Origin of the sequence: Acinetobacter sp. Swhac1 (genome assembly GCF_013390985.1) — a bacterium.
Classification (GTDB): domain Bacteria; phylum Pseudomonadota; class Gammaproteobacteria; order Pseudomonadales; family Moraxellaceae; genus Acinetobacter; species Acinetobacter towneri.
The window spans coordinates 1-115,343 of the sequence record NZ_JACASN010000005.1 but is presented as its reverse complement, the minus strand read 5'-3'; the positions used below and the strand labels follow the sequence as shown (position 1 = coordinate 115,343).

The 115,343-nt window shown below is 41.3% G+C and carries 100 protein-coding genes, 10 tRNA genes, 1 other RNA gene and 1 pseudogene (1 of these 112 running past the window's edge); 57 read left to right on the top strand and 55 right to left on the bottom strand.

The window, feature by feature from the left end; genetic code table 11:
* On the bottom strand, nt 1–1,602 hold the 5' portion of the coding sequence (gene cysN, locus HX743_RS04095; RefSeq protein WP_178318567.1) for a sulfate adenylyltransferase subunit CysN. Its footprint begins 15 nt before the window's first position; only the first 1,602 of its 1,617 coding nucleotides appear in the window; it begins with the start codon at nt 1,600–1,602; its stop codon lies off the left edge, out of view.
* 144 nt (nt 1,603–1,746) lie between these two features.
* Entirely contained in the window at nt 1,747–2,655 is a 909-nt protein-coding gene (cysD, locus tag HX743_RS04090; RefSeq protein WP_026438300.1) for a sulfate adenylyltransferase subunit CysD, read from the bottom strand.
* A 354-nt stretch (nt 2,656–3,009) separates the two neighbouring features.
* Here cysD and HX743_RS04085 point away from each other — a divergent pair, with 354 nt between their 5' ends.
* The 3 genes from HX743_RS04085 to HX743_RS04075 all read left to right on the top strand — a co-directional run bounded on the left by HX743_RS04085 (nt 3,010) and on the right by HX743_RS04075 (nt 4,253).
* The gene (locus HX743_RS04085; protein ID WP_096900966.1) at nt 3,010–3,540 is read left to right on the top strand and encodes a hypothetical protein; all 531 of its coding nucleotides are present in this window, start codon (nt 3,010–3,012) and stop codon (nt 3,538–3,540) included.
* Nucleotides 3,541–3,666: 126 nt separating this feature from the next.
* A complete protein-coding gene (locus tag HX743_RS04080; protein ID WP_096900967.1) occupies nt 3,667–3,975 on the top strand; it encodes a type II toxin-antitoxin system RelE/ParE family toxin in 309 nt (102 codons plus the stop codon).
* The gene (locus HX743_RS04075) at nt 3,972–4,253 is read left to right on the top strand and encodes a HigA family addiction module antitoxin (protein WP_004971994.1); all 282 of its coding nucleotides are present in this window, start codon (nt 3,972–3,974) and stop codon (nt 4,251–4,253) included. Before HX743_RS04080 ends, HX743_RS04075 begins: the two co-directional genes overlap by 4 nt.
* Nucleotides 4,254–4,326: 73 nt before the next feature.
* Here HX743_RS04075 and lysS read toward each other — a convergent pair whose 3' ends face one another.
* Nucleotides 4,327–5,853 (bottom strand): lysine--tRNA ligase, encoded by a 1,527-nt coding sequence (lysS, locus tag HX743_RS04070; protein ID WP_004971996.1) that lies wholly within the window; start codon nt 5,851–5,853, stop codon nt 4,327–4,329.
* 316 nt (nt 5,854–6,169) lie between these two features.
* Here lysS and HX743_RS04065 point away from each other — a divergent pair, with 316 nt between their 5' ends.
* Complete coding sequence (locus HX743_RS04065) at nt 6,170–6,676, top strand: YqiA/YcfP family alpha/beta fold hydrolase (RefSeq protein WP_026438299.1); 507 nt, start codon at nt 6,170–6,172, stop codon at nt 6,674–6,676.
* 110 nt (nt 6,677–6,786) lie between these two features.
* On the opposite strand, the gene HX743_RS04060 is transcribed toward HX743_RS04065, so the two are convergent.
* A complete protein-coding gene (locus HX743_RS04060) occupies nt 6,787–7,329 on the bottom strand; it encodes an adenine phosphoribosyltransferase (RefSeq protein ID WP_178318566.1) in 543 nt (180 codons plus the stop codon).
* Nucleotides 7,330–7,822: 493 nt separating this feature from the next.
* Here HX743_RS04060 and rubA point away from each other — a divergent pair, with 493 nt between their 5' ends.
* The 5 genes from rubA to HX743_RS04035 all read left to right on the top strand — a co-directional run bounded on the left by rubA (nt 7,823) and on the right by HX743_RS04035 (nt 12,146).
* Nucleotides 7,823–7,987, top strand: coding sequence for a rubredoxin RubA (gene rubA, locus HX743_RS04055; protein WP_004972007.1), 165 nt, complete (start codon nt 7,823–7,825; stop codon nt 7,985–7,987).
* Nucleotides 7,988–8,059: 72 nt separating this feature from the next.
* On the top strand, nt 8,060–9,238 hold the full coding sequence (locus HX743_RS04050) for an FAD-dependent oxidoreductase (RefSeq protein ID WP_178318565.1): 1,179 nt from the start codon (nt 8,060–8,062) through the stop codon (nt 9,236–9,238).
* Between the two features lie 50 nt (nt 9,239–9,288).
* Nucleotides 9,289–10,227, top strand: coding sequence for an esterase EstB (gene estB / locus HX743_RS04045; RefSeq protein ID WP_214129011.1), 939 nt, complete (start codon nt 9,289–9,291; stop codon nt 10,225–10,227).
* A 13-nt stretch (nt 10,228–10,240) separates the two neighbouring features.
* Complete coding sequence (gene oxyR / locus HX743_RS04040; RefSeq protein WP_096900971.1) at nt 10,241–11,146, top strand: LysR family transcriptional regulator OxyR; 906 nt, start codon at nt 10,241–10,243, stop codon at nt 11,144–11,146.
* A gap of 364 nt (nt 11,147–11,510) precedes the next feature.
* On the top strand, nt 11,511–12,146 hold the full coding sequence (locus HX743_RS04035; protein WP_004972014.1) for a LuxR C-terminal-related transcriptional regulator: 636 nt from the start codon (nt 11,511–11,513) through the stop codon (nt 12,144–12,146).
* A 110-nt stretch (nt 12,147–12,256) separates the two neighbouring features.
* On the opposite strand, the gene ppk1 is transcribed toward HX743_RS04035, so the two are convergent.
* Nucleotides 12,257–14,338, bottom strand: a complete 2,082-nt coding sequence (gene ppk1, locus HX743_RS04030) for a polyphosphate kinase 1 (RefSeq protein ID WP_178318564.1) — start codon at nt 14,336–14,338, stop codon at nt 12,257–12,259.
* A gap of 133 nt (nt 14,339–14,471) precedes the next feature.
* The gene (gene mtgA / locus HX743_RS04025) at nt 14,472–15,146 is read right to left on the bottom strand and encodes a monofunctional biosynthetic peptidoglycan transglycosylase (RefSeq protein WP_004972019.1); all 675 of its coding nucleotides are present in this window, start codon (nt 15,144–15,146) and stop codon (nt 14,472–14,474) included.
* A gap of 76 nt (nt 15,147–15,222) precedes the next feature.
* Between mtgA and HX743_RS04020 the strand changes: the two genes are divergently transcribed.
* Complete coding sequence (locus HX743_RS04020; RefSeq protein ID WP_004972022.1) at nt 15,223–16,038, top strand: rhomboid family intramembrane serine protease; 816 nt, start codon at nt 15,223–15,225, stop codon at nt 16,036–16,038.
* A gap of 45 nt (nt 16,039–16,083) precedes the next feature.
* Here HX743_RS04020 and HX743_RS04015 read toward each other — a convergent pair whose 3' ends face one another.
* Both HX743_RS04015 and HX743_RS04010 read right to left on the bottom strand, forming a co-directional pair.
* Entirely contained in the window at nt 16,084–18,573 is a 2,490-nt protein-coding gene (locus HX743_RS04015; RefSeq protein WP_178318563.1) for an ABC transporter permease, read from the bottom strand.
* Nucleotide 18,574: 1 nt separating this feature from the next.
* A complete protein-coding gene (locus tag HX743_RS04010; protein WP_178318562.1) occupies nt 18,575–19,324 on the bottom strand; it encodes an ABC transporter ATP-binding protein in 750 nt (249 codons plus the stop codon).
* Between the two features lie 12 nt (nt 19,325–19,336).
* Between HX743_RS04010 and HX743_RS04005 the strand changes: the two genes are divergently transcribed.
* On the top strand, nt 19,337–19,966 hold the full coding sequence (locus HX743_RS04005) for an arylesterase (RefSeq protein ID WP_234113847.1): 630 nt from the start codon (nt 19,337–19,339) through the stop codon (nt 19,964–19,966).
* A 39-nt stretch (nt 19,967–20,005) separates the two neighbouring features.
* On the opposite strand, the gene HX743_RS04000 is transcribed toward HX743_RS04005, so the two are convergent.
* Nucleotides 20,006–20,620: a carbonic anhydrase gene (locus HX743_RS04000; protein ID WP_019837464.1), complete on the bottom strand. Its 615-nt coding sequence runs from the start codon at nt 20,618–20,620 to the stop codon at nt 20,006–20,008.
* A 298-nt stretch (nt 20,621–20,918) separates the two neighbouring features.
* Between HX743_RS04000 and HX743_RS03995 the strand changes: the two genes are divergently transcribed.
* Entirely contained in the window at nt 20,919–21,980 is a 1,062-nt protein-coding gene (locus tag HX743_RS03995) for an alpha/beta fold hydrolase (protein WP_178318561.1), read from the top strand.
* A gap of 18 nt (nt 21,981–21,998) precedes the next feature.
* On the top strand, nt 21,999–23,012 hold the full coding sequence (locus HX743_RS03990) for a hypothetical protein (RefSeq protein WP_178318560.1): 1,014 nt from the start codon (nt 21,999–22,001) through the stop codon (nt 23,010–23,012).
* Between the two features lie 73 nt (nt 23,013–23,085).
* Here HX743_RS03990 and nfuA read toward each other — a convergent pair whose 3' ends face one another.
* Nucleotides 23,086–23,724 carry a Fe-S biogenesis protein NfuA gene (nfuA, locus tag HX743_RS03985; protein ID WP_096900978.1) on the bottom strand — a complete coding sequence of 213 codons (639 nt, stop codon included), beginning with the start codon at nt 23,722–23,724 and terminating at the stop codon, nt 23,086–23,088.
* 157 nt (nt 23,725–23,881) lie between these two features.
* Between nfuA and HX743_RS03980 the strand changes: the two genes are divergently transcribed.
* From HX743_RS03980 to HX743_RS03970, 3 genes are all read left to right on the top strand, one after another.
* Nucleotides 23,882–24,499 carry a rhomboid family intramembrane serine protease gene (locus HX743_RS03980; protein ID WP_004972041.1) on the top strand — a complete coding sequence of 206 codons (618 nt, stop codon included), beginning with the start codon at nt 23,882–23,884 and terminating at the stop codon, nt 24,497–24,499.
* Between the two features lie 317 nt (nt 24,500–24,816).
* Nucleotides 24,817–25,011, top strand: a complete 195-nt coding sequence (locus HX743_RS03975; protein ID WP_004972042.1) for a hypothetical protein — start codon at nt 24,817–24,819, stop codon at nt 25,009–25,011.
* Nucleotides 25,012–25,263: 252 nt separating this feature from the next.
* Nucleotides 25,264–26,811, top strand: coding sequence for a hypothetical protein (locus tag HX743_RS03970; RefSeq protein WP_178318559.1), 1,548 nt, complete (start codon nt 25,264–25,266; stop codon nt 26,809–26,811).
* A 127-nt stretch (nt 26,812–26,938) separates the two neighbouring features.
* On the opposite strand, the gene HX743_RS03965 is transcribed toward HX743_RS03970, so the two are convergent.
* Nucleotides 26,939–28,555: an inorganic phosphate transporter gene (locus HX743_RS03965; RefSeq protein ID WP_004972047.1), complete on the bottom strand. Its 1,617-nt coding sequence runs from the start codon at nt 28,553–28,555 to the stop codon at nt 26,939–26,941.
* Nucleotides 28,556–29,052: 497 nt separating this feature from the next.
* Here HX743_RS03965 and metH point away from each other — a divergent pair, with 497 nt between their 5' ends.
* On the top strand, nt 29,053–32,742 hold the full coding sequence (gene metH / locus HX743_RS03960; protein WP_178318558.1) for a methionine synthase: 3,690 nt from the start codon (nt 29,053–29,055) through the stop codon (nt 32,740–32,742).
* Nucleotides 32,743–33,057: 315 nt separating this feature from the next.
* On the opposite strand, the gene HX743_RS03955 is transcribed toward metH, so the two are convergent.
* The 3 genes from HX743_RS03955 to greB form a co-directional block, all read right to left on the bottom strand.
* Nucleotides 33,058–34,191: a hypothetical protein gene (locus tag HX743_RS03955; RefSeq protein WP_178318557.1), complete on the bottom strand. Its 1,134-nt coding sequence runs from the start codon at nt 34,189–34,191 to the stop codon at nt 33,058–33,060.
* Between the two features lie 268 nt (nt 34,192–34,459).
* Nucleotides 34,460–34,549 (bottom strand) — tRNA-Ser (locus HX743_RS03950).
* Between the two features lie 86 nt (nt 34,550–34,635).
* Entirely contained in the window at nt 34,636–35,133 is a 498-nt protein-coding gene (gene greB / locus HX743_RS03945; RefSeq protein ID WP_178318556.1) for a transcription elongation factor GreB, read from the bottom strand.
* 363 nt (nt 35,134–35,496) lie between these two features.
* On the opposite strand from greB, the gene HX743_RS03940 reads away from it, so the two are divergent.
* Nucleotides 35,497–36,612, top strand: a complete 1,116-nt coding sequence (locus tag HX743_RS03940; RefSeq protein ID WP_178318555.1) for a transglycosylase SLT domain-containing protein — start codon at nt 35,497–35,499, stop codon at nt 36,610–36,612.
* 163 nt (nt 36,613–36,775) lie between these two features.
* On the opposite strand, the gene HX743_RS03935 is transcribed toward HX743_RS03940, so the two are convergent.
* On the bottom strand, nt 36,776–37,159 hold the full coding sequence (locus tag HX743_RS03935; RefSeq protein WP_004972111.1) for an SCP2 sterol-binding domain-containing protein: 384 nt from the start codon (nt 37,157–37,159) through the stop codon (nt 36,776–36,778).
* Between the two features lie 248 nt (nt 37,160–37,407).
* Nucleotides 37,408–38,328, bottom strand: coding sequence for a tRNA 2-thiocytidine(32) synthetase TtcA (ttcA, locus tag HX743_RS03930; protein ID WP_104853169.1), 921 nt, complete (start codon nt 38,326–38,328; stop codon nt 37,408–37,410).
* Nucleotides 38,329–38,885: 557 nt separating this feature from the next.
* Between ttcA and HX743_RS03925 the strand changes: the two genes are divergently transcribed.
* Together HX743_RS03925 and htpX are read left to right on the top strand one after the other, a co-directional pair.
* Nucleotides 38,886–39,773, top strand: a complete 888-nt coding sequence (locus HX743_RS03925; RefSeq protein WP_214129010.1) for a lytic transglycosylase domain-containing protein — start codon at nt 38,886–38,888, stop codon at nt 39,771–39,773.
* A gap of 189 nt (nt 39,774–39,962) precedes the next feature.
* Nucleotides 39,963–40,868, top strand: coding sequence for a protease HtpX (gene htpX, locus HX743_RS03920; protein WP_004972117.1), 906 nt, complete (start codon nt 39,963–39,965; stop codon nt 40,866–40,868).
* A gap of 111 nt (nt 40,869–40,979) precedes the next feature.
* On the opposite strand, the gene HX743_RS03915 is transcribed toward htpX, so the two are convergent.
* From HX743_RS03915 to HX743_RS03905, 3 genes are all read right to left on the bottom strand, one after another.
* The gene (locus HX743_RS03915; RefSeq protein WP_131260660.1) at nt 40,980–41,570 is read right to left on the bottom strand and encodes a DUF4112 domain-containing protein; all 591 of its coding nucleotides are present in this window, start codon (nt 41,568–41,570) and stop codon (nt 40,980–40,982) included.
* Nucleotides 41,571–41,715: 145 nt separating this feature from the next.
* A complete protein-coding gene (mgtE, locus tag HX743_RS03910; protein WP_075175071.1) occupies nt 41,716–43,050 on the bottom strand; it encodes a magnesium transporter in 1,335 nt (444 codons plus the stop codon).
* A 165-nt stretch (nt 43,051–43,215) separates the two neighbouring features.
* Nucleotides 43,216–46,320, bottom strand: coding sequence for a multidrug efflux RND transporter permease subunit (locus tag HX743_RS03905; protein WP_178318554.1), 3,105 nt, complete (start codon nt 46,318–46,320; stop codon nt 43,216–43,218).
* Between the two features lie 281 nt (nt 46,321–46,601).
* Here HX743_RS03905 and HX743_RS16335 point away from each other — a divergent pair, with 281 nt between their 5' ends.
* Complete coding sequence (locus HX743_RS16335) at nt 46,602–48,470, top strand: hypothetical protein (protein ID WP_250316197.1); 1,869 nt, start codon at nt 46,602–46,604, stop codon at nt 48,468–48,470.
* Between the two features lie 37 nt (nt 48,471–48,507).
* On the opposite strand, the gene HX743_RS03895 is transcribed toward HX743_RS16335, so the two are convergent.
* The 5 genes from HX743_RS03895 to HX743_RS03875 all read right to left on the bottom strand — a co-directional run bounded on the left by HX743_RS03895 (nt 48,508) and on the right by HX743_RS03875 (nt 53,783).
* A complete protein-coding gene (locus HX743_RS03895) occupies nt 48,508–49,659 on the bottom strand; it encodes a helix-turn-helix transcriptional regulator (protein WP_178318553.1) in 1,152 nt (383 codons plus the stop codon).
* 260 nt (nt 49,660–49,919) lie between these two features.
* Entirely contained in the window at nt 49,920–51,554 is a 1,635-nt protein-coding gene (gene groL, locus HX743_RS03890) for a chaperonin GroEL (RefSeq protein ID WP_178318552.1), read from the bottom strand.
* Between the two features lie 60 nt (nt 51,555–51,614).
* On the bottom strand, nt 51,615–51,905 hold the full coding sequence (gene groES / locus HX743_RS03885) for a co-chaperone GroES (RefSeq protein WP_004972131.1): 291 nt from the start codon (nt 51,903–51,905) through the stop codon (nt 51,615–51,617).
* Nucleotides 51,906–52,090: 185 nt separating this feature from the next.
* On the bottom strand, nt 52,091–52,864 hold the full coding sequence (locus HX743_RS03880) for a metallophosphoesterase (RefSeq protein ID WP_178318551.1): 774 nt from the start codon (nt 52,862–52,864) through the stop codon (nt 52,091–52,093).
* Nucleotides 52,845–53,783, bottom strand: a complete 939-nt coding sequence (locus HX743_RS03875; protein ID WP_178318550.1) for a diacylglycerol kinase family protein — start codon at nt 53,781–53,783, stop codon at nt 52,845–52,847. The genes HX743_RS03880 and HX743_RS03875 overlap by 20 nt, the downstream gene beginning before the upstream one ends.
* A gap of 417 nt (nt 53,784–54,200) precedes the next feature.
* On the opposite strand from HX743_RS03875, the gene HX743_RS03870 reads away from it, so the two are divergent.
* Together HX743_RS03870 and HX743_RS03865 are read left to right on the top strand one after the other, a co-directional pair.
* Nucleotides 54,201–56,030, top strand: a complete 1,830-nt coding sequence (locus tag HX743_RS03870; protein ID WP_004972137.1) for a phosphoenolpyruvate carboxykinase (GTP) — start codon at nt 54,201–54,203, stop codon at nt 56,028–56,030.
* 292 nt (nt 56,031–56,322) lie between these two features.
* Entirely contained in the window at nt 56,323–56,757 is a 435-nt protein-coding gene (locus HX743_RS03865) for a hypothetical protein (protein ID WP_026438295.1), read from the top strand.
* Between the two features lie 39 nt (nt 56,758–56,796).
* Here the strand turns inward: HX743_RS03865 and HX743_RS03860 are convergent, their stop codons facing one another.
* The 3 genes from HX743_RS03860 to folD form a co-directional block, all read right to left on the bottom strand.
* The gene (locus HX743_RS03860; RefSeq protein ID WP_004972140.1) at nt 56,797–57,465 is read right to left on the bottom strand and encodes a methyltransferase; all 669 of its coding nucleotides are present in this window, start codon (nt 57,463–57,465) and stop codon (nt 56,797–56,799) included.
* Entirely contained in the window at nt 57,462–57,653 is a 192-nt protein-coding gene (locus HX743_RS03855) for a hypothetical protein (RefSeq protein WP_178318549.1), read from the bottom strand. The genes HX743_RS03860 and HX743_RS03855 overlap by 4 nt, the downstream gene beginning before the upstream one ends.
* Nucleotides 57,654–57,735: 82 nt before the next feature.
* The gene (gene folD, locus HX743_RS03850) at nt 57,736–58,584 is read right to left on the bottom strand and encodes a bifunctional methylenetetrahydrofolate dehydrogenase/methenyltetrahydrofolate cyclohydrolase FolD (protein WP_178318548.1); all 849 of its coding nucleotides are present in this window, start codon (nt 58,582–58,584) and stop codon (nt 57,736–57,738) included.
* 152 nt (nt 58,585–58,736) lie between these two features.
* Here folD and HX743_RS03845 point away from each other — a divergent pair.
* The 3 genes from HX743_RS03845 to HX743_RS03835 all read left to right on the top strand — a co-directional run bounded on the left by HX743_RS03845 (nt 58,737) and on the right by HX743_RS03835 (nt 59,752).
* A tRNA-Cys gene (locus HX743_RS03845) sits at nt 58,737–58,810 on the top strand.
* Nucleotides 58,811–58,825: 15 nt separating this feature from the next.
* Nucleotides 58,826–58,911: transfer RNA gene (locus HX743_RS03840), tRNA-Leu, on the top strand.
* 109 nt (nt 58,912–59,020) lie between these two features.
* Nucleotides 59,021–59,752 carry a hypothetical protein gene (locus HX743_RS03835; protein WP_178318547.1) on the top strand — a complete coding sequence of 244 codons (732 nt, stop codon included), beginning with the start codon at nt 59,021–59,023 and terminating at the stop codon, nt 59,750–59,752.
* A gap of 79 nt (nt 59,753–59,831) precedes the next feature.
* Here the strand turns inward: HX743_RS03835 and HX743_RS03830 are convergent, their stop codons facing one another.
* The gene (locus tag HX743_RS03830; RefSeq protein WP_131260666.1) at nt 59,832–61,604 is read right to left on the bottom strand and encodes an alkaline phosphatase; all 1,773 of its coding nucleotides are present in this window, start codon (nt 61,602–61,604) and stop codon (nt 59,832–59,834) included.
* A gap of 209 nt (nt 61,605–61,813) precedes the next feature.
* Here HX743_RS03830 and HX743_RS03825 point away from each other — a divergent pair.
* Both HX743_RS03825 and HX743_RS03820 read left to right on the top strand, forming a co-directional pair.
* Nucleotides 61,814–61,899, top strand: a tRNA-Leu gene (locus HX743_RS03825).
* Nucleotides 61,900–62,018: 119 nt separating this feature from the next.
* Nucleotides 62,019–62,444, top strand: coding sequence for a hypothetical protein (locus tag HX743_RS03820; RefSeq protein ID WP_167845853.1), 426 nt, complete (start codon nt 62,019–62,021; stop codon nt 62,442–62,444).
* Between the two features lie 25 nt (nt 62,445–62,469).
* Here the strand turns inward: HX743_RS03820 and HX743_RS03815 are convergent, their stop codons facing one another.
* From HX743_RS03815 to rlmE, 4 genes are all read right to left on the bottom strand, one after another.
* On the bottom strand, nt 62,470–62,784 hold the full coding sequence (locus HX743_RS03815) for a DUF5713 family protein (protein WP_131260668.1): 315 nt from the start codon (nt 62,782–62,784) through the stop codon (nt 62,470–62,472).
* A gap of 91 nt (nt 62,785–62,875) precedes the next feature.
* Nucleotides 62,876–63,730 (bottom strand): dihydropteroate synthase, encoded by an 855-nt coding sequence (gene folP, locus HX743_RS03810; protein ID WP_214129009.1) that lies wholly within the window; start codon nt 63,728–63,730, stop codon nt 62,876–62,878.
* A gap of 178 nt (nt 63,731–63,908) precedes the next feature.
* Nucleotides 63,909–65,798, bottom strand: a complete 1,890-nt coding sequence (gene ftsH, locus HX743_RS03805) for an ATP-dependent zinc metalloprotease FtsH (RefSeq protein ID WP_004972155.1) — start codon at nt 65,796–65,798, stop codon at nt 63,909–63,911.
* A 136-nt stretch (nt 65,799–65,934) separates the two neighbouring features.
* The gene (rlmE, locus tag HX743_RS03800) at nt 65,935–66,585 is read right to left on the bottom strand and encodes a 23S rRNA (uridine(2552)-2'-O)-methyltransferase RlmE (protein WP_004972157.1); all 651 of its coding nucleotides are present in this window, start codon (nt 66,583–66,585) and stop codon (nt 65,935–65,937) included.
* Nucleotides 66,586–66,882: 297 nt separating this feature from the next.
* Here rlmE and yhbY point away from each other — a divergent pair, with 297 nt between their 5' ends.
* Both yhbY and HX743_RS03790 read left to right on the top strand, forming a co-directional pair.
* On the top strand, nt 66,883–67,206 hold the full coding sequence (gene yhbY / locus HX743_RS03795) for a ribosome assembly RNA-binding protein YhbY (RefSeq protein WP_004972158.1): 324 nt from the start codon (nt 66,883–66,885) through the stop codon (nt 67,204–67,206).
* 6 nt (nt 67,207–67,212) lie between these two features.
* Entirely contained in the window at nt 67,213–67,752 is a 540-nt protein-coding gene (locus HX743_RS03790; protein WP_178318546.1) for a DOMON-like domain-containing protein, read from the top strand.
* Nucleotides 67,753–67,877: 125 nt separating this feature from the next.
* On the opposite strand, the gene HX743_RS03785 is transcribed toward HX743_RS03790, so the two are convergent.
* Nucleotides 67,878–68,360, bottom strand: coding sequence for a hypothetical protein (locus tag HX743_RS03785; RefSeq protein WP_167845852.1), 483 nt, complete (start codon nt 68,358–68,360; stop codon nt 67,878–67,880).
* A 323-nt stretch (nt 68,361–68,683) separates the two neighbouring features.
* Between HX743_RS03785 and carA the strand changes: the two genes are divergently transcribed.
* The 6 genes from carA (at nt 68,684) to HX743_RS03755 (ending at nt 75,317) form a co-directional block, all read left to right on the top strand.
* Nucleotides 68,684–69,823, top strand: coding sequence for a glutamine-hydrolyzing carbamoyl-phosphate synthase small subunit (carA, locus tag HX743_RS03780; protein WP_154320968.1), 1,140 nt, complete (start codon nt 68,684–68,686; stop codon nt 69,821–69,823).
* Nucleotides 69,824–69,838: 15 nt separating this feature from the next.
* A complete protein-coding gene (gene carB / locus HX743_RS03775) occupies nt 69,839–73,069 on the top strand; it encodes a carbamoyl-phosphate synthase large subunit (protein ID WP_178318545.1) in 3,231 nt (1,076 codons plus the stop codon).
* Between the two features lie 82 nt (nt 73,070–73,151).
* On the top strand, nt 73,152–73,628 hold the full coding sequence (gene greA / locus HX743_RS03770) for a transcription elongation factor GreA (protein ID WP_004972169.1): 477 nt from the start codon (nt 73,152–73,154) through the stop codon (nt 73,626–73,628).
* Between the two features lie 114 nt (nt 73,629–73,742).
* Nucleotides 73,743–73,955 (top strand): hypothetical protein, encoded by a 213-nt coding sequence (locus HX743_RS03765; protein ID WP_178318544.1) that lies wholly within the window; start codon nt 73,743–73,745, stop codon nt 73,953–73,955.
* 93 nt (nt 73,956–74,048) lie between these two features.
* A complete protein-coding gene (locus tag HX743_RS03760) occupies nt 74,049–74,687 on the top strand; it encodes a CatB-related O-acetyltransferase (protein ID WP_178318543.1) in 639 nt (212 codons plus the stop codon).
* A gap of 189 nt (nt 74,688–74,876) precedes the next feature.
* On the top strand, nt 74,877–75,317 hold the full coding sequence (locus HX743_RS03755) for a universal stress protein (RefSeq protein ID WP_178318542.1): 441 nt from the start codon (nt 74,877–74,879) through the stop codon (nt 75,315–75,317).
* 181 nt (nt 75,318–75,498) lie between these two features.
* Here HX743_RS03755 and HX743_RS03750 read toward each other — a convergent pair whose 3' ends face one another.
* From HX743_RS03750 to HX743_RS03740, 3 genes are all read right to left on the bottom strand, one after another.
* The gene (locus tag HX743_RS03750) at nt 75,499–75,837 is read right to left on the bottom strand and encodes an MGMT family protein (protein ID WP_178318541.1); all 339 of its coding nucleotides are present in this window, start codon (nt 75,835–75,837) and stop codon (nt 75,499–75,501) included.
* 86 nt (nt 75,838–75,923) lie between these two features.
* Nucleotides 75,924–76,829, bottom strand: a complete 906-nt coding sequence (locus HX743_RS03745; RefSeq protein WP_168418047.1) for a neutral zinc metallopeptidase — start codon at nt 76,827–76,829, stop codon at nt 75,924–75,926.
* Between the two features lie 70 nt (nt 76,830–76,899).
* Complete coding sequence (locus HX743_RS03740) at nt 76,900–77,829, bottom strand: DUF808 domain-containing protein (RefSeq protein ID WP_178318540.1); 930 nt, start codon at nt 77,827–77,829, stop codon at nt 76,900–76,902.
* Between the two features lie 191 nt (nt 77,830–78,020).
* On the opposite strand from HX743_RS03740, the gene trpS reads away from it, so the two are divergent.
* A complete protein-coding gene (gene trpS / locus HX743_RS03735; RefSeq protein WP_004972183.1) occupies nt 78,021–79,034 on the top strand; it encodes a tryptophan--tRNA ligase in 1,014 nt (337 codons plus the stop codon).
* A 592-nt stretch (nt 79,035–79,626) separates the two neighbouring features.
* On the opposite strand, the gene sucD is transcribed toward trpS, so the two are convergent.
* From sucD to sdhC, 9 genes are all read right to left on the bottom strand, one after another.
* The gene (gene sucD / locus HX743_RS03730) at nt 79,627–80,520 is read right to left on the bottom strand and encodes a succinate--CoA ligase subunit alpha (protein WP_096901008.1); all 894 of its coding nucleotides are present in this window, start codon (nt 80,518–80,520) and stop codon (nt 79,627–79,629) included.
* An 11-nt stretch (nt 80,521–80,531) separates the two neighbouring features.
* Nucleotides 80,532–81,698 (bottom strand): ADP-forming succinate--CoA ligase subunit beta, encoded by a 1,167-nt coding sequence (sucC, locus tag HX743_RS03725; RefSeq protein WP_070153939.1) that lies wholly within the window; start codon nt 81,696–81,698, stop codon nt 80,532–80,534.
* A 174-nt stretch (nt 81,699–81,872) separates the two neighbouring features.
* Nucleotides 81,873–83,306: a dihydrolipoyl dehydrogenase gene (gene lpdA, locus HX743_RS03720; protein WP_131260672.1), complete on the bottom strand. Its 1,434-nt coding sequence runs from the start codon at nt 83,304–83,306 to the stop codon at nt 81,873–81,875.
* Between the two features lie 60 nt (nt 83,307–83,366).
* Complete coding sequence (gene odhB, locus HX743_RS03715) at nt 83,367–84,581, bottom strand: 2-oxoglutarate dehydrogenase complex dihydrolipoyllysine-residue succinyltransferase (RefSeq protein WP_004972191.1); 1,215 nt, start codon at nt 84,579–84,581, stop codon at nt 83,367–83,369.
* A 16-nt stretch (nt 84,582–84,597) separates the two neighbouring features.
* Nucleotides 84,598–87,420, bottom strand: coding sequence for a 2-oxoglutarate dehydrogenase E1 component (locus tag HX743_RS03710; RefSeq protein ID WP_178318583.1), 2,823 nt, complete (start codon nt 87,418–87,420; stop codon nt 84,598–84,600).
* 881 nt (nt 87,421–88,301) lie between these two features.
* The gene (locus tag HX743_RS03705) at nt 88,302–89,012 is read right to left on the bottom strand and encodes a succinate dehydrogenase iron-sulfur subunit (RefSeq protein ID WP_096901010.1); all 711 of its coding nucleotides are present in this window, start codon (nt 89,010–89,012) and stop codon (nt 88,302–88,304) included.
* Nucleotides 89,013–89,026: 14 nt separating this feature from the next.
* Entirely contained in the window at nt 89,027–90,925 is a 1,899-nt protein-coding gene (locus HX743_RS03700; protein ID WP_004972199.1) for an FAD-binding protein, read from the bottom strand.
* A 12-nt stretch (nt 90,926–90,937) separates the two neighbouring features.
* Nucleotides 90,938–91,303: a succinate dehydrogenase, hydrophobic membrane anchor protein gene (gene sdhD / locus HX743_RS03695; RefSeq protein WP_004972200.1), complete on the bottom strand. Its 366-nt coding sequence runs from the start codon at nt 91,301–91,303 to the stop codon at nt 90,938–90,940.
* Nucleotides 91,303–91,701, bottom strand: coding sequence for a succinate dehydrogenase, cytochrome b556 subunit (gene sdhC / locus HX743_RS03690; protein WP_026438062.1), 399 nt, complete (start codon nt 91,699–91,701; stop codon nt 91,303–91,305). Before sdhC ends, sdhD begins: the two co-directional genes overlap by 1 nt.
* A gap of 1,166 nt (nt 91,702–92,867) precedes the next feature.
* Between sdhC and gltA the strand changes: the two genes are divergently transcribed.
* The 3 genes from gltA to HX743_RS03675 all read left to right on the top strand — a co-directional run bounded on the left by gltA (nt 92,868) and on the right by HX743_RS03675 (nt 96,828).
* Entirely contained in the window at nt 92,868–94,142 is a 1,275-nt protein-coding gene (gene gltA / locus HX743_RS03685; protein WP_096901013.1) for a citrate synthase, read from the top strand.
* Nucleotides 94,143–94,332: 190 nt separating this feature from the next.
* Nucleotides 94,333–94,848 (top strand): hypothetical protein, encoded by a 516-nt coding sequence (locus tag HX743_RS03680; RefSeq protein ID WP_178318539.1) that lies wholly within the window; start codon nt 94,333–94,335, stop codon nt 94,846–94,848.
* Between the two features lie 354 nt (nt 94,849–95,202).
* Nucleotides 95,203–96,828, top strand: coding sequence for an NAD+ synthase (locus HX743_RS03675; protein ID WP_004972204.1), 1,626 nt, complete (start codon nt 95,203–95,205; stop codon nt 96,826–96,828).
* Nucleotides 96,829–96,971: 143 nt separating this feature from the next.
* Here HX743_RS03675 and HX743_RS03670 read toward each other — a convergent pair.
* Nucleotides 96,972–97,048, bottom strand: a tRNA-Met gene (locus tag HX743_RS03670).
* A gap of 193 nt (nt 97,049–97,241) precedes the next feature.
* Here HX743_RS03670 and HX743_RS03665 point away from each other — a divergent pair.
* Nucleotides 97,242–97,655, top strand: coding sequence for a hypothetical protein (locus HX743_RS03665; RefSeq protein WP_004972205.1), 414 nt, complete (start codon nt 97,242–97,244; stop codon nt 97,653–97,655).
* A 38-nt stretch (nt 97,656–97,693) separates the two neighbouring features.
* Here HX743_RS03665 and HX743_RS03660 read toward each other — a convergent pair.
* The 4 genes from HX743_RS03660 to coaD all read right to left on the bottom strand — a co-directional run bounded on the left by HX743_RS03660 (nt 97,694) and on the right by coaD (nt 99,005).
* Nucleotides 97,694–97,770: transfer RNA gene (locus HX743_RS03660), tRNA-Met, on the bottom strand.
* 73 nt (nt 97,771–97,843) lie between these two features.
* Nucleotides 97,844–98,221: RNase P RNA component class A (gene rnpB / locus HX743_RS03655), an RNA gene on the bottom strand.
* Nucleotides 98,222–98,248: 27 nt separating this feature from the next.
* The gene (locus tag HX743_RS03650) at nt 98,249–98,512 is read right to left on the bottom strand and encodes a YfhL family 4Fe-4S dicluster ferredoxin (RefSeq protein ID WP_004972206.1); all 264 of its coding nucleotides are present in this window, start codon (nt 98,510–98,512) and stop codon (nt 98,249–98,251) included.
* A 1-nt stretch (nt 98,513) separates the two neighbouring features.
* Nucleotides 98,514–99,005 carry a pantetheine-phosphate adenylyltransferase gene (coaD, locus tag HX743_RS03645; protein ID WP_004972207.1) on the bottom strand — a complete coding sequence of 164 codons (492 nt, stop codon included), beginning with the start codon at nt 99,003–99,005 and terminating at the stop codon, nt 98,514–98,516.
* Between the two features lie 179 nt (nt 99,006–99,184).
* Between coaD and smpB the strand changes: the two genes are divergently transcribed.
* On the top strand, nt 99,185–99,661 hold the full coding sequence (gene smpB, locus HX743_RS03640; protein ID WP_004972209.1) for an SsrA-binding protein SmpB: 477 nt from the start codon (nt 99,185–99,187) through the stop codon (nt 99,659–99,661).
* A 78-nt stretch (nt 99,662–99,739) separates the two neighbouring features.
* Here smpB and HX743_RS03635 read toward each other — a convergent pair whose 3' ends face one another.
* From HX743_RS03635 to rluD, 3 genes are read right to left on the bottom strand one after another with little or no spacing between them, the layout of a single operon-like run.
* Entirely contained in the window at nt 99,740–100,309 is a 570-nt protein-coding gene (locus HX743_RS03635) for a flavodoxin family protein (RefSeq protein ID WP_178318538.1), read from the bottom strand.
* Between the two features lie 39 nt (nt 100,310–100,348).
* Entirely contained in the window at nt 100,349–101,092 is a 744-nt protein-coding gene (gene pgeF / locus HX743_RS03630) for a peptidoglycan editing factor PgeF (protein ID WP_178318537.1), read from the bottom strand.
* A gap of 59 nt (nt 101,093–101,151) precedes the next feature.
* A complete protein-coding gene (gene rluD, locus HX743_RS03625) occupies nt 101,152–102,204 on the bottom strand; it encodes a 23S rRNA pseudouridine(1911/1915/1917) synthase RluD (RefSeq protein ID WP_178318536.1) in 1,053 nt (350 codons plus the stop codon).
* Nucleotides 102,205–102,275: 71 nt separating this feature from the next.
* On the opposite strand from rluD, the gene HX743_RS03620 reads away from it, so the two are divergent.
* The gene (locus tag HX743_RS03620) at nt 102,276–103,256 is read left to right on the top strand and encodes an outer membrane protein assembly factor BamD (RefSeq protein WP_178318535.1); all 981 of its coding nucleotides are present in this window, start codon (nt 102,276–102,278) and stop codon (nt 103,254–103,256) included.
* 198 nt (nt 103,257–103,454) lie between these two features.
* Nucleotides 103,455–105,425 carry a DNA primase gene (locus HX743_RS03615; protein ID WP_178318582.1) on the top strand — a complete coding sequence of 657 codons (1,971 nt, stop codon included), beginning with the start codon at nt 103,455–103,457 and terminating at the stop codon, nt 105,423–105,425.
* A gap of 63 nt (nt 105,426–105,488) precedes the next feature.
* Here the strand turns inward: HX743_RS03615 and hemA are convergent, their stop codons facing one another.
* On the bottom strand, nt 105,489–106,763 hold the full coding sequence (hemA, locus tag HX743_RS03610; protein WP_131260679.1) for a glutamyl-tRNA reductase: 1,275 nt from the start codon (nt 106,761–106,763) through the stop codon (nt 105,489–105,491).
* A 78-nt stretch (nt 106,764–106,841) separates the two neighbouring features.
* Between hemA and HX743_RS03605 the strand changes: the two genes are divergently transcribed.
* The 11 genes from HX743_RS03605 (at nt 106,842) to panD (ending at nt 112,943) form a co-directional block, all read left to right on the top strand.
* On the top strand, nt 106,842–108,554 hold the full coding sequence (locus HX743_RS03605) for a tetratricopeptide repeat protein (RefSeq protein ID WP_178318534.1): 1,713 nt from the start codon (nt 106,842–106,844) through the stop codon (nt 108,552–108,554).
* 8 nt (nt 108,555–108,562) lie between these two features.
* Nucleotides 108,563–109,141: a lipoprotein insertase outer membrane protein LolB gene (gene lolB / locus HX743_RS03600; protein WP_178318533.1), complete on the top strand. Its 579-nt coding sequence runs from the start codon at nt 108,563–108,565 to the stop codon at nt 109,139–109,141.
* A 19-nt stretch (nt 109,142–109,160) separates the two neighbouring features.
* Nucleotides 109,161–109,991 carry a 4-(cytidine 5'-diphospho)-2-C-methyl-D-erythritol kinase gene (gene ispE, locus HX743_RS03595; protein ID WP_178318532.1) on the top strand — a complete coding sequence of 277 codons (831 nt, stop codon included), beginning with the start codon at nt 109,161–109,163 and terminating at the stop codon, nt 109,989–109,991.
* Nucleotides 109,990–110,064 (top strand) — tRNA-Gln (locus tag HX743_RS03590). The genes ispE and HX743_RS03590 overlap by 2 nt, the downstream gene beginning before the upstream one ends.
* 27 nt (nt 110,065–110,091) lie before the next feature.
* A tRNA-Gln gene (locus HX743_RS03585) sits at nt 110,092–110,166 on the top strand.
* A 19-nt stretch (nt 110,167–110,185) separates the two neighbouring features.
* Nucleotides 110,186–110,260: transfer RNA gene (locus tag HX743_RS03580), tRNA-Gln, on the top strand.
* Nucleotides 110,261–110,353: 93 nt separating this feature from the next.
* Nucleotides 110,354–110,428 (top strand) — tRNA-Gln (locus HX743_RS03575).
* Between the two features lie 36 nt (nt 110,429–110,464).
* A complete protein-coding gene (locus HX743_RS03570; RefSeq protein WP_004972226.1) occupies nt 110,465–111,418 on the top strand; it encodes a ribose-phosphate pyrophosphokinase in 954 nt (317 codons plus the stop codon).
* Between the two features lie 101 nt (nt 111,419–111,519).
* Nucleotides 111,520–111,816, top strand: a complete 297-nt coding sequence (gene rplY, locus HX743_RS03565; RefSeq protein ID WP_168418024.1) for a 50S ribosomal protein L25 — start codon at nt 111,520–111,522, stop codon at nt 111,814–111,816.
* Nucleotides 111,817–111,834: 18 nt separating this feature from the next.
* Nucleotides 111,835–112,416 carry an aminoacyl-tRNA hydrolase gene (gene pth, locus HX743_RS03560; protein ID WP_178318531.1) on the top strand — a complete coding sequence of 194 codons (582 nt, stop codon included), beginning with the start codon at nt 111,835–111,837 and terminating at the stop codon, nt 112,414–112,416.
* Nucleotides 112,417–112,562: 146 nt separating this feature from the next.
* On the top strand, nt 112,563–112,943 hold the full coding sequence (panD, locus tag HX743_RS03555; RefSeq protein WP_004972232.1) for an aspartate 1-decarboxylase: 381 nt from the start codon (nt 112,563–112,565) through the stop codon (nt 112,941–112,943).
* A gap of 96 nt (nt 112,944–113,039) precedes the next feature.
* Here panD and HX743_RS03550 read toward each other — a convergent pair whose 3' ends face one another.
* A complete protein-coding gene (locus tag HX743_RS03550) occupies nt 113,040–113,525 on the bottom strand; it encodes a DUF1289 domain-containing protein (protein WP_004972234.1) in 486 nt (161 codons plus the stop codon).
* A 217-nt stretch (nt 113,526–113,742) separates the two neighbouring features.
* Between HX743_RS03550 and HX743_RS03545 the strand changes: the two genes are divergently transcribed.
* Nucleotides 113,743–114,675, top strand: a complete 933-nt coding sequence (locus HX743_RS03545) for a rhodanese-related sulfurtransferase (RefSeq protein WP_004972236.1) — start codon at nt 113,743–113,745, stop codon at nt 114,673–114,675.
* A 388-nt stretch (nt 114,676–115,063) separates the two neighbouring features.
* A pseudogene (locus HX743_RS03540) lies at nt 115,064–115,343 on the top strand (IS4 family transposase); the annotation flags it as partial.

Genomic DNA, 115,343 nt, shown 5'->3' with positions numbered 1-115,343 from the left:
GGCAATAATTTTTTCTGCCAGTTCTTCTGTAGCTGTCGCAGTCAACTCTGCATCTACACCACTGCTTACATCACTAATCACCACAATGCCTGTTTCGCGGAGTAATGCAACCTGTGTAGCATCTAAATCTGCTTTAGCAATGGCAACAATACCCTGCTGAATCAGCAAACTTTCAAGCGCTTGCGCTTGTTCAAGTGCTTGGCTTGGTATGCATACTGCTGCTGGTTTTTGACCCAAACGTGCAGCACGGTCTTCGGCTGTTACAGGTGTACTGTGTGCAGTCCATTCTACGCAAGCTTCAACCATACCTGCGCCAATGGTCACGTTATTTAAACGATCAATGAAAATAAACGAACCCGTATAACGACTGTCTTGATAACGGTCAAATACCACAGGCGCATCAAATTCGATGGTGACATTGGCAATTGCATTCAGTTCAAGCTGTTCAACCTGCACCTGTTCCAAAGTATTCACATTGGTACGGTAATGAATGGCTGTGACTTTTGCAGGGACGGTTTGCGTACCCATTTTTAAATTATATAACTTGCCAATAGATAGTGGCTGATCAGCCATCCACACCACAGTGGCATTTACTGCACGTGATATTTCGGGACGCGCCTGATCTTCACGCACCAACACATTACCACGTGAAATATCAATTTCATCGTTTAGGGTTAGGGTAACAGCTTGACCTGCAATTGCATGTTCAAGATTGCCATCAAAAGTCACAATCTCTTTTACTGTCGAACTTTTTCCAGATGGCAAGGCCACAATGCGGTCACCCACATGAATATCGCCCAAAGCAATCGTGCCGCAGAAACCACGGAAGTCAAGGTTTGGACGGTTGACATACTGCACAGGGAAACGGAAATCATTTTGAGCCGAGTTACGGTTAATTTCTACCGACTCCAATGTTCCCATTAAAGTATCGCCTGTGTACCAAGGGGTATGCTCAGACTTGTTCACCACGTTATCGCCATTTAAGGCAGAAATTGGCGTGAAAATAATATTCGATGGTTTACGATCACCCAGTTGATTCACAAAGTTCGCATATTCCGTCTGAATTTCGTTAAATCGTGCTTCTGAATAATCCACCAAATCCATTTTATTGATGGCAACCACAATATTGTTAATGCCCAATAAACTAGAAATAAAAGTATGACGACGGGTCTGAGTTTGTACGCCATAACGCGCATCAATCAAAATAATCGCCAAGTCACAAGTCGATGCACCTGTTGCCATGTTACGTGTATATTGCTCATGCCCAGGTGTATCGGCAATGATGAACTTACGCTTTTCAGTAGAAAAATAACGATAAGCCACATCAATGGTAATGCCCTGCTCACGCTCGGCTTGCAAACCATCGACCAATAAAGCTAAATCAGGTGCATCGCCCGTAGTGCCGACTTTTTTCGAGTCACGAGTCACGGCTTGTAATTGATCTTCATAAATCAATTTTGAGTCATACAACAAACGACCAATTAATGTCGATTTACCATCGTCTACGTTACCGCAAGTTAAAAAGCGCAGTAGATCTTTGTTTTCGTGCTGTTTTAAATACGCCAAAATATCTTGGCTAATTAAATTCGATTGATGAGACATTGCTCAAAGCTCCACATATTTTTTAGAAATCGGTTTTTTAATCTTTAATCCCTCTAAATCTCCCTTTTATAAAGGGAGGCTTTGCTCCGCTTTTTATAAGTCCCTCTTTATAAAGAGGGGTTTGGGGAGATTTTTCAGGAGAGATTAGAAGTAACCTTCTTGCTTTTTCTTTTCCATCGAGCCAGCTTCATCGTGGTCAATCATACGACCCTGACGCTCTGAACTGGTTGCCAATAGCATTTCCTGAATAATTTCAGGCAAGGTATTCGCTTCTGATTCGACTGCACCCGTAAGTGGATAACAACCTAAAGTACGGAAGCGTACCGATTTCATTTGTGGAACTTCACCTTCTAGCAACGGCATGCGTTCGTCATCGACCATAATTAAAGTGCCGCTACGCTCAACGACAGGACGTTCTGCAGCCAAATACAACGGTACTAATGGAATACTTTCGAGGTAAATGTATTGCCAAATATCCAATTCAGTCCAGTTAGACAATGGGAACACACGAATACTTTCGCCTTTATTGACCTTGCCATTATACAAATTCCACAATTCAGGACGCTGATTTTTCGGGTCCCAACGATGTTTTGCATCACGGAAAGAATAAACACGTTCTTTGGCACGTGATTTTTCCTCATCACGACGCGCGCCACCAAATGCCGCATCAAAACCGTATTTATCTAAAGCTTGTTTTAAGCCTTGGGTTTTCATGATGTCGGTATATTTAGAACTGCCATGATCGAATGGGTTAATGTTGGCATCTACCCCTTCTTTATTTTGATGAACAATCAAGTCAAAACCGTGCTGTTTTGCCATGTTGTCACGGAAAGTGATCATGTCTTTGAATTTCCAGCCTGTATCCACATGTAACAGTGGAAATGGCAGTTTCGCTGGATAGAATGCTTTTAAAGCCAAATGCAACATTACCGCTGAATCTTTACCAATCGAATACAACATGACTGGATTTTCAAACTCGGCTGCAACTTCACGGATAATATGAATACTCTCAGCTTCAAGCTGTTTAAGATGAGTAAGTCTTTCCTGATTTATTGACATTGATCACACCAGATGTACTTAAACTTGTGTACGAATAACACAGATAGAATTTGATTTTCATTATAGTGACTTAGTTATGCAGACTATTGCTTGTTTTATTATATTTATATGCAAAAAGCTCATATAAAAGAAAACCAATAAGCAGTATAAGTTTTATTTAATCAATAGTTTATTCCATCATATATTGAAATTTAACGTCATTCTCGCTACGTTTGATACATACAAATCGCGCTTACAAGCTGCTCATTTTTGAATAACTTCATAGATTATTCATCTAATTCAGTGCTTCAAGCATGAACAAAAAATGCTTAAAGTAAAAACATATTTTTTTATTTTTAAGATGCTCCCATGCCACAGATTGAACAGATCAAATCCAAACTTGAACAGGCGCAGCTGGCTGGTTTTTTGTATCAGCACAGCCCTGAGCTACTCGTCCTACAAGAGCCTTTAAACGATGATGCTTCAATGCTGAATGTTTTTGTGCAACATGAACTCAGTGCAGATCAGATTGGGCTGCAATTTGGTTTGCGTTGCCGTGATCAACAACTCTCCTTTTTAATAGGCGTGACGCATAGCAATCAAGACCGCAGCTATGAAATTGGTGCGGGCAATTTAAAGGCCGAACAAAAAGCCTTTAACTTAATGTATGCATTTTATAATTATCCTAAAGGTTTTTATTTGGTAGATGTGCCTTTAAATGCAACCACGGCAGAACTGCATCAAGCGATTGAAACGCAATTATTTTCGCAAGAAAAACTGGATTTCTTAAACACTGCTATTAAAACCAACCCCATGGGTACACAAGTAACTTGGATGAAAGCGCATATTTTGCAGCAAGCTTTAGAGATGAAAGTACGGATTCAAACGGCGTTGTTATAAGCATCATCACTTTAAGTTTCTGCGGATTACGCAAGATGCACTTAACCCCCGCCAAAACTGGTTGATTGATTAAACTCGAAATTATCGTATACTGCACATATACACAATACACTTGGATACTAAGGCTTGATTAAGAGTTTTAAACATAAAGGTCTTCAGGCTTTTTTCCAAACTGGTTCAACAGCAGGTATTCAAGCAGCGCATTCTACAAAATTACGTTTAATACTTGCAGCACTACATGCTGCATCTACGGTGAATGATTTGCGAACTCCACCCAATTGGCGTTTACATAAATTGAGTGGAAATCTACAAGATCAATGGTCACTAACAGTAAATGGTAATTGGCGTGTAATTTTTAAATTTGAAGATGGTGATGTCTACATTGTAGATTATTTGGATTATCACATAGCTTCTAGCGCAGGAGTACAAAGATGAATATGATGTTTAATGCACCTCATCCGGGCGAAATGTTGCGCGAATATATTGGTGAAACTTCTGTGACTGAAGTGGCTCAAGCACTTGGAGTGACACGTGCAAACCTATCTCGCATTTTGAATGGTCATACTGGAATTTCTGCAGATATGGCGATTCGTTTGAGTGAAGCCTTAGAAACCTCACCAGAGTTTTGGTTGAATTTACAAATGCAGCATGATTTATGGCTTGCCAGTCAACGCCAGCGACCTATGATCAAAAAATTGGTGGCAAGTGTTTAACTTTAAGTTACAACAAAAAAACAACCTGCATTTCTGCAGGTTGTTTTTTATGTCGCCAACGATGCGCTAAAACTTAGTTTTTATGACGCATGTGTGGGAATAAAATCACATCACGGATACTCGCAGCGTTGGCAAACAACATTACCAAACGGTCAATCCCGATGCCCTCACCTGCAGTTGGTGGTAAGCCGTATTCCAAAGCTTCAACAAAGTCTGCATCGTAATGCATCGCTTCATCATCGCCTGCGTCTTTTTCTGCAACCTGTGCTTGGAAACGCTCAGCTTGGTCAATCGGGTCATTTAATTCTGAGAAACCATTCGCCAATTCACGACCACCAATAAAGAACTCAAAACGGTCAGTAATGTGTGGGTTATCGTCATTACGACGTGCCAAAGGCGACGTTTCTGCAGGATATTCTGTAATGAAAGTCGGCTGACGTAATTGAGTTTCTACGGTTTCTTCAAACACGATGGTTTGTAGTTTGCCCAAACCAAAACCAGGCTTCACCTGTTCTTTCAATTCTTCCTGCACAAATTTAGCCAAGAAATCACGGTCATTAACATTTTCTGGCGTGAATTGTGGATTATGCTCAAGAATGGCATCAAACATAGAAATTTTCTTGAATGGGCCTTTGAAGCTATACACTTCATCGCCATACGGCACATCGGTAGTACCCAAAATATCCAAAGCCAGTTTTTCTAGCATTTGCTCAGTCAATGCCATCAAATCTTTATAGTCGGCATAAGCTTGGTAGAATTCGATCATGGTAAATTCAGGGTTATGACGTGTAGACACCCCTTCATTACGGAAGTTACGGTTAATTTCAAACACACGTTCAAAACCGCCAACCACTAAACGCTTTAAATATAATTCAGGCGCAATACGCAAGAATAACGGCATATCTAAAGCATTATGATGCGTTTCAAATGGACGTGCCGATGCACCGCCAGGAATCACATGCATCATTGGCGTTTCAACTTCCATAAAACGCTGTTCAGTTAAAAATGCACGAATACCCGAAACCACTTTGGCACGAATTTCAAAGGTTTTACGGGTGTCTTCATTTACGATTAAGTCTAAATAACGCTTACGATATTTCGCTTCGGTATCGCTTAAACCATGATATTTGTCTGGTAATGGACGTAAAGATTTGGTCAACAATTCAAAATGTTGAATATGAACATATAAATCGCCTTTGCCTGAACGACCAATATAGCCTTTCGCTGCGATAATATCGCCCAAATCTAGGCTCTTGATCGTCTCTAATGTTTCAGCACTAAGTTCTTTACGCGCCACATACAACTGAATACGACCTGTCATGTCTTGAATTACGATGAATGAACCGCGGTTCAACATCACACGACCTGCTACAGACACATACACTTTTTCGCCTGCTTCAATTTCTTCTTTAGAAACTTCTGCGAATTGTGCCTGCAAATCTTCTGCGTAGTTTTCACGCTTAAACGTATTTGGCCAAGGGCTAGTTCCCTTCGCCTGCGCTTGTTCTTGAATTTGCTTTAACTTGGCATGACGCTGCGCAATTAAATCGTTTTCGGAAATAGTGGGTTCAGAAGTCGATTGAGCGTTATGTTGCGTCATCTCTGCCTCGAATAATTACTAAAAAAAGAAGTTCAATAGAATAGCAGATTTAGACACGATTTCGTATGCCTTCTCTGACTCGAGCAATTTATTTTTTAAATTGCCACTTGCTTTTGTGATTTTTTGTAGACTTAGACCAAAAGCTAACTTCTTTCTCAGGCTAAGCGCACTACAATATTGTTCAGAAAATAGATGAAAAAGACCGTATTTTGCTGTTTTTAAACCTGCTGATGTATCAGTCTAAATATTTTATTTTCTATCCACTTTATCTTTAGGCTCAGTTTGACTCAAGATGTTTAACTTTGTGAATCTGGCAATGAATACATGTGCTTTAAAAGTCTTGTTTTTACATGGATTAGATTCCTCGCGGGAGTCGACTAAATTCCATGCCATAGATGCAAAACAAAAATTTTGTATCAATGTCGATTATCGCAACTTAAATTATCAAACTGTTGCCGATTTTTATCACAATATCATTCAAAAAATTAAGCCTGAAATTTTGGTGGGACATAGTCTAGGCGGCTATTGGGCACTCAAAATGTCTTTGTCGCACCATATTCCGTGTGTGGTGGCAAATCCAAGTTTAGCTCCCACGTTTCGCAATGACTATCCTGCAATTTCAGATGATGACTTGCAGCACGATATTCCACAATTGGCTTATTTAGAATTGGGCGATGAAATTTTGGATATGCATGCCGCGCAAGCATTTTTAGAAAACTATATGCAGACCTCTACTTTTGAGTCTGGGCATCATCGCTTATTGCATCCAGAAAATATTAATTCTTGTATTCAGCAAATCGAACAAGCTTATCTTGCCAAATAAAGTCAAAGCTATCCATTAAAAATAATCAATTAAACATCACCCATTAAAAAAGCCTGATCACAACTATGGAGATCAGGCTTTTTTACAGCAGTTACAATAACTTAAAAGGATTAAGCCACTGCTTGTTCTGGTTTAGATTTATTGTCCAATACGGACCAAATATCTAAACCTAAATTTTTGTGTAAATCTGGTAAGTCTAGGAAAATGCTTGCACCTAAAACTTGATGATTACATTTTTCAGCCAATTGTTTCACTGCTTTTAAAGTGCCACCTGTCGCCAATACATCATCTACAATAATGACTTTTTGCGCTTGCACATCGGCAGCCATTTCTAAACGGTCTAAACCGTATTCTAAGCTATAACCCACACCCACAACTGGTGGTGGCAATTTACCTGCTTTACGCACAAGTACCAAACCTTTGCCTGTACGCTGTGCCAAAAGGCTCGCCAATACAAAACCACGTGCTTCTACTGCAATAAAGCTTTCAACTTCAGCTAATTTTTCTGCAGGAATGCTGGCAATTAAAGCATCTGTTAATGAATCCAAATTATTCATAAACAAAGGCGTTAAATCATAAAAATCTACGCCTGGTTTTGGAAAATCAGGAACTGTACGAATATGCGACCACAAAAAAGTAGACAAATTGCTCATGGAAGATCAGAAATGTGACTAAAGAATGGTTGAATTTTACCGTTTATTTTCACATAAGGCTAGTGATCGAATCGGCAAGACTGCCATCAATCACGCATCAAAACACTACAAGGTTTTGATTTATATAAACTTTAATATACTTAAAAAATACTTAAAAATATTAATATATTTATTCCATAATAAAATAGCAAAAATATAAGACTTTTACTGTACGACCAAGGTCTTAAATGGCATTTAAACGCATAAAAACGTGATTTTTCCTGCAGCCATTCTCTCATTACAATGCCGTATCTATATCAAAAGAGGTCTTTTCTGCGCGGTTATGTCCCATGCAGCTATTCATTCTATAAAAGCACAGATTAAAATCGCTTATTTACTTTACTTTAGCCGTATAACTGCGTAAAAATTTAATCAAATAGATATATCATACAACTAGTCGTAGATAAGTTTTTTGCTGATCTGGAAATTTAAAGATCGGTTTATGGAGAATTGAATGAAAAAGTATCAATGCATCGTTTGTGGATGGATTTATGACGAAGCAGAAGGCTGGCCTCAAGATGGTATTGTGGCAGGTACATTATGGGAAGATATTCCTGATGACTGGACTTGCCCAGACTGCGGCGTTTCAAAAGCTGATTTTGAAATGATTGAAGTTTAAGACCACGAAAAGACCATGTCCGATGGTCTTTTTTTAACGCCAATTTCTATGCCCTCATTTGGAGTACACCTTATGCATCCTATCGTTATTATTGGTTCAGGCATGGCAGGTTATACTGTTGCACGCGAGTTTCGTAAGCTAAATGCAGAACAAGAGTTAGTCATGATTTGTGCAGATGATGCTGCCAATTATGCCAAACCAACTTTATCTAATGCATTGGCGGGCAATAAAGCCCCTGCTCAAATTGCATTGGGCGATGCAGCTAAAATGGCAAGCCAACTCAATATGCGTATTGAAACCCACACTTGGGTTAAAGCAATTGATGCAGAAGCGCATGTACTTGAATTAGAAAAAGAGGGTGTAAGCAGCCAACAACCTTATTCTAAATTGGTTTTGGCAGTGGGTGCGAATCCTGTACGTTTAGCCATTGCGGGCGATGGCAGTGATGACATTCATGTGGTAAATAATTTAAGTGATTACACCGCATTTCGCCAACAGCTTGAACAACGTCAAGACAAACGTGTGGTGATTTTAGGTGCAGGCTTAATTGGCTGTGAATTTGCCAACGACTTACAGCAAACAGGTCATCAAGTCACGGTGATTGACCTTGCGCCCCAACCTCTTGGGCGTTTACTACCTGATTATGTTGCCAGCGCATTTAAACAAAATTTAGAAGAAACAGGCATTCACTTTGTACTTGGCACAACTGTTGAAAAAGTTTCAAAAATTAAAAATGACGACTATTTAGTGACGATTACCAGCGGTCAATCTTTAATTGCCGATGTCGTTCTGTCTGCAATTGGCTTACAACCGAATATTGCACTGGCAAAAACTGCAGGCATTGAAACCAGCCGTGGTGTATTGACCAATGCACAACTCGAAACCAGCCAAGCTGATATCTATGCAGTGGGTGACTGTGCCGAAGTGAATGGAATTCTTTTGCCATATGTAATGCCAATTATGCAGCAGGCACGTGCCTTAGCTAAAACCTTAAATGGTGAAACCACACAGGTGCACTACCCTGCCATGCCTGTTGCGGTTAAAACACCAGCTGCACCACTCACTGTTTTACCTGCACCACTTGGGGTAGATGTGAACTGGCATACTGAAGAGTTTGATGATGGCATGATTGCTAGAGCTTATGACCAAACTGACACCCTGCGTGGCTTTGTACTTTTAGGAGCAACTGCGGCTAAACAACGCTTGAGTTTGACTAAATTAGTGCCAGACTTATTGCCAATAACAGAATAAAATAATAATAAGGGCAAGGCTTCGGCTTTGCCTTGAATGAGGACAACAACATGAATAGCGCACTTCAGTTTAATACTTCGCCTTATACGGCATTTATGCACGAAACCAAGGTCGATTTAGGCAATGGAATTGAGCTGCATGTCGAAATTGGCGGTAAGACTGAAGATCCTCCAATTTTACTGATCATGGGGCTGGGTGCGCAAATGTTGTATTGGCCCGATTTCTTCTGTAAATCTTTAATTGATCAGGGTTATCGGGTGATCCGCTATGACAACCGGGATATTGGTTTGTCGTCAAAAATTCGCCATAAAGGCCCACGCCTAAATACCTATAAAATGATGGGGCGTTTTAGCTTAGGACTACAAAACCAAGGCGCGCCTTATAATTTATATGACATGGCGGAAGATGCAGCGCTACTTTTAGAGCGCTTGGGCATTGAAAAGACTGATGTCATCGGTGCTTCAATGGGCGGCATGATTGCGCAAATCCTTGCAGCAAAATATTCAGATAAAGTAAATAATTTAGGCTTATTATTTACTAGCAACAATCAGCCTTTTTTACCACCACCATTTCCTAAACAACTGTTCAGTCTGTTAGAAAGACCAAAATCGCAGGATGAAAATGGTATTGTTGATCATAGTTTAAAACTATTTAAGGTGATAGGCTCACCTGGCTACGTGAACCAACTCGAAGCCATGCAAACTGCACGCAAATTATATCAGCGAAGTTATTACCCTGCGGGTGTACTTCAACAGTTTTTAGCAATATTATGTACAGGCTCGTTGCTACAACTGGACAAACAAATTCAGCAACCTACCCTTGTGGTACATGGTTCGCAAGATCGTTTGCTCCCACCAGGGCATGGTAAGGCTGTTGCGAAAGCGATTCCAAGCGCTAAGTTTGAATTAATCAAAGGAATGGGGCATGATATTCCTCCACACTTTATTCCTCATCTTAGCGAACTGTTTGCTCACCACTTTAAATCATAATCATTAGGACACTATGGCTGCATTACCATCTTTAAGACAGCTGTCATACCTCGTTACACTGTCTGAAACGTTACATTTTACAGAAGCGGCTCGCCGTTCTTTTGTAACTCAGTCGACTTTGTCTGGCGGGATCATGGAACTGGAGCGCCTGCTTGGCGGCGTACTGGTAGAACGTGATCGACAGAATGTACGTTTAACCCCATTGGGTGAACAAGTCGTAGCACGCGCCCGTGTTCTGTTAGCAGATGCACAGGACTTAATGCGTTTAAGCCGTGAAATGAGTGAGCCTCTCACAGGTGATTTACACTTAGGCGTGATTCCAACCATTGCCCCATTTATTTTGGCGCAACTGTTAGATGAAGTGCATAAGCAGCTACCTAAAATTCAATTGCATTTACACGAAGCGCAAAGTGAAAAAATTGTCGAAAAACTGGAACACGGCAATTTAGATATGGTGGTGTTAGCCCTGCCATTCGATACGCGTGGTTTGAAAGTGGCTGAAATTTCTAAAGAAGATTTGTTCTTGGTTTATCACAAGGGTGACCAAAAATCAGCTCAGGCCAATTCTTTAGATGATTTGGATTTATCGCGTTTAATGCTGCTTGAAGAAGGTCATTGCTTACGTGATCACACTTTAAGTGCTTGCCCGATTGGTGAACGCAAAAACGATCATCGTTTAAAAGCCAGCTCTTTGCCGACCTTGGTTGAAATGGTGTCTGCAAATTTAGGCTTTACCCTATTGCCTGAAATTGCAATTCATAATGCCATGATCAAATCGAATCCAGATTTACAGATCAAAAGTATTGAGGCTGCACCAAGCCGTACTTTGGCTTTAGTGACGCGTAAAAGCACGCCATTACAAAGTGAATTTGACGTTTTGCTGCAGATTTTACAGAAAATCACTCAAAACGCAGTCTAAATTTAGACACACGATCCAACATTTCATTAAGGAGCCAATCTGGCTCCTTTTTTATTTTTCGTTCAAAAATGTGTATTGTTTTTGCAGTTCAGGATGATTTAAGTGACTTATAAATATGAACAAGTTTTTAAAATGTGAGATTCATCACAAATTCAACAATCCACTCTTACCACTGAACGAAAGAACGGTATCGAGTTACATTACTCACGTTTTCAACACATTTCAAAAAAAATATTCAGCAACAATTACTTATATTTACCCTTTTTATATAAAAATCACTATATTTAAGGATATTCAGTTACAGCAATATCACGCACAATCTATTTATCAAAATTATTTATAGAACAGCACAGGAGTATTTGTCATGATTCACAGAGATCTCATTTTACCTGTGCCTGTTCTGCTGATTGATGATCAGGTAGAAGCATCACAAAATTTAAGCCACATTTTACAAAATTTTGGCTACCCTAAAGAGGTTCTACTTTGCAGCCCATCGCTCGCAAATGCAGTGCTGATGGTGCAGCAACATTTGCCTAATTTGGTATTTATCAATTTACAGTCTTGGTCAAAAGCTCAAATTGATTTTATCCAAAATCTCAAACTTTTCCGTAAAGACACCTTAATTGTGGCAGTGCTGCCTTCCAGTATGCCCAAACAATTGCTACAAGCTATTCATTTAGGCATTTCAGCCTATGTCTTTAGCGACCAATCTGCAACAGGCATGCAAAACCAGATTCGCACCATTTTACGTGGCGGCTCACCGCTAGACGGCAACTTAGCCAATGAAATCTTAGCCTGCGAACAATCCATTGTCGCACATGGTCATTCTTTGGCACTCTCTAAAACTGAACATGAAATATTGGCGCTTTCAGGACAAGGTTTACCTTCACAACAAGTTGCTGCCAACCTGAATGCTTCAGAACAACTGGTGCATGGTTATGTGAAAAGTATTTATCGCAAAATTATGAATGCGGATGATGCGATGTGCTGTTTTTCTTAAATTATTGATCAATAAATATCAATCAAAAATATAAGTCTTAAATAAATATTAGAAACAAAAAAAGAGCGATGTCTGGCATCGCTCTTTTTACCTGTTATAAATGTTTGAAACTAAACAATACTATCGGTCAGGATACGCTGCGCATTGTGTGGTTCTTCACCCTCAGCTGCTTTTACACGCACCCAAGTTCCATCACCCTGCAACAGCCACGCCTGTTGATTGTCTTGCATGTAGGTCAATAAACCTTGCTCATAAATACGCTTTTTCAAAGCTGGATCTTCAATTGGGAAACACGCTTCAACGCGGTTAAATAAGTTACGATCCATCCAGTCAGCACTTGAACAATAAATACGTGGATTGCAATTATTAGAGAAATAATAGACACGGGTATGTTCAAGGAAACGTCCGACAATCGAACGCACACGGATATTTTCCGATAAGCCCGGCAAACCTGGGCGCAAGCAGCAAATTGAACGGATGATGAGATCAATTTGCACACCCGCCTGAGACGCCTCGTACAATTTATTGATCAATTGCATTTCAGTCAGTGCATTCACTTTCACAATAATTTGTGCGGGCTTACCTGCTTTAGCATTGGCAATTTCTTCATCAATATAATTCACCAACTGTGCGTGCAGGGTAAATGGTGCATGCAACAACTTTTTCAGTTTTGCCATTTTACCCATGCCTGTTAGCTCTTGGAAAATACGATGTACATCTTCACACAGCTCTTTGTCTGTGGTCAGTAAACCATAGTCGGTATAAATACGCGCATTGCCTGCGTGGTAGTTACCTGTGCCTAAATGTACATAACGCACCAATTTATTATTTTCACGGCGCACCACCAAAATCATTTTGGCGTGGGTTTTATACCCCACAATACCGTACACAACCACAGCGCCCGCTTCTTGCAACACGTTAGCCACAGCAATGTTAGATTCTTCATCAAAACGTGCACGCAGTTCAATCACCGCAGTCACTTCTTTACCGTTTCGTGCAGCCTCTGCAAGCACTTGTACAATTTCAGAATCTGCGCCACTACGATATAAAGTTTGTTTGATTGCCAAGACTTGTGGATCACGTGCAGCTTCACGCAGCAAGTTAATCACGGGTGCAAAAGATTCAAACGGATGGTGTAATAAAATGTCTTGCTTTTGCATCGCTGAAAAAATATTTTCAGACTTTTTTAACACCTTTGGAATGGCGGGTGTATGTGAATCATAACGTAAATGTGGACGTTTAAAATTAGACAATAAACGTGCCAAGTTCACTGGGCCATCTACTTTATAAAGTTGTTCTTCTTCAAGATCGAACTCATCTAGCAAATAATCATAAATGGCTTTCGGGCAGTTGTGCGTTACTTCTAAACGTACCGCACGACCAAAACGGCGTGAGTTTAATTCGCCTTTTAGGGCTTTGGCCAAGTCTTCTACATCTTCATTTAACGCCAAATCTGCATTACGGGTCACACGGAATTGATAGCATCCAGTCGCAGTCATGCCCGGGAATAAGTCAGACACATGCTCATGAATAATTGCTGAAAGCATGACGTGGTGCTCTTTACCGCCTGTAAGTTCATCGGGTAAACGCACTACACGTGGTAATGAACGTGGTGCAGGAACAACCGCCAAATCAATTTGACGACCAAAAGCATCTTTCCCTTCTAAAGTCACAATAAAATTCAGACTTTTATTGACCAAACGTGGAAATGGATGTGCAGGGTCTAGGCTAATTGGGGTTAATACAGGGGCAACTTGCTCTTGGAAATATTTTTTCACCCATGCCGATTGTGCAGGGGTTAATTCACCACGACGTAAGAAACAAATGTCTTCTTCACGTAATTTTGGCAAAATTTCCTGATTTAAAATACGGTACTGGCGTTCAATAGCAGCATGTGCTGTTTTAGAAATTTGATCTAACACCTGCTTAGGGGTTAAACCATCTGGACTACGGCTTTCATTGCCCAAGTCCAATTGTTCCATCATGCCCGCAACACGAATTTCAAAAAACTCATCCAAGTTACGTGAAAAAATCAGCAGGAAGTTCATGCGTTCCAACAAAGGATGCAACGGATCGACAGCTTGCTCAAGCACGCGCAAATGGAAATCTAAAATAGACAGTTCGCGGTTAATGTAGCGATCATTATATGTATATTCTGTTTGCGCAGGAGTCGCGCCTGTTGCCGTATTCATACCCACCTATGCTTTTTTAAAATGTTTGGCACTGCTACAAGTATGCTTCAATTTTGTGACATTTTCATAAAAAAAGCCTAAAAAATTAGGCTTTGTGGATATTTTCACATTTTATAGTTTGTTTTCGCTCAATTTAGGGAATTTCCGCATAACGCATATAGCGCTGCACCATCTGTTTACGGGCTTTTAATGCCCCCGCATTACGATGTTCCTGAAAATATTTTGGATTGGTTAAAATCGCAGCCAAGAAAATTGCTTGATCACGGCTTAAACTTTTTGCACTTTTGCCAAAATAATGCTGTGCCGCAGCTTCGGCACCATAAATATTATCGCCAAATTCTACCGAGTTGAGATAGACCTCTAAAATACGCTGCTTTGACCACATGCGTTCCATCATCCATGTCGCCACAACTTCTTGCCCTTTACGCAAAAAAGATCGCTTATTGTATAAAAACAAATTCTTGGCGAGCTGCTGAGAAATTGTGGAACCACCTGCAACAACCTTGCCTTCATCTTTGTTCCGTTCCAGCGCAGTTTGAATACCTTCCCAGTCAAAGCCATGATGTTGCATAAATTTGCCATCTTCGGCAGTCACCACCGCTCGCTTTAAATTATCACTGAGTTGGTCATAGTCGCGCCATTGATGTTGTATAGGCTTACTCGGTTCAGCCCAATAATCCAAACGCATCATCATGGTCGATTGCACAGGCTGCGTACGCCACCACACCAAGCTGCTAAAAATCCATAATTGAACCAAAAGCACCACACTGACAAGAATTAACAAAGTTCGTATAAAAAAAGCTTTCATCTTGGTGCATGGCTCCTGAAGCGTTATTTTTTCGTGTTAAGCTTAGATTGATCACTACGACACAATATTCAAATATATGTCCCAACATCCCCCAAACCTGCGCAACAATAAAGTTGAAATTCACCTGTGGTGGATTACCGCAGCCCTGATTGCAATAAACGTGGCTTTGTTTGCATGGCAAGTGCTCAACGGCATGAACATTAGCAATCCTAGCCCGCAAGATGCAATACGCTGGGGTGCTGATTATGCACCTTTAACCTTTTTGGCGGAACCCATTCGCCTGTTCAGCAGCATGTTTTTTCATTTCGGTTTAGTACATTTAATGTTAAATATGTGGGCCTTGTATATTTTTGGCAGCGTCAGTGAACAGTTGTTTGGGCGTGTCTATTTTATAGTGTTATATGTTTGCGCAGGTTTGATGGGTAGCCTGCTTAGTGGCTATGTCAGCATTCAAGACAGCTATACCCTGCTCGAACAAGGTGTCGCTAATCCAAAGCTGTTACCTAGCGTGGGTGCAGGTGCATCGGGTGCAGTGATGGGACTTGGAGCTGCACTGACGGTATTGGCGTTATTGCCCCAATTACCTCGCCAAAAATTTCTGTTGGATGGCAAGACTTTGGTGATGGTGATGGCACTGAACTTAGGTATGGGCTTTATGATCAGTGGCATTAATAATGCTGCACATATTGGCGGCATGCTCATGGGCGCAGCCATGACACTCATTTGGTACCTTGGACAACGCAGCAAACACAGTAACTTAGTGAACAGTTTTGCGATGCTCCTTGCACCATTGGGTTGTGCTGCATTTTACTGGTATTGCCATAAACTGCTTGCTCCAATTCAACCTCTTTGGCAAGAACTGCTTAGCATGATGCAACGCAGTCTGGGTTGAGCAATCAACCTTACAACTAGCAGAACACCATAAACGAGAGATGAATCAGGACTGATTCATCTCTCTTAAACTTTGTAGTGGCGGAATATCGCACAAATAACTTAAACGATAACGTCCTATCAAGGCACACAACACGGTCATAAATACAGGCAAAATCAGCCAGATTTCCCAATGCGGTTGCAGCATTAAATCCATGCGGTAACTGGCAACAGCACTAATGACTTCGGCAAATAAACACGCCACAATTCCCGCCAAAAACCCCATAAAACCAATTTCTAGACTTAACATACGTTTGAGCTTTTGTTTAGAACTGCCAAAAGAACGCAGCAATGCCACTTCGCGTTTGCGCTCATCCATCAGCAAGTTTAAACACGCGATTAATACCAACAGCCCAGACACACTCACCAAAATGGCTAAAATGGTGATGATCTGCACCAACACATTCACAATGCGTTTAATTTCATCCAAAATTAGGCTGACATCAATAAACACTGTGTTGGCAAATTGCTGAATCAATTGAATTAGTTTCGGTTTATCTGCTTCAGGCACATAGAAACTGCCCAAATAACTGCCTGCATTTTCATCCATAGTGTGCGGTGAAAAAATAAAGAAAAAATTTGGACTAAAGCTTTCCCACTCCACCGTACGCAGATTAATCACTTCGGCTTCAAGTATGCCTTCAGGCAAACTAAAACTGAGTCGATCACCAATTTGAATGCCCAACTCGGCAGCCGTATCTGCTTCTACTGACACTTGTCCCACTGCACTGAAATTGGCTTGCCCATTTACAATGATATTATCGGCAGGATAACGCTCAGACTGTGTCAGGTTGAGTTCGCGTCTTAACGTATTGCTTTGCTGAATTAAGGCGTCGGCAAAAGGTTGATCATTTTTGGCGACCAAACGCCCGCGTATATTTGGATAAAGTGGCGTGCTGTGCCACTGCTGCTGCGTTAATTGTTGTTGAAACTCAGGCATATCAAACGGTGGCAAGCCGTAAACAAACTGATTGGGTGTTCCTTCGGGCAATTGCTGCTGCCAACGATCTAGCAGGTCGGTACGCAACACTGCAAGTACCGTAATTAAACTTAATCCTAAAGCCAATGCAGTAATTTGAAATGCCGTGACAGCAGGCGCACGAATATACGCTGCGAGTCTGCCTTTAGAATGACGCAATAATTTTAATAAACTCCACACCACTCCATACAGCAATACGCACAGCGCAATAATCGCACCAATCACCCATGTACTAAGCACTAAACTTTCGGTCAAGACCACACAAAATACGATTAGACTTAGCGTCCCTGTAAGCAACATCCACCACCAAGCGCGCATGCTTTTGTCTTGTTGGCGAATCACGCGAATCGGTGCGGTATTCAGCAATTGCAATAAATTAGGCAGCACAAAACCCAACAACACCACAGCACTGGTGAGCATGGCGATTGGCAATGGCCCAAGCAACATTGCCATGGCTGAAAATTGAATTTCCAGGTGCGGAATCAGTTGCAGCATGATTTGCAACAAAGCATAGCCCAACGTCACGCCCAAAATACTGCCAATGCCCATAGCGATAATTAAGACCAAAGCAAGCAAAGCCAAATAAGCGGCTAAAATTTGTCGTTTACTTGCACCAATACAACGTAATAAGGCGATATGATCCTGATTTTGTTGCACATAGCGCTGACTGGTCAAACCAATCGCAATCCCACACAATAAAATGGTCAGGATATTCGCTAACTGTAAAAAGGTATCTAAATTGGCAATGGGGCGCATTAAGCGAGTATTGCCTTCACTGGCATTGCGTAGTCTTAAACTACTTTGTTCTTCAAAGTTTTGTTCAGGGCTGGCCGTTTGCTGTGCCTGTGCAGGCTGTTGTGTATGTGTTTTAAAATACTGCTCAAAATTTTGTGTATCTTTGGCGCTGCCTGCCAACAACAAACGGTAATCTATGCGGCTACCCACTTGAATCGCGTGGGTACGTGCCACATCGGCCTGTGAAATAATTACTGTCGGCGAAAAACCTGAAAAACCGAGTTCCTGATTAGAATCATGTTCAATTTTGGCAGTCACGGTAAATGCTGCATCGGCAATATTTACTGTTTCACCCAGTTTAACGTGAAGTAAATCCATAGCACGTTGGCTGAGCCAAATTTCGCCAGACTGAATCTTGTCCGCTGCAGGACTCACCCGTAATTCACCGCGTAACGGAAAATTGTGCTCAATCGCTTTGACATTCACCATCACAAATTGTGCTTGAGTATGTGCCATCGAACTAAATACAGTCACATGCGACTGTTGTAACTGATGTGCAGTCGCCTGATCCTGCCAGTCTTGTGCAATGGGTTCATTGTCGCTCAGGACTAAATCACCCGCCAACATTTCTGCCGCTTGCAACGCTACAGCATTTTGAATTTGCTCATTGCTAAACTTTAAGGCTGTGGTCGCGCTAATCGCTAAAGTCAGCGCAATAATCAGTAAATAGACACCACTGCTTTTAAAACTCTGCTTTAACAGTGGATGAAATAATGCGTTCATTTCATCCTCCTGTTATGGCAGCGGTTGGCTTAGCTGCAAATTGCTCAACCAATTGCCCATCAATTAAAGCGTAATGGCGCTGACATTGTGCCGCCAGTTTCGGGTCATGCGTGACCAAAACCAAAGTTGTGCGCAACTCACGGTTCAATTCAAATAACAATTGCTCAATTTCAGTTGCAGTTTCACCATCCAAGTTTCCTGTCGGTTCATCGGCAAAAATAATTTTAGGTTCACGAATTAAAGCGCGTGCAATGGCGACACGTTGTTGCTCACCTCCCGAAAGCACTTTCGGCGTTTGCTGTGCTTGTCGTTCTAAACCCACACGTTTCAGCAAGTTGAGGGCTTTTTGTTCTGCCTCTGCATATTTAAATTTTTCCTGCAAACGTAGTGGCAACATCACATTTTCCAGTGCCGTCAAATGCGGCAATAACTGAAATGACTGGAACACAAAACCAATATGCTTTAAACGAACTTCTGCACGTTGTTCTTCGTTTAATTCTGCAATTGACTCACCACATACCACCAATTTTCCACTGCTGGCCTGATCTAATGTTGCCAAAATACCCAATAAGGTCGATTTTCCCGAACCCGAACGACCTGTAATGGCAACTTGTTCGCCTGCCTGAATATCGAGGTTTAAATTCTCAAAAATGGTCAATTGTTTTTGTGCAAGTTGTATCTTTTGTGTCAAATTTTGGGCAGAAATAATCGTTTGTGGCATGATATTAGATTCTTTAGTGTTTTGAGTCATACGTTTCCCATTATGCAAAATCGCAATCTAACTAGTCGTGTCTTCCCGCGTGTGTTGCTGCTCGGACTATGTTTCAGCCCACTCGTGGTATCTGCAAAAACCATTATGATTGTAGGTGACAGCTTAAGTGCAGGTTACGGCATACAACCACAACAAGGTTGGGTTCACTTATTGCAAAAACGTTTAGAACAACAGTATCCGAAACAGCATAAAGTGGTCAATGCAAGTGTCAGTGGCGAAACCACCAGTGGTGCTTTGGCGCGTCTGCCTAAATTGCTGCAGACCCATCGTCCAGACGTTGTAGTCATTGAGTTAGGCGGAAATGATGGCTTGCGTGGACAACCGCCACAAATGATTCAAAAAAATTTAGCGAACTTAATTCAGCATAGCCAAAAAGCCAAAGCGAAAGTGGTGATTTTTGGGATGAAAATGCCGCCAAATTACGGCTCGGCGTATAGCAAAGCATTTGAAAATAACTATAAAGTGGTGAGTCAGCAATATAAAGTCAAATTACTGCCATTTTTTATGGAAGGTATTGCGGGCAATAAGCAATTGATGCAAAAAGATTTAATTCATCCAAATGCCAAAGCTCAGCCTATTTTGCTAAATAATGCTTATCCATATATCAAAGGCGCTTTATAAAGCGCCTTTGAGGAAAATTTACTTAATGTGCGGTTCAGATTAAAAATCAAAAAAAACTACTTCACCTGTTTCTAACGAATATTCTGCACCAACCACTTTCAACTGACCTTGTTCAATCAGGTTTTCTAAAACCGCTGAACCATGACGCAATTGATTTACCGATGCAAACACATTAGAACGCACTGCATGCTTAGACAATTTCGCCAAATCATTTTTTAGTTCAGTCTGCATTAAGGTTTCAACTGAAGGTCGAACACGGTTCACAATCGACATTAAATTTGCCGATGGCGGGCAGTCTGGGCACATTAGAGTATCAATTGTCGCTTGAATTGCACCACAGTGACTGTGTCCTAAGACAACAACCACAGCACAGTCATAACGCTCTGCCGCAAATTCAACACTGCCCACTTGTGATGGCGCAACCACATTGCCCGCAACACGAATTACAAAAAGATCACCCAATCCTTGGTCAAATACCATTTCTGCAGGGACACGTGAATCTGAACATCCTAAAATAATGGCAAAAGGATTTTGGTCTTCTGCCATTTCTGCACGTTGTTGGTGCGACAATTGCTTCGGATGTTTGGTATCACCAGAAACAAAACGTTGGTTTCCTTGTTTAAGACGTTCTAAAGCTTCTTGAGCTGTTAGCATTCTTGATTTACCACCGATCTTTGAAGTTGTAATATTCTATAGCCAGTCTTTATGAATGTCACTTGCAAAAAAATATACAACCGCGCTTTTCTTTATTCATTTTTGTTATAAATTTTTTCACTTTTTATAGAGATATGTCACATTTTCTACCAATTTCAAAGCTTTGGTCAAAAAGCAATGGATGACTTTCATTTTTAATCGCCTACAATAGACAGATTACAGATGTGCAATTAGATCTAAGAGCTAATGCCGATCATTATTGGAGCCTGTTTTTGGTTCGTCAGGGGAAGACGTTTTCATGATGAAATTTATTCGATCACGTTATCTACATACGATTTTTTTGGCTTTAGGACTAAGCACATCTTGCCTTGTGCAAAGTGCTGCGCCTAATCAATATACTTTCACAAAAAACAATAATATTAATAGCAACAACGCGACTGAACTTAAATTATTACAACATCACTTTCAGCAACAGCGTAAACAGGCAGGACTCACCTCTAAAAGCATTCGAGTTGGAGATGTCGTCTGGAGCTATAATGAAGGTGGCTCGCAAAGTAAACCCACAATTTTATTGATTCATGGTTTGGCAGGCACACGTGATAATTGGAACCGTGTCGCAGAATTTTTAACACCACATTATCATGTGATTATTCCAGATTTACCCAATAGCGGTGACACCAAAACACCAAGCAATTTTGATAATTCAGTACCGAATGTAACTTCACAACTGCGTCAGTTTATTGAAGCAATTGACTGTGAAGAAAACTTAAACGTGGCAGGACATTCTTTAGGCGGCTCAATTGCAACCGTGTATGCCTCGCAATATCCTTTTGATACGCAAAGTTTATTTTTACTCAATAGTGCAGGCATTTATAAACTTGCTAATACGCCTTACACCAAAAATCCATTATCTTTAAATGACTTAATTGTGAGCAAACATGGCGATTTAGCCGACGTCGCCAAACAAATCATGCAAAGCCCGCCTGCCATGACCTCACAAATTCAACATGCGCAAGAAGAAGTCCTGATTTCTCGCTCAGAACAAACCCGTAAAGCAATTGAGCAAATTGTCAAACTCAACCGTATTTATACTCCAGACTCATTTGCACGTTTAGCAGGATCAATTGAAGCACCGACCCTGATTTTATGGGGTAAGCAAGATCGCATTATTAATGTTGAAGTGGCGAAGGAATTACAATCTTTACTCAAACGCGCCGAAACACCTGTGATTCTTAATAATGTTGGACACATGCCGTTATTGGAAGCTGAAAAACAAGTCGCACAATATTATTTGCCGTTTCTGGCTAAAACTCAGAACCTAAAAAACCCACTTGCTGATAAACTGATTCCTCTAAATTAATTATTATATAAAACCTTCATGCAGAAACATCCCATCATTGAGCATCTAATTGAAGCTCAGCTTGATTTTTTAGATCAAGAATTTAACCAAAGTGAAATGGTACAAACTGAATTTGTGCAGTTTTACCAATGGTTTCGCAAACAAAGCTTACAAGATTTATGGACATCTGAAGCCATTCATCAACTGATTCAACATCAAATTTTAAATACACCTGCCAGTTCATTTTTAGTGGAACAAATTGCTGAGCATATTCGTTTTGCACTGGTACACCCTGTTAATGACAGCAGTAAAATTGCCGATGTGATACCTGTGCTGACCATCGACAAAATTGCACAATATGTTGCAAGTAAAAGTGGACATCGTCAGCGTTTGATTAAAGCCGTGGTGAATAATCCTGCCTTTGCCGCCATGATTACCCAACTCATTCAACATTCCATTCAGGATTATATGGATAATTCGGTGATCGCCAAAAGCGTGCCTGGCGTATCGCGTTTTATGAAAATGGGTAAATCGGTTTTGGAAAGCGTTACCGATACCAATTTAGACCAGACCATTCAGCATTATTTGCAAAAAAATGTGCAGAAGCTGACTCAAATGAGCGAGTCGGTGCTTAATCAACATTTTGATGAGGAAAAACTGTATCACTTCCAAGCCAATTTATGGCACAAAGTTAAAGACTTGCCACTTTCCGTTTTAAAAAATTATATTGAAGTACAAGACCTATCCCAAACTGTCAATTTAGGACATGAAATTTGGGATCATTTACGCCAAAGTGACTATTTGAAACAGCAAGTGCATGATGGGGTTTATGCGTGGTATGTACGCAATCAGGCGCGCCCTTTTGACTTGTTATTGCACGACTTAAACATTGATGAAGCGCTAGTCCAACAACAATTACAACAACTGTTAAATCCAGTCATTCAAAAAATGATCGCTGAAGGCTATTTAAAGCAACGTGCGCGCCATTATTTAGAGAAATTTTATTATTCTGAAAAAACACAACAAATTTTAAATCTACAAACGAATGAATAGGGTCTGTTGACAATTTCAGATAAAAAATAACCTCCTAAAATTTAGGAGGTTATTTTTAAGCGAGGCTTAGAGCTTATTTAAAATAAGCACCTTCAGATTGACTGTGGTCAGTCTGATCCACCACACGCATCAATTCAGGTACGTGTTGTTTCAAGGTTGTTTCAACACCTTGCTTTAAAGTCACATCAATCGCTGAACATCCTTGGCAACCGCCACCAAATTTCAATACTGCAGTTAAGCCGTGTTCTTCATCTTCAACCACTTCAACCAAAGCACAGTTACCACCATGCCCTGCTAAACCTGGGTTAATTTCAGACTGTAAAACATAAGTAATGCGTTCTTCTACCGAAGCATCTGGGCCTACGCGTGGCACTTTTGAGTTCGGTGCACGGAAAGTCAATTGACCACCAAAACGGTCTTTGTTGTAGTCAATTACGGCATCCAATAAATACGGAATAGACGGCGTATCAATAAATGCAGGAAAGTCTGGATATTCCTGTTTGTAGTCTGTAGGTACAACTTCATCGGGCGCACTATAAGCCATGCAACATTCAGCACGCGGTGTACCAGGATTTTCCACAAAAACACGCACACCAATACCCGGTGTATTTTGCTTTGCCAATAAATCCTTCAAATACTCTTGAGCAGTTGGCGTAATCAATAAGTTTGGAATTTCATCTACAACTGCTGTGCTGCTGTTCTCAGTCGACATAACAATAATTTCCTCAAGCTGAAGTGGCTATTTTAACTGAAGATGCGGGGGAATAAAAAAAAATCAACCAAAATTGTCGGATTTATTCCTAAAGTTCGACTCAAACTCAGTTTTGATGCATTATTACAGCAGAATTCAAGTAAAAGAATAGGCGTTTATGCTCGATTTACCTTTTAATCATACCGTGACCATTATCATTATTACGGTCATTGTGTCTATGTTGGCGTTTTCCAAACAAGAATTAATGAATCGTCTGATTTTTTGGCCGCCTGCTATGCAACGTGGTCAATATGACCGCTTCATTACCCATGGTTTTGTGCATGCCGATGGTGCGCATTTGCTGTTCAATATGATTACCCTGTTTTTCTTTGGCAGCATTATTGAAAGTTTTTATCGCCAATACGTCTATGATTTAGGCTTTGTTTTATTCTATTTGGGTGGTTTAATCGCCGCGATTATTCCAAGTTATTTAAAGCATAAAAATGACCATCGTTGGGCCAGCTTAGGCGCATCTGGTGCTGTATCTGCGGTGTTGTTTGCCTATATTTTGTTTGAGCCGTGGAAGTTGATTTTCGTGTTCTTTATTCCAGTGCCTGCCATTATTTTTGCAATACTGTATGTAGCGTATAGCATTTGGTCGGGTAAACGCGGCAATTCCAATATTAATCACAGTGCGCATTTATGGGGTGCGGCCTATGGTGTGATTGTGACTATTTTAATTGAACCACGCATCTTGCCTCACTTCCTGAATAAACTGGCGCAACTGCCGTTTTAACTTTTGAAACTATAACGACTCGGTACATCTACCACTGAGTCGTTGCTACTTTAAAGAATTTTCAAACCCGTCAATAGACTGCTTTCATAAATCCGCTTAACACCATCATTTATTGCCTCTCATCTTCAGCCTCTCTCATTGGGAAAAACGACTTTCAATCGTCATTTTATGAACTGCTGATAAGTATTTTTGATTGATGAAAGCATCTGAATGATCCAATACAGCATAAAGCACACAACAAATAACATGCAGTTACTCGACAAGCACTTATACTAAGAATATAAAGACTAAAACTATCAAGCAATCAGGAGTCAGCCATGAAAAAGTTTGCACTTCTAAGCGCCCTGTTACTCAGTCTAGGATTAAGCGCCTGTGCCGTACATACCCCTGAAGGCAGTGTAGTGATTGATCCTGACCGCACGATCTACCCGAAAGGCTATTATCCACACCAACATCCGCATGGTGATGGAGATTTTTGTCCTCCAGGTCAGGCGAAAAAAGGACGTTGTTAAGCTGTTGGTCTGAGTGAATAAAACATTGTTGATACAGCATCAGACTCATTTATGATTCGAACCTAGACATTTAAACACTAACCTTTAAATCTCAACAACATTTCATTCACATTAAAAACCTTTACACTTCGTGAAGGTTTTTTTATTCAAATTTCACTCAATTTTGGTAGTTTTTGCTACCCCATATCGCAACTTGGCATAGATAATGTATACATCTGTATATTAATTTCAATTTAGTTTGCGAGTTTTTGCATGTCCACTTCTTACGATGGCTTACAGTTTCCAATTCATCCAGAAAATCATAAACCCAGCACCTCAAGCACGGGCAAACAAATTATTGCCGAAGCCTTAGCCACAGTCGATCATCAAAGCTCAGTCGATGCTTTGGCAGAAAAAAACTGGCGTAAACACTATCCAAAATACTTTAAAGCCCTCGTGACCAATGGTATTCGTGAACAAGCTAACGCAATTCAAATTGCAGAAGATGGTTTAAGAAAAGCGCATCAAAGTTTTGAGTTTTATCGTCATGAGCAAAAATATGTGCTGAAAGATGTCATGCTCTTGCCTACTGAAACTTTACATACCTTTAAATTACAAGGCAGCAGCCAAGCAGCACCCGAATGGTATGTGCCGTATCGTGGGCAAAAGTTACAAGGTCAAGCTCTGCTAGATCAAGTTGCAATTTGGCTAGCAGCAGGCATTATTGAACCAAGTCATGCCGAAGCGTTAAATGCTGCAATGGCGCATCCTGAATGGTTTGATTTGTCTGACCGTAACATGGTGCTATTTGGTGCAGCTTCAGAAGCAGGGCCACTCACATGGTTAGCCAAATGGAAAGCCAATATTATTGCAGTCGATTTACCAAATAGCCGTGTGTGGAATAAAATTTTAAGCACTGTGCAACAAGGCAATGCCACCTTATATGCACCCAGTACAACACAACTCGCGGCAGATACCCCACTTGATATTTTAACAGAACAGTTGGGTGCAAATCTACTGACACAAACCCCAGAAATTGCACAATGGTTAGCTCAAAAACCTGAAACGCTAGATTTAGCAGCCATTGCCTATTTAGATGGTGAAAAACACGTGCGTGTTGCGATGGCGATGGATGCCATTATGCAATATGTCAGCGAACACAAAGCTGATAGCAGCCTTATGTTTATGTGTACCCCAACCGATGTTTATGCCGTTCCTGAAGAAGTGATTAGCGCATCGGCAGAGAAGTTTCAGCAGCGTTCACAAGGGCAAAAGCTACTCACCAAAAGTATTGAAACCATTTCACGCAGTCATTTCTTCCAAAAGAATCTGCATAATTTAATTGCTTCAGACAATGGTCAACATTATGGTATTGCCGACTGTTTAGTGGTTGAACAAGGGCCAAACTATGCTTTAGCAAAACGCATCCAGCAATGGCGTGCAATTTTAGCGCGTCATCAAGGACAGCATGTCAGCATCAATATTGCACCTTCGACCACCACACACTCTGTGACCAAAAATCCATTACTCAAAGCAGCATTTAGTGGCGCAAGTTTGTTTGATGTTGAAGCATTTAGCCCTGAAACCACCAATGCGATTATGGCGGCATTGTGGATTCATGACTTACGCAATCCAAACTCGGCAGCCAATCCTGAAGTGAAACTTGAGCATCCGCTCGAATTGATGATGGAAGGTGCGAACCATGGTGGATTGTGGCGCGTGGCGTATTTGGCACGAACGGCCCTACCTTTCGCTGCGCTCTATGGCTTTGCTGCAGATAAATTACCGCTGGACAAAGTCATCCAAAAATTTAAAAAGTAATGTAAACCGCTAATCTATCTATTCAAAAACTTGCCTGCAAATATTTCTCTAGACTGATCTGCAGGTATAAAAAAGCGCTGTATCATCACAGCGCTTTTTTCAACCACTCAAAAAAGTTGAGAATGGATTAAAACACTTTTAAGAACAACCAGAACAAGCTACCCGATAAACAAATTGTCGCAGGTAAAGTGAAAATCCAAGCCGAAAGAATTGTACGCACCATTTGGAAATTCAGACCCGATTTATTTGCCACCATGGTACCTGCCACCGCACTGTTCAGTACGTGTGTAGTTGAAACTGGCATCCCCAAACCATCTGCAGCAGCAATAGTTGACATTGCCACAAGCTCGGCAGACATACCTTGACCATAAGTCATGTGCTGCTTACCGATACGTTCACCAACAGTCACCACAATACGTTTCCAGCCGACCATCGTACCCAAGCCTAGTGCTAAGGCAACGGCAACTTTGACCCAAGTTGGAATGTATTGTAAGAATGAATCTAAATGGCTGCGGTAGCTTTTAACCACTTTTTTCTGTTCTTCCGACATTTCAGGCAAGGCATTGGCTTTGTCTAAACGCTTGAATGAAGTCGTGCTTAAATACATATCATTACGCATTTCTGCTACTTCAGCTTCAGGCACATCTTTCAAGTTGCCATATTGACCCACACGCTCACCCAAATGGTCAGTTAAGCTTGCCAAAGCAGGCACGACTTCAGGGGTAATTTCTTTGGTCTGAATATAGCTAGTGATGACCTGACGTGCTTTTTCATCTGGCATATCGACATGTTGTGCATAAATCACATCAGCTGTTTGCGTTGAAAGCTGTTGGAACGATTGAATGTGGTTTTGGTCTAACTCTTTATTTAACGAGTACGCCAACGGCACAATCCCGATCAAAATCAACATGATTAAACCCATGCCCTTTTGACCATCGTTTGAACCATGCGCAAAACTTACCCCAGTACAAGTAAAAATTAGAATGGCACGAATCAGTGGTGGTGGTGGCTTATTGCCTTCAGGTGGCTGGAACAACTCCATTTGTTTCTTGAAGATTTTTTTCACCAAGAAGAACAAAATCGCAGCAAAGGCAAAACCAATCAGTGGCGAGAACAATAAAGCCTTGCCCACTTTCATGACTTGTTCCATGTCTACGCCACTTGCACCCGCACCTGAGTTCAGCAAGTAGTTCATAATCCCCACACCTAAAATCGAACCGATTAAAGTGTGCGAACTTGAAGCAGGAATACCGAAAAACCACGTTCCTAAGTTCCAGACAATCGCGGCAATCAACATGGCAAAAACCATGGCAAAGCCTGCGCCTGAACCGACATTCATAATCAATTCGACTGGAAGTAAGGCAATAATACCGTAGGCAACTGCGCCACTGGCGACCATCACCCCAAGGAAGTTACAGAAACCCGCCCACATTACTGCCACAGGTGCAGACAGGGCATTGGTATAAATAACCGTTGCCACTGCGTTAGCTGTGTCGTGGAAACCATTCACAAATTCAAAGCCTAAGGCAATGAATAAAGCGGTCGCCAATAAAATCACCGAGTACATGCTTAGCGCAGGCACGTGGGATAAGTCCGCAGACAATTGGAAACCAATATAAATAAGGGTAGAAACGATGATCGTTAAAAACACCGGCATAAAAAATTTCGGTGTAGGCACATGAACATTGGTCGATTTAGTGGTCGACTTGTGTGCTGAATCTACAGGAGTTGGATTAGAATTCATGCAAGCAGAAGAGAGGATTTAAAATCCCCTTATTGTTCAATTAAATTGTGACAATTATATGACAAAGAGCTGCTATATAAAGCAACTTTCATACTTTATTTTCACACTTTAAGCTGTTTTTTTTGTGCATAAAATTAAAATTAACATTTAAATTTAAACACTTAGAATAAATAAACCTACTTTTCTTATGCCATTCTCTCAAATTTAGATTGTTACACCTTTGTCATATTTGCCTAAAATTTCAGACAAAATTTACCGTGAGCCAATTTTGCCTGAGCAATATGACAAAGCGATGACGCATCAAAGTAAAATCAAAATTAGAATGTTCCTCATCACAACTTTTATTTAGGTTCAAAAGCTACAGCAAAATCCTAAAAATACTGCTTTATGCACTATTTTTACGACTTCCACTCTCTCTAGTCGCTTCAAGTGCACGAAAGCCGTGCGAACTCTGCTAAAATAGCGCTCATTTCGGATTCAGTCATAAAGGGTTTTTTATGTCCACGCTTACCACCCTGAAAGCGCTTCTTGCCCAAAGAATTTTAATTATCGATGGTGCCATGGGTACTATGATTCAACGCCATCAATTGGAAGAAGCCGATTATCGTGGTGAACGCTTTGCAGATTGGGCACATGACCTTAAAGGTAACAATGACTTATTGGTACTGACCCAACCGCAAATTATTCAGGGCATTCACGAAGCCTATTTAGATGCGGGCGCAGACATTATTGAAACCAACAGTTTTAACGGCACTCGGGTTTCTATGTCTGACTACCATATGGAAGATTTAGTTCCTGAAATTAACCGTGAAGCAGCACGTTTGGCTAAAGCTGCCTGTGAAAAATATTCAACCCCAGACAAACCACGTTTTGTGGCAGGTGTACTTGGCCCAACCTCTCGTACCTGTTCAATTTCACCCAATGTAAATGACCCTGCATTCCGTAATATTACGTTTGATGCACTCAAAGAAAACTATATTGAAGCTGCGCATGCCTTAATTGAAGGTGGCGCAGATATTCTGCTCATTGAAACCGTGTTTGACACCTTAAACTGTAAAGCTGCCATTTTTGCGGTGAAAGAAGTATTCAAACAACTCGGGCGTGAATTGCCATTAATGATTTCTGGCACCATCACCGATGCCTCAGGCCGTACCTTAACGGGTCAAACTGCAGAAGCGTTCTGGAACTCGGTACGTCATGGCGATTTACTTTCAATTGGTTTTAACTGTGCTTTGGGCGCAGATGCTATGCGTCCACACGTTAAAACCGTTTCAGACGTTGCCGATGTGTTTGTTTCTGCACACCCGAACGCGGGCTTACCCAACGCATTTGGTGGTTATGATGAAACGCCTGAAGAAACCGCAGCTTTCCTCAAAGAATTTGCTGAAAGCGGCTTGATCAATATTACAGGCGGTTGTTGTGGTACAACGCCTGACCACATTCGTGCAATTTACAATGCAGTAAAAGACATTCCACCACGTAAAATTCCAGAAATTAAACCTGCTTGCCGTTTAAGTGGTTTAGAACCATTTAACATTTATGACGACTCATTATTTGTGAACGTGGGTGAGCGTACCAACGTCACAGGCTCTAAAAAATTCCTACGTTTAATTCGTGAAGAAAACTTTGCCGAAGCTTTGGATGTCGCACGTCAGCAAGTTGAAAGTGGCGCACAAATCATCGACATCAACATGGATGAAGGCATGCTCGATTCAGAAGGTGCGATGGTGCACTTCCTGAATTTGGTGGCATCTGAGCCTGATATTTCTCGCGTACCCATCATGATTGACTCATCTAAATGGGAAATCATTGAAGCAGGCTTAAAATGTGTACAAGGTAAAGCCGTTGTTAACTCCATTTCCTTAAAAGAAGGATATGATGAGTTTGTCGAAAAAGCCCGCCTCTGCCGCCAATACGGTGCAGCCGTTATTGTGATGGCTTTTGACGAAGTGGGACAGGCCGACACAGCAGCACGTAAACGTGAAATTTGTAAACGCTCTTATGATGTGTTGGTCAATGATGTTGGCTTCCCTGCTGAAGACATTATTTTTGACCCGAACGTGTTTGCAGTTGCCACTGGTATTGAAGAACACAACAACTACGCGGTCGATTTCATTGAAGCCACTGGCTGGATTAAACAAAACTTGCCACACGCCATGATTTCGGGTGGTGTATCGAACGTATCCTTCTCTTTCCGTGGTAACGAACCTGTACGTGAAGCCATTCACGCTGTATTCCTCTATCATGCAATTCAGCAAGGCATGACCATGGGGATTGTCAACGCAGGTCAGTTGGCCATTTACGATGACATTCCAAAAGAACTGAAAGATGCGGTTGAAGCCGTTATTTTGAACCAAAACCAAGGTGAAACTGGTCAGGACGCTACAGAAAAGCTGCTGGAAGTAGCCGAAAAATATCGTGGTCAGGCAGGCGCACAAAAAGCCGAAGAAAACTTAGAATGGCGTAATGAATCTGTCGAAAAACGTCTTGAATATGCCTTAGTCAAAGGGATCACCACCTTCATTAATGAAGATACCGAAGAAGCACGCCTAAAAGCCAAACGTCCTTTAGATGTAATTGAAGGCCCGTTGATGGATGGCATGAACGTAGTTGGTGACTTGTTTGGTGCAGGTAAAATGTTCCTGCCACAAGTGGTGAAGTCTGCACGTGTGATGAAACAAGCCGTTGCATGGCTCAACCCGTACATCGAAGCTGAAAAAACCGAAGGTCAGTCTAAAGGTAAAGTTTTGATGGCAACGGTAAAAGGCGACGTTCACGACATTGGTAAAAATATTGTGGGCGTAGTCTTGGGCTGTAATGGATACGATATTGTCGATCTCGGTGTGATGGTACCTGCAGAAAAAATCCTGCAAACTGCCATTGACGAAAAAGTCGATATCATTGGCTTGTCTGGTCTGATTACCCCATCTTTAGATGAAATGGTTTTTGTTGCCAAAGAAATGCAGCGTAAAGGCTTTAACATTCCATTGTTGATTGGTGGCGCAACTACATCTAAAGCACATACTGCAGTTAAAATTGATCCACAGTTCTCAAATGATGCAGTGATTTATGTTGCCGATGCTTCGCGTGCCGTTGGTGTTGCGACAACCTTACTCTCCCCTGAAATGAAACCTGCTTTTGTTGCAGAGCATCGTGCGGAATACGCTAAAATTCGTGAACGTATTGCCAATAAGCAACCAAAAGCTGCGAAATTGTCGTATGCAGAAGCCATCGACAATGGTTTAAAAATTGATTGGGACAACTACACGCCTGCAGTACCAAAATTAATTGGTACACAAGTGCTGACCAATTACCCGCTTGAAACCTTGTTGCCATACTTTGACTGGACACCATTCTTTATTTCTTGGAGTTTGGCGGGCAAATTCCCGAAAATTCTGGAAGATGAAGTGGTGGGCGAAGCTGCAACCGACTTATATAACCAAGCGCAAGCCATGCTCAAAGATATTATTGCAAATAATCGCTTTGATGCACGTGCAGTCTTTGGGATTTACCCTGCCAACCGTTCTGCGGCAGATTCAGTACAAGTATATGATGCAGCACGTAATCAAGTAACGCATACCTTCCATCATATTCGTCAACAGTCAGACAAAGTCACAGGTAAACCAAACTTGTCTTTGGCAGACTTTGTCGCAACTACAGAGCAAGGGCAAGATTACTTGGGCGGCTTTACCGTGTCGATTTTTGGTGCGGAAGAAATGGCCAATGAGTTTAAAGCCAAAGGCGATGACTATTCTGCCATTTTGGTGCAGTCTTTGGGTGACCGTTTTGCAGAAGCATTTGCAGAGCATTTGCATGAGCGTATTCGTAAAGAATTCTGGGGCTATCAGCCGAATGAGCAGCTAAGCAATGAAGAGCTGATTAAAGAGAAATATGTAGGGATTCGTCCTGCACCAGGCTATCCTGCGTGCCCTGAGCACTCTGAAAAAGCCACACTGTTTAACTGGTTAGGTTCGACTGAAAAGATTGGCACACAGCTTACGAGCAGCTTTGCAATGTGGCCGCCTTCATCTGTCAGCGGCTTCTACTATGCCAACCCTGCTTCTGAGTACTTTAACGCGGGTAAAATCTCGTTAGATCAGCTTGAAGATTACGCACAGCGTAAAGGCTGGAGTTTAGATGAAGCGAAGCGTTGGTTAGCTCCAAACTTGGATGATTCGATTAATTAATTGCTTTATGACGCATGTAGTTCATCTGCCCATGCGCTATACATAATGTCATTTCAAAAACCAGTGAATTGTAAAATTCACTGGTTTTTTGTTTAATGGGACAGTTCGTTACTTAATCTAAATTTGTTGAGTAATTTGACTGTTAAAGGTATTTTCTCACCTCTATGGGAAAGGTATTCAGCTAAACGAAACCCATAGAAAGAACAAAGCGACTACTATTAAATTAGTAGCCGCTTTTCCACCTATTTTGCCTTGTGATGAATGGAGAGTAATTACTATTCATCAACAATCATCAGTAGAGGTTATAGCTTACTCCTAAACAGCTATTGAAGTGACTTTCTTTGCACCACCAAGAACTGCTGCAATTTTAATCAAACCGATATAAGATAAAAAAATCTCTGAATCGGCAAAATAGTTTGGATAAGCTTCTTTTAATCCCCCAATAGCATTCGTTGAAAGAAGTGCAACTATCCATTTTTCATCTTTTGATAATAATTGCTCATATTGACTATATCTTTGAGAAGCCAATGTTTGCTCTGAGTTTGCAAAAAATTCATGTTCAATCTTTCTTGTCTGCACATTAAGTCGAATTAGTATAAATCCATCCCTGCTGTTTTTTGCAGTCAATACAGTATTCAAATCATTTAAAGTAACACAATAGGTTTTTAAATGGTTTTCTATAGTGATTCCACCTACAGAGCGATCCATAAAATTTTTTATATCAATACATTGATTTATAAGGTGTTGGGTCTGAACAACTTTAGTTAAATATTCTTTTGTTAACTGACCTTTATCATTCTCAAGAAAACCTTTCAAATTTTCAATAATTTGAAATTGATCACTTACATCTTTAAAAAATTTTTTATAATCATAAAGACCATCATTACTTTTTAGATCTTGCCCTGTAAAAATATCAACAATTTCTAATGTTGTTGCCCAACTATGCTGAAGTTTAGTACGAATTTGAAATTCAATTTTTCTTTCTTCATTTAACTTATTGTTAAACTTACCAACTATGTGTATGCATCTATACCCATCATTTTTGGGGTTAAGTATGTAGTTGTCCATTTTTATAAATTTTCCATCATTATAAAAACAATGTTCATTTGCTAAAACTTTAAAAATAGCATTTACTTGTTTTAAATTTTCAACAACTACTCTTATACCACCTATATCCTGCATATTTTTGAGTTGCATGCCATCAAAACGTTTAAGTTTTTTCTTAATTGACTCAAATCGTTTTAATCTTTTAGCAGTAAATGCTTTCTTATCAATTCGATAGATAAAGCGATTTAATAAATTGTGTGCTTCATTCAAAGGCTGAATATGACTATCTCTCCAATATGTTAGTATTTGCATAGTACGTTCTAGCAATTGGTGGTCATCTAATAAACTATCATTAATTAAAGCTTCGCCTGCGCGAGTTACATCTTTTTTTGAGAAGGTCATAAGTAAAAATAAATGTTTTTTATTATTTTATTGTATTTCATATATCTATACCATTTTAAAGTTCGCTTATTGATTAATTATTAATCTAAAAATCATTAATTTTCCAAGTTGAGATTCTAACAAAAACCTAGTCTTTTTTAGACCTAATCAAAATTATCTACACAAATATTATAATTATTGGGAAAGTCAAGCTCATATTATAGTAATTAAAACTAGAAAACTTTAGCTCAAAAAAAAGACCCTTGAAAATCAAGGGTCTTTTTAAATTTGGCGGAAGCGGTGAGATTCGAACTCACGGAGGACTCGCGCCCTCGTCGGTTTTCAAGACCGGTGCATTAAACCGCTCTGCCACGCTTCCAATGGCGGCTATCATATAAAGAAAAATTCAGCTTGGCAAATAGTTTCTAAAAATTATGATCCAAATGTTCAAAATAAAATCAAAAATCAGTCATTTTCTGCAATTTCAGGCTTTTCATAGCGTATCGAATTAATAAACCAGCTCTTTTTGCCCAGCGGTGTCTGCACTTCAACCTCATCATCCACCTGTTTAGACAACAAAGCCCGAGCCATAGGTGCATCAATCGAAATATGTTGTGGATGATGATCATAAATTTCATCCACGCCCACAATTCTCAAGGTCTTTTGCTCGCCTTGTTCATTTTCAATTTCGACCCATGCGCCAAAATATACTTTACCCTCTTGTTCAGGAGCAAAATCGACAATGCGCAACTCTTCTAAACGCTTGCCCAAATAACGCACCCGACGGTCAATTTTACGCAAAAGCTGTTTGTTATATTGGTAATCTGCGTTTTCAGAGCGATCGCCGAGACTTGCCGCCCAGTTTACTTTTTTGGTGATTTCAGGGCGTTCTTCATGCCACAAATGCTGTAACTCTGCCACGAGTTTATCGTGTCCAGAACGTGTAATTAAGTTAGATTTCATGGTGTTTTTGCAGCCGGTTTTTTACATTTGGTTAACATCAATCCTATATTTTATTGCATTTTTATACACAATAAAAATTTATAAAATTTATTTCTCAATGAAATGAATATCTTATGTTACATTTTTCAAAAAATTTATGTACAAAATTTGACATCCAAAATTTTCATCTTTATTATTCGCACATCTTTTTATTTTGATCACTTTTTGACCTGTGTAGAAATTTTACACATTTTCCCTTTAATCCCAAGTCATTTTGAATGACGTCATGACTGCCCAACCCTTATTGAATTTATCAAACTTGAAAAAGTTTAAGGCGTGTTGCCTTTGCTTTTTAGGGCATAAATTACTTGTAGCGGAGCCAACATGCACAGTAGTTCAACGTCTGGGTCTAGGCTTAGCCTTCACTCATTTTTTAATCGCCTCCCAATCAAAGTCCTCGCTTTTAGTACTGCTCTTCTCCCATTTCACAGTATTAACGCAGGCAAAGCACTTCATCAATTTGACAGCGTCGTCAATCAGAACAAATTGACCGTTGTGTCTGTGGAAAATCCAACCACAGTGTTTAAAGATGGACAACATTTACATGGCTTTGGTTATGACCTTGTGCGTAACTATGCCGAAAGCATGAATGTAAAACTCGAATTTAAAACGGTAAGCGACAATGCGACCGCATTAAAATGGGTGTCTTCTGGTAAAGCTAATTTTGCCATGACCACTTCGAGTATCCAAAGCATTGAAAAGCAGCAACTCACGGCATTTTCTGCCAGTTGCGGCGATTTAAATACTTTAAAGCGCAATGGTTTAAATACTGAGCTGAACTGGGTGTTTAAACACGCTGATGATCCACTTAGCCAAACCGCAAGCAACTTTGTGTGTCGAGGCAAGCAAAACGGCTCAATTACCCAATTGGCTTCATTTTATAATCGTAATGTGGTCAAACAAGAATCGTGGGATGTGATCCAGCGGGATTTGCGTAATCGTTTACCTTTATATAAGGCCAACTTTAAAAAGACTGCCACGCAGTACGATTTAGACTGGCATCTTTTGGCGGCAATTGGTTATCAGGAATCTTACCTCAAACCCAACTCGGTTTCGCCAACAGGTGTGCGCGGTATTATGATGCTGACCAATAATACAGCCAAAGCGATGGGCGTAAGCAACCGTACCGATCCTGCACAAAGTATTCAGGGTGGTGCTAAGTATTATGACCAAATGCTGAGCCGTTATGAGCATATTCCATTTCCTGATCGTAACTGGTATGCCCTAGTCGCTTATAACATGGGTCCTGGTGCAGTCAGTCAAATTCAGAAGCGTATTCGCTCACAAGGCAAAAACCCGAACAATTGGGTTAACCTATATGCGTATTTAGACCGTAACAAAGCGAGCAACGGTCGTTATCGTCAAGCAGTGCAATATGTGACTCGTATTCGCGCCTACCTTGAGCATATTAAGACCACACCGCAATTGGTGAATATCTAAAATTTACCTCGCGTGATTGAGTTGCAGTGTATATCAGCCGCAATTCAAACATGAATAATGCGCTGTTAAAGCTGCAGTGCATAAAAAAGCCTAGTTGATACTTCAGCTAGGCTTTTTTGTACTATAGCGGGAAATTCGCCTGCTACAGCGTAAATCGCTTGAATTAAGCAGATTGCTCAAGAATCTTCTTAAATAAGTCTTTTTGTTCTTGGCTTGGTTTTGCAGTTTGTAATGCCATTAATTGTGACATATCGCCCTGTACTTTGATTTTACCTGTCATAAAGGCTTGCATAGCAGCCGCCATGTCAAACTCTAGGAATACTTTACGTAAAGTTTCCGCATCCATATTTAATGTTGTTTTTGCGTTGTCCGCCAAACCTTTTTGGATTTTACCGCCATCTAAAGACAATTCTGTGTTGCCTGCAGCATCAGTCACCACTAAGTTAATTGCCAGATTTGCAAGTGCTGGAGGTAGGTTTAAATCACCAGCTTGAGCCGTTAAATTTTCTACAGTTGCAAACCAATCATCAGTTAAAAAAGCAGGCATGATTTTTCCTCAATATATTTGTGCATGTGTGTTGTCTATCCAGACACCATCATTATCAAGCTGTTTTGCTTGCTGATTGTTATAGCATGAACCTTTCGTGAAAGGCTAAGAAATTTTGTACGGGACGTTCAGTTTTTGTATTATTAGTCGAAATGACGACTTTCTCAAATAAATCAAATTCATAAAAAAACACCAAGCTCTGGCTTGGTGTTGATTACATTTTAAAGGGATTGACAGGCTGTTATCGCTTAGTCTGCAGCGTAGCCTAAATTGACCATATTGATGCGTTTGTTTTGCTCTGCTGCGTTTTGTTCGGCCTGATCGGCAAAATCAAATACGCGCTGGCTGTCTAACGCTTCAAAGTCGAATAATTCACGGTCTGCCAACTGCGATGGCGATACATTCTGTAATGCGCCAAAAATACTGTGCAAACGCTTAGGATGTGCTTTATCCCACTCACGTAACATGTCGTTAATAATGGCACGCTGTAAGTTTTCCTGTGAACCACACAAGTTACACGGAATAATTGGGAATTTACGCATTTCTGCATATTTAATGATGTCTTTTTCTTCCACATAAGCCAGTGGACGAATCAGCATATTTTTCTTGTCTGATGACAACAACTTCGGTGGCATGGCTTTTAAGCTACCGCCATGGAACAAGTTTAAGAAAAAAGTCGCCAAAATATCATCACGGTGATGCCCAAGCGCCACTTTGGTTGCCCCTATTTCCTGCGCAAAGCCATACAAAGAACCACGACGCAAACGCGAACACACTGCACAGTAAGTTTTACCTTCAGGCGTTAAACGCTTGGTGATGCTATAGGTGTCTTTTTCTAATATGTAATATGGGATGTTATTTTCTTCTAAATAACGCGGCAATACATCTTCAGGGAAGCCCGGTTGCTTTTGGTCTAAGTTCACAGCCACCACATCAAAATTGATGGGTGCGATGCGCTTGAACTGCAACATAATGTCCAACAAGGTATAACTGTCTTTACCACCAGAAATACACACCATGACTTTATCGCCATCTTCAATCATGTTGAAGTCACGAATCGCATGCCCGACTTGACGACGCAGCTTTTTCAACAAACGATAATACGCAGAGCTGGTTGGAAGTTCTGGTTTGAAATTAAAGCCTTGATCGGACTCAACTGGTGAGAACATAGACGCGATTAACCCATGAAAAAAATTACCGCGCAATTTTAGCCGATTCAGACCAATCCCGCATCAAAAGAATGTAATTTCATCGCAATCTTCCTTTTCGTCAAAGAACTTAATTTCTGACTGCGCGTTCATTTCTGTTTACACACTTTATTTCTATCTGCGCAGATCGTTTTTTTCTGTGGCAAGTTTGAACCCTCAGGTTCACTTTTTCGCCAAGATGCTTATCTTTTGGACTTTTCCACAGTTTTCCACAAAAGCTGTGGATAACTTTGTGGATTTAAAACAACTTGACAACGCCTCTTGCCGTTATTCTAAGGCTTCTCTTTAAATTGATCACTTTTTGATCTATTTTATTTTAATTAAAAATCATACACTTAAGTGTGTCAAGCTGATCCAATTAAAAAAAAATAAATATTTTTTTTGATTACTCTGTCAGCAATTAAGCTTGATTTTTTTCGACACTACTGTAAATGAATTTGTACAAAGCCTTTTCATCTGTGAGATTTTTGTTAAACTCCTCATAACTGTTTGGGGACAGCTTTTAGTGTAATCACACCATGAAAAATAAAATGAAGGTTTTTTTACTGTGTTTTTTTGGATCTGTTAGTAGCATACCATTGCTTACGGCTGCACATGCAGGTCAGATTTATATGTATAAAGACAACAATGGCAGCACCCTACTGACCAATCGTAAAAGTGCAGATCGTTCGCTGACAAAAGTAAAAGTCACCTATTATCCAGACAGCAATATTCACAGTTATCGCAACTGGGGCAATTCCGAAGCATCGGTATTGCCAAGTTATAGCCGCAATAAAAATGCCTTTGACCATATTATTCAGCAGGCAGCACAGCAACACGGTGTTTCAGAAGGTCTAATTAAAGCGGTAATGCATACTGAATCGGGGTTTAATGTCAACGCCCGCTCGCCTGTCGGTGCGCAAGGTTTAATGCAGCTCATGCCTGCGACAGCACGACGTTTTAATGTTAGCAATGCTTATGACCCGCATGAAAACATTATGGCGGGTGCAAAATACTTGGCTTGGTTACTCAAACGCTTTAATGGCAACACCACTTTAGCTTTGGCGGGCTATAACGCAGGCGAAGGCAATGTTGCAAAATACGGCGGCGTACCGCCTTTTCGTGAAACACAGGATTATGTACGTCGTGTGACCAGTCGCTATAGCAACCTATATGCTAGCGGCGTTAGTGCAAGTTCTGGCAGTAACGCGATTACGGCAAATAACAATAGCAATACTCAGAGTCAAAATGCACAAGTGATTGCGCAGTCAGACAATTACACTGCCAGTAATCATCAAGTGGCGGCAAACAAACGTCCACAACGTCAAATTATTATGGCTGCCGATGGTCGCTTTACCGATGCACCTGCAGGTTCTTACGCGACAGGGAATGCCACGGCTTCGGCACGTATTTTTATTTCAGAATAAAAGCTACAGCACTTCATTTGAGCTTGCGGCAACGCAAGCCTTTTTGAAATGCCAATTGCAGTATCAGCGCAAAATATTTTTAGTACAGTTTTATTATTTTTTCTTGAATTTTTAATACATACACCGCATATTTACGGCATGGTTTATTAATAAATCAGATTACATTTTTAATATAAGAGGATTTACTCAATGATGCGGATTGGTTTGTTCTTGCTAACCAACCTCGCGGTACTGGTTGTAGCTGGCATAATTTTGTCACTCTTCGGTGTCGGTAGTTACCATGGCGCGGGTGGCTTAAACCTAGGCAACCTGTTGGTCATCTGTTTTGTCTTTGGTATGGTTGGCTCTTTAATTTCACTATTCATGTCTAAATGGATGGCGAAAAAAACAACTGGGACTGAATTAATTGACCCGAATGCCCCTCGTAACCAAGCTGAAGCGTGGTTATTAAATGAAGTTGCGCAATTGTCGCAACGTGCTGGTATCAAAATGCCAGAAGTGGGTATTTTCCCTTCTTACCAATCGAATGCTTTTGCAACAGGTTGGAATAAAAACGATGCTTTAGTGGCTGTATCTACAGGGCTGCTTGAGCGTATGAACAAAGATGAATTACGTGCAGTTTTGGCACACGAAATTGGTCACGTTGCCAATGGTGACATGGTGACCTTGGCACTGATTCAAGGTGTGGTCAACGCATTCGTCATGTTCTTTGCCCGTGTTGCAGGTGACTTCATTGACCGTAACGTATTTGGTCGTGAAGATGGCGAAGCACCAGGCTTGGCTTATTTTGCAATTACCATTGTACTGGATATCGTATTTGGTATTTTGGCCTCTTCAATCGTGATGTGGTTCTCGCGTCAACGTGAATACCGTGCCGATGAAGCAGGTGCACGTTTGGCAGGTAAGCAAGCCATGATTTCTGCATTATTACGTTTACAGGCAGAATCTGAAATGCCTGATGCAATGCCAAAAGAAATGAAAGCTTTTGCGATTTCTGCAGGTAAAGAAGAAGGTTTTAGCTTGGCAGCGTTATTCCAAACTCACCCAAGCATTGAACAACGTGTTGCAGCTTTACAGCAATTAAATTTACCTTAATACTGCTAGCAAGATATTGTAACAGCGACACCAAAAAGCTTCCTCAGGGAAGCTTTTTTCATGTCTGTAAATTAGATCTGCCAGATGGTTTTGTACTTTAAACAGGTTCATTTAAACAGCAAAACTTTGTGACCAGTGCCACAACCAACTTACACCGAGCCATGCTGCCCAAATAAAGAAAATAAGAAAAATCACACCAAGCAAATCAGGCAAATGTAGCCACAGCCATGCCACTACAGGATTACGCCAAAATGCTGACTGCTGCTGTTTACGTTCCAATCGCTCATGTAAAAAAGGATGTACCACATGATGCTCACTGTGAATCTGATATTCTTCACGGATATGCGTATGCACTACATCTAAAGCTTTACGGCTTGGACGAATAAATACATCAAATACTGTGCCGACAATTGGCACAAAACCAACTACTGCATCCATCACAGCAAGTTTAATCACGGGAGTGAGTTTGGTTTGTGGTACACCAATTTGTTTGGCTTTATAAATCGCATAACAGGTCAGTGCAAAACCTGCGACATCCCCCGCGACAGGTACAGTGCCTAATGCGGCATCTGCTCCCACGCCCTGCTTGGTAAATGGAATACGCACCACAGAATCCATCATATTGGCAAACTTGGCTAAATCGCGCTCTAAGCGAATCACCTCTTGCTGGCTAAGTTTTTTTGAAGATGCAGGTTCTGGCATAGAAAACGTATCATTGGGTAAATGCAATCTACTTGAGAATAAAGCAGTTTTTTACTCAGGTCTGTTATGATTTTATAAACAGAATTTTGATCAATGCAAAAAGTTTAAGATGAGGTCTTGAATAAGTCATCATCACCGACAGTGTTTAAAGTAACAACTGTGAAGCAATAAATAAGTACACCACCACGCCCGTTGCATCACAAATCGAGGTTACCAAAGGCGCAGAGGCACTGGCAGGGTCTAGTTTCAGGCGATGCAAAATAAAAGGCAAACTCATGCCAATTAAACAGCCCATCAGCACAATGCCCAGCATACTCAGTGCCAATACCACAGACACCATCATATCGCCACGGTAATAGCCTAAAATTGAAACCGCAAAAGCCATAGTTCCACCCAAACATAGCGCCACCAAACTTTCACGTCCGAGTAAATGCAGCCAATCTTTAAATTGCACATCACCTGTAGCCAGTGCCCGTACCATTAAGGTCGCAGACTGAGAACCCGCATTACCACCACTACCGACCAAAAGCGGCAAGAAAAAAACCAGTACAATATGTGCTGCAATAATGTCTTCATAATGCGCAATGCCAATTCCAGACAATAAACTGCCAAATACCAAAATCACCAACCAAAACACACGTTTGCGATATAAAAATAAAATTGGCGCAGTTTTTATACTCATGCCAGGTGAAGACGCTACCGCACTGGATTTTAAAAAGTCTTCTGTAGTTTCTGCCTGTACCACGTCCATCGCATCATCATAGGTGACAATCCCCAGTAAATGCTGTGCATCATCTACAATCGGTAAGGCCAAAAAATCATAATGGCTGAGTTTTTGCGCGATACTTTCCTGATCTTCAGTCACCAAACCTGTGACCAAATCGGTGCACATCACATTTTTAATTTTTTGTTCAGGCGGGTTTTGAATAATTTCCCTTAAAGAAATAACCCCCAATAGTTTCATTAGTTCATCGACAATATAAATCAGGTACAAAGTTTCCCGATCTGTGGTCATTCTGCGCAATTCATCTATAGCTTGCTGCATGTTCAGTTCTGGCGAGAGCACCACGAAATCCGAACTCATAATCGCGCCCGCAGATTCTTCAGGATAGCGCGCTAAAGTCTGAATCTGTGCGCGTTTTTCTTCCGTAATGTGTAAGCTGACAAAACGCTGTAAATGCGGAGAAAGTAACTTAAATAAGTCGGTGCGGTCATCTGAATGCATGGCTGAAATCAGTTTGACCAATTGCTGCGGTGCAATCGCTTCGGCAATTTGAAGTTGTGAATGCAGTGGTAAAAATTCCATCACCAAGGCAGCACTGTCAATTTGTTCAATTAAACTCAGCTGTGCTTTCAGGCTTAAATACTGCATTAAGTCGGCTAAATCGGCAGGATTGATACTGTCGATCAGGCTGTGTACTGTGCTTGGCTGATGCAATTGTAAGGCTTGTTCTAACTGTTCAGCGTGCAGATTGGTCATTGCTCTCACCCACTCCATCATTCCAAAAACGTAAAATGAAGAATGGGCGCAGTGTCTCGGCCCAAACCAACCCTTAAAAAACCGAAAATCTGTAGATTTATGCAAGATTTTTAGCGTTTCATATCATAGCCTATAATCTTGCTAAGTGCCTAATAAAAAACATCTTTAGTTTATGGGTGATGAACGATTCACTTGAAATATAGAACGAATCAGCACGTACATAAATGGAATAAAAACGAGCACTAAAATTGTGCCAAAAATTACCCCACCCAAAACACTCACCCCAATTTCCTGACGGCTTGCTGCGCCTGCACCAAAAGCGAAGACCAATGGTAATATACCTGCGCCAAATGCCAATGAAGTCATTAAAATTGGTCTAAGCCGTAAACTCGCACCTTCTAAAGCAGCTTGCACCACTTGTTTTCCCTGCTGCTGCGCCACAGAGGCAAATTCCACAATTAATATTGCATTTTTACAAGACAAACCAATGGTGGTCAGTAAGGCAATTTGAAAATAAATGTCGTTAGGAAAGCCGGCAAAATAACTAAATAGAATATTGCCACCTATACCCAATGGAATTGCAGTCATTACTGCGGTTGGAATGCTCCAGCTTTCATACAAGGCAGCCAAACACAGAAAAATAAAACCAATTGAAACCAAATATAAAATTAAGGCTTGAGCGCTGGACTGATTTTCTTCATAAGACAATCCACTCCATGCCAAATCTATTCCTTGTTGCTGTGCAACTAATTGTTCCAAATCACGCATAGCCTGACCAGAACTTTTGCCTTCTGTCGTATCGGCTTCCATTTGCAAGGCGCTATATCCCATGAAACGATTGACCACTTCAGGCCCACCGCCCCAGCTTAGCTGGGCAAACTGGCTAAATGGCACCATCTGGTTTTGTTGATTACGTACCGACCACTGATATAAATCTTCAGGTTGGGCACGAAACTCAGCATCGCCTTGCATAATCACACGTTTAATTCGGCCACGATCAATAAAATCATTAATATAATTGCCACCCCATGCAGCCGACAAAGTGCTGTTGATTGCAGTTTGGGTTAGACCCGCTGCCATGGCTTGTTTCTGATCCATTGTGACATTTAATTCAGCTTTTTCTGGATTAGCACGTTGATCTAAATTTTTAAAGCTTTGATATTGAGCGGCTTGCTGCTGTAAATTTTGAAATTGCTGAATTAAAAAATCGCGTCCTGTACCATTCACATCGCGCATCCAGAACTCTAAGCCATCGGTTTGCCCCAAACCACGAACTGCTGCGGGCATGCCAATGGTAATTTGTGCATTGGGATGCTGTCGAAAATGCTGCATGGCACGTTCACGAATAGCTTGTGCGGTATGCTGCTGCCCTTGACGCTCATCCCAATGTTTTAGCGCAATAAAACCCTGACCTAAATTCTGCCCTGTTCCCGAAAAATTACGTCCATAACGAATCATCACCAAATCAACATTGTGGGCTTCATGCTGCATAAAGTATTCGCGTATGCTTTCGCCCACTTCACGACTTTTAGACAACGGCGCACCTTCCTGTAATTTAAATTGCACCGACAACATGCCCTGATCTTCATTCGGGATAAAACTGGTAGGTAGGGCACGGTAAAACAAAGCAAAAACCGTCAGTAAGCCTGCAAAAATAACCAGACACACCGCTTTATGCTGAATCGTCCAGCCTGATAATTTGAGATAGTGTTGTTTTAAGCTTTCCAGTTTTTGATTAAACCAGATGGCCCATTGGGCTGGTTGTGAATTGGGTTTTAAAATCAAAGCACACAAAGCAGGCGTTAAAATTAAGGCCACACCTAAAGACAGCGCCATCGCAGTCACTAAGGTGATAGAAAACTGGCGATAAATTACTCCAGTCGAACCACCAAAAAATGCCATAGGAATAAATACTGCGGTCAAAACTAAGGTAATGCCGACCAAAGCACCGCTAATTTCCTGCATTGATGCGATGGATGCCTGTTTAGCCGAGAGCTGCTGTTCGTGCATTAAACGCTCGACGTTTTCCACCACGACAATCGCATCATCCACCAATAAACCAATCGCTAAAACCAAAGCGAATAAGGTCAGCGTGTTAATACTTAGGCCAAAAAGTTGCAACACGGCCATAGTGCCTAAAATCACCACAGGCACGGTTACGGTAGGAATGAGCGTCGCGCGCCAGTTTTGTAAAAACAAGAACATCACGATGACAACTAAAATCACCGCTTCAATTAAAGTTTTCACCACTTCATTAATTGATTCCTGCACGAAAGGCGTGTTATCTCGTGGATAGACAATTTGGTAACCTTCGGGCAATTGTTGTTTTAAATGCTCAATTTGTTTTTGAATTAAGGCTGAAGTTTGTAACGCATTGGCACCAGACGATAAAGAAATCCCCATCCCTGCCGATGGAAAACCATTAATGGTATTAAAGCTTTGATAATTTTCTGCACCGAGTTCTATACGTGCCACATCTTTTAAATAAACAAAGCCACCTGTCTGATCTGCTTTTAAAATAATATTTTCAAATTCTTCTACCGTTTTTAAGCGTGAACCTGAGGTGACTTTGGCATTGAGATATTGTTCTTGTGCTGTGGGTAATTCACCAATTGCCCCTGCTGCGACTTGGGTATTTTGTGCCAATACTGCAGCACGTACATCACTTGGCATGAGTGCGTATTGTTTTAACTTTAACGGATTCAGCCAAATCCGCATTGCATATTGTGCACCAAAAACATCGACCTCACCCACACCTTCAATGCGTGCCAACTCTTGCTCTAAATGACTCATCATATAGTCAGACAAGGCAATATTGCTGCTTTTGGCTGTGGCATCGTACAGCCCAATGACCATGTGGGTATCACCCAATGATTTAAAGACATTTACCCCCTGACGCTGTACATCTTCAGGTAAGCGGTTAATTGCACCATTAATGGCATTTTGCACTTGTACTTGTGCGGTATCTGGATTGGTTCCATTTTCAAAGCTGATACTAATTCGGCTACGACCCGAAGAATCACTGCTAGAACTGAAATACAGCAAATGATCTAGCCCTTTAATTTGCTGCTCTAAGATTTGCGTTACACTTTCTTCAACTGTTTCAGCAGAAGCGCCCGTATAGGTCGCACTGACGGTAATACGTGGTGGTGCTATATCTGGATAGCGTTCTACAGGTAAATTTAATACTGAAAAAATCCCCAGTGCCATCACAATAATTGCGAGCACACCAGCGAAAATCGGACGTTCAATAAAAAATTTAGACAGCATAAAACAGGGTCACTTTTAGGTGGCAGTGTTGAATTTCAAATCGCGGAATCATCAAGTTTTTGCATGCAACAAAACTTTTTAAACCGTAGTTCAAATTAACACAGCTCAATACAACTTCTGTGACTACATATTAAAAAATGTGCTTTTGACACAAAAATGTTGATTGGTCTTCATTTTTTCTCACAGATTTTTGTGTATACCCTCCCAATTTTGGGATAGCACCTAAACTCATCTGATTTCTATACTGCAGACATGACAATTTGAATAACAAGGAATTCATGATGAAAAAAACCTTATTATGCTTAACTTTGGCAGGCTTACTCAGCGCATGTGGTGGTTCAGACAATGATTCTGGTAGTTCTGGTCCCCCACCTTCAAGCTCTCTAAAAACTGGGATACTTACCGATGGACCTGTGAGTGGCGCAACGTATACAATTAATGGCGTTTCTAAACGTACAAATGCTCAAGGGGAGTTTGAATATCAAGAAGGTGATGAAATCACTTTCCATATCGGAAATATTGAAATTGGCACAGTAACTGGTGCTGATCGTATTACCCCTGTGGAGTTAGCCGATGATGTAACAACACGAACAAATTTACTTATTTTTTTACAATCTTTAGATTCTGAGGGTGATCATGACGATGGTATTCAAATCCCTGACTCAGTGAGTCAACTCCCTGCAAACTCAATTGACTTCTCTAAACCAACAACAGAATTTATTACAAGCTTTCAACCTGTTCTACAAACAATAGAAGATTTTAAAGATAAAGTCGTAGTTAGCGCAACAGAAGCACAAGCTAACTTTAACCAAACACTACTCAAAGATATCGTTGGGGTTTGGTATGCGAAAAATGCTGACTCAGAAATCGTACTTCAAGTAACCTCAGACGGGAAATACCTGATTGGCGAACCTATTGTTAGCTCACCATCTGATAGTGCAAATGGCATGGAGTATGGTGAATTATCGGTAAATGCTGTTGCTGGAGATTTATGGGCGCAATCTTCAATTGATACAAATGAAGATTGGGGCTTAACTGATTCTGGAAAAACACGTGATATGAAAATATCATTTGATGGTACGCAGTTAAAAATTTCTGAAGCTCAAAACCCTAATGAAAGTGCAACATTTACTAAAGTCCCTCAAAACAATTCGAGCATTGCCGGTGCTTGGAACTCAAGTTCAGGCAAGCAACTATTTGTTTTCAATCCAGATAATAATACCTATATCATGGTTGATGCTGTTGGGGACGATCAAGTGGAAGTTGGAGAAATGCCTTGTGGTGGACCAGGTATCGAATATGGTAAATATCGTGTTCAAGATGGAAAGTTATTCGTAGATAATATCCTGATCGATACAAATGGCTGTGCAGGCTTATCTGACAATAGTGCAAACTCAAGCTCAGGTCTACCAGTCACGGTTAATTCGACATCACTTACACTCCACGAACCAAATGAAGGTACATTTATACTCACAAGACCCAATACAGAAGGTGCTACCACAAGTAGCGCAAGCCAATTCTATAAAGATATTGCTGGAACTTGGGAAATTGGACGTACCAATGCATCTGCTGTTTTATTACATATTTTACCCGATGGACGTTATGCTCTGGGTGAAGCAGATGTAGCTGATGAAACAGGGAAGCCTGGTATTGAAATCGGACAATTAAATTGGAATGCTTTAACCTCAGCGCTGAACCCTGTAATTTCCATAGATACAAACGGTGACTACGGGCTTTCACATCCTGACAATGATGGTCACCACCGCCTAAGTTATAATGGCACAGATCTAGTGCTGACTGATGTAGGAAGTAATAGCACCTATATTTTAACTAAAGTAAAACAATCATCAGGTCTAGTTGGCACTTGGCAATTTAATCAAACTCACTTGTTTGCTTTCTTTGACACAGGATTCTATTTCTTGTTAGACACCGAAGGTGATTGCGATAACCCAGGAATTGAATATGGTAAATATTCAATAACATCCAATACACTTGCCGTAACAGAAGTGTTATATGACACCAACGGTTGCGGTGGATTACATGACACTTCGGATAGCACTAAAGTTAATGCAACTTATAGCATCTCTGGAACAAGCCTAACCTTGCATCCGCAAGGCGAAGACACTTTTACCCTACAACGTAGTAACTAAAATACTCAGAAGCAGCTTAAGCCCGACTTAGGCTGCTTTAACCAATATGCTCAAAATGAATGGTACAACCCATTAATAAATGCATGAGTTCAATTTGCGAGTTGCATTGGGTTTTTTCATAAATATTTTTAAAATAAGTGCGCACCGAACTGAGGGTAATCCCGCAATATTCCGCAATTTCTTCTAACTTATAACCATTCAACAACAACTCACACAACTCAAACTCACGTTTAGATAATTGATAAGCTTGCTGCAAATAGGCTTTAGACAAGGCATAGTGCTGATGTTTATCGGTCAGAAATACCGCAATTTGATGTTGTCCTGCATTTTGATGCTGCATATTTTTTAATTTAGAACAAGGTACGATAGTCAGCATTAATTGTTGTCCTTTCGCATCTGACAAAGACAATACACCGCCTACATCTGCGTTTAATGCCGACTGTCCCAACAACGCTGAATGTAATAGTTGATCTAAACGACTTTGATCATAAGCATGGGTTTTTAATCGATTATACAAATCCAAATCTAAACATGAATCGTGTTCCAGCATGCTTTGAGCTAAAGGGTTTGAATAAGTCAAACTCAGCTGATGATCAAGCAAAATTACACCTGTTTTTAAATGATCGAGCACGCTATACAAACTTAAATTTTCTTGTTTAACCAAACTAAATTGACGATGGATTTGTAAGGCACGGCGCAAATGCACACCCAAATGCTTTAAAAAATCCAACTCTTTTTGTTGATACGGCGCTACATCTGGCGCACGATGTAATCCTAAAACTGCCCAACGATGTGAACCCTGATCGAGCAAAACAGCCGAGATATAACTAATTCCCGTCGGATTCAAACACCGTTCATAAAAGATATATTCATCACTTTCAGGGTTTTCCCCATAATGCGATAAATCCGAGCTCGCTACTTGGCCCACACCTAAATTTTCCCACAATACTCGGTGTAACTGCATGTCAATCACACGAATCCGCTCATCACGATAGGCATGCAAAGCTTCATCTGGAATATTGTGACTAAATAAAAAATCGTAACTTGGACTAAATTGATCTAAGGCAGTAAAAATGGCGGTTTTACTGTCTGTATATTGAACAATTTTTTCAATTACTTGCGGCCATAAATTCACATCTACAGCGGCATCATAAATACTGCCTATAATTTCGTGTTCTCGGTTATCCATTTTTATCCCCTTTATGCCTACTCCAATCTGCATTACATTTATTTAATCATTTGTTTTTCTTATTGTTCTAAAAAGAATAATGAGTTTTATTCACAAAAAAAAGGAGTTTAGATACATATTACACATTTTATGTGTAAATAAAAAATAGCTAGGTGATTTTGTCTTTTCATGTGTGCAATCTCTACATTACAAAAACTACGCCATAAAAAAAACCCCGTATCTGACGATACGAGGTTTTTGAAGTTTGGGTACGCTGAGGTTTACATCATACCGCCCATACCACCCATGCCACCCATATCTGGCATTGCTGGCTTGTCTTCTGGAATTTCAGTAATCATACATTCCGTGGTTAACATTAAGCCAGCAACAGACGCTGCATGCTCAAGTGCAGAACGAGTTACTTTTGCAGGGTCAAGAATACCCATTTCCAGCATGTCGCCATATTCACCAGTCGCAGCATTATAACCATAGTTACCTTCACCGTTCTTCACAGCATTGATTACTACAGATGGCTCATCACCAGCATTGGCTACGATTTGACGAAGCGGAGCTTCAATTGCACGACGAAGAATGTTGATACCTACGTTTTGGTCATCGTTAGCACCAGTCAGACCATCAAGTGCAGATGCAGCACGCACCAGTGCAACACCACCACCTGCAACAACACCTTCTTCAACCGCAGCGCGAGTTGCGTGAAGCGCATCATCCACACGGTCTTTCTTCTCTTTCATTTCAACTTCAGTTGCAGCACCAATTTTGATGACTGCTACACCGCCTGCTAATTTAGCAACACGTTCTTGAAGTTTTTCTTTGTCATATTCAGAAGTAGATTCTTCGATTTGCGCACGGATTTGCTGAACACGCTCAGAAATCTGATTTGCATCACCAGCACCATCCACAATCACGGTGTTTTCTTTAGAGACTGTAACTTTGTGCGCGCTACCCAAATGCTCTAGTGATGTTTGCTCCAAAGACATACCAATTTCTTCAGAAATAACCGTACCGCCTGTCAAGATTGCAATATCTTGAATCATTGCTTTACGACGATCACCAAAACCAGGCGCTTTCACCGCACATACTTTGATGATGCCACGCATGTTGTTCACAACAAGCGTTGCCAGCGCTTCGCCTTCAACATCTTCAGCGATGATCAGAAGAGGCTTACCTGTTTTTGCAACCGCTTCTAGGACAGTAATCAGTTCACGAATGTTGCTGATTTTTTTATCAACAAGAAGAATGAACGGGTTTTCAAGTTCTGCAGTCAAAGTATCTTGTTTGTTCGCGAAGTATGGTGAGATATAACCACGATCAAACTGCATACCTTCTACAACGTCAAGCGCGTCTTCAAAGCCTGAACCTTCTTCAACAGTGATTACGCCTTCTTTACCAACGCGTTCCATTGCTTCTGCAATTAACTTGCCCACAGTCGTGTCCGAGTTTGCAGAAATAGAACCTACTTGCTCAATCGCTTTCGTGTCAGAAGCAGGTTTAGCCGTTGCTCTAATGTCTGCAACGACTGCCTTTACAGCAAGGTCGATACCACGTTTCAAATCCATTGGGTTCATGCCCGCAGTTACAGATTTGATGCCTTCATTTAAAATGGCTTGTGCAAGTACTGTTGCAGTGGTCGTACCGTCACCTGCGATATCATTGGTTTTGCTAGACACTTCACGTACAAGCTGAGCACCCATGTTCTCAAACTTGTCTTTCAAGGTGATTTCTTTCGCAACAGATACACCATCTTTAGTGATGTGCGGCGCACCGAAAGAACGGTCAATCACTACGTTACGACCTTTAGGGCCTAAAGTTACTTTAACTGCGTCTGCAAGTACGTTTACACCTGCGATCATTTTTGTGCGAGCTGAATCACCAAATTTTACGTCTTTAGCTGACATGTTTGACTCCAAATATCTTTAAATAATGTTCAAATTGACTTTGAATAACGAGTGCTGAACTTAGCCTTCAAGTACCGCTAAAATATCAGACTCTTTCATAATTAGAAGTTCTTCACCGTCTACTTTAACTGTGGTGCCTGCATAAGTACCAAACAAGACTTTGTCGCCCACTTTTACGTCTAAAGCGCGTACGCCATTGTCTGTAATTTGACCATTACCTACTGCAATCACTTCACCTTGGGCTGGTTTTTCTGCAGCAGAACCTGGAAGCAAGATACCGCCAGCTGTTTTTGTTTCTTCTTCAACACGACGAATAACTACGCGGTCATGTAATGGACGAATGTTGCTCATAAATAACTCCATTAGACTAAGTCAATGTATAGATTCCTGATGACGACTTAATTATTCCTTTGGTCATCATCAAAATAAATTTTAGATGACACAGTTGTGGGGATGGAAAAAAACGCTTCAAGGGGAAAAGCTAAAAATTTTTCAATTTTTGTTGTTTTTTTAGACAAGTTGGCTAGATCGGTGATTTATTCTGCATTTTGTTGCCACAACACAAATTGCTTTTTTTCAGCATCAAAAATGTAATGCTGCACATCACCATTGTTACACAATACATTTAAGCTATTCGGCATACCTTGATGCAAACGATATGAAATTGCAGTACCCGCATGAATATCCAGCACAGGATGCGCTGCGCCTAAGGCATAAATTTGATTTAAGTCATATACTGCGGGTTGATGTAAATGCCCATGCAGCAAGGCATATAAACCATTTTTACTCCACTGCTCTAAGGCAATTCGCCCCAACACTGGGCAATCTTTAATGCTGTGGCGATCATCTGGTGGTGTATAAAATGGTTGATGCGCCACCAAAATTTTAAACTTATTACTTGGCGCAACTTGTAGCAAAGCTTCAACTTCCTGAATTTGACTTAAAGAAATATGCCCGCGAGTATGAAAACGGCGTCGAATACTATTTACGCCTATCAGATAAAAATGTTGCGTTTCCAACACACTTTCCATGCGCCCAAAAAACAACTGATACCGCGCAAACGGACTAAAAAAACGATTCCAAAGATGATATAGCGGAATATCGTGATTTCCTGGCACAACCAAATACGGTAAATTCAAACTGTCTAAAAAATGCTTACAAGCATAAAACTGTGCATAGCGTGCACGTTGGGTTAAATCACCACTGACCACAACCGCTTCCGGTCGCATACTTGCACACAGTTGTTGTACTGCCTGCATACAAGCCACATTTTCAGTGCCAAAGTGCAAATCAGACAGATGCAGCAGCATGCGGCACCTTAATCTTCAATGCATTTTTCAATACAGAAATACGCAGTGGTGGGCGCATTTTGACAATTTCTCCATCAAGCGCCACGGTCAGTTGTTGGCGTTTACTATGAATGACCACCTGCTCTGCTGCAAAACTGTACATATCATTGGCTTGCTCAGCCTTCCCCTGAATTAATTGCCACAGAATTTTAAATAAAATCAATTTATCGGACTTTGCCACTGCAACACCTGCGACTTTGCCTGCTGCAGCAGCTTTGGCAATACGTAAATTCATTTCAGACAGTTGTAATTGATTATTCCCAAAGAAAATGAGCGGCGTTTTCAGCGGATAGCGCTTTGTATCGACCTCTATTTCTAATTTTAATTCTTTACGGTCACGCAGCAGTACATCTAAAGCCGAGGTATAGGCATGTAAAGGAAAGCGTCCTAAATAACGGTTATAACGCTCACGTTTTTGAATAAATAAAGGGTATAAACCCAAACTGGCATTATTTAAATAGATGTGTTGATTGATTTGTGCCACATGCACAGCACGCGTACTGCCAGTTGCGATGACATGCGCTGCTTCAATTAAATCTAGCGGAATATTCAGTAAGCGCGCCACATAATTAAACGTGCCCAAAGGCAAAATACCCATGGGGATAGATGTCCCTTTTAACTTTGCAGCAACCGCATTTAAAGTACCATCTCCACCCGCTGCAACCACAACACCGCTTAACTGCGCTGCTTGATGCCGTGCTAACACCTGTTGCATCAGTTGATCAAAATTGGCGATTTCACCCATTTCAAACAATTGGATTTCAAAACCATGCTGTGACAAAACATGCAACAGTTCTTCATAGACACCTTCTTGCTGTGTGGCATGAAATCCTGATTTTTGATTATAAATAAGCGATAAAGGCTGTAATGTTGTCGACATTTTCTTCAATCACTTTAAAGCTTTTGCTCTAATTTCAACCAATTGATGCAGAATGAAAAGCAGCTTTATGTAAAAATCGAATGACGATCATTCATTAAATCAATAATCATTCTTTATAAAATTTAAGATATAAGTACATGTTTTAATTAAAAATAGTTAAAATAAATAATGCCCATAATTTTTTTAAATAATGATAAATGGAACACAAAAAAGTTGTAAGCCCATGTTTCATATATGTTATTCATTATTTATATGGGTATTTTTCACATAAAGCTAAATCAAGCCTATGTCTTATTTTTTTTATGTTTTTGTGCTTTAATACAGCCACTTTTTTTTCATATTTCATCTGAACTATGTACCCCATCGTTCAGATTGTACTTTGTACACGATTTGTACACATTTAAGATAGGCCTCACCATGACCCAAGTGAACGCACCAGAATTCGTTCGTCACCCTAAGCTTATTGCATGGGTTGAAGAAATTGCAAAGTTAACGAAACCAGCAAAAATTGAATGGTGTGACGGTAGCGCAGAAGAATATCAACGTCTAATCGACTTGATGATCGCTAACGGCACCATGCAAGCATTAAACCAAGAAAAACACCCTGGTTCGTACCTTGCAAATTCAGATCCTTCTGACGTTGCTCGTGTTGAAGACCGTACTTACATCTGCTCTGAAAACAAAGAAGATGCTGGTGCGACGAACAACTGGGAAGCGCCAGCTGAAATGCGCGCTAAATTAAACGGTTTATTCGACGGTTCAATGGCTGGTCGTACCATGTATGTGGTTCCATTCTCTATGGGCCCATTAGGTAGCCACATTGCTCACATCGGTATTGAATTAACTGACTCTCCTTATGTTGCTGTCAGCATGTCTAAAATGGCTCGTATGGGTAAAGCTGTTTATGACGTATTGGGCACAGATGGCGAATTTGTTCCTTGCGTACACACTGTGGGCGCACCATTGGCTGAAGGCGAAAAAGACGTTGCTTGGCCATGTAACAAAGAAAAATACATTGTACATTATCCAGAAACTCGTGAAATCTGGTCGTATGGTTCTGGTTACGGCGGTAACGCATTATTGGGTAAAAAATGCTTAGCGCTTCGTATTGCTTCTGCAATGGGCCGTGAACAAGGCTGGTTAGCAGAACACATGCTTATTTTAGGCGTGACCAATCCACAAGGCGAAAAACACTACATCGCTGCAGCATTCCCTTCTGCATGTGGTAAAACCAACTTTGCGATGTTAATTCCACCTGCAGGTTACGAAGGCTGGAAAATTGAAACTGTAGGTGACGATATTGCTTGGATCAAACCAGGTGAAGATGGTCGCTTATATGCAATTAACCCAGAAGCTGGTTTCTTCGGTGTTGCTCCTGGTACAAACACCAAGACTAACCCGAACTGTATGGCAACTCTGCACAAAGACGTGATTTATACCAACGTTGCTGTGACTGACAACGGCGAAGTATGGTGGGAAGGTCTATCTAAAGAAGTTCCTGCAAACCTAACCAACTGGAAAGGTCAACCACACACTGGCGCAGAAAAAGCAGCTCATCCAAATGCGCGCTTCACTGTTGCAGCAGGTCAATGCCCTTCTATCGATGCTGACTGGGAAAATCCAGCAGGTGTTCCAATTTCAGCGTTCATCTTCGGTGGTCGTCGTGCAGACACAGTGCCTCTAATTTCAGAAGCATTTGACTGGGTAGATGGCGTATATAAAGCTGCAACTATGGGTTCTGAAACTACTGCAGCAGCCGTTGGTCAACAAGGTATTGTACGCCGCGACCCATTTGCAATGCTTCCATTTGCTGGTTACAACATGGCAGACTACTTCTCTCACTGGTTAGAAATGGGTGAGAAAGTTGGCGAAAAAGCAAAAGCTGCAGGCAACAAATTACCAGGTATTTACAACGTAAACTGGTTCCGTCGTGATGCAGAAGGCAACTTCGTATGGCCTGGTTTTGGTCAAAACATGCGTGTACTTGAGTGGATCATTGATCGTTGCGAAGGTCGTGCAGAAGCTGTTGAAACTCCAATTGGTTTTGTTCCAACGTATGAGCAATTGAACTGGACTGGTTTAGATTTCTCTAAAGAGCAATTTGAAACTGTAACAGCGCAAGACAAAGAACAATGGATCAAAGAGTTAGAAAGCCACACTGAGTTATTCAACAAACTTGGTGAGCGCCTACCTGCTGCATTGAAAGCACGTCAAGCTGCTTTACTTGAAGCGGTTAAATCTGCGTAATTCAACGCTGATTGCTAAGAAAAGGTCACTTCGGTGACCTTTTTTATTGCCCTAATATTTTAGTTGCTAAAAACATCAACATTCCAGCTTCAACATCCCCACCTGATGTGTAAATACTAAATAATACGAAGATTCAAGGTAAAAACATGACATCACAAGCACACGCTTATCAGCTCAAATATAGACAGCCTGCTACACCGCCAACAAAGCCATGCTTTGTCCTCTCAGCTATGGCATACTTCAAACAAGAATTAATGACTTCAAAACATGGGACATGATCATGAATAAAACCATGAAGAATACAATGATTATTTTGGCTATGACGGGACTTGGGTTAGGTTTATCCGCTTGTCAAAGTTTGCCTGAGCAAAACGAGAATAGTTTTGTTGGCTATAAAGTCGAAAGCAAAACTGATCGCACTGCCGTATTGGCTTATACGCTTGCAGGACGTCAAAACCAACAGCGCGATGAAAGTAAATTACAGCGTGCCTGCCAAAAAGAACTTGGTGCGCATAAAACTTATCAATTGCGGATTTTAAGTATTAATGAAGTGGTGAATCCTGCAGCCAACCAACAAGACCCGTATGGTCGCCAACTTGGGCAAAGCCGCACCTCTATTGGCTTATCGAACACACCTGAGCTACATAGCAGTGAAAACTATGCTACACGTCAGGCCTTAGATGCTCGCCCAAGCACACTGCGCATTGTGCGTTATAGCTGCAACTAATTCGCGCCACAAAACTGGCTTCCTATAAGACGTGATGAGTTATCGCGTCTTATAAAAACTCACATTACGGAACTCTTTGGCTTCATCCAAATCTGGCCATGTGGTCGCGCTGCGTTCATCTATTTTTATATATTGTGGATGACTAAAGTTTTTCACTCGGCTGTCTGCCACCCAAACTTCTGGGGCGAACTTTAAGAACTCATCTAAAAAAAAGCGATTGCATTGATCATAAAGTACATCGGCAGCCAACAATACATCCACTTGTTCTGCTTTGTATAGATCATCTAAATATTCAAGCACCACATCATTCAATTCAGCATTGGCTCGACAGGCTGCAAGACTAATGGGGTCAATATCACAACAAATTACCCGTTTGGCACCTGCCATTTTTGCAGCAATCGCCACCACGCCCGAACCTGCACCAAAGTCTAAAACGACTTTATTTTTTACTTGCTGCGGTTCTGCCAATAACCATTGCGCCATTGCAAGTCCTGAAGCCCAACAGAAAATCCAGTACGGCGTATCATTCCAAATACGACGAATCACTTCATCATCTAGCTTGTCGGTAGGAAATACTGGTGGAATAAGCCAAAGTGAAATAGGCGTTTCAGGCAATTGCTGTGCCAGTAATTCACAATTTGGAATTACATCATGTAAAGCATCTAAAAGATGTTCAGGGGCTTTAGGAAATTGAAAGGTACAGCTCATTGGATTTTTATTCGTTCTAATTTAAAAAGTTCCCCCTGCTTTTTTAAAGGAGAGGGAGCATTCATTATTTTTACAATGAATTCCCCACTCTTTTTTAGGAGAGTTAGGGAGAGAATTTTTAAGCCCTCATCCCAGCCTTCTCCCTGAGCCGTATACGGCGCAAGAGAAGGAGCATCCATTATTTTCACAATGAATTTCCCCTCTCCTGAGCAAAATTTAAAGCACTGCTTTTAAATTGAAGCGCAAGAGAGGGTTAGGGAGAGGTCTTCATCAACCTAACGCTTTCTCAGCCGCTTCAACCGTTTGACGAATCAAAGTTGTAATGGTCATTGGGCCAACGCCACCTGGTACAGGCGTATATGCAGAAGCAATCTCTTCAATGCCTTGCAATTGGATATCACCAACACCACCGCCATCACGTGGATGGAAGCCTGCATCAACAACCACAGCGCCTGGTTTGATCCAGTCTTTTTGAATCAATTCAGCTTTACCAACCGCACCCACAATAATGTCCGCTTGTTTCACAAAACTTGCAAGATCTTGGGTACGTGAATGGCAAATGGTCACTGTGGCATTGGCTTCAAGAAGCATCGCAGCCATTGGTTTACCTAAAATTGCCGAACGCCCCACAACAACGGCATGTTTGCCTGCAATTTCAATGTTGTTTTCTTTAAGAATGGTCATAATGCCTGCAGGTGTTGCAGAACCATATGCAGCTTCGCCCATTGCCATACGACCATAACCTAAACAGGTCACACCATCTACGTCTTTTGCAAGTGAAATCGCATCAAAACAAGCACGCTCATCAATTTGCGCAGGAACTGGGTGTTGCAACAAAATACCATGCACATCAGGATTGGCATTCAATTTTTCAATTTCTGCCAATAATTGTTCTGTGGTGGTTTCTGTTGGCAATTCTACTTTTAAAGAATCCATGCCCACACGACGGCAAGCATTGCCCTTCATGCGTACATAAGTTGCAGATGCACCGTCATCACCGACCAAAATAGTCGCTAGAATTGGGGTACGACCTGATTTTGCTTTTAACGCTTCTACACGTGTTAACAGATCAGCTTCAATTTGTTTTGCCAATGCACGACCGTCTAAAATTAATGCCACGGCACATCTCCAAATGTTGATATGAATCAATTTTGCAAATAATACATGATTATTTAGACTATTTTATTCTATATGTCGAATTAATGTGCATCTGCTCATTTAATAGTATTGTTTTTTTTTCAGAGCTTGCTAATATACGCATCACAAGACGCGGCGGGGTGGCAGAGTGGTCATGCAGCGGACTGCAACTCCGTGGACGCCGGTTCGATTCCGACCTCCGCCTCCAATCTTGTAAAACTATGCCCGAGTGGTGAAATCGGTAGACACAGGGGATTTAAAATCCCCCGCCCTCAAAGCGTGCCAGTTCGAGTCTGGCCTCGGGCACCATTTTAAAATAGATTAAAATGGTGCAAATAAAGAACCCAGCATTAAGCTGGTTTTTTTATGCCTAAATTTTAGGTTTTCCCCTCTTTATTCAATATTCAATGATGCCTCTATGAACCCTAAACAAGCGCTTCTTGATTTGCAGCAATTGCAACAACAATACCCTGCTGCATTTAAAAGAAATATTTTGTTTTATGGTTTTATTCAAAGCAAAGGCATGCTGGATGATTGGAAAGAAATGATTCCATGGGTCTTGGCCTGCCTGATTTTTATTCCTATTTCAATCAGTCTGGCGCACGGGATTCAAAACTTTGCACCGCAGTACGATGCCTTTCAAGCCAAGGCATTGGCGATTTTAGCCATCATGTTAGGTTTTATGCTGCTTCTACCTTATGTGTTGTATCAAATTAAACACAGTTCGGCATCGTGGTATCAACTACAGCAACATGCCACCATAAAAATAGCAGTATTGATTCTGCTACAAGCGGTAAATTTCGCCTATTTTCAGAGTGCAATTCTGCAAGGGATTTTATTCTTTTTCTGCATCAGTTTTGGTTTTGTACGTTTCTATAAAGAGAATATGTTCCGTGACCATATAAGCCTTGAACAAAAATATTGCTTAACGCAATTTCGCCGTGCTGCGTATTGGTCATATCGTCAAGCTGCTAAAATTCAATATCGGATGTATTTTTCCAATAAAAATAGCCCTCGTTTTGCCCAATTGAATCAGCAATATCAACATGCAATTCAGTTACATCAACAACTGATGCAGGCTGAACACAATTTATGTAAAAGGATTAAGTACATAGATTTAGATAGTTATATTCAAGATAAACTCGATTAAAACATCACGCCAAACATCAGAAAGATTATCAAAAAACCGAGCAACTTAGGCTCGGTTTTCTGTAAGTATCAGACTGATTTTAAGCAGTTTTAGCGACATCAATGATTGGTTTTAAGTCTACACCATACTTCTGTTGATGACCACGCGTATCATCGAGTTTGTATTCACGTGCCTTAACCGTATCTATAAACTTCCAATCTGCAACCACTTGCGCACGATCAAAAGTCACCGTTAAATAACCACGTTGATTTAAGTTGCAATAATCCAGTTCATCAATCAGTTCTTGAAAGGCATATTCCAACGCTGCCATTTCGTCTGCAGGCACATTTAAGTAATACTCAATTCCGGGCGATGATACCGAGCTGGTCGCGAATTCCAACCCAACCTCATGATTTGTTTCATGTGTATGCAAGGTTGCAGCCCAAGCATTGTGAGTATCACCTGCCAACACCACTGTTTTTTTCCCAAGTTGCTGCAATGTCCCATACACAACTTCTCGCTCGTAGGCATAACCATCCCAAGCATCGAGGTTATAAGGTGCAACCGCATACAAACGTGCCTTATCTACTGCTGTCAAAGTTGGATCATTCGCTTTTAAACGCAATTTCAGCGTGACCAATTCTGTAATTTTCTGCTTCATTTGTGCAAGTGTTTCAGGTTGCTGATCACCATTGGTGATTTTCGCTAAAGGCAATAACAGTTCTTGTGGAATCAGTATTTTCGCCATCAACACTTGTTGAGCCAAAACATTCCAAGTAGCCCTAGACTGCCCCAACTGCTTTTGCAACCATTCTCGTTGAACTCCACCCATCAATGTGCGTTGATCACTAAATAAATCTGCCTGAAATTTAGCAGCATCAATACCTTCTGCCGTCATATAGTTAGCATAATCTAATTGCTTATGACGCGCCAAAATACGCGTATCCAGCATCATCAGATTCACCAAACCACCAAAATCAAACTGGCGATAAATATTCAAATGATCATTTTCTGCAACTGGACGAATTGGCATCCACTCGAAATAAGCCTGTAATGCCGCAATTTTACGTTCTATAAAGCTGCCTTCACCTTCTTGATGATTATCTGCACCCGCTTCCCAAGTATCATTACTGAGTTCATGGTCATCCCAAATGACAATAAATGGATGGCGTTGGTGAGCAGTCTGCAAATCAGCATCGGTACGATATAAAGCATAACGTTTACGATAATCATCTAACTTGATAATTTCTTTATCATTGTCTGCAGCAAAGGTACGTCCTAACTGTTTTGCATCGTCAGTCGCGTAGCCACCTTGTCCATATTCATAAATATAATCACCCAAGTGAATAATCACATCCAGATTGTTTTCCTGTGCCATTTCTTTATACACATGAAAATAACCTGCGGGATAGTTCGAGCAAGAACAGACCGCAAATTTCACTTGATCGCTGCGTTGTGGCAAGGTTTTGGTCTGTCCTATAGCAGAAACCGTATTACCAAAGCGGAAACGGTAATAATATTTAGTCCCTGCCTGTAAACGATCTGCGTCCACTTTAACAGTAAAATCTTGCGCTGCGCTGGTTTGTACTTTGCCAGTATTTACCAATTGCTTAAACGCCTCATCGCTGGCAATTTCCCAAACCACTTCAATGCATGCTGCCATGTCACTTGGCGTTACACGTGTCCATAAAATGATACGATCATGCAGCGGATCACCACTGGCGACACCATGCAAAAACTGCACCTTTAATGCATTTTCTGCTGTATTTTCATTGTCATCACCACATGCAGTTAATGCGACTGGCAATGACAACGCCCCAAAACCAGCCAAACTTTTTTGAATCAGCTCTCGGCGAGTTAAGCGAATGTTCATGAATATTCCTTTTATTTTTCTTGAGCGCTCAACATAGAAATTTATGATTTCGCTTTGATCTCAAATTCATGAAATATTGATGACAAACAGCAGAAATATACTGCAAACCGAACTTTTTTCAAGCTAATAAGTTGAATTGATTGAAAAGAAAGCAATTGTAAATAAATTTACTTGCCAAGATTTATTTCGTCCTCTATTATTGCGCACATGCCCGAGTGGTGAAATCGGTAGACACAGGGGATTTAAAATCCCCCGCCCTCAAAGCGTGCCAGTTCGAGTCTGGCCTCGGGCACCATTTTAATGAATCAAATCATTCAAATGGTGCAAATAAAGAACTCCAGCATTAAGCTGGTTTTTTTATGCCTAAAAAATATAATATTGAAAACGATAACACTTATGTGCCGATGATTTGAAATGTCTCTACAACGCTTTATCTTCTCTTTCAAATGGGTGATCTGTTTATGCTGCTTGCTCAGTTTTGCAAGCCATGCACAAAATCCCAGCCTTGAGTCAGCAACCGAATCCGTAAACCCAATTGAAACTGATGCAGAATTTTATGATGTTTTTGCAGGAACATTGCAATATAAAAATCAAGAATTACAATTACGTCGTTGCAGCTTAGGCAACAATTTATATTTATTAAATTTCCAAAATCCTGAAGAAGAAAAGCAACTCAAAACTTTGCTGCAACAAAATACAAAGTTTTGGGTCAATTTAATTGCACAGCCGAATGAACATAATGGGCTATATACGTTGAATGTTCGGGAAATTGCAGAACTACATACACAGCAAAGTTGCCATTTGGATGATGTTTTAGATGATTTATTGAATCACCCATAAATTAAAGCTGAAAGAGAGTGACCTATCACCACTCTCTCGTTGCAATCAATTCTTCCATTTCAATCTCGAAATAGCCTTGATCTTGCAGCACCATCATCATCGCCTCAGCAATATAATCTGCTGCGGTATCGTCCAAATCTGAATCCAGATCTTCAAATTGTGGTTTCATTTTATTAATGGCTTGCACGGTCTGATCTGCAAAATGATAAATATCGGTTTCAGATAAATTGGATTTAGACACGTGTTTTGCAAACTGTTGAATCAGTTGTTTTAACTCAGCAACTAAAATATCAGGATAAAACTCATCATCAAACATCGGGAGAAGTAAATCTGCAAACATACAAGCACTCAAAAATACAGAGATTCAAGCGTGCCTATATAGCATAAGCAAGGCTTTAATTCTAGCTTCGCCCTAAATCTATAAACTGCAATTAATTTGCCAACTGCATTGCTTGCCAGACTTTAATGGCGTCAGACATAGCCTTAACATCATGCGCACGCACAATACATGCACCTTGCTGAATACTGAGTAAATGTGCCGCTACAGAACCAACTGCACGCTGTGTTGGCTCTGCCCCACCCAAAGCTTCACCAATAAAGCTTTTACGGGACAATGCCGATAAAATTGGATACCCCATACCATTCAGTTGATGCAACTCATTTAACAATTTCAGATTCTGTTGTGCATTTTTCGGCAAACCAAAACCTGGATCAATCATGATATTTTCAGGCTTGACCCCTACCGCCAAAGCATCAGCGACACGTTGCTGCAATTCTGCAATCACATCTGCAGTGACATCATCATATTGATCTAAATTGTTCATGGTGGTCGGTTCACCACGCATGTGCATAATAATCACGGGGATATTTAACTCAGCAGCTGTTTGCAACGCATTTGGACGGGTCAGCGCACGTACATCATTCCAGATATGCGCCCCCGCAGCTACGGCAGCACGAATCACTTCAGGCTGTGACGTATCAATCGAAAGCACCACATCATAAGCAGATAAGGCTTCTACCACAGGTACCACACGACGAATTTCTTCTTCTACACTCACAGGGCTGGCTCCCGGACGTGTTGACTCTCCGCCAATATCAATCACCGTTGCACCTTCGGTTATCATTTCCAAAGCACGCGCCACAGCAGCATCTTTTTCATTATGTCGCCCACCATCACTAAACGAGTCTGGTGTCACATTTAGAATTCCCATCACATGCGGCTGAGATAAATCTAAACGCAAACGTCCACATTGCAATACACGTTTGGGTAATGGCATTAGCTGCATGCTGGTCTTCCTTTCAATTTGAAAAGCTTATTTTAACATGGCTAATTTTAAAGATGTGGAATTCTTTTCGATGAGCGTCAACAGACCTCAATATTCCGGTCACAACTGCACATAAACCACACGAACAAAAAAAAAGAGCCTTTATACAAAGACTCTTTTTTAACATCATGTGAGCTGATTAGCTCGCTGGTAATGGTGGCGGTGTGCTTGGACCATCGGTTGGTGTTACATCAATCACAGGATTGTCTGCAATATACACCTTCGGTGGCTGTGGCTCACGACCTTCCATAATGTCACGGATTTGGTCACGATCAATGGTTTCCCATTCCAACAATGCTTTTACCATTGCGTGGGCAATGTCTTGGTTATTTTCCAAAATATCGCGGGCAACTTTATATTGCTCATCAATAATACGACGAACTTCAGCATCCACTTGTTGCTGGGTGGCTTCAGAAATCGTACGGCTGCCTAAACTACCCATGAATGATTGTTGTGTATCGTCTTCATAGACCATTACGCCTAACTTGTCAGACATACCGTATTTGGTCACCATCGCACGTGCTAATTTAGTCGCACGCTCAAAGTCATTCGATGCACCTGTCGACATTTGATTAATAAAGACTTCTTCTGCAATACGACCACCAAACAAGATAGACAAGTCGTTCAGCATTTTGTCTTTATAATGGCTAGTTTGGTCATGTTCAGGCAATTGCCATGTCACACCCAATGCCCAACCACGCGGCATAATCGTCACTTTATGCACAGGGTCTGTACCTGGCAGCATTTCAGCGACAATCGCATGGCCTGCTTCATGATAAGCAGTTGCACGGCGCTCTTCTTCACGCAGTACCATCGACTTGCGTTCAGGGCCCATATACAACTTGTCTTTAGCATCTTCAAAGTCGTGCATATCCACCGTGTTTTTATTACGACGGGCAGCAAACAATGCAGCTTCATTCACAAGGTTCGCCAATTGCGCACCAGAGAAGCCTGGTGTACCACGTGCCAAGACTTTGACATCTACACCTGTAACTGAAGGCAGTTTTTTCAAGTGAACATTCAGAATTTGCTCACGACCTTTAATGTCTGGCAAGCCAACCATTACTTGACGGTCAAAACGACCTGGACGCAATAAAGCTTTATCCAGTACATCGGCACGGTTTGTCGCAGCGATAACAATAATGCCTTCATTGCCTTCAAAACCATCCATTTCAACAAGCATTTGGTTAAGTGTTTGCTCACGTTCATCGTGACCACCACCTGTACCTGAACCACGGTGACGACCTACCGCATCAATCTCATCAATAAAGATGATACATGGTGCATGGCGTTTAGCTTGCTCAAACATATCACGAACACGAGAAGCACCTACACCCACGAACATTTCAACGAAGTCAGAACCAGAAATGCTGAAGAATGGAACTTTGGCTTCGCCTGCAATGGCTTTGGCCAATAAGGTTTTACCTGTACCCGGTGGACCTACCATCAACACACCTTTAGGAATAGTTGCACCTAAACGCTTGAATTTAGCAGGGTCTTTTAAGAAATCTACAATTTCAACTACTTCTTGTTTTGCTTCGTCACAACCCGCAACATCTGCAAATGTGACTTTAATTTGGTCTTCAGACAACATTTTAGCTTTAGATTTACCAAAGCTCATCGGGCCGTTTTTACCACCTGCACCGCCACCCATGTTGCGCATAAAGAACATGAATAACAAAATGATTAAAAGTACAGGGAAACTTGCGATCAATAGTTGCATTAACAAACCTTGACGTTGAGGTGCAGTACCTTCAACAACAACGTTGTTTTTAATCAGATTCGGCATCAGTTCAGGATCTTGAACTGCTGGACGAATGCTTTCAAAGGACGAGCCGTTGACTTTTTCGCCACTAATTCTTTCGCCATCAATTGTGACTTGCTTAATTTGACCAGCATTCACCGCTGTAACGAACTCTGAATAGTTCATTGCAGTTGGCTTTTCACTGTTATTGATGTTGCTGAAAATTAGAATCAGCACACCAAGTATAATCAGCCACAATACGGCATTCTTGAAGAGATCGCTCAAAGCTTTATTCCCATATCAATCTAATTTGATCATGCCCGTTACTGGGTGACCTTTCATTCAAAAAGCTGAAGATCAGCTAGACAATTCATTAAAAACGTACAAAATGCACAATTTTTAACGGCTTGGCAAGTAAACTTTATTTAGACGCTTTTTTACGTCCTTGTCCAATAAGGAATACTTCTTTGGAACGCGCGCGTGAAGCAGCGGGTTTTGCTGTCTTTAACACATCAAAACTGTCCACGACCTGTTTACGAAATTCGTCAAATCCCGAACCTTGGAACACTTTGACCACAAACTGACCATTAGGTCCCAATACGCGATTGGCAAAATCGAGAGCCAACTCACATAAGTAAATTTGACGCGGTTGATCTACAGCTTTATTACCTGATGTATTGGGGGCCATATCGGAAATTACAACGTCTACCGTGCGTCCGTTTAAAATATTTAACAATTTTTCGAACACTTCTTCTTCGCGGAAGTCACCTTGTAAAAAGGTCACATCTGGTAATGCGTCCATTTCCAAAATATCGGAAGCGATCACCAAACCTTTGTCGCCGACAAGTTTCCCTGCGATTTGCGACCAACTACCTGGTGCTGCACCTAAGTCCACCACCGTCATGCCCGGTTTAATCAGTTTATATTTTTCTTGAATCTCAAGTAGTTTGTATGCAGCACGTGCACGATACCCTTCTTTTTGCGCTCTTTTCACAAAGGGATCATCTAGGTGCTCTCTCATCCACGCACGACTACTTTTGGATAACTTTTGGTTGGTAATGCGTGTTGCCATAACTCTCTTAGTAACGAATAGCCATCTAAATTGCGATTGTACGTGAAAATTAGCAAGCTTGCAGTAGACATCTGTATCTAAATGCCAATAACTGACAAGTTTTTTCTATTAAATCCATCGCTTATTTCTGTACTGTGGCATAAAAAACCACACTCATCACAGATGGATAAACCTAAGCAAATGTTCTATTTTGATATTTTTGCACTGCTGCATGTTCGCGGATTATTTGCATAGAATTTACAGCGTTTCAAATTGGCTTTTGTTATACTAAGCCGTTTTTAAAATTAGGTTATCTTTATGGCGGCTCTCTCTATTCAGGAACGCAAGCGTTTACGTCAAATTGGTCATGCACTTAACCCTGTAGTGATGGTTGGCGGTCAAGGTTTGACTGAAAATGTAATTGAAGAAACCAACCGTGCTTTAAACGATCACGAATTGATTAAAGTTAAAATTGGTGGTGAAGACCGTGAAGTACGTGCAGCTGTAATTACTGAAATTGCTGCAGCAACAGGTTCTGAAGTGGTACAAACAATTGGTAAAATTGCTTTGCTTTATAAAAAAGCAGCAAAACAAAATGCCAAGTTGTCAAATTTAGTTCGTCACGCTCATTTGTCTAACTAAGCTTATATGGCAAGTTACGAACTCAGCGCCTTTGATCGTCAGTTTCAAGCGATTTCTTTGGTCGGTGCAATTGAACAACAAAGTCCGTTTAGCTTAAATGTAGGTTATTGGCTGCGTGATCCGAATCAGTGGGTCGAATGGCCTGCATTGGTGACTTCACATCCACGTCATGACTTTTTGTGGGAACAGACCTGCTTTGAAATTTTCATTGGCGTTCAGGGCGAAGATTTTTATCGTGAAATCAATCTCTCCCCTTCTCAAGCTTGGCAAGCCTATGCCTTTGAAGAATATCGTTATCCTGAGCAAATGCCACCTGTGGCCGCTTATGATATTGAGTTGAATCAGCTAAAACGTACGCATTACGGTTTAAATGTCAGTTTGGATTTAACCGAATTTATGCTGAAACATAAACTGAAATGGACAGATTTGTTTATTGGGCTCACAGCTGTATTAAAAACCAGTCAAGGCGAGCAATTTTATGCCATGCAACACAGCAGCCCTGCCGCCGATTTTCACAATAAGCGCGATTGGCTACATCAGTTCTAACTGTGATTAATAGTAGTTTAGATTGAAACAACTAGTTTTTGGTTTGAGCAAGAAATTTAAATAAAAAAGTGAGGCGCATGACCTCACTTTTTTTTATGGCTGAATCAGCAACAGATTAAACTGGATTATGCTTGATCAGTTTCATCATTAGTTTCAGTTTTTGATGGATTTACTTTTTTCCACGCTTCTAGTGTGTGCTCTTTAGAACGCTTAAAAGTTTCAGCCAATTGATCTTTGTGTTTTACTGAAATGCTGCTGACATCTTCTTTCAACTCTTTACCAAGTTTAGAAAGATCTTCAATAATTGCGCTAAATTCAGTTTTTACAAAGTCTTTTAATTCGCCCAAATCTTTAGGTGAACTGCCAAATTGTGCTTTTAAAGCTTCAATTTTTTGCAACACATCTTGCTTTAACTGACCCAATTGCTCTTGCACGCTGGCATTGAGTTGTTTTGCTTCGGCTTGAAGTTTTTCTTGCGTTTCCGCAACTACATCAAGCACCTGCTCTTTGGCATCATGCGTTACTTTTTCAAGCCTTTCAGCGCCTTCACTTACTGCTTTGATTGCACTGTTTTGTGGTTCAGTGGCTGATTTATCTTGTTCAGTCATTCGCTTTTACCCAAGGTCGTTGTTGTTTATAAATTAAGCATAAGGCAATTTAGACTCAAATGGGTTTTGGATTGTCTAACAATCGTAGATTGCTTACATTTGGACTACACGCTAAAACATAAACCTAGCAAAAAAAGCAAGTCTTTTATCTTACATATTCGTTAGATTCACAATGGACTTTTGGCGAGTTCATGCGTATAATGCAATGTTAAGTTCAAGCGAGCAGACATAGGAGGGTAGGTTTAAATATTGACCTTCCTTTTTTTTCGTCTACTCGCTTTTTTACAGCCCTATTTTTGTGGTTTTAGTTCAGGAGCTTTGGTTTGAGCACCCCCGCCATTTTAGCCCTCGCCGACGGTACAATCTTTAAAGGTACGTCTATCGGTGCAACGGGAAGCACGACTGGTGAAGTCGTTTTTAACACTGCCATGACTGGCTATCAAGAAATTTTGACCGACCCGAGTTATGCACAACAACTTGTGACTTTAACTTACCCACATATTGGGAACACTGGTTGCAATGATGAAGATGTTGAGTCAGGTCGAATTCATAAAGTATGGGCAAACGGTTTAATTATCCGTGATTTGCCTTTATTACACAGTAACTTCCGTTCTACTCAATCTTTAGGCGAATACTTACAACAACACAATGTTGTTGCAATTGCCGATATTGATACCCGTAAATTGACCCGTATTTTACGTTCCAAAGGTGCGCAAAACGGTTGTATTCTTGCTGGTGAAAATATCACTGAAGAAGAAGCAATTGCAAAAGCACGTGCATTTGGCGGCTTAAACGGCTTAGATCTTGCAAAAGTATGCTGCGACCCTGAAGGTTTTGAATGGACTGAAGGTTCATGGGAACTTGGCAAAGGCTTTACTCAACCTGAACTTAAATATCATGTGGTTGCATACGATTACGGTGTCAAAACCAACATCCTGCGTATGCTCGCAGACCGCGGTTGCAAATTAACCGTTGTTCCTGCACAAACCCCTGCTGAAAAAGTCCTTGCGTTAAACCCAGATGGCATTTTCTTGTCAAATGGCCCTGGCGATCCTGCTGCATGTGACTACGCAATTGAAGCTGTAAAAACAATTGTAGAAACCACGAATACTCCTGTATTTGGTATCTGTTTAGGTCACCAAATTCTTGCACTTGCATCAGGTGCAAAAACAATGAAAATGCCGCACGGTCACCACGGCGCAAACCATCCTGTACAGAACTTAGAAACTGGTACAGTGATGATTACTTCTCAGAACCACGGCTTCGCGGTAGATGAAAGCACCTTACCAAGCAATGTATGTTCAACGCATCGTTCATTGTTCGATGGCACAAACCAAGGTATTCATCGTACAGACAAGCCTGCATTTAGCTTCCAAGGTCACCCAGAAGCAAGTTCAGGTCCACATGACTGCGCACTCTTGTTCGATCATTTCATCGAACTTATTGAAGCCGCTAAGAAGTAATTAAGGAGCGAAATAATGCCTAAACGTACGGATATTAAAAGCATCTTAATTATTGGTGCTGGTCCTATTGTTATTGGTCAGGCTTGTGAGTTTGACTATTCTGGTGCTCAAGCATGTAAAGCGCTGCGTGAAGAAGGTTACCGCGTTATTTTGGTAAACTCGAACCCTGCGACCATCATGACTGACCCTGCAATGGCAGATGCAACTTATATCGAGCCAATCACTTGGCAGACTGTTGCAGCAATCATTGAAAAAGAACGTCCAGATGCAGTACTTCCGACCATGGGTGGTCAAACTGCATTGAACTGTGCGCTTGCATTAGATGCCAACGGTATTTTAGCCAAATACAATGTTGAATTAATTGGTGCAACCAAAGACGCGATTGAAAAAGCCGAAGACCGTAAATTGTTTGATGAAGCAATGCGCAAAATTGGTCTTGAGTGTCCAAAAGCAGCAATTGCTGAATCTATGGAAGAAGCACTTGAGATTCAATCTCGCTTTGGCTTCCCTGTGATTATTCGTCCATCATTCACCATGGGTGGTTCTGGTGGCGGTATCGCATATAACAAAGAAGAATTCCTTGAAATCTGTGAACGCGGTTTCGATCTTTCTCCAACCAAACAATTATTGATTGATGAATCACTTATTGGTTGGAAAGAATATGAGATGGAAGTTGTACGTGATAAAAACGACAACTGTATCATCGTATGTTCAATCGAAAACTTTGACCCAATGGGCGTGCACACTGGTGACTCAATCACCGTTGCTCCTGCGCAAACTTTGACGGACAAAGAATACCAATTGATGCGTAATGCATCTTTAGCAGTACTGCGTGAAATTGGTGTAGAAACAGGTGGTTCTAACGTTCAGTTCGGTATTTGCCCGAATACTGGTCGTATGGTTGTGATTGAGATGAATCCACGTGTATCTCGTTCATCTGCACTTGCATCTAAAGCCACTGGTTTCCCAATTGCAAAAGTTGCAGCGAAATTGGCTGTGGGTTATACCCTTGATGAACTGAAAAATGACATCACAGGCGGTACCACTCCTGCGGCATTTGAACCATCAATTGACTACGTTGTCACTAAAGTTCCACGTTTCAACTTTGAAAAGTTCCCGCAAGCAGATGCGACTTTAACCACACAGATGAAATCTGTAGGTGAAGTGATGGCAATTGGCCGTAACTTCCAAGAGTCGATCAACAAAGCGCTTCGTGGTTTGGAAACTGGTTCTTGCGGTTTTGACGAACAAATTGAAGTGGGTGCTGAAGGCGCACGTGACAAAATTTTGGTTGAACTCAAAGTTCCTGGCCCAGAGCGTATTTGGTACGTGGCAGACGCTTTCCGTCATGGCTTCTCTGTAGAAGACGTATTCCAAGCGACCAAAATTGACAAATGGTTCCTCGTTCAGATTGAAGACATTGTTAAAACTGAAGAACAAATCAAATCTTTAGGTTTTGGTGACTTAACTGCTGAAAATGTACGTTCATTTAAACGCAAAGGTTTATCTGACTTACGTATTGCCAACTTGATGGGCATTTCACAAAAGCAATTCCGTAAACAACGTTGGAACATGGGTGTATATCCTGTTTACAAACGTGTAGATACCTGTGCTGCAGAGTTTGAATCTGACACTGCTTACATGTATTCAACTTACGATGAAGAGTGTGAATCAAATCCATCTACCAAAGACAAAATCATGGTCATTGGTGGCGGTCCAAACCGTATTGGTCAAGGTATCGAATTCGATTACTGCTGTGTACACGCAGCCCTTGCTATGCGTGAAGATGGTTTTGAGACCATCATGGTGAACTGTAACCCTGAAACCGTATCTACCGATTACGACACTTCAGACCGTTTGTACTTTGAACCAATTACTTTGGAAGATGTACTTGAAATCGTACGTACAGAAAAGCCAAAAGGCATTATCGTACAGTACGGTGGTCAAACTCCATTGAAATTGGCACGCGCTTTAGAAGAGGCAGGTGCGCCAATTATTGGTACATCACCAGATGCAATTGACCGTGCAGAAGACCGTGAGCGTTTCCAGCAAATGATTCAACGTCTGCAATTGCGTCAGCCTAACAACAGCATTGTAAAATCTGCTGAAGAAGGTATCGCAGAAGCAGCGAAAGTGGGTTACCCGCTCGTTGTTCGTCCATCTTATGTATTGGGTGGTCGTGCAATGGAAATCGTGTATAACGAAGAAGAATTGAAACGCTACTTGCGTGATGCAGTTCAAGCATCTAACGATGCACCTGTACTGTTAGACCGTTTCTTGGATGATGCGATTGAAGTTGACGTAGACTGCGTATCTGACGGTAAAGATGTGGTTATTGGCGGTATTATGCAGCACATCGAACAAGCAGGTATTCACTCTGGCGACTCAGCATGTTCAATTCCACCTTATTCATTGTCAGATGAAGTACAGGACGAAATGCGTCGTCAAACTGTTGCAATGGCAAAAGAGTTGGGCGTTATTGGTCTAATGAACGTACAGTTTGCAGTGAAAGGCAATGACGTTTATATCTTGGAAGTGAACCCACGTGCATCACGTACTGTTCCGTTCGTTTCTAAGTGTATTGGCGAATCATTGGCTAAAGTTGCAGCACGTTGTATGGCAGGTCAATCTTTAGAAGCACAAGGCTTTACTAAAGAAATTATTCCGCAACACTTCTCTGTGAAAGAAGCTGTGTTCCCATTCAACAAGTTCCCTGGTGTAGACCCTGTGCTTGGGCCTGAGATGAAATCTACAGGTGAAGTGATGGGTGTGGGCAAAACTTTTGGTGAAGCATTCTATAAAGCTGTGTTAGGCTCGAATGATCGCTTACCAGGAATCCCAACTGAAGGCGAAGTAAAACATGCATTCTTATCTGTACGTGAGTCAGATAAACCGCATGTGGCGCGTATTGCAAAACAATTGGCTGATTTTGGCTTCAAACTTGTTGCAACGGGTGGTACGCATAAAGTCATCACCGATGCAGGTATTGAGTGTGAACGTGTGAATAAAGTGACTGAAGGTCGCCCACACATTGTAGACCGTTTGAAAAATGGTGAGATTCACCTCATCATCAATACTTCTGAAGGCAAACAAGCTCAGCAGGATTCATTCTCAATCCGTCGTTCTGCATTGCAAGGTAAAGTGTATTACACCACGACCTTGAATGGCGCAGATGCTGTATGCCAAGCCTTAGCGATTAAATTACCAATGGATGTATATCGCCTGCAAGATCTTACTGTAGGTTAATACATTTCAATAAAGTCCCGTCACCTTTCGGGTGGCGGGCTTTTTTCATTTATAGACTTCAATATTTTTAAAGAGGGACAACATGCAACGTTATCCTATGACGCCTGAAGGTAAACACGCTTTAGAGCAAGAATTACAACAACTTAAATCGGTTGAACGTCCACGTATTACTGCAGCGATTGCAGAAGCGCGTGAACATGGCGATTTAAAAGAAAATGCTGAATACCATGCCGCACGTGAACAGCAAGGTTTCTGCGAAGGTCGTATCCAAGACATCGAAGGTAAATTAGGCGCTTGCCAAGTAATTGATGTTAAAGAATTGGAACAAAACGGACGTGTGGTTTTTGGTGTGACTGTGACCATTGAAAACCTAGACACCGAAGAGCAAAAAACCTACAAAATTGTAGGTGATGATGAAGCTGATTTTAAAATCAATAAAATTTCAGTGAATTCGCCTATTGCACGCGGTTTGTTGGGCAAAAATGAAGGCGATGAAGCCAAAATTGTCACTCCGCAAGGCGAAGTGGAATATGAAATTGTGAATGTAGAATATCTTTAAGTTTTAATAAAGATGACTACACGCGATGCCCCTCTTTGAGGGTTTTTTTTATTGCCTATAAATCATACAGCCGAGCTTATAGATTATACTGCGATAAAAATAGAGGAAAATAAGATGGAAAATCGCATCATTCATGCATTTGTTTATGCGCTTTCTGGGGCTGTTTTAGGACTTATTTTGATTCCAGTTTGGGGACTCTATATCAATACACAGAGCAATCCCATCAACATCATATTGGCAGCATCACTCTTTTTTGGCATTTGGGGTTTCATCTTTCCCCATAGTGTCAAAAATATTTTTATGTTTTTGTGGCATTGGTTTAAATAATCACAACATCCCTACACTGCAAAACTTTCGCACTTTTTAGCAGTGCTGAGCAATCTTCGTTATAATCCCCTCACCTTCCCATACGAAAAAACCATGTCTGAAGCGCTGATTAATTCCCCTGTCAAACACTGGTGCGAATTTGAGTTTATCTCCAAAACTGTAAAAAATCCGAATATCCATATTAAAGGCAATTACTCGTATTATTCAGCTTATTGGGATCAGGGCTTCGAGCGTTGTGTAGTGCGCTATTTGCACGACAAACCCGCTACAGTAGAAAAACCAATTGATCAGCTCTATATTGGCAATTTTGTCTGCTTTGGAGCTGAATGTGTGATTATGATGGGTGGCAATCAATTGCATCGCAGTGACTGGATTTCCGCTTTTCCATTCGATACCCGTAGTTTTGTTGCTGCAGGTGATACCAAAATTGGTGATGGTTGCTGGATTGGCAGTCGAGCCATGATTATGCAAGGCGTTGAACTGGGTGAAGGTGCTATTGTGGCTACAGGTGCAGTGGTTACGCAAGATGTACCACCTTATGCCATTGTGGCGGGCGTACCTGCTAAAGTGATTAAACACCGTTTTAATGCAGCTGAAATTTCCGACATTCTGGCACTAAAACTGTATGATTTAGATGAAAAATATCTGCTACAAATACGAGAACAATTGCAGACAGATGACGTTAAAAAACTGGTGGAATTTTTTAAAAATCAGCACAACAATAAGGACTAAAACTTTAGTTGAATTTCAAGCACAGCGTCATAATTTCATGCTAAATTAAGGTGAAATAAGGACTTACAGCACTCAATTATCTTTATGAAATTACTGGGTTTTATTCTCTATAAATTCAGCGTAAGATAAGACAGGACTCAGAGCGAATATTTTATTAAAGTATTGAAATTACAATAAGGAGAAACACTCATGGCTTACCAAAACATCCTCGTACCAGTGGACGGTTCTGAAACTTCTTTTGCTGCTGTTGCAAAAGCTGCTGAACTTGCAAAAGCATTTGGTAGTAAAATTACTGTGGTTCAAGTACTTACTCTTGACCCATACATTGCTGCAGAATACATCACAGCAAACCAAACCAATGACTTAATTGAACGTGCGCGTGCTTCTATCGTAAAAACTTTAGAAGAAGCGAAACTAAAATTCACTGAGCAAGGTGTTGAAGCTGAAACTAAATTACTTGAAGGTCAAGTCATTGCACGTGAAATCAGCAATGCTGCGAAAGAGTTAAATGCTGACCTGATCGTGATCGGTTCTCATGGTCGTACTGGCTTGAAAAAATTATTCTTAGGTAGCGTTGCTCAAAGCATTTTAAGCGAAGGCACAACACCTGTACTTGTGGTACGCCAATAAGTTTTTTGTTCCTCATTTCTTCGGAAATGGGGAACTTTTCGCTTTTTCTTTCTTTTTCACATCTTCATGCACTTAAAACTATACTGTTTTTCATTTCAACAATTTCTTAAACCACTTTGCTTACAACATAATATTTAGTCTGCTTAAGCTTTGCTTTCTTCCCTCTTGTTTTTTCAACGACTCAAGGTCGCCATTGGTATTGTTTTAAATTTACTTTACCTTCAAGCACAACTATTTCTTCAGCCATTAGCTTTAATACTTGTATATTCTCTCCCTGAGTATTCAACTTACTTAGGCTAATTTTGCCTTGTGCATTAATCACTCTATGCCACGGGACTTGATGACCTGCCGACAAATGCTTTAAGACATACCCCACTAATCGCGCATGTTTGGGTAAACCTGCCAATGCCGCCACTTGTACATAAGTCGCTACATGCCCTTTAGGAATTAGACACACCACGGATAAAATCTGCCGTGCTAATTCATCACTGGGTTTTGTACTCGTTCTATTTGGCTTCATAAACAGCCTGATTTCCTGCAATTGTTAAAAAGAAAAAGGAGTGAATCAATCACTCCTTTTATCATAATCATACAAGTTTAAGTCACTCAAATTGCAGCATTAAAGGTATCACAATCGTTAATCAAACCTGACTTTAAGCCTGTTTGGAACCATTGTACACGCTGCGCACTAGTACCATGCGTGAAGCTGTCTGGTACGACTTGTCCACGTGCACGTTTTTGCAAATAATCATCGCCAATTTTATGTGCTGCATCCATCGCTTCTTCAATATCGCCTTGTTCAAGGAATTGAGTACGCTGGTGGTTATGATGTGCCCAAACTCCCGATAAACAGTCCGCTTGCAGTTCCTGACGCACCGAAAGCTGATTGCCCTGCACGTCACTGACTTGCTGACGTGCTTTATGCACTTGTTCAGAAATGCCTAAAATGGTTTGAATATGATGTCCAACTTCATGTGCCACCACGTAAGCTTGTGCAAAATCACCAGCCTGATCGTTTCGGCTAAGTTCAGTCTGATTTTGCTCTCCACCAATCCCCATTTGCTGACGCATGGCTTGGAAGAATGAAGTATCAATATATACTTTTTGATCGGCAGGGCAATAAAATGGCCCCATGGCAGATTGTGCAGTACCACAACCCGAATTCACCACGCCCGTAAACAACACCAGTTTAGGTGGAATATATTGGCTATTTAATTGCTGCTGAAACACTTGTGACCAGGTGTCTTCAGTATCTGCCAAAACGGTACCCACAAACTCAATGGCTTCTTGCTGCTCAGGGCTTGGGTTGTCTAAACCTTTGGTTTCAGCACTTTGTGCATGTGAGGTGACTTGCTTAGTTGCCTGATAAGCAGATTGAGGATCGACCCCAAAAAATTTCCACGCAACAAAGGCGACCACCAAGCCCAAGATACTGATACCGCCCGCTTTTGCTCCACCGCCACCACGGCGGTCTTCTACATTCGTACTAACTCGACGACCTTTCCAACGCATTATTCTTATCCTTTCTCAATTTTTTGAATGATAGTTCATTCTAAATATAGTCTAAGTCTTGAAGCAGGTCTTATTGACTCGGTTTAGACTTTGGCCATACTTTTTGAATCAGTGTAACCATAATCACAACCAACACACCCGCTAAAATACCCACCGCAAAATTCATTAAGGTTGGCGTTACAGCCCCTACAATGCTGCCCATAGTTGGGATGTCTTGAACATACTCTACTGTATCTTCTGTGAAATGGTGCACAAATGGAATAGCATGATTGATAATACCACCACCCACTAAAAACATGGCAGCAGTCCCAACAACTGACAAGGTTTTCATTAATATTGGGGCGAATGCCAATAAGCCACGACCAATACGTTGTTTAAAATTAGATACTTGTTCAGTCAGATGTAAACCAATGTCATCAATTTTGACAATAAATGCAACTAAGCCATAAACCCCAACGGTCATGGCAATGGCAATCACACTCAAGACGGTTACTTTAGTTAAAAAACTAGCGGCTGCGACTGTACCTAATGAAATCACCACAATTTCAGCCGATAGAATAAAGTCAGTACGCACTGCACCTTTAATTTTTTCATTTTCAAAACGAGCAAGGTCTTGCTCAGTCTGAATCAATTCTAATTGCGCTTCTGCGGCAGTTTTTGCTTTTTTGTGCTGTAAGGTGTGCATGATTTTTTCCACACCTTCATAACTTAAAAATAGACCACCAACCACCAATAAAGGATTGATTAACCACGGCGCAACGACACTAATTAATAACGCGAGCGGTACTAAAATTAGCTTATTGATGAATGAACCTTTAGCCACACGCCATACCACAGGCAACTCACGCTCTGCACGTACACCACTGACTTGCTGCGCATTCAACGCCAAATCATCGCCCAAAACCCCTGCGGTTTTTTTAGCAGCCATTTTACTCATGACGGCTACATCATCTAAAACGGTTGCAATGTCATCTAATAAAAGTAATAAACTGCTCGCCATTGCTTTGTTATCCTTATGCGATTTTCTATCTATTTTAAAACTGTACGCAAATAAACTCTGTATTTACTTCATTAATTTTTTAAACGAATTCAATTCAATCTGTTTAAGGAAGTGACATTGAAAAATGTTATGCCTTACAATGTAGCAATTCATCGGTACATAGATGTCGTAGATACGACTTGGAAAAAAAAATGAGTAATCAAGATAATCGTCCTGTGATTTTGACGGGCGATCGTCCGACTGGACAGCTACATTTAGGTCACTTTGTGGGTTCTTTACGTTCACGTGTAGGTTTACAAGACTCACATCATCAACATCTGTTACTTGCCGATGCTCAAGCCTTAACTGACAATGCCGATAACTTTGAAAAAGTCCGTCGTAATATTATTGAGGTAGCAACCGATTATTTAGCGGTGGGGATTGATCCAACAAAAACCACCATTTGCGTGCAATCTTGCCTGCCTGCATTAAACGAACTCACCATGTTGTATTTAAACTTCGTGACTGTGGCACGTTTGGAGCGTAACCCAACCATTAAATCTGAAATTCAGATGCGTGGTTTTGAGCGTGATATTCCTGCAGGTTTCCTGTGCTACCCTGTAGCTCAAGCAGCCGATATTACTGCATTTAAAGCAACGGTCGTTCCTGTAGGTGAAGACCAAATTCCAATGATTGAACAGACCAATGAAATTGTGCGTCGGGTGAATCGTCAAATTGGTCATGACTTGCTACCTGAATGTCAGGCATTGTTGTCAAATGTCGGACGTTTACCTGGTTTTGATGGTAAAGCGAAAATGTCAAAATCACTGGGCAATACCATTGTGTTAGATGCCACAGACAAAGACATTAAAAAAGCTGTCAATGCAATGTACACCGACCCAAATCACCTGCGTATCGAAGACCCAGGTCAGGTTGAAGGCAACGTAGTATTTACTTATTTAGATGCCTTCGATACCAACAAAGAAGAACTTGAAGAACTGAAAGCGCATTATCGTCGTGGTGGTTTGGGCGATGGTACGGTGAAAAAGCGTTTGGAAGGCATTCTAAAAGAATTGATTGGGCCGATCCGTGAACGTCGTATCGAACTTGCTAAAGATCCTGACTACATTATGGATATTTTGAAAACAGGCACCGACAAATGCCGTGATATTACCCAGCAAACTTTAGACGAAGTGAAAGCTGGATTAGGCGTTTTTCGCTTCTAAGCATTTTGTAGATACAAATATTTTAAAGTCTCTTATTCACATGAATAAGAGACTTTTTATTTGAGTGAAAAATCAACATAAGATGACGTGATTCACAAAAACACTTATTACTTACGTGATTTAACATCACGTAACCTGAATACTGCGGATTAGTATTTCTTCTCAGTTTAGTATACTTACATGCTTTAGGAGTAATCCTAATTTCATAACATTTCTCCGTTATCGAAGCTGTGAAAGCAGATTCGTTTTCATACGCAATGATCACCCCAATCATTGCGTATTTTTTTTATTTGAATCAGCTGTTTATACAGCTTGTTCAACAATAAAAAATCATTTCCCTAGATGCAAAAACTACTTGAACGGCTTTGTCGCACAAAGATTTCATAACTATATGATTTAAAAGTTTTGATTATTTTTTGATACAAAATTAAATTTATTTAAATCAGATGCTTACATATTTATGCAACAAAGCAATACCAAATTAACTCTTATCATATACTTTATCTCTCAAATGTGGCTAATTTTTCAACATAAAAAATCCCCAATATTGGGGATTGAGTGCTGAATAAAATCAAGCGTTTCAAAATTTGGCTTATTTAAGTAAACCTTGATCTTTTAAGACTTGCCACATGGTAGAACCCAATTCAGCAGGGCTACGCGTATAAGCAATTCCAGCACGCTCAAAGGCTGCAAATTTTTCTTCCGCAGTGCCTTTACCGCCTGAAATAATTGCACCCGCATGTCCCATACGCTTACCTTTAGGTGCTGTCACTCCTGCAATATAACCCACCACAGGTTTGCTAACATTCGACTGGATATATTCCGCAGCTTCTTCTTCTGCCGTACCACCAATTTCACCAATCATAATAATCGCATCGGTGTCTGGGTCGTCTTGGAACAATTTTAAAGCATCAATTTGGTTCATACCTGGAATTGGGTCACCACCAATCCCGATACAGGTCGATTGCCCTAAGCCTAATTTGGTGGTTTGTGCCACAGCTTCATAGGTCAAAGTACCTGAACGTGAAATAATGCCAATTCGTCCTGGTTGATGAATATGCCCTGGCATGATGCCAATTTTACATTCACCTGGTGTAATCACACCTGGGCAGTTTGGTCCCACCAAACGTGTACCATTGCCATTGGTTTCTAAATAACGCTTGGCTTTGAGCATGTCGATGGTTGGCACACCTTCCGTAATCACCACAATCAAACCTACTCCAGAATCGACTGCTTCTACAATCGAATCTAAAACAAACGGTGCAGGCACATAAATCACCGATGCATCTGCACCTGTTTCACGTACAGCTTCTTTCATGGTGTTAAATACAGGTAATTCCAAATGGGTTTGACCACCTTTTCCTGGCGTTACCCCACCCACCACTTTAGTTCCATAATCAAGTGCTTGTGCTGAGTGAAAAGTACCATTTTTACCAGTGAAACCTTGTACCAATACTTTGGTGTCTTTATTAATTAATACGCTCATCCTGATTCTCCTTAAGCTTTCACTGCAGCAACAATTTTTTCTGCGGCATCAGACAAGCCGTTTGCAGAAATAAGTTTTAATCCTGATTCATCGAGTAATTTTGCACCAAGTTCCGAGTTGTTCCCTTCTAGGCGAACCACTACAGGTACCGTCACATTTACTTCCTGAACCGCTGCAATAATTGCTTCCGCAATCATGTCACAACGTACAATTCCACCAAAAATATTAATCAGTACGCCTTTAACCGAGTGATCTGCCAAAATAATTTTAAAGGCTTCAATTACGCGTTCTTTGGTTGCACCACCACCTACATCCAAGAAGTTCGCAGGCTGACCACCATAGAGTTTAATAATATCCATAGTTGCCATTGCTAAACCTGCACCATTCACCATACAACCGATATTGCCTTCTAAAGCAACATAGTTCAGGTCAAATTCTGATGCACGCAATTCACGTTCATTTTCTTGTGTTTTATCGCGCAGTGCCAAGACTTCAGGCAAACGATACAGTGCATTAGAATCAATACCGACTTTGGCATCGACACATAAAATGTCGCCATTTTCACGTACAGACAATGGGTTAATTTCAAATAAGGCAAAATCATTGTCGATAAATGCCTGATAAGCCGCTGTCATAATCTTCACAAACTGCGTGATTTGACTGTCTTTGAGTTTTAATGCAAAAGCCACTTCACGTGCCTGAAATGGCAATAAACCCACTAAAGGATCAACTTCTACTTTAATAATTTTTTCTGGGGTTTCTTCAGCCACTTTCTCAATTTCAACACCACCTTCGGTAGATGCCATAAAAGTGACGCGACGGCTAGAACGATCTACCACTGCACCCAAATACAGTTCACGCTCTACAGGATAAACATCTTCAGCCACTAAAATACTATTTACAGGCTGACCATAGGCGTCGGTTTGATAGGTGACCAAACGTGTTCCAAGAATTTGGTTGGCATAGTCTGCTGCTTCTTGTGCAGATTTTACGACCTTCACGCCGCCCGCTTTACCGCGACCACCTGCATGCACCTGAGCTTTCATCACCGCAAATTTACCGCCCAGTTGCTCGAAAGCTTGCACGGCTTCTACGGCTGTAGTTGCCAAAATGCCTTCTTGTACTGGCATACCATATTTTTTTAATAGCGCTTTTGCTTGATACTCATGTAGATTCATTGACTAACCTTTTACTACTTCTTTTATTCAGTTATCACCACCAATATCAAACCGAAGTTTTAATATTGCTTTCCTTGTGTGGTGTTTTTCCTATGCTCTTTACTTTTAGATGATTATTCCCATAAATACAACCATCAAATGCAAAAAGAGCGGCCTAAGCCGCTCTTTTTAGTGTTATTTGCGTTTACGCTGAATCGCGTGAATCGCACGCCCATCTACAGCTAAAGCGGCTTCATGCACCACTTCAGAGAAGGTTGGGTGACCAAATGTCATTAATTGTAAATCTTCAACTGAAGATACAAACTCAAGTGCAATCATACCTTGGTGAACGATGTCAGACGCAGCAGGGCCAATCACGTGCATACCCAATAAACGATCTGTTTTTGCATCTGCAACAAACTTCACGAAACCAGCACCTTCGCCTGCAGCTAAAGCACGACCATTTACTGCGAAACCGAATTGACCAGTTTTCACTTCGTGGCCTTTTTCTTTCGCTTGCTCTTCAGTTAAACCAACCCACGCCGCTTCAGGGTGTGTGTAGATTACTGAAATGATTGTGTCGTAGTTGACTTGTGCAGCATGACCATGAATACGCTCAACTGCCATTACGCCTTCTTCCATTGCTTTGTGTGCAAGCATTGGACCACGTACCAAGTCACCAATTGCATATACACCTTCAACAGAAGTTGCACACCAATCGTTTACTTCAACCAAACCACGTTCAGTCAGTTTAATACCGCAGTCATCTGCCAATAAACCTTCAGCATAAGCACGACGACCTACACAAACGATCAATTTATCGAAAGTTTGTTCTTTTTCTTCGCCGCCTTGGGTATATTTAACAGTCACTTCACGACCATTAACTTCAGTACCTGAAACTTTCGCACCGATACGGATATCCATACCTTGCTTAGTCAATAGTTTCTGGTAGTCTTTTGCCAAAGCTTTGTCAGCCATTGGTAAGAATGCATCCATTGCTTCAAATACAACAACTTCTGCACCTAGACGACGCCATACTGAACCAAGTTCAAGACCAATTACGCCTGCACCAATCACACCTAAACGCTTAGGCACTTCTGGGAATTCTAATGCACCAGTAGAATCAACAATAATGTCTTGATCTACAGGAGCAACAGGAATATTTACAGGAACTGAACCAGTCGCAAGAATCACATACTTAGGCTCTAAAACTTGAGTTTCGCCTTCATGAGAAACGAACTCAACTTTTTTACCTGCAAGCAATTTACCCGTACCTTTTAACCACTCAACACCGTTACCTTTTAATAACTGATCAATACCGCCAGTTAATTGGTCAACGATTTTGTCTTTACGTGCTAATAGCTTCGCAAGGTCAAACTGTACTTCACCTGTAGTGATACCATGATCAGCCAAGTGATGAACCGTATCTTCATAACGATGTGAAGAATCGAGTAATGCTTTAGATGGGATACAGCCTACGTTTAAGCATGTACCACCCAAAGATGGTTTACCTTTGTGAATACGTTTTTCGATACACGCAACTTTAAAGCCAAGTTGAGCCGCACGAATTGCCGCTTCATAACCACCTGGGCCACCGCCAATAACAACAAGATCAAATTGTTGAGACATTTTTATCTCCAAAAATGGGCTTAGAGGATCGCTCCAAGCCCACTGATTTATTCTTTAGAATTAAAGGTCAAGGATGAGTTTAGCTGGCTCTTCTAACAATTCTTTGATTGTTACAAGGAAACCTACAGCTTCTTTACCATCAATTAAACGGTGGTCATAAGAAAGCGCTAAGTACATCATTGGCAAGATTTCAACTTGACCATTTACCGCCATAGGACGCTCTTGGATTTTGTGCATGCCCAAAATTGCAGTTTGTGGCGTGTTTAGAATTGGTGTAGATAACAATGAACCGAAAGTACCACCGTTAGTAATGGTGAATGTACCGCCAGTCATATCTTCAATACCTAGCTTACCGTCACGTGCTTTATAAGCATAGTCACGAATACCGTTTTCTACTTCAGCGTAGTTCATGCGGTCTGTATCACGTAATACAGGAACCACTAAACCACGGTCAGAAGAAACCGCAACACCGATGTCGTAGTAACCGTGATATACGATGTCTTCGCCATCAATAGAAGCGTTTACTGCTGGGTAACGTTTCAATGCTTCAGTTGCAGCTTTCACGAAGAAAGACATAAAGCCTAAACGTGCACCATGACGTTTTTCAAATGCGTCTTTGTATTGTGCACGCATTTCCATGATTGGCTTCATGTTCACTTCGTTGAATGTTGTCAACATTGCAGTTTCTTGAGTCGCTGCAAGTAAACGCTCTGCAACACGCTTACGTAAACGTGTCATAGGAACACGTTTCTCGATACGCTCACCTACCGCAACGCTTAATGGCGCAGCTGCAGCAGCAGGTTTAGCTTGATGATTTGCAACATCTTCTTTAGTGATACGACCACCACGACCTGTACCTGACACGTCTGCAGCATTGATACCTGTTTCAGTCAACGCTTTACGTACTGCTGGTGCTTGGTCAGCAACTGGTTGTGCACGCTCAACAACTGGCGCAGCACCTGCTTCAGTTTTCGCCGCAGCTTGCTCTACTTGTGCTTCAGACTGAACTGCTTGAGTTTGAGCAGCGCCAGAAACAGCACCCGCTTCAAATTGAGCAATTACTTCGTCAGAAAGAACTGTATCGCCTTCGTTTTTGATGATTGCAGAGATTGTGCCATCAGCAGGAGCGACTACTTCCAAAACAACTTTATCGGTTTCAATATCACAGATCACCTCATCACGTGAAACTGCTTCACCTGGTTGTTTGTGCCAAGTTGCAATCGTACCGTCTGCAACTGACTCTGGAAATACCGGTGCTTTAATTTCGGTTGCCATTACTTCGAATCTCCTGTTATTCAGCTACGATCGCAAGCGCGTCATTGATGAGCTGAGCTTGTTGTTTTGCATGCAAATATGGTGAACCACACGCTGGTGCTGCAGATGCTTCACGACCCGCATAACTAATGCGAATCTGTTTACCAGTTTTCATTACGTCATCATATAAACGTGGCGCGATGAATAACCAAGCACCTTGGTTCTTCGGCTCTTCTTGAGTCCAAACTAATTCTTTTACGTTTGGATAAGAAGCAAGAACTTCAGCAAGACGTTGTTCTGGATATGGGTACAACTGTTCAATACGAACAATTGCAGTATTGTTCAATTCTAATTCACGACGCTTTTCAAGCAAGTCGTAATACACTTTACCACCACACAATACCAAACGCGTCACGTCTGATTTGTTGATGTTGTCAATTTCATCAATCACAGTCTGGAATGTACCAGTTGCAAGCTCATCAAGGTTAGACACTGCTAACTTGTGACGAAGTAAAGACTTCGGCGACATGATGATCATTGGCTTACGGATTGGACGAATCGCCTGACGACGTAAAGCGTGGAAAATCTGTGCAGGTGTTGTTGGTGTCATCACTTGCATGTTTTCTTCCGCACAAAGCTGTAAGAAACGCTCTAAACGTGCAGATGAGTGCTCAGGACCTTGACCTTCAAAACCGTGTGGAAGAAGCATCGTTAAACCACACACACGCTCCCACTTGGTTTCGCCAGATGAAATGAACTGGTCAATCACCACTTGAGCACAGTTTGCGAAGTCACCAAATTGTGCTTCCCAAATGATCAAGCTCTTTGGAAGTGTCGTTGCATAACCGTATTCGAATGCCAATACTGCCATTTCAGACAATAATGAGTCGTAGATTGCAACACGTGGTTGGTTCTCTTTGATATGGCATAACGGAATATAAGTTTTACCATCGACTTGGTTGTGCAATTTCGCATGACGGTGTGAGAAAGTACCACGACCTACGTCTTCACCAGTCAAACGAACTAAATAACCTTCATCCAACAAAGTAGCATAAGCTAAAGTTTCAGCTGCCCCCCAGTTCAGTGGCATTTCACCCGTTTGCATTTTTAAGCGATCATCAATCACTTTTGCAACTTGGCGCTGCATTACGAAACCTTCTGGAAGTTTACGCATGGTTTGACCAAGTTCTTTCAAACGCTCAACAGGGAAAGTCGTATCCCAAACGTCTGTATAGTCATGACCTAAGTACGGAGACCAATCTACAAACATTTTGGTATTAGGCTCAAGTACCAACGCATTCGCAACGTGATTACCCGCTTCTAAATCAGAACGGTAGTCTTCAACCATTTGATCTGCCGCAGCACGATCCAACACACCTTCTTGCACCAATTGGTCAGCGTATAAAGTACGTGTTGTGGTCTTTTTGTTAATCACTTGATACATCATTGGCTGAGTTGCTGCTGGCTCGTCAGCTTCGTTGTGACCACGACGACGGTAGCAGAACAAATCAATCACAACGTCTTTACGGAATGTGTGACGGAAATCGTGTGCCAATTGAGATACAAAAATTACAGCTTCAGGGTCATCGCCATTCACATGGAAAATTGGCGCCTGAATCATTTTTGCAATGTCAGTACAGTATTCTGTAGAACGCGCGTCACGTGGGTCAGAAGTTGTGAAACCAACTTGGTTGTTAATCACAATGTGAACTGTACCACCTACGGTATAACCACGAGTTTGTGACATTTGGAAGGTTTCTTGGTTCACACCTTGACCTGCAAATGCTGCGTCACCGTGTACGATTAATGGCAATACGTCATCACCACCAATGTCTTTTCGACGTACTTGGCGTGCACGAACAGAACCTTCAACCACTGGACCAACAATTTCCAAGTGTGATGGGTTAAACGCAAGCGCCAAGTGCACTTCACCACCTGGTGTCATCACGTTAGATGAGAAACCTTGGTGATATTTCACGTCACCCGAACCTTTTTTGTGTAAGCTCTTACCTTCGAACTCACCAAATAGGTCTGCTGGGTTTTTACCCATGATATTCACAAGCAGGTTCAAACGACCACGGTGTGGCATACCAATCACAACTTCTTTACAACCTACAGCACCTGCACGTTGAATAATTTCGTTGACCATTGGGATAAATGATTCGCCGCCTTCTACACCAAAGCGTTTAGCGCCCACGTATTTGTTACCTAGATATTTTTCTAGACCTTCAGCTGCTGTTAAGCGCTCAAGTACGTGTTTCTTTTGGTCTGCAGTGAACGTAAATTTACCGCGTGCGCTCTCTAAGCGTTGTTGAATCCAGCGTTTCTCTTTGGTATCAACAATGTGCATGTATTCTGCACCAATTGAACCGCAGTAGATTGACTGCATAGCTTCAACCATTTCACCTAGGGTCGCTTCAGCTTTATCAATCGCCAAGTTACCTGTGTGGAATACCGTGTCTAAATCTGACTTGGTTAATCCATGCGCAGCAAGATCTAAATCTGGCACGTCTTCACGTTTTGCCAAACCTAATGGATCTAATTTTGCTTTTTGGTGACCACGGTTACGGTAAGCTGCAATCAGTTGCAACACGCCAATTTGACGTTGTTCGTGTTCAGAACTCACTGAACCTTGAACAATGGCTTGAACGCGATTTGAATTACGACCTAATAAAAGGAATTGCTCACGTACATTGCTGTGTGGTTGATCACCCTTCGGGAATTTATCGAAATATTCACGCCAATCAGCACCGACTGATTCCGGTGACGTCAAATAATGCTCGTAAAGTTCTTCAATATACGCTGCACTATCAGCGGAAAGTTCAGTGTCAAGACGCAGTGCGTCAGCAACTTCTTGCATTTGTGGACCCATTTCCTATTGCAAAAACATTTTCCAGGATGCTTTTTAAGCAAAACCCATGATTGATAATGTCAAATTGGTAACATGACATTAGTCCCCAGTTGACAAATGTCATGAGGCGTTATCACTACATTAGGAAAACCCAATGTCATTTATGAATCATAACGCCCTCATTGGCATCATCACTCATCTATATACTCGACCCAAGCCGAGCAATTTTTTGCAAAATCGTTTTAGAAAAATGAAGTTCACTCACTTCGCTTTTCTAACCCGACTTTTATACTTTTAGTCTGATTAAATAGCACACTAAACAGCGTTAAAATGTTGATAAAATGTACAAAATTTCAACATTTTTTAAATATAGCGGTTCATTAATCGTAACATGATCTCATAAACCAATTGATTTTTTTGACACATACCTCCTATAAATTGGCGAAATACAGTGATTCTATTTTCATCTAATATATGGTGCTTTATTTAAAAAACAGAAGCAATTTAGACCAAAGTCCAACCCCGCTATTTTAGATAAAAGAAAAGAGAGCACATCTCTCAATCTGCCCTCTCAATTACACGTTACATGATAACACCTAAAAACAAATATTGCAGCTAATCTTGGCATTTGCCTATGCTTTACAACAAAATAGCAGCACTGGATTACAATTGTGTGCAACTTTAGTCGCCGTTTATCGATTTTTGTCTATTAATCCAGCAGTTATACCTAAAAAATATCAAGCACTCATTTTTTAATCACTTCTTTGCATACTGCGTTTTTATGTTCAATATTAAGAAAACACATCAAATTATTATTTTACTTTTACAGCAATATTAAGCCATAAAAAAAGCACATCCAAAGATGTGCTTTTTTTTCAACCTTAGCTCGCTTAGCCAGCTTGGTCTAATAACATGTTACGAATGTGACCAATTGCTTTCGTCGGGTTCAAACCCTTCGGACAAACAGACACACAGTTCATGATGCCTTTACAACGGAACAATGAGAATGGGTCGTCAAGACGAGCCAAACGCTCTTGAGTTGCAGTATCACGAGAGTCAATGATGAAGCGGTATGCATTCAACAATGCTGAAGGACCCAAGAACTTGTCTGGGTTCCACCAGAATGATGGGCATGAAGTTGAACAACATGCACAAAGAATACATTCATACAAACCATCAAGGTGTTCACGGTCTTCTTGAGACTGTAAACGCTCTTTTGGAGGCGCAGGCTGGTTGTTGATCAAGAACGGATGAATCTTGTTGTACTGATCGTAGAACTGATTCATATCAACAACTAAGTCTTTAATTACTGGAAGACCTGGAAGTGGACGAATCGTAATCACTTCTGGTAAGTCGTTTAGGTTCCAAAGACACGCTAAACCATTTTTACCGTTGATGTTTACACCATCAGAACCACAAATACCTTCACGACATGAACGACGGAACGTTAAAGTTTCGTCTTGTACTTTCAATGCAAGAAGCGCATCAAGCAACATACGGTGCTTATCAGTCAATTCAAGCTTAAAAGTTTGCATGTACGGTGCTTTATCCTTATCAGGATCGTAGCGGTAGATATTAAATGTACGAGTACCTCTACTCATCTTACTTCTCCCAATTAGAATGTACGTGGTTTAGGTGGAATAGCAGCTACAGTAAGCGGCTTGTAACGTACTGGTTTGTACTCAAGACGGTTATCTGTAGAGAACCATAAAGTATGCTTCATCCACTCATCATCACGACGACCATAAGAATAAGTTGGGTGATCTGGTGGTAACTCAAAGTCTACAACCGTATGCGCACCACGACATTCTTTACGTGCAGCAGCTGAGATTAGTGTCGCTTTAGCAACTTCATACAAGTTTTCAACTTCTAATGCTTCTACACGTGCAGTGTTGAATACTTTAGATTTGTCTTTCAAATGAATGTTGCGAACACGTGGCTCAAGCGCAAGAATTTGTTTCACACCTTCATCAAGCAATGCTGAAGTACGGAATACACCTGCGTGGTCTTGAACGATGTTACGAATTGCATCAGCAACTTCTTGAGCGTTTTCACCTGAAGTCGATTCGTCAAGTTTACGAATACGGTTCACAGTATTTTCAAGTACAGTTGTTGGAAGTGGCTCGTACTCACCATCATGTTGCTTAGTCACATACTCAATGATGTGTTGACCAGCAGCCTTACCAAATACAACCAAGTCAAGCAATGAGTTTGTACCTAAACGGTTTGCACCGTGTACAGATACACATGAACACTCACCAATTGCATAGAAACCTTTTACTGGTTTAGCAAAGTCACGGTCACCCGCGTTGGTTGTATATGTATCAGTTTCTGCGTTGTAGTTCGCAACCAACTCTTGAGTTTCACGGCTTTCTGGAACAACCACTTGACCATGAATATTGGTTGGAATACCACCCATTTGGTAATGGATTGTAGGCACAACAGGAATTGGCTCTTTAGTACAGTCAACGTTCGCGAATTTCTTACCAATCTCAAATACAGATGGAAGACGCTTCATGATTGTGTCTGCACCTAAGTGCGTCATATCAAGCAAGATGTAGTCTTTGTTTGGACCACAACCACGACCTTCTTTAATTTCTTGGTCCATAGAACGTGATACGAAGTCACGTGGCGCCAAGTCTTTCAAAGTTGGTGCATAACGCTCCATGAACGGTTCGCCTGAATCGTTACGAAGGATACCACCCTCACCACGACAGCCTTCCGTTAACAATACGCCCGCGCCCGCAACACCTGTTGGGTGGAACTGCCAGAATTCCATATCTTGTAATGGAATACCTGCACGCGCAGCCATACCAAGACCGTCACCAGTGTTGATATATGCGTTTGTAGATGCACGGTACACACGACCTGCACCACCTGTAGCAAACAATGTCGCTTTCGCTTGGAATACTGCGATTTTACCTGTTTCTTGGTCAATTGCAGTCACACCTAGTACATCGCCAGCTTCGTTACGGATCAAATCAAGAGCGATCCATTCTACGAAGAATTGAGTGCCCATTTTCACGTTGCTTTGATAAAGCGTGTGAAGAAGTGCGTGACCTGTACGGTCAGCTGCAGCACATGCACGTGGAACCGCTTTTTCACCGTAGTTTGCAGAGTGACCACCGAATGGACGTTGGTAAATTGTACCGTCTGCGTTACGGTCAAATGGCATACCCAAGTGTTCTAATTCATAAACCACTTGTGGCGCTTCACGCGTCATGAATTCAATCGCGTCTTGGTCGCCCAACCAGTCAGAACCTTTTACCGTGTCGTAAAAGTGGTAGTGCCAGTTATCTTCTTGCATGTTACCAAGAGATGCACCAATACCACCCTGCGCTGCAACAGTGTGTGAACGTGTAGGGAATACTTTAGTCAATACCGCAACTTTCAAACCTGCTTGAGCAAGTTGGTAAGATGCACGCATACCTGAACCACCACCACCAACAATGACTGCGTCAAAGAATTGGTGTGGAATATTTGTATAATCTTCTTTAGGGTTAATCGCGCCCATGATATTTTCCTATCAATTCGCCCAGAAAATCTGGATTGCCCAGATTGCGTATGCAAAAACAGCAATAATCACTGCTGAAGTCAGCACTAGGCGTAAACCTGAAGCTGAAGGACCCATTTGACGAGTAGTCACATAGTCAGTGAATACTTGCCACATACCGATCCAAGCATGTGCAACAAGAGATAAGACTGCCAATAAAGACATAATCTTCATTGGTAATGTCATCATAAAGCCGTACCACTGTTCAAAGTTGAATCCACCGTTAAGAAGAATCCAACCAAATACCACAACGGTATAAACAGCAAGAACAACAGCACTAATACGTTGGATAAACCAATCGCGAGAACCTGAACCCGTTAAACCTGTAGCACTTTTCATTAGATTACAATCCATACAAATGCTGCAACGATACCGATAGCAGACAAGATCAATGAAATAGTAGCTGCAATGCGACCACTTTGCAGTTCTTCTGCAAAACCAAGGTCAGCAAGTAAGTGCTTAACACCAGCAATGAAGTGATAGATTAAGCCGGCTACAAATACCCATACGATAAAGCGCACAAAGAAACCGTTAAAAATTTCTTGAACTTGAGCAAAACCTTCAGGTGAAGACAAAGACTTGTCTAACAACCATAAAAGTACCGGTACGAGTAAAAATACGATGACACCAGAAAGACGGTGTAGAATTGATGCAATAGCCACGGGCGATTTTAAGTTTACTTCTAAAACTTGACCCATGGACAAATTGACAGGTCTGTTGCTTTTCACAGCGGGCATCCTGTAAGTAAAAACTCCATCCGGAGTTTGTTGGAATAAATTCGAAGGAAAGCTGGCATTGTCAGGCAAATTCATGCCTAACCTTAAAACGACACTGAATTATAAAACGTCAACTGTCAAAATACAAACAACACAGCTCGGCTTTTTTGCCAAAAATCCTTTAAATAAGAATCGTTAACAACAACAAGAAGCAACAACCTGCTTGAACGAATTGCAATTACACTTCTAACACAATGTTTTTATACAAATTATTCAGTAATAGGCTCTATATATGGCTTTATACCTGTTTAGAATATTTAGACTAAAGATAAATTTGCACCTTGTGCTCTATCGTATCTATTCGCGTCTACAAACATTGAGCAAACAGCTTTATCGGACACTCGCATCTTTTACTGTTAATGCTGTGGCACGTTGCTGCAAAGCAATAATCATTGTGTTACTCACACTTGGATAACTTCTATTTATTAATAATCAACAGACTTAGACTCTTTTATATATCCCGTATTACAAGGTTTATAACCCAGACTATTTCTCAAACTTATATTCAGCGTCTTCTCTAAATACCAACCCACACTTCTTACCATAATCGTCATGCGAAAGAATGACTTATCCAGTATTTTCTAATATTACACAAAACGAGAAACACTTAGTCTTATGCAAAAACCCATATTCTTTTGGCCAAAAACCAACGTTTTCTAAAAGTTTTTCTTTGTTTAATCAGTCATTTTTTGATCAATTAACATCTATTTTAAATACCCGACTTGCAGCCTGTATCCAAAAGACAAACCTGCCTGATGGCAATGCAAAAACGTGTAAGTTATGAGAATTAGATAAATTTAAGTTTTGGGCTGCAACCCACCGCAGAATCACCACAGCAAAACCATTATTTAAAATTGCTTACAATTAATCCCAAACGATGATTTTTTTCTGCACATCCAACAAATTTTGACTTATGATACTGCGGCTGTGCTGTGATTTTATTGATTTTTTTACTGGAATTTTTTCGGCTTTTTCTGCAAACAGTCGTCTACTTAATCCATAAGTATAATTGACAAAATTTCAGTACTCTCTAATCTTAGAGCTAATTTTTAATCCGTCTGACTTGCGCATTAAAAGATTGATACTTCGAGTCAGATCAACATTCACCAGGACAGGAGATCTATTGAATGTCTGAAGCAACTGGCAAAAAAGCCGTATTACAGCTTGATGGAAAAGAAATTGAATTACCAATTTACAGCGGCACATTAGGCCCAGATGTAATTGACGTTAAGGATGTGTTGGCGGCAGGTCACTTTACTTTTGATCCTGGTTTTATGGCAACAGCGTCTTGCGAGTCTAAAATTACGTTCATTGATGGTAACAAAGGTATTCTTTTACACCGTGGTTACCCAATTGACCAATTAGCGACTAAAGCTGACTACTTAGAAACTTGCTACTTATTATTAAATGGCGAGCTTCCAACTGCAGAACAAAAAGCTGATTTTGACGCTAAAGTTCGTAACCACACTATGGTTCACGACCAAGTAAAACGTTTCTATAACGGTTTCCGTCGTGACGCTCACCCTATGGCAATCATGGTAGGTGTTGTTGGTGCGTTATCTGCGTTCTATCACAACAACTTAGACATCGAAGATGTTAACCACCGTGAAATCACAGCGATTCGTTTAATCGCGAAGATTCCTACTTTAGCGGCTTGGAGCTACAAGTACACTGTTGGTCAACCATTTGTTTACCCACGTAACGACTTAAGCTACGCAGAAAACTTCTTGTACATGATGTTTGCTACACCAGCAGACCGTGATTACAAAGTAAACCCTGTTCACGCTCGCGCAATGGATCGTATTTTCACGCTTCACGCTGACCACGAACAAAACGCGTCTACTTCAACTGTACGTTTAGCTGGTTCTACTGGCGCTAACCCATACGCATGTATCTCTGCAGGTATTTCTGCACTTTGGGGTCCTGCTCACGGTGGTGCGAACGAAGCTGTTCTTAAGATGCTTGATGAAATCGGCTCTGTAGAAAACGTTGCAGACTTCATGGAAAAAGTGAAGACTAAAGAAGTGAAGCTTATGGGCTTCGGTCACCGCGTTTATAAAAACTTCGACCCACGTGCAACAGTAATGAAGCAAACTTGTGACGAAGTTCTTAACGACTTAGGTATCAACGATCCACAACTTGCACTTGCAATGGAACTTGAGCGTATTGCGTTATCTGATGAATACTTCATCAAGCGTAACTTATACCCTAACGTAGACTTCTACTCAGGTATCATCCTTAAAGCGATTGGTATCCCAACAGAAATGTTTACTGTAATTTTCGCTCTTGCACGTACTGTAGGCTGGATCAGCCACTGGTTAGAAATGCACAGCGGTCCTTACAAAATCGGTCGTCCACGTCAGCTTTACACAGGTTACACTCAACGCGACATCAACCGTTAATTCGGTTTGCGTTGTACCTTATAAAACGAGTACGACTCAAAAAACCACCTTCGGGTGGTTTTTTTATTTTTGAATATTTGTCTCGCCATAATGTAAAGCCTTGGTAGTTTGACTTAAACAAGATAATTAGATTGGGTCATCAGCCAATTTACGCTATATTTTTGATATCAGCCTTTCATGATCAATTTACATGCTGCAACTGCATTTCTTATTTTTAAGTCTGCTCATGCGTTTTTTAAAACTTGCGCAGTTTAAATATCGCTACTTAACACCTGCAGAAATACAGCTATGCCAGTCTGTGTTCGGTCATTTAATTGACTACAGCAAAGTCAGAGTCATGAATCACCCCTATTTACCTTGGCAACCACAACATATATTTATGGCACCCTGTGGTGATATTCATGTGCGTAATTTGCATTACCGTTCAGACTACACTCAAGCACATTTAGGCTATCAAGCCATTTTTATTCACGAAATGGCGCATGTCTTGCAATATCAACAGAAAATCAATGTCTTGCTACATGGCGCACTCTTACAAACGGCATATTATTTAAGCTTTAAACAGTACAATCCATATCGCTATCAATTGACTACAAACAAGCCTTTTTTTGCCTATAACATTGAACAACAAGGCGACATCGCTAAAGATATTTTCCTGAAAAAAATTGACAATATTATTCTGAATCCACCAAAACCAATTGCTTAACTGAATATTCTTTAACTTGAGCGATCAGGCTTAAAACCACAGACAAACCTAATCTTAAAATATAATAATTTCAAATAAATAGCATAAAAATTCTGTCACATTTCAATGATATTCTGCAGCATTCAAGAATAAAGTGTATTCGATGCTAGCATCTATTCTAAATTACGATAAAATAGCAAAAGTCTCTATTTTTGCACCGCAAAATAAGATCTTTATCTGTTAGATAATAAATGGTTTTTATTTGTGCCTTTCGGCAGTCGTTTAATCCACAATACACTGCGCTGAAATTTTTATAACAATAATAATCAGTTGTTTATGTGTATTCTACACCTATAGGAATAGGACTTAATTTAAATGAAATCTTTTAAAATTGCCCTTGCACAGTTCTCTCCACACATCGGCAATCTCGAAGCAAATGCGCAAAAAATGCTTGAACAGGCAAATGAAGCGAAAAAACAACATGCAGATTTGATTATTTTTCCTGAACTTTCAATTTTGGGCTACCCTGCAGAAGATTTATTACTGCGCCCAAGCTTGAATCAACGCACACAACAAGCATTTGAACAATTACGTGAAATTAAAGATATTGTTTTAGTTTTCGGCTTTGTCAATGAAACTGAAGATGGTCAGCGCTTTAACTCGGCTGCCGTCATGAAAGATGGCAACATCTTAGGTATTTACAACAAGCAAAATTTACCAAATTATGCTGTATTTGATGAAAAACGCTATTTTGATGAAGGTCATCAACACTTAGTTTTTGAATACCTTGGTCATAAATTTGGCGTTTTGATTTGCGAAGATTTATGGTCTTTGCCAACCGTGCAGCAATTGGCACAGTTGAATGTAGAAACTGCATTGGTCTTGAACGCATCGCCTTATGAAGTGGGTAAACCGCAGCATCGTGTACAGACCATGACCGAACTGGCAAAACAATTACATCTCAATGTGGTGTATGTAAACCAAGTTGGCGGTCAAGATGATTTAATCTTCGATGGTACGAGCTTTGTGATTAACCAAGCAGGCAATGTTGCATTACAAGCCCCAACCTACCAAGAAGGTTTATTCTACGCAGAATATGACGCTGCACAGAAGCACTTTAAAACTGCCGAAATTAGCCCAGCTTTAGACACCCTTGCAGAAATCTATCAAGGTTTAGTATTAGCAACCCGTGACTATGTGCAACGCTCTGGCTTTCCAGGTGTAATTCTAGGCTTGTCGGGTGGAATTGATTCAGCACTTACCCTTGCCATTGCGGTTGATGCAATTGGTGCAGACAAGGTACAAGCGGTAATGATGCCGTACACTTATACTGCGCAAATTAGTGTGGAAGATGCTGCAGAACAAGCCAAAACTTTAGGCGTGACTTTTGGTATTGCTGAAATTCACCCGATCGTAAATAGCTTTATGCAAACGCTGTATCCTTTCTTTGGTAACAGCCCTAGCGACACCACAGAAGAAAATTTACAAGCTCGTGCCCGCGGCACAATCTTAATGGGTCTGTCGAATAAGTTTGGTAACCTCGTGCTTTCTACAGGTAACAAATCTGAGTTAGCAGTTGGTTACTGCACGCTTTATGGCGATATGGTCGGTGGTTATGCGGTACTCAAAGATGTGTACAAAACCATTGTGTTTGAATTGGCAAAATACCGTAACAGCATCGCTGATACTCCTGTGATTCCTGAACGTGTGATTACCCGCCCACCTTCAGCAGAATTACGTCCAGACCAAAAAGACCAAGATTCTTTACCACCATACGAAGTGCTCGATGCGATTTTGTATGCGTATATTGAAGAAGATCAGAGCCAAGAAGACATCATTAGCAAAGGCTTTGAACGCGCGATGGTCGAGAAAGTCATTCAATTGGTTGATCGCAACGAGTACAAGCGTCGCCAAGGTGCATTAGGACCACGTATTAGTTCACGCGCTTTTGGTCGTGAACGTCGCTATCCGCTCGTCAATGGTTGGAAAGCAGGGATTTAACGCTAAAGCATTGCTTAAACAAAGATATAAAAAACCAAGCTACGGCTTGGTTTTTTTGTACCTGCCATTAAACCAATGCTGCAAAAAGTAGCCTAAAATTTTGACATAAAAAAAGACCAAGCTGAGAGCTTAGTCTATAAAAATGGTGGCTATGACGGGACTTGAACCTGTGACCCCCGCATTATGAGTGCGGTGCTCTAACCAACTGAGCTACATAGCCATAAACTGTGTGCGCATTATCTAAGCTTAGCCCTGCATCGTCAAGTATTTTAATTTACAAACGCTCACAGTTTAAGCAAAAACAGTGCAATTTGTTTAATTTTAATCAAATTACTATTTTCTTACGGAGATTCTTAAATATTTGCAGCAAAATCTATATCAAGTCACACAGAAAAAAGAGAATAAATTCAACCATGATCTTGAAGTCTATAATACTGAGTAGCCTTGTTGTTGGCTTAAGTTCCTGCGCTTTGGTTTCACCTATTTTTGTAGATTACAACGGTGTACGGCGTGATGTTGCGCAATTTATTAATTCTAAAATGAGTTATAGCATCGCAGACCGACGTGTCTTGGTTGCTTATGCCAAAGGGCAGCAAAAGATTTTAACGGCACATCAACTCAATGCTGCAGCGCAGCAACAACTGGCTTATGAGCGTGCTGTAGGGCGTTATTGTGCATCACAACACATTTCGCTAAAAAAATTAAATCAGGTCGATGCCAAAATTTTTGCTCACTCTGATCAACAAGCCAATTGGCAACAGATTCAAAACCTACAAATGCAGATTCAACTAGATACAGCTCAAATAGATTGCACAAATAAATTTTAAACAAAAAAAGACCACGTTAGTGAACGTGGTCTGAAAAATGGTGGCTATGACGGGACTTGAACCTGTGACCCCCGCATTATGAGTGCGGTGCTCTAACCAACTGAGCTACATAGCCAAAAACTGTGCGCGCATTATCTGCTGTAATCTAGGTAACGTCAAGCCTTATCACGCATCAATTGCTTAAAATTTGGTGAAGTGAACCGATAAGCCGGGTTCTGTCGAGAACGATCATTCCTCTAGGCGTACAATCACTCATACGCTCAAGCGACCTACCCGAATCCAGTACGGGCCGTACCTCAGGATTCCTATTTGGTCTTGCTTCTGGTGGGGTTTACCATGCCATGAACTGTTACCAGCCATGCGGTGCGCTCTTACCGCACCCTTTCACCCTTACCTTCAATTTCTTCCGAAAAAGAAACCATACGAAGGCGGTCTACTCTCTGCTGCACTTTCCGTCGGCTCACGCCGCCCAGGCGTTACCTGGCACCCTGCCCTATGAAGCCCGGACTTTCCTCCCCTGTTTCAGTCACGGAGACCTCCACAGCAGCGATCGTCTGGTTCACTTCGAAGGCGCATCTTAGCAAAATTATAAGTTAATTGCTTGCGCTTTTTTGAGCAATCAGTTTTTTATATTTTTCCAGCAATTGTTCCTGTGTTTCTACATGCTCTGGATCGAGCGGAATACAATCGACTGGGCAAAATAACTGACACTGCGGCTGCTCGTGATGTCCTACACATTCAGTACATAATGCTGGATTAATCTCATAAATCAGCTCACCCATATAAATTGCCTCATTTGGGCATACAGGTTCACAGACATCACAGTTAATACATTCATCGGTAATATATAAAGACACGCTACCAACCTTGTCGTAATTTACGCTCAAAGGCTTCGACCACAACAGGTGCAACAAATTTAGTCACATCACCTTTTAAGCGTGCAATTTCACGAACTAATGTAGAAGAAATAAATGAATATTGCTCTGAAGGAGTCAGAAATACCGCTTCATATTTCGCATCTAATTGACGGTTCATATTTGCCAACTGAAATTCGTATTCAAAATCTGAAACAGCACGCAAACCACGCAAAACTGCAGTCGCATTTTGCTCACGGAAAAAATTAACCAATAAACCATCAAATCCGACAAATTCAACATTAGGCAAATGCTTTAAAGATGCCTGTGCCAATTCCACACGTTCTTCCAAAGTAAAAATTGGATTTTTATGATGTCCAATGGCAATTGCGACCACGACTTCATCAAACATTTTTGCAGCACGTGTCACCAAGTCAATATGACCATTAGTAATCGGGTCAAAGGTGCCCGGATAAATTACGCGAGTTTTAGACATCCATTATGCTCTAGTTGGTTTTGTCAAAGTTAGTTTAACAAATACAAAAAATTTTAGTGAACTAAAGTCTACCAAATTATGAAATATCAAAGCAGTTTAGCCAACAGTTGTGATGATTTTGATTTGTCAGCAAGCCTTGGTTTGAGGCACAATAGTCATAAGTTTGGAAGTAATTGAATATGGCGAAGCTAACTGTAGTTAAAAAAAATACGGGCGGAACAATTGCACAGAATAAACGTGCACGCCACGATTATTTTATTGAAGAAAAATTTGAAGCAGGACTTTCTTTGCAAGGTTGGGAAGTCAAATCTTTGCGCGCAGGACGTATGACTATTACCGAAAGTTATATCCTGTTTCGTGACAATGAAGCCTTTTTATTTGGTGCACAAATTCAACCACTCTTGTCGGCTTCAACGCATGTAGTGCCTGAAGCGACCCGTACCCGCAAACTCTTACTTTCACGACGTGAAATTGAAAAGTTGATGGGTGCAGTCAATCAAAAAGGTTATTCTTGCGTACCTTTAGCATGTTATTGGAAAGGCCCTTTAGCGAAGCTTGAAATTGCTTTGGTGAAAGGTAAACAATTGCACGATAAACGCGCTTCTGAAAAAGACCGCGATTGGCAGCGTGATAAAGCACGTTTGATGCACAAATAATTTTGCACATTCCGCCCATAAAAAATGCTCGAGATCAACATCGAGCATTTTTTATGGAAGTTGTAAAACTAAAAATGCTTAGTCTTTAAGTTTTAATTCCACCAAATATTTACCAAATTTGACTGCAGTTTCCAAATCACCTTCGGGTGGCGTAACTTCAACACTGGCATTATCAGACTGCGTCATTAAACCCAAAAAGCTCGACATGCGGTTAATATCGTGTGGACTACGCCCTGTCGGCATAAACGGTAAACCTGACCACAACATGCCATGCTGCATCGCAAATAAATTAATTTGTTGCAGCACCGCCAGTTTATCGCCACTTAAACCACCGCCATTGGTAAAACCTGCCGCCAGTTTGCCCTGCCAAGTTCTGGCCAACCAACGCTTAGACGATTGCTCCATAAACTGTTTTAAAGCCGAAGTAATGCTGCCCATATAAGTTGGACAGCCCATAATGATAATATCGGCTTGATCTAGGCTATCCCATTCAATTTCAGCCACATCCATCAAAGTCACCTGAGCATCCATTTGCGCAGCACCTTGTGCAATATGCTGTGCCACCTTAGCAGTATGGCCATAAGGACTGTGATAAACCACCGCCACACGAATTGCAGCGCAAGAAGATATTGAATGAGACACTGACATGAGAATGTTTAAAACCAAATAATTAAGTCAAGTTTAACACTAAGCCTGCATAAACACGAATGTTGCCATGCGGCCTGTACGTGGCTGACGGCGGTAAGAATAGTACTGATCGGCCTGCGAATATGAGCACTGATCACCACCCAATACCGTTGTGACACCATGCTGCTGCAAAATATAGCGGGCAATCGCATACAAGTCGGCGAAGTATTTACCAGATTGTTGCCCATCTATAAAGGCCGTTTCCAATTCAGAATATTTATCACAAAAGGCCTGTTTTACTTCTGCTCCAACCTCAAAACATGGCTGACTAATGGCAGCACCTAACCACGCCCATGTTGGTGCACTTTGCATTTCGGCAATGGTGTTTTCAATAATACCGTTGGCTAAACCTCGCCAGCCTGCATGCAAGTTGGCCACTTCTGTGCCTAATGCATTACCTAAAACCACAGGTAAACAATCCGCTGTCATCATCATTAAAGCATGTGCTTTGCGCTGTGTGACCAAGCCATCGCCCTCTAAGGCTTCAAAAGTGATTTGCTCATTAATGGTCTGACACACCACACTATGCGTTTGTGTCATCCAAGTCAGTTTATCGACCCCATATTTAGCAAACTCTGCCAGCAAACGCATACGATGCTGCTGCACACGCCATGCATCATCCTGCACATGCAGTGCCAGATTAAACCCAGACAGTTCTGTAGAACTTGTTTCCAGTGCCTGCGCATGTTGTATGCGGGTTTGCCCGACATATACCCCTGCAGGGAGTCCTTGAACAAATTGCATGCCTCTATCCTTTTAACTGCATATAAAGCCCCATCTGAGCTGACAGATGTTGAATGGCATCAGTACGCTGCATTTTCGCTGCGTAATACATCTACCAATTGCTTAAAGTCTTCAGGCCACGGCGCTTCAAACATCATTTCTTCATGCGTTCTCGGATGAACCAAACCCAGTTTGACCGCATGCAAAGCCTGACGTTTAAAGTTACGCAGGGTATCATTTAACAACGCCGATGCACCCGCAGGGACACGTACACGTGGGGTATAGACAGGATCGCCCACCAAACCAAAACCAATATAGCTTAAATGCACACGAATTTGATGGGTACGCCCTGTTTCCAAACGTGCCTGAACGCGAGTGAAGTGCTGAAAACGTTCTTTCACATTGTAATGCGTCACGGCCTCTTTACCGCCTGGCAAGACCGCCATTTTAATTCGATCTACAGGATGGCGTTTAATCGGTTCATCGACCGTTCCACCAGCAATCATGTTGCCATACACCACCAAGTCGTATAAACGATAAACTGATTTCTTCGCCAGTTGTTTGGTTAAAGCAAACTGTGATTCTAAGTTCTTCGCTACGACCAACAAGCCTGAAGTGTCTTTATCAATACGATGCACCAAGCCTGCACGGGTCAATTCGGCAGATTTAGGATAATGATGCAGCAAGGCATTCACCAACGTTCCTGAGCTATTACCAGCTCCAGGATGCACCACCATGCCCACAGGCTTATTGATCACAATGATGTCATCATCTTCATAAATAATATCGAGTGGAATATCTTCAGGCAGACTACGGGTTTGCGCTTCAAGCTCCACCTCTAAAGTCAAAAGCTCATCGCCTTCGCACTTATATTTAGGTTTGACCGTGTTACCATTTACCAACAAATGACCGTCTTTCAGCCACTGTTTTAGCTTTTCACGTGAAAATTCACTCCAAATGATCGCGGCAACCTGATCGATACGTAGTCCCAAATGGCTGTCATCCAATTGAAATTGCAACGATAAACGTGTTGCAGTTGAGTCTGAAGTATGGTTATCTGCATCCTCAGCATCTTCAAGTAAATTGAACTCAGTTTCAGGTAAATTGGAATGGGTAGATTGTGCTTGACTCATTTGCTCATTCAGACAAAAGTGGTTTAATAGCGCAATTGTAGCTCATTGCCCGTATTAACAGAGGAATTTTTATGTCGCTACCACGTTATAAAATAACAATGCTTGCTCTTTCACTCGGCGTTGCGTCTGCAATTGTGGGCTGTAGCAGCAATCCAAAAAAAGAAGTGGTCGATACTGGTCCGCAGTCTAGCGAACAGGTTTATATTGAAAAAGCAGAAAAAGCACTGGATCGTGGTCAATATACCGATGCGGTGAAGCATCTTGAAGCTTTAGAAACATATTACCCAACAGGTGATTATGCGCAGCAGGCGCAGCTTGAATTATTGTATGCAAAATTCCAGCAAAAAGATTATGAAGGTGCAATTGCAGTTGCAGATCGTTTTATCCGCATGAACCCGCAGCATCCTAAAGCCGATTATGCCTACTATGTGCGTGGCGTGGCGAATATGGAACAAAACTATGATGGTTTGTTGCGCTATACCTCACTCAAGCAATCGCACCGTGATGTCAGCTATTTAAAAGTGGCTTATCAAAACTTTGTTGATTTTATTCGTCGCTATCCTTCAAGTACTTATGCGGTAGATGCTGCACAGCGTATGCAGTTTATTGGTCAAGAACTGGCTGAAGCTGAAATGAATGCAGCACGTTACAACATTAAACGTAAAGCATGGGTCGCTGCAGTTGAGCGTTCTTTGTGGGTGATTGAACACTATCCACAAACGCCACAAATTCCTGAAGCTTTGGCAACGGTGGCTTACGGTTACGGTAAATTGGGCGATCAAGCCACAGCTCAACAATATATTGATGTATTGAAACTAAACTATCCAAACTTAGTTAAAGCAGATGGTAGCGTGAATTTACGTGCTGCCCGCCATGATGCCAGCTGGCTTAATCGTGCAACTTTGGGTATTTTCGGACGTGAAGCGAAAAGCAGCACCGAAGCACAGCAATCTGAAGCCAATATACAAGCAGCACCATCACGCAGCTTAACCAACCGTTTAAGTTTTGGTTTGTTAGATCGTCCTAAGTTTCAAAACGACAGTGCTGAATAAAATAAGCACAAGCTGATTTGACAATCTTGAAAAATACCAAAGGCAAGTTATGATACTTGCCTTTTGTTTTACTGGGGCTTGTTTCAAACAGCAGAAACAGCTACAAAAGAGAATAATTCTGCCAGCACTGACTTCAGTTTCCGACCTGTTCGGCAAAAACTGCTTTCAAACCAATTAAGAGATAAAAGACCGAAACGTATGGCCATTCCACAACACACGATTGATCAAATTCTAGATCGCACCGATATTGTCGATCTGATTGGTCAGCGCGTGAAACTAAAAAAAACAGGTCGTACCTATTCGGGCTGTTGCCCATTCCATCAGGAAAAAACACCGTCTTTTCACGTCTACCGTGACAAGCAGTATTATCATTGCTTTGGTTGTCAGGCCAATGGTAACGCTATCCGTTTTTTAATGGATATTGATAACCGAAATTTTGTGGATGTAATGAAAGACTTGGCTAGTCAGACAGGCATCGAACTCCCGAAAGATCAGCACGACAGCAAAAAACTCTCCTATAAGCGTGAAGCCAAAAAGCCAGCAACAATTGCAAAGCCAAAAGCGCCTGTAAAAGATCAGCACGAAACTGCTGCGGCTCAAACCACATCAAGCGAACATACTTTTGAAGCTTCTGGCATCGACTTTGATCCTTTTGCCGAGTTTCAAAGTGCTGAATACGCAAACTCGGAATTTCAGAACTCGGAATTTCAAAACAATGCCGACCCGTTTGCAGGTTTTGAGCAATGGGACACCATGCAGGACACACCTGCACAAGAAGGCAACTTATACGACTTGCTAGAAAATATAGCGCAATATTATGAGCAGCAATTGCCGCACAGCCCTGCCGCGCAACAGTATTTTCAAAAACGTGGTTTAACCGCACAAACCTTGCAGTTTTGGCGCTTGGGTTACGCACCCGAAGATTGGCAGCATTTAGAAAAAGCCTTTCCGCAAGACATTGCAGGTTTAAAACTGCTAGGCTTAATTCGTACCAGTGACAAGGGACGTGACTTCGATTTATTACGTGATCGGGTGATTTTTCCAATCCGTGACAGCAAAGGACGTGTGGTTGGCTTTGGTGGTCGCGCACTTAATGATGAAATCAAACCCAAATACATCAACTCGCCCGACTCAGAAGTGTTTCATAAAAACCAATTGCTCTATGGTTTATATGAAGGACGCAAACAAAAAGCCCAAGATTATTTAATGGTCGAAGGCTATATGGATGTGATTGCCTTGCAGCAATACGGCATTCATGGTGCTGTAGCGACACTCGGTACAGCCAGTAATACCGATCATTTAAACATTCTATTCCGCCAAAACAACCGCATTACCATCGCGTTTGATGGCGATGCCGCAGGTCAAAAAGCCGCACGTCGTACACTGGAAATTGCACTGCCTTTGCTCAATGATGGACGTGAACTGAAGTTCTTTGTTTTACCCAATGAGCACGACCCTGACTCACTTATTCGTCGTGAAGGCATCGAAAATTTCCGACGTTTATTAGATCAAGCACCTTTGCTATCAGATTTTGTCTTTGCGCATCTCACCCAAAACCATAATATCAGTACCCCTGAAGGCAAAAGTCAGGTCATGGGTGAACTGCGGCAGTTGACCGAACTTTTGCCCAAAACGGGTTCTTATCGCTATTTGCTGCAACAGTTTTTCCGTGAAAAGTTAGGCTTTAACCGTAAATGGCAGGCACAGACCAATAACGATGCATCTTTGAGTTTTAGCACCAAAGTCGATGCCGAAGAATATGTGATTGCGATTCTAATCAATCACCCGTATTTGTATATTCACTTTGAACCGTTACGTGCGCTGATTCCAAATGATCATCTGCTACACCAAATCTTAAATATTTTAAATACTATTTTTGATGATCTACCCGATGATCCTGAACAAGCCAAATATTATATTTTGGGTGCATGCTCAGCGTATCACTATGAATTACAGCGCATTTTACAACAAGCCAATGTCAGTGATTACACGACTTCTCCTGAGCATGTTGATAAGTTGGCGCAGGATTTTTCAACCAAATTGCAATACGACTGCTTACAGCAAAAAATTCGCTCCAAAAAATTCAGCAGCATTGAAGAAATGAAGCGTTTGAAACATCAAATTTATGAAATTGATAAAAAAAGATCGCTGACCTTGTTAGAGGAATAAGCGATCTGATTAGATTAAGTTTGTATCATCAAAAATCTTTTTTGTGAATCACGTTAATCTTGCTTATTTGCGACGATGTTTGGCAGTCGCTGCTAAATTTTCCTGCATAAACTCAAAACATTCAGGCTCATCACCTTTGGCTGCTTCACGCAATAAAATAGAAGTTGGATGCAGCAGTTTTTGGGTTAAACGATAGGAAAATTCCTGCAGAACCTGTGCAGCATCTTCACCTTTGGCAATACGCGCCATCGCCAAATTTAATTCTTCCTGACGCAAGCTTTCGCCATGTTCACGGTAAGCATGAATGGTCGCACCTGCTTGCTGAACTTTTTGATGGGTCACCAACTCAGTCACAAGCTGATTGACCATTAGCTCTGCTTCCACAGCCGCCTGACGACGCTGCGCCAAGTTTTCATCAATCACGCTTTGCAGGTCATCGACCCCGTACAAATACACGCCATCCAAATTTTCAATTTTAGGATCAATATCACGTGGTACGGCCAAATCGACCAACAACATTTGCTGATAGCGACGTTTCTTTAACGCTGCTTTTACTTCAGGATAAGCAATCACCTGATGCAAACTACCCGTACAGCTTGAAATTACATCAGCGCGGTGTAAATTGGCCGCTAACTGATCAAATTCAATAATTTCAACTTCAACCCGATGCGCAATTTCTTGTGCCAAAGCTTCGGCACGAGCGCGGGTACGGTTACAAATTAAAATTTTAGCGACGCCCATCTCAGCTAAATGCTTCGCTACAAGGCTATTCATTTCGCCTGCTGCCACCACCATCACGGTTAGTTTTTCAGGATGGCTAAATACTTGTAACGCCAGTTGCGCAACCGCATAACCCATAGACACGGCATGGCTGCCTACGGCAGTTTCTGAACGTACCCGTTTGGCAGCATAAAACGCATATTCAAAAATTCGGTTGAGTTGTTGCGAAACCGTATGTGAGTCTTTGGCTAAAGACAGCGCAGTTTTGACCTGACCTAAAATTTGCGGCTCACCCAACATGAGTGAATCTAGCCCACTGGCTACGCGCATTAAATGCGACACCGCCTGTGCATTTTCATAACGATAAACATGACGACTCAATTGCTTCGCATCAATACCATTGACGTGTGCAAGCCAATCCAACACCTGTTCTGGATGTTCAGACATGGCGTAGACTTCGGTACGGTTGCAGGTAGACACCACCACCAAATCATTCAGTTCGGGATGTTGGCTTTGCTCAGCAAGTAAGGCACTTAACTTTTCTGGGTTAAATGCAATTTGCTCGCGCAACTCTACAGAGGCGGTTTGATGGTTGACACCCAATGCAAAGAAAGACATATCAGATCATCATTTCGCTAAATTTATGCTATTGTGCAATAACGGTGTCATAAAAAGCATTACTTGGATCAAGAAAAATTGCGTCAAACAAATAGCCGACCATACGGCGCGACAATTAAGCAATATTCTACCACATTCTTACTGGTCGGTAGCATGGCTTCAGTTGCTCATCTTAGAGCATCTGAAGAAATTTATCATGCAAATTCAAATTATAATGCGGTAAAACAAACCATGGTGGCAGAATTTGCCTTGGCTTATGGCGATATTCCAACTGCATTACACAACTACACGGTCTTGGCAATTAAGAACAATTCGACTTCCATTAAACAACGCGCCCTAAATGTTGCGATTGAACAAAACGACCTAAGCGCCGCACTAGACATTGCAACACATTGGGTAGTACAAGAACCATCCGATGTGCCTGCGCTGTTTTATTTGGCGCACATTGCGCTAAAAGCACATGAGTACGACTTAGCCGCAGAAACCTTAGACAAAATTCTAAATATTGATGCAACGGCTGACTTAGAACAAATTTTGGCAGGCATTTCTCCTGAATCTGTGGAAGACCGTGAGTTTTTGATTCAAGCTCTGCGCACCAGCAAAGCCAAATTCAATCCATCGATTTTGGTATTAATTGCAGGTTTAAAAGCGCAAAATGGACAATATCAAGCTGCCCTCGATACCATTAACCAAGCGTTGCGTAAACGCCCGAAAGTCACTGGCTATATTTTAATGAAAGCCAATTTATTGAGCGCGCTCGGCAATGAAGAAGAAACAGCAGCTTGGTATGCCAAATCTAGCCGTAAACACAAAAATAATTTTGAAGTCCGTTTAGCCGAAGCCAAATATCTGGTCAAAAAAAATGAAGCAACTTTGGCGCTAACAAAGCTGGAAGCCATTTTAAAAAAATGGCCTACGGAAGATGAAGCCTTATTTATTGCAGGTTTGACCAGTATTGACTTACAACAATACGAAAAAGCTGAAAAGTATTTGGTAGAGCTGCGCTATTCGGCACAATATCAAAACGAAGCCTATTTCTATTTGGCGGTCAATGCCGAACGTAAACAGCATTTTGAAACAGCCAAAGCCTATTATCGTTTGGTCGATGGTAGCCTCTATACCGTTTCACGTCGCAACATGATCAGTATTTTTGCCCAGCAAGATAAACTAAACGATGCACTGCGCTTTTTAACGCAGGAACGGGTCAATTATCCACAGCATGCCAGTTTTTTATATCAGGCACAGGCCGATATTTTAAAACGTATGGACAATAAAAAAGCGGCTCTGCGTTTGCTGGATGAAGCCATCAAAAACCTACCCGATGATCCTGATCTGATCTATTCAGAAGTCTTACTACTCGATGCACATCAGGAAAAAGACAAACTGGATCAACTGCTCACCAAGTTACTGGAAATTGAGCCGAACAGCCCAACCTATTTAAATGCCTACGCCTATACTCTTGCACTGCAAAATCGCCGTTTGGATGAAGCGCGTCGCTATGTAGAGCAAGCACTTGAGTTTGCACCTGAACAAGCCTCTATTTTAGATACTTTAGGTTATGTCAGCTATTTGCAAAATGACTACACTGCTTCGGCACAGGCTTTAGAAAAAGCCTATTTACTGAGCCACAGCGCAGCAATTGGTGCACGCTATGCAAAATCACTGTATATGCAAGGTGATATCCAAAAATTCAGCCAAGTGTTACAACAATTACAACAAAATCATCCGAATGATCCGCAATTGCAACAATTAAATTCGCTATTGTTAGCGCAGCCCGTTAAAAAGAGTTAAGTGATTTTATGCGTTTATTTTCAAAATTAGGTCTTACCCTGTTTGTCAGTAGCAGTCTGCTCATTACAGGTTGTCAGCCTTTTGTGCAATCTCCCGCCCATGTTTCACAACAGGTCGAAGCAGAAAATCAATTTAACCTACAAGGTAAAATTGGCGTGCGTACCCCGCAACAGTCTGGCAGTGCCTTTTTCACTTGGGTACAGCAGCAACAGCAGTTTGATATTGAACTGAGCGGTATTTTGGGTGTGGGTAAAACGCAAATTAGTGGACAACCTGGGCAAGTCACCTTGAACAGCGCCAAAACAGGGTTGATTTATGCCGAAAGTCCTGAAGAACTGTTAGAACAAGCCACAGGTTGGCAAGCGCCCATCACCCACTTGGTCGATTGGGTACAAGCCCGACCTGCAACCGTAGATGCTCAAATTCAAAAAGACAGTCAACAACGCCCGACTCAATTTATTGAAGATGGCTGGACAGTCGATTTAAGTTATAACGACAATGCCCCTTTACCCAACCGCCTGATTTTGAAACAGGCACTTGAGTCAGGGCAGGAAAACCGTATTACAATGCTCATCCAAAATCGTTAATCACTTGCTAAATTTCGCCATGACTCGTGTTCCCTCACCTGCTAAATTGAATCTGTTTTTGCACATTACGGGTCGTCGTGAAGACGGCTACCATGAACTGCAAAGTATTTTTCAATTGATTGATTTATATGACTGGCTGGAATTTGAAGTGAATGACACAACTGACATTCACATTCAGGGCTTAAATAGTGTCGATTTAGAGCAAAACCTGATTTATAAGGCCACGCAAATTTTAAAGCCATACGCCAAACAAGCGACTGGGTTAAATATTGCGATTGAAAAGCACATCCCAATGGGTGCAGGGCTTGGCGGTGGCTCATCTAATGCCGCAACCACGCTAATTGTGGTCAATCAGCTGTGGCAATGTGGCTTAGAAATTGACCAATTGGCGGAATTGGGTTTGCAACTAGGTGCAGATGTTCCCATTTTTGTACATGGGCTTAATGCATGGGCAGAAGGCATTGGTGAACGGTTAACATTCATAGACTTAGCCCCGAAACAATATATTGTGTTAAAACCTGACTGTTTTATCAGCACTCAACTACTTTTTTCACAAAAAACATTGACAAGAAACTCGAAGCCCACTAAATTCTGCGGCTATCAGATAAAGCCATCTGACTTTGGAAATAATTTTGAGCCTGTGGCACGAAGTTTATATCCTGAAGTCGATGAAGCAATGCGTTATTTAGACCAATTTGGTCAAGCAAAGCTTACAGGTACAGGTGCTTGTGTTTTTACTGAAGTGACTGCAGAAATGAATGTTGAATACATTTTGGCAAACTCACCATGTACCGCGTACTGCGTGAATAGCCTAGATGAATCTCCATTGCGACATTTCACAGTACAATAGGGGTATCGCCAAGTGGTAAGGCACCGGTTTTTGATATCGGCATCCGTTGGTTCGAATCCAGCTACCCCTGCCATCTCTTTCACCTGTAGATTACTGTATTAGGGGTATCGCCAAGTGGTAAGGCACCGGTTTTTGATATCGGCATCCGTTGGTTCGAATCCAGCTACCCCTGCCATCTTACAGTGATCAAATCTAGGGGTATCGCCAAGTGGTAAGGCACCGGTTTTTGATATCGGCATCCGTTGGTTCGAATCCAGCTACCCCTGCCATTTTCTCGCATTAGACAGAACCCCCAATATTACCGCTATCCTGTTAATTTACCTTGACAGAACGCAGTAAAAATATTAAAGTTCTGCCGCATTAGGGGTATCGCCAAGTGGTAAGGCACCGGTTTTTGATATCGGCATCCGTTGGTTCGAATCCAGCTACCCCTGCCATCTATTCTTACATACACCAACCGCCAAGGGTGCTTCATGCCCAATCTTGTCGTTTTTAGTGGAACCGCGCATCCACAATTCGCTCAAAAAGTCGTAAGCCACTTGCACATTCCTTTAGGTGCTGCATCAGTTTCTACCTTCTCTGATGGTGAGATTGCTGTAGAGATTACCGAGAATGTCCGTGGTAAAGACGTATTTATCGTACAACCTACTTGTGCACCAACCAATGACAACCTAATGGAAATCTTGGTGATGGCTGATGCTTTGCGTCGTGCAAGTGCTGGTCGTATTACTGCCGTTATTCCTTACTTCGGTTATGCTCGCCAAGACCGTCGTCCTCGTTCTACACGTGTTCCAATTACAGCCAAAGTGGTTGCAGATATGCTAACGACTGTGGGCATTGACCGTGTGGTGATGATTGACTTGCACGCAGACCAAATTCAAGGTTTCTTCGACATCCCTGTAGACAACATTTACGGTACGCCTGCGCTATTGGCTGACCTGCGTCAACAGTCACACGACAACCTAATGGTGGTTTCACCAGACGTTGGTGGTGTGGTTCGTGCACGCGCTGTTGCAAAACAAATGGGTGATATCGATCTTGCAATTATCGATAAACGTCGTCAAAAAGCGAATGAATCACAAGTGATGCATTTGATTGGTGATGTAAAAGATCGTGACTGTGTCATTGTAGATGACATGGTAGATACTGCGGGCACATTATGCAAAGCCGCTGATGCACTGAAAACTTTTGGTGCACGTCGTGTTGTTGCTTATGCAACCCACCCTGTACTTTCAGGCAAAGCAATTGAAAACCTTAAAAATTCTGTAATTGATGAATTGGTTGTAACCGACACCATTCCTCTTTCAGAAGAAGCGCAAGCGCTTGGCAAAATCCGTCAAGTGTCTGTTGCGAGTATGGTTGCAGAAACAATTCGTCGTATTAACAACGAAGAATCTATTAGCGCAATGTTCGATTCTTATCTATAATAGAGCGCTGAATTTTCAAAGCCCTGCCAATTGGCAGGGTTTTCTATCACTAGATGGGTCGCAGATCTAGTTTATTTAAACTCAAAATAAGGATGTCTATCATGGCAAACTTCGTATTAAACGCTCAAGCGCGTGAAGCAGCTAACCAAGGGAAAGGTGCGAGCCGCCGCCTTCGTCACGCTGCATTAGTTCCAGCTATCATTTATGGTGGCGACGCTGAGCCTGTAGCTGTTACTTTAGAACTTCGTGAGCTTGTAAAAGCTTTAGAAAGCAACGCTTTCTTTGAAGAAGTTGTAGAAATCAAAGTAGGCGACAAAGTTGAAAGCGTTAAAATCCAAGCTTTACAACGTCACCCTGCTAAAAACACACCTATGCACGCTGACTTCAAACGCGCATAAGTGTTTACGGTGTAATTAGTGGCTAATATTTCACTGATTGTTGGTTTGGGCAACCCTGGTAAAGAGTATGCCCAAACCCGCCATAATGCAGGTTTCTGGTTTGTAGAACAGCTTGCAGATCAATATGGCATTACGTTAAAAGCCGATCCTAAATTTCACGGGATCAGCGGACGTGGTAATATCGAAGGTCAAGACGTTCGTCTGTTATTACCCACAACCTTTATGAATCGTTCTGGTCAAAGTGTTGTTCCCTTCGCCAAATTCTATCAAATTGCACCTGAAGCAATGCTGATTGCTCATGATGAACTGGATATGAACCCAGGGATTATTCGCCTAAAAACGGGTGGTGGTCATGGTGGACATAATGGTTTACGTGATATCGTGCCGCACACAGGTCCAAACTTCCATCGTTTACGCATTGGTATTGGGCATCCGGGTTCAAAAGAACGCGTGTCTGGTCATGTACTGAGCAAAGCACCAAGTAGCGAGCAAACCCTTATGGACGATGCTCTTGCACATGCATTAGGTCGTATCAAGTTACTGGTCAATGGCGAAGTACAACAAGCCATGAATCAAATCAATGCCTATAAACCGAACTGATGAATCCACAATTGTTGAACAATCACACTTGCCATGTCGCAATTTTCAGAGCAAAATGCGCTTTCTGCTCGGAACTGACATCCAGCAAGCAGTGTTTGAATTCAACCATAAGATAAAATCTTAGGTCCACTAAGGAGACGCTCACCATGCTATCTCGTTTATTAAAATGCAAAATCCACCGTGCTTTTGTAACTCATGCAGAACTTCACTACGAAGGTTCATGTGCAATTGACGGAACACTCATGGATTTGGCTGGCATTCGTGAATATGAAGAAATCCACGTATGGAACGTGACCAATGGTAAGCGCTTCACAACTTATGCAATTCGTGGTGAAGACAACTCAGGCATCATTTCAGTCAATGGTGGTGCTGCACACCAAGCCGATGTAGGCGATATTATTATTATTGCAACCTTTGGTGACTTCACTGAAGCAGAAGCCAATGCGCACGAACCACGTTTGGTCTATGCAAACCCAGACAATACCGTGAGCCACACTGCAAACTGTATTCCTGTACAAGTGGCTTAAGCCATTCCTGTATAAAAATAAAAAACTCGCAAATTTTGCGAGTTTTTTTATGGCTCAATAAAAGTCTTTCTAGTCTTTAATCGCAAGAATTACAAATTAGTCATCGTGCAAGCTATGCAATAAGCTATGGCTAATACCATCAGCCCTTAAAAATGCAAAATCATAACTTGCGGTTGCAAGCGCCAACACGCGACGCTCAAATTCCTGCCACAAAGGTCGCACTTCTTTGTAGTGAATGCCCAAGCCACTTTCATCGGTAAAATGTCGATTTTTTTCACAAATTTTCAGTGCATGATACAACTTACGCCCTTTTGAAGCATCATCACGTAAACGCACCCGCTTAGAGCGGATAAACCCTTCGACATGACGCAGGTCAGCAAAAGGCAACATAGGCACTAAAATCTGATCGAGCTGTGCATCTAAACGACGCCAAACGGCAGTGTGTTGTTCAGACGTATAACTGTTCCATTGAATCACTTCATGGTTAAAGCGACGGCAACCTCGACAGACAGCATCACCAAACACCGTAGAACAACGACCTGCACACGGGGTTAAAGTGGCAATTTGACGATCCTTACTCAACACAACACTCCAATATTTAACAACACCTGTTGGCGCATCAACATGAACACAACATTCTTCTTTGAAACGAGTGGCATCATACCCCGTTCTGCTACATTTTTAAAATGTTGTGTCGTGCTTTAAAACCATGTACCGCACTCGGTTTTCTCGCATATTCACACAAAGCAGGTTAGAATATGCGCCTTAAATTTTTGTCTTTCATCTATTGGAGTACTCCATGAACGCTACTGTAGAACAGCTTGCACCTGTAGAACAGCCAGCGACCACGACTTGGGTTGTTGCCGCACTTTATCAATTCAAAGAAGTTGCAGATCCTGCCGATCTTCAACAACGCTTATTAGATTTGGTAAATTCAATCAACCTTTGCGGTACTCTCATTGTGGCAGGTGAAGGCATTAATGGAACTGTAGCGGGTGATCGTGCCGCGATTGATCAAGTTCACCAATTTCTGTTGGATGAAGGCTTTACCGCAATGGAATACAAAGAGTCACATAGCTCTGAAAAGCCATTCCGTAAAATGAAAATCAAGCTGAAAAAAGAAATTGTGACTTTGGGTGTAGAAGTAAAACCACGTGATTTAGTCGGTCACTACCTAGACCCGAAAGAATGGAATGAACTGATTGCTCGTGACGATGTCATTCTGATTGATACCCGTAATGACTATGAATACAAAGCAGGAACGTTTAAGGGCGCAATTGACCCGAAAACCGAAACTTTCCGTGAATTTCCAGAATATGTGAAACAAAACCTAGAACAGCATAAAGATAAAAAAATTGCGATGTTCTGCACAGGCGGGATTCGTTGTGAAAAATCGACGTCATTATTGTTGCAAGAAGGTTTTACCGAGGTTTATCACTTAAAAGGTGGCGTACTTAAATACTTAGAAGAAACACCAGCAGATGAAAGCTTATGGGAAGGTGAATGTTTCGTATTTGATGGCCGTACTGCGGTGACACATGGTATGCAAGAAGGTCAAAACACCAAATGTCATGCTTGCGGTTGGCCATTACTGCCTGAAGAAGTTGAATTACCAAGCTATGAACACGGTGTATCTTGTGTGTACTGTATTGATAAAACCAGTGAGAAACAAAAAGAAGGTTTCCGTATGCGCCAATCACAAATTGCCGCAGCTAAACGTAAACGTCTGTAATCCGTACAGGCTCATACACATCAACAAGGTCTAACAAAAGCCATGTTGATGTTGTATCGACCACTCTAATCATATTGAAAAAGTCCTCATCCAGTATGGGGATTTTTTATGTCTACATATATGCTTCACGCAAGATTACATAGAACATAAAAATACAACGCTTGTTTACCAAGCATTGCGCAATATCCCCAGATTGGGTGATAGCATTCAATCAAAATAAGCCACAAAATCTGTGGCTATATTGGTGCAGATGTTCAGCACAAACTCAACATCTCCCATAACCCAAAATTCAAGGATCGTTATGTATTCCTAAATTTCTCTGTACACGACAAAAATAGATAACTCATTGAAATAATGTCATAATAATTGTTTTCTAACGACGAATACTATGACACATCTCAATGAGTTATATCTTATCTTAAACAAATATCTAAAATGGAACAAGTCACATTTAAAGTGCTTTGCGCTCATCATGCTTGTGATTATTTTAAAGCAAACATGTAATCTTTCTTCTGCATCTAAAGCCTTGCCCATCAAGTGCTTACCACAATCATTTTATCGACGTATGCAGCGCTTCTTTGCAGGTCAGTATTTTGATTATCGTCAAATTTCTCAGTTGATTTTCAATATGTTTTCATTCGACCAAGTGCAACTGACTTTAGATAGAA

Coding starts and splice junctions, on each gene's coding strand:
- HX743_RS04085 (WP_096900966.1), top strand. CDS start 3,010: ATGCCACAGATTGAACAGATCAAATCCAAACTTGAACAGGCGCAGCTG.
- HX743_RS04075 (WP_004971994.1), top strand. CDS start 3,972: ATGAATATGATGTTTAATGCACCTCATCCGGGCGAAATGTTGCGCGAA.
- lysS (WP_004971996.1), bottom strand. CDS start 5,853: ATGACGCAACATAACGCTCAATCGACTTCTGAACCCACTATTTCCGAA.
- HX743_RS04065 (WP_026438299.1), top strand. CDS start 6,170: ATGAATACATGTGCTTTAAAAGTCTTGTTTTTACATGGATTAGATTCC.
- HX743_RS04060 (WP_178318566.1), bottom strand. CDS start 7,329: ATGAGCAATTTGTCTACTTTTTTGTGGTCGCATATTCGTACAGTTCCT.
- rubA (WP_004972007.1), top strand. CDS start 7,823: ATGAAAAAGTATCAATGCATCGTTTGTGGATGGATTTATGACGAAGCA.
- HX743_RS04050 (WP_178318565.1), top strand. CDS start 8,060: ATGCATCCTATCGTTATTATTGGTTCAGGCATGGCAGGTTATACTGTT.
- estB (WP_214129011.1), top strand. CDS start 9,289: ATGAATAGCGCACTTCAGTTTAATACTTCGCCTTATACGGCATTTATG.
- oxyR (WP_096900971.1), top strand. CDS start 10,241: ATGGCTGCATTACCATCTTTAAGACAGCTGTCATACCTCGTTACACTG.
- HX743_RS04035 (WP_004972014.1), top strand. CDS start 11,511: ATGATTCACAGAGATCTCATTTTACCTGTGCCTGTTCTGCTGATTGAT.
- ppk1 (WP_178318564.1), bottom strand. CDS start 14,338: ATGAATACGGCAACAGGCGCGACTCCTGCGCAAACAGAATATACATAT.
- mtgA (WP_004972019.1), bottom strand. CDS start 15,146: ATGAAAGCTTTTTTTATACGAACTTTGTTAATTCTTGTCAGTGTGGTG.
- HX743_RS04020 (WP_004972022.1), top strand. CDS start 15,223: ATGTCCCAACATCCCCCAAACCTGCGCAACAATAAAGTTGAAATTCAC.
- HX743_RS04015 (WP_178318563.1), bottom strand. CDS start 18,573: ATGAACGCATTATTTCATCCACTGTTAAAGCAGAGTTTTAAAAGCAGT.
- HX743_RS04010 (WP_178318562.1), bottom strand. CDS start 19,324: ATGACTCAAAACACTAAAGAATCTAATATCATGCCACAAACGATTATT.
- HX743_RS04005 (WP_234113847.1), top strand. CDS start 19,337: ATGCAAAATCGCAATCTAACTAGTCGTGTCTTCCCGCGTGTGTTGCTG.
- HX743_RS04000 (WP_019837464.1), bottom strand. CDS start 20,620: ATGCTAACAGCTCAAGAAGCTTTAGAACGTCTTAAACAAGGAAACCAA.
- HX743_RS03995 (WP_178318561.1), top strand. CDS start 20,919: ATGATGAAATTTATTCGATCACGTTATCTACATACGATTTTTTTGGCT.
- HX743_RS03990 (WP_178318560.1), top strand. CDS start 21,999: ATGCAGAAACATCCCATCATTGAGCATCTAATTGAAGCTCAGCTTGAT.
- nfuA (WP_096900978.1), bottom strand. CDS start 23,724: ATGTCGACTGAGAACAGCAGCACAGCAGTTGTAGATGAAATTCCAAAC.
- HX743_RS03980 (WP_004972041.1), top strand. CDS start 23,882: ATGCTCGATTTACCTTTTAATCATACCGTGACCATTATCATTATTACG.
- HX743_RS03975 (WP_004972042.1), top strand. CDS start 24,817: ATGAAAAAGTTTGCACTTCTAAGCGCCCTGTTACTCAGTCTAGGATTA.
- HX743_RS03970 (WP_178318559.1), top strand. CDS start 25,264: ATGTCCACTTCTTACGATGGCTTACAGTTTCCAATTCATCCAGAAAAT.
- HX743_RS03965 (WP_004972047.1), bottom strand. CDS start 28,555: ATGAATTCTAATCCAACTCCTGTAGATTCAGCACACAAGTCGACCACT.
- metH (WP_178318558.1), top strand. CDS start 29,053: ATGTCCACGCTTACCACCCTGAAAGCGCTTCTTGCCCAAAGAATTTTA.
- HX743_RS03955 (WP_178318557.1), bottom strand. CDS start 34,191: ATGACCTTCTCAAAAAAAGATGTAACTCGCGCAGGCGAAGCTTTAATT.
- greB (WP_178318556.1), bottom strand. CDS start 35,133: ATGAAATCTAACTTAATTACACGTTCTGGACACGATAAACTCGTGGCA.
- HX743_RS03940 (WP_178318555.1), top strand. CDS start 35,497: ATGCACAGTAGTTCAACGTCTGGGTCTAGGCTTAGCCTTCACTCATTT.
- HX743_RS03935 (WP_004972111.1), bottom strand. CDS start 37,159: ATGCCTGCTTTTTTAACTGATGATTGGTTTGCAACTGTAGAAAATTTA.
- ttcA (WP_104853169.1), bottom strand. CDS start 38,328: ATGTTCTCACCAGTTGAGTCCGATCAAGGCTTTAATTTCAAACCAGAA.
- HX743_RS03925 (WP_214129010.1), top strand. CDS start 38,886: ATGAAAAATAAAATGAAGGTTTTTTTACTGTGTTTTTTTGGATCTGTT.
- htpX (WP_004972117.1), top strand. CDS start 39,963: ATGATGCGGATTGGTTTGTTCTTGCTAACCAACCTCGCGGTACTGGTT.
- HX743_RS03915 (WP_131260660.1), bottom strand. CDS start 41,570: ATGCCAGAACCTGCATCTTCAAAAAAACTTAGCCAGCAAGAGGTGATT.
- mgtE (WP_075175071.1), bottom strand. CDS start 43,050: ATGACCAATCTGCACGCTGAACAGTTAGAACAAGCCTTACAATTGCAT.
- HX743_RS03905 (WP_178318554.1), bottom strand. CDS start 46,320: ATGCTGTCTAAATTTTTTATTGAACGTCCGATTTTCGCTGGTGTGCTC.
- HX743_RS16335 (WP_250316197.1), top strand. CDS start 46,602: ATGAAAAAAACCTTATTATGCTTAACTTTGGCAGGCTTACTCAGCGCA.
- HX743_RS03895 (WP_178318553.1), bottom strand. CDS start 49,659: ATGGATAACCGAGAACACGAAATTATAGGCAGTATTTATGATGCCGCT.
- groL (WP_178318552.1), bottom strand. CDS start 51,554: ATGTCAGCTAAAGACGTAAAATTTGGTGATTCAGCTCGCACAAAAATG.
- groES (WP_004972131.1), bottom strand. CDS start 51,905: ATGAGCAACATTCGTCCATTACATGACCGCGTAGTTATTCGTCGTGTT.
- HX743_RS03880 (WP_178318551.1), bottom strand. CDS start 52,864: ATGCTGCTGCATCTGTCTGATTTGCACTTTGGCACTGAAAATGTGGCT.
- HX743_RS03875 (WP_178318550.1), bottom strand. CDS start 53,783: ATGTCGACAACATTACAGCCTTTATCGCTTATTTATAATCAAAAATCA.
- HX743_RS03870 (WP_004972137.1), top strand. CDS start 54,201: ATGACCCAAGTGAACGCACCAGAATTCGTTCGTCACCCTAAGCTTATT.
- HX743_RS03865 (WP_026438295.1), top strand. CDS start 56,323: ATGAAGAATACAATGATTATTTTGGCTATGACGGGACTTGGGTTAGGT.
- HX743_RS03860 (WP_004972140.1), bottom strand. CDS start 57,465: ATGAGCTGTACCTTTCAATTTCCTAAAGCCCCTGAACATCTTTTAGAT.
- HX743_RS03835 (WP_178318547.1), top strand. CDS start 59,021: ATGAACCCTAAACAAGCGCTTCTTGATTTGCAGCAATTGCAACAACAA.
- HX743_RS03830 (WP_131260666.1), bottom strand. CDS start 61,604: ATGAACATTCGCTTAACTCGCCGAGAGCTGATTCAAAAAAGTTTGGCT.
- HX743_RS03820 (WP_167845853.1), top strand. CDS start 62,019: ATGTCTCTACAACGCTTTATCTTCTCTTTCAAATGGGTGATCTGTTTA.
- HX743_RS03815 (WP_131260668.1), bottom strand. CDS start 62,784: ATGTTTGCAGATTTACTTCTCCCGATGTTTGATGATGAGTTTTATCCT.
- folP (WP_214129009.1), bottom strand. CDS start 63,730: ATGCAGCTAATGCCATTACCCAAACGTGTATTGCAATGTGGACGTTTG.
- rlmE (WP_004972157.1), bottom strand. CDS start 66,585: ATGGCAACACGCATTACCAACCAAAAGTTATCCAAAAGTAGTCGTGCG.
- yhbY (WP_004972158.1), top strand. CDS start 66,883: ATGGCGGCTCTCTCTATTCAGGAACGCAAGCGTTTACGTCAAATTGGT.
- HX743_RS03790 (WP_178318546.1), top strand. CDS start 67,213: ATGGCAAGTTACGAACTCAGCGCCTTTGATCGTCAGTTTCAAGCGATT.
- HX743_RS03785 (WP_167845852.1), bottom strand. CDS start 68,360: ATGACTGAACAAGATAAATCAGCCACTGAACCACAAAACAGTGCAATC.
- carB (WP_178318545.1), top strand. CDS start 69,839: ATGCCTAAACGTACGGATATTAAAAGCATCTTAATTATTGGTGCTGGT.
- greA (WP_004972169.1), top strand. CDS start 73,152: ATGCAACGTTATCCTATGACGCCTGAAGGTAAACACGCTTTAGAGCAA.
- HX743_RS03765 (WP_178318544.1), top strand. CDS start 73,743: ATGGAAAATCGCATCATTCATGCATTTGTTTATGCGCTTTCTGGGGCT.
- HX743_RS03760 (WP_178318543.1), top strand. CDS start 74,049: ATGTCTGAAGCGCTGATTAATTCCCCTGTCAAACACTGGTGCGAATTT.
- HX743_RS03755 (WP_178318542.1), top strand. CDS start 74,877: ATGGCTTACCAAAACATCCTCGTACCAGTGGACGGTTCTGAAACTTCT.
- HX743_RS03750 (WP_178318541.1), bottom strand. CDS start 75,837: ATGAAGCCAAATAGAACGAGTACAAAACCCAGTGATGAATTAGCACGG.
- HX743_RS03745 (WP_168418047.1), bottom strand. CDS start 76,829: ATGCGTTGGAAAGGTCGTCGAGTTAGTACGAATGTAGAAGACCGCCGT.
- HX743_RS03740 (WP_178318540.1), bottom strand. CDS start 77,829: ATGGCGAGCAGTTTATTACTTTTATTAGATGACATTGCAACCGTTTTA.
- trpS (WP_004972183.1), top strand. CDS start 78,021: ATGAGTAATCAAGATAATCGTCCTGTGATTTTGACGGGCGATCGTCCG.
- sucD (WP_096901008.1), bottom strand. CDS start 80,520: ATGAGCGTATTAATTAATAAAGACACCAAAGTATTGGTACAAGGTTTC.
- sucC (WP_070153939.1), bottom strand. CDS start 81,698: ATGAATCTACATGAGTATCAAGCAAAAGCGCTATTAAAAAAATATGGT.
- lpdA (WP_131260672.1), bottom strand. CDS start 83,306: ATGTCTCAACAATTTGATCTTGTTGTTATTGGCGGTGGCCCAGGTGGT.
- odhB (WP_004972191.1), bottom strand. CDS start 84,581: ATGGCAACCGAAATTAAAGCACCGGTATTTCCAGAGTCAGTTGCAGAC.
- HX743_RS03710 (WP_178318583.1), bottom strand. CDS start 87,420: ATGCAAGAAGTTGCTGACGCACTGCGTCTTGACACTGAACTTTCCGCT.
- HX743_RS03705 (WP_096901010.1), bottom strand. CDS start 89,012: ATGAGTAGAGGTACTCGTACATTTAATATCTACCGCTACGATCCTGAT.
- HX743_RS03700 (WP_004972199.1), bottom strand. CDS start 90,925: ATGGGCGCGATTAACCCTAAAGAAGATTATACAAATATTCCACACCAA.
- sdhD (WP_004972200.1), bottom strand. CDS start 91,303: ATGAAAAGTGCTACAGGTTTAACGGGTTCAGGTTCTCGCGATTGGTTT.
- sdhC (WP_026438062.1), bottom strand. CDS start 91,701: ATGCCCGCTGTGAAAAGCAACAGACCTGTCAATTTGTCCATGGGTCAA.
- gltA (WP_096901013.1), top strand. CDS start 92,868: ATGTCTGAAGCAACTGGCAAAAAAGCCGTATTACAGCTTGATGGAAAA.
- HX743_RS03680 (WP_178318539.1), top strand. CDS start 94,333: ATGCTGCAACTGCATTTCTTATTTTTAAGTCTGCTCATGCGTTTTTTA.
- HX743_RS03675 (WP_004972204.1), top strand. CDS start 95,203: ATGAAATCTTTTAAAATTGCCCTTGCACAGTTCTCTCCACACATCGGC.
- HX743_RS03665 (WP_004972205.1), top strand. CDS start 97,242: ATGATCTTGAAGTCTATAATACTGAGTAGCCTTGTTGTTGGCTTAAGT.
- coaD (WP_004972207.1), bottom strand. CDS start 99,005: ATGTCTAAAACTCGCGTAATTTATCCGGGCACCTTTGACCCGATTACT.
- smpB (WP_004972209.1), top strand. CDS start 99,185: ATGGCGAAGCTAACTGTAGTTAAAAAAAATACGGGCGGAACAATTGCA.
- HX743_RS03635 (WP_178318538.1), bottom strand. CDS start 100,309: ATGTCAGTGTCTCATTCAATATCTTCTTGCGCTGCAATTCGTGTGGCG.
- pgeF (WP_178318537.1), bottom strand. CDS start 101,092: ATGCAATTTGTTCAAGGACTCCCTGCAGGGGTATATGTCGGGCAAACC.
- rluD (WP_178318536.1), bottom strand. CDS start 102,204: ATGAGTCAAGCACAATCTACCCATTCCAATTTACCTGAAACTGAGTTC.
- HX743_RS03620 (WP_178318535.1), top strand. CDS start 102,276: ATGTCGCTACCACGTTATAAAATAACAATGCTTGCTCTTTCACTCGGC.
- HX743_RS03615 (WP_178318582.1), top strand. CDS start 103,455: ATGGCCATTCCACAACACACGATTGATCAAATTCTAGATCGCACCGAT.
- hemA (WP_131260679.1), bottom strand. CDS start 106,763: ATGTCTTTCTTTGCATTGGGTGTCAACCATCAAACCGCCTCTGTAGAG.
- lolB (WP_178318533.1), top strand. CDS start 108,563: ATGCGTTTATTTTCAAAATTAGGTCTTACCCTGTTTGTCAGTAGCAGT.
- ispE (WP_178318532.1), top strand. CDS start 109,161: ATGACTCGTGTTCCCTCACCTGCTAAATTGAATCTGTTTTTGCACATT.
- HX743_RS03570 (WP_004972226.1), top strand. CDS start 110,465: ATGCCCAATCTTGTCGTTTTTAGTGGAACCGCGCATCCACAATTCGCT.
- rplY (WP_168418024.1), top strand. CDS start 111,520: ATGGCAAACTTCGTATTAAACGCTCAAGCGCGTGAAGCAGCTAACCAA.
- panD (WP_004972232.1), top strand. CDS start 112,563: ATGCTATCTCGTTTATTAAAATGCAAAATCCACCGTGCTTTTGTAACT.
- HX743_RS03545 (WP_004972236.1), top strand. CDS start 113,743: ATGAACGCTACTGTAGAACAGCTTGCACCTGTAGAACAGCCAGCGACC.